The 115343-nt window shown below is 54.8% G+C and carries 100 protein-coding genes and 1 tRNA gene (1 of these 101 running past the window's edge); 38 read left to right on the top strand and 63 right to left on the bottom strand.

Annotated elements, in window-relative coordinates; translation table 11 throughout:
• The first annotated feature begins 247 nt into the window (after nt 1-247).
• The gene (fucP, locus tag HKD21_RS08320) at nt 248-1594 is read left to right on the top strand and encodes an L-fucose:H+ symporter permease (RefSeq protein WP_194255249.1); all 1347 of its coding nucleotides are present in this window, start codon (nt 248-250) and stop codon (nt 1592-1594) included.
• Nucleotides 1595-1863: 269 nt separating this feature from the next.
• On the opposite strand, the gene HKD21_RS08325 is transcribed toward fucP, so the two are convergent.
• Both HKD21_RS08325 and HKD21_RS08330 read right to left on the bottom strand, forming a co-directional pair.
• Nucleotides 1864-2127: a DMT family transporter gene (locus HKD21_RS08325; protein WP_194255250.1), complete on the bottom strand. Its 264-nt coding sequence runs from the start codon at nt 2125-2127 to the stop codon at nt 1864-1866.
• A gap of 84 nt (nt 2128-2211) precedes the next feature.
• Complete coding sequence (locus HKD21_RS08330; RefSeq protein WP_194255251.1) at nt 2212-2829, bottom strand: LysE/ArgO family amino acid transporter; 618 nt, start codon at nt 2827-2829, stop codon at nt 2212-2214.
• Between the two features lie 73 nt (nt 2830-2902).
• On the opposite strand from HKD21_RS08330, the gene HKD21_RS08335 reads away from it, so the two are divergent.
• On the top strand, nt 2903-3823 hold the full coding sequence (locus HKD21_RS08335; RefSeq protein ID WP_194255252.1) for a LysR family transcriptional regulator ArgP: 921 nt from the start codon (nt 2903-2905) through the stop codon (nt 3821-3823).
• Nucleotides 3824-4095: 272 nt separating this feature from the next.
• On the opposite strand, the gene HKD21_RS08340 is transcribed toward HKD21_RS08335, so the two are convergent.
• Nucleotides 4096-4938 (bottom strand): MetQ/NlpA family ABC transporter substrate-binding protein, encoded by an 843-nt coding sequence (locus tag HKD21_RS08340; RefSeq protein WP_194255253.1) that lies wholly within the window; start codon nt 4936-4938, stop codon nt 4096-4098.
• A complete protein-coding gene (locus tag HKD21_RS08345) occupies nt 4931-5974 on the bottom strand; it encodes an isopenicillin N synthase family dioxygenase (protein WP_194255254.1) in 1044 nt (347 codons plus the stop codon). Before HKD21_RS08345 ends, HKD21_RS08340 begins: the two co-directional genes overlap by 8 nt.
• Before the next feature lie 366 nt (nt 5975-6340).
• On the opposite strand from HKD21_RS08345, the gene HKD21_RS08350 reads away from it, so the two are divergent.
• Genes HKD21_RS08350 through HKD21_RS08360 form a run of 3 tightly spaced genes read left to right on the top strand, consistent with a single transcriptional unit; the run spans nt 6341 to nt 10093 of the window.
• Nucleotides 6341-8632: a TonB-dependent receptor plug domain-containing protein gene (locus HKD21_RS08350; RefSeq protein ID WP_322782919.1), complete on the top strand. Its 2292-nt coding sequence runs from the start codon at nt 6341-6343 to the stop codon at nt 8630-8632.
• A gap of 26 nt (nt 8633-8658) precedes the next feature.
• Nucleotides 8659-9453: a methionine ABC transporter ATP-binding protein gene (locus tag HKD21_RS08355; protein ID WP_407646554.1), complete on the top strand. Its 795-nt coding sequence runs from the start codon at nt 8659-8661 to the stop codon at nt 9451-9453.
• Nucleotides 9434-10093 (top strand): methionine ABC transporter permease, encoded by a 660-nt coding sequence (locus HKD21_RS08360; RefSeq protein ID WP_194255256.1) that lies wholly within the window; start codon nt 9434-9436, stop codon nt 10091-10093. Before HKD21_RS08355 ends, HKD21_RS08360 begins: the two co-directional genes overlap by 20 nt.
• 202 nt (nt 10094-10295) lie before the next feature.
• On the opposite strand, the gene HKD21_RS08365 is transcribed toward HKD21_RS08360, so the two are convergent.
• From HKD21_RS08365 to HKD21_RS08395, 7 genes are all read right to left on the bottom strand, one after another.
• Nucleotides 10296-11228, bottom strand: coding sequence for a TauD/TfdA dioxygenase family protein (locus HKD21_RS08365; protein WP_194255257.1), 933 nt, complete (start codon nt 11226-11228; stop codon nt 10296-10298).
• The gene (locus tag HKD21_RS08370) at nt 11225-12508 is read right to left on the bottom strand and encodes an MFS transporter (RefSeq protein ID WP_194255258.1); all 1284 of its coding nucleotides are present in this window, start codon (nt 12506-12508) and stop codon (nt 11225-11227) included. The genes HKD21_RS08365 and HKD21_RS08370 overlap by 4 nt, the downstream gene beginning before the upstream one ends.
• Before the next feature lies 1 nt (nt 12509).
• Nucleotides 12510-14963 carry a TonB-dependent receptor gene (locus HKD21_RS08375; RefSeq protein ID WP_194255259.1) on the bottom strand — a complete coding sequence of 818 codons (2454 nt, stop codon included), beginning with the start codon at nt 14961-14963 and terminating at the stop codon, nt 12510-12512.
• A gap of 51 nt (nt 14964-15014) precedes the next feature.
• Nucleotides 15015-16382, bottom strand: a complete 1368-nt coding sequence (locus HKD21_RS08380; protein ID WP_194255260.1) for an LLM class flavin-dependent oxidoreductase — start codon at nt 16380-16382, stop codon at nt 15015-15017.
• Complete coding sequence (locus HKD21_RS08385) at nt 16382-17608, bottom strand: acyl-CoA dehydrogenase family protein (protein ID WP_194255261.1); 1227 nt, start codon at nt 17606-17608, stop codon at nt 16382-16384. Before HKD21_RS08385 ends, HKD21_RS08380 begins: the two co-directional genes overlap by 1 nt.
• 457 nt (nt 17609-18065) lie before the next feature.
• On the bottom strand, nt 18066-20465 hold the full coding sequence (locus tag HKD21_RS08390; protein WP_194255262.1) for a TonB-dependent siderophore receptor: 2400 nt from the start codon (nt 20463-20465) through the stop codon (nt 18066-18068).
• 471 nt (nt 20466-20936) lie between these two features.
• On the bottom strand, nt 20937-21845 hold the full coding sequence (locus HKD21_RS08395; RefSeq protein ID WP_194255263.1) for a LysR family transcriptional regulator: 909 nt from the start codon (nt 21843-21845) through the stop codon (nt 20937-20939).
• Between the two features lie 461 nt (nt 21846-22306).
• Between HKD21_RS08395 and HKD21_RS08400 the strand changes: the two genes are divergently transcribed.
• Both HKD21_RS08400 and HKD21_RS08405 read left to right on the top strand, forming a co-directional pair.
• On the top strand, nt 22307-23047 hold the full coding sequence (locus tag HKD21_RS08400) for a YoaK family protein (protein ID WP_194255264.1): 741 nt from the start codon (nt 22307-22309) through the stop codon (nt 23045-23047).
• Nucleotides 23048-23101: 54 nt separating this feature from the next.
• A complete protein-coding gene (locus HKD21_RS08405; protein WP_194255265.1) occupies nt 23102-24235 on the top strand; it encodes a cupin domain-containing protein in 1134 nt (377 codons plus the stop codon).
• Nucleotides 24236-24451: 216 nt separating this feature from the next.
• Here HKD21_RS08405 and HKD21_RS08410 read toward each other — a convergent pair whose 3' ends face one another.
• The 9 genes from HKD21_RS08410 to HKD21_RS08450 form a co-directional block, all read right to left on the bottom strand.
• Nucleotides 24452-26209, bottom strand: a complete 1758-nt coding sequence (locus HKD21_RS08410; RefSeq protein ID WP_194255266.1) for a dihydroxyacetone kinase family protein — start codon at nt 26207-26209, stop codon at nt 24452-24454.
• 36 nt (nt 26210-26245) lie between these two features.
• Complete coding sequence (locus HKD21_RS08415) at nt 26246-27265, bottom strand: ABC transporter permease (protein ID WP_194255267.1); 1020 nt, start codon at nt 27263-27265, stop codon at nt 26246-26248.
• Nucleotides 27255-28760 (bottom strand): sugar ABC transporter ATP-binding protein, encoded by a 1506-nt coding sequence (locus tag HKD21_RS08420; RefSeq protein ID WP_194255268.1) that lies wholly within the window; start codon nt 28758-28760, stop codon nt 27255-27257. The genes HKD21_RS08415 and HKD21_RS08420 overlap by 11 nt, the downstream gene beginning before the upstream one ends.
• A gap of 37 nt (nt 28761-28797) precedes the next feature.
• A complete protein-coding gene (locus tag HKD21_RS08425; protein WP_194255269.1) occupies nt 28798-29730 on the bottom strand; it encodes a substrate-binding domain-containing protein in 933 nt (310 codons plus the stop codon).
• A gap of 54 nt (nt 29731-29784) precedes the next feature.
• Nucleotides 29785-30267: a D-erythrulose-4-phosphate isomerase gene (gene derI, locus HKD21_RS08430; protein WP_194255270.1), complete on the bottom strand. Its 483-nt coding sequence runs from the start codon at nt 30265-30267 to the stop codon at nt 29785-29787.
• Between the two features lie 35 nt (nt 30268-30302).
• On the bottom strand, nt 30303-31112 hold the full coding sequence (locus HKD21_RS08435; RefSeq protein WP_215748036.1) for a triose-phosphate isomerase: 810 nt from the start codon (nt 31110-31112) through the stop codon (nt 30303-30305).
• Between the two features lie 186 nt (nt 31113-31298).
• On the bottom strand, nt 31299-32282 hold the full coding sequence (locus HKD21_RS08440) for a beta/alpha barrel domain-containing protein (protein ID WP_194255271.1): 984 nt from the start codon (nt 32280-32282) through the stop codon (nt 31299-31301).
• A 3-nt stretch (nt 32283-32285) separates the two neighbouring features.
• The gene (locus HKD21_RS08445; protein ID WP_194255272.1) at nt 32286-33995 is read right to left on the bottom strand and encodes a glycerol-3-phosphate dehydrogenase/oxidase; all 1710 of its coding nucleotides are present in this window, start codon (nt 33993-33995) and stop codon (nt 32286-32288) included.
• Complete coding sequence (locus tag HKD21_RS08450) at nt 33992-35611, bottom strand: FGGY-family carbohydrate kinase (protein ID WP_194255273.1); 1620 nt, start codon at nt 35609-35611, stop codon at nt 33992-33994. Before HKD21_RS08450 ends, HKD21_RS08445 begins: the two co-directional genes overlap by 4 nt.
• A 344-nt stretch (nt 35612-35955) precedes the next feature.
• Here HKD21_RS08450 and HKD21_RS08455 point away from each other — a divergent pair, with 344 nt between their 5' ends.
• A complete protein-coding gene (locus HKD21_RS08455) occupies nt 35956-37407 on the top strand; it encodes a phosphomannomutase (RefSeq protein WP_194255394.1) in 1452 nt (483 codons plus the stop codon).
• 49 nt (nt 37408-37456) lie between these two features.
• Here the strand turns inward: HKD21_RS08455 and HKD21_RS08460 are convergent, their stop codons facing one another.
• From HKD21_RS08460 to wbaP, 7 genes are all read right to left on the bottom strand, one after another.
• Nucleotides 37457-38422: a hypothetical protein gene (locus HKD21_RS08460; protein WP_194255274.1), complete on the bottom strand. Its 966-nt coding sequence runs from the start codon at nt 38420-38422 to the stop codon at nt 37457-37459.
• Between the two features lie 37 nt (nt 38423-38459).
• Entirely contained in the window at nt 38460-39323 is an 864-nt protein-coding gene (locus HKD21_RS08465; RefSeq protein WP_252348982.1) for a glycosyltransferase family 2 protein, read from the bottom strand.
• Nucleotides 39324-39336: 13 nt separating this feature from the next.
• Nucleotides 39337-40362, bottom strand: a complete 1026-nt coding sequence (locus HKD21_RS08470; protein WP_228121207.1) for a glycosyltransferase family 2 protein — start codon at nt 40360-40362, stop codon at nt 39337-39339.
• Between the two features lie 3 nt (nt 40363-40365).
• Nucleotides 40366-40737, bottom strand: coding sequence for a hypothetical protein (locus HKD21_RS08475; protein WP_194255276.1), 372 nt, complete (start codon nt 40735-40737; stop codon nt 40366-40368).
• A complete protein-coding gene (locus HKD21_RS08480; RefSeq protein ID WP_322782920.1) occupies nt 40731-41657 on the bottom strand; it encodes a glycosyltransferase family 4 protein in 927 nt (308 codons plus the stop codon). The genes HKD21_RS08475 and HKD21_RS08480 overlap by 7 nt, the downstream gene beginning before the upstream one ends.
• Before the next feature lie 176 nt (nt 41658-41833).
• Nucleotides 41834-44011, bottom strand: a complete 2178-nt coding sequence (locus HKD21_RS08485) for a GumC family protein (protein WP_194255278.1) — start codon at nt 44009-44011, stop codon at nt 41834-41836.
• Nucleotides 44012-44027: 16 nt separating this feature from the next.
• On the bottom strand, nt 44028-45515 hold the full coding sequence (gene wbaP / locus HKD21_RS08490) for an undecaprenyl-phosphate galactose phosphotransferase WbaP (protein ID WP_194255279.1): 1488 nt from the start codon (nt 45513-45515) through the stop codon (nt 44028-44030).
• A gap of 295 nt (nt 45516-45810) precedes the next feature.
• Here wbaP and HKD21_RS08495 point away from each other — a divergent pair, with 295 nt between their 5' ends.
• Together HKD21_RS08495 and HKD21_RS08500 are read left to right on the top strand one after the other, a co-directional pair.
• Complete coding sequence (locus HKD21_RS08495) at nt 45811-47124, top strand: outer membrane beta-barrel protein (protein WP_194255280.1); 1314 nt, start codon at nt 45811-45813, stop codon at nt 47122-47124.
• Between the two features lie 31 nt (nt 47125-47155).
• Nucleotides 47156-47728 carry a polysaccharide biosynthesis/export family protein gene (locus tag HKD21_RS08500; protein WP_194255396.1) on the top strand — a complete coding sequence of 191 codons (573 nt, stop codon included), beginning with the start codon at nt 47156-47158 and terminating at the stop codon, nt 47726-47728.
• A 50-nt stretch (nt 47729-47778) separates the two neighbouring features.
• Here HKD21_RS08500 and HKD21_RS08505 read toward each other — a convergent pair whose 3' ends face one another.
• Nucleotides 47779-47958, bottom strand: a complete 180-nt coding sequence (locus HKD21_RS08505) for a hypothetical protein (RefSeq protein WP_194255281.1) — start codon at nt 47956-47958, stop codon at nt 47779-47781.
• Here HKD21_RS08505 and HKD21_RS08510 point away from each other — a divergent pair.
• From HKD21_RS08510 to HKD21_RS08525, 4 genes are read left to right on the top strand one after another with little or no spacing between them, the layout of a single operon-like run.
• Nucleotides 47957-49105 carry a glycosyltransferase gene (locus tag HKD21_RS08510; RefSeq protein WP_194255282.1) on the top strand — a complete coding sequence of 383 codons (1149 nt, stop codon included), beginning with the start codon at nt 47957-47959 and terminating at the stop codon, nt 49103-49105. The genes HKD21_RS08505 and HKD21_RS08510 overlap by 2 nt on opposite strands.
• Nucleotides 49106-49121: 16 nt before the next feature.
• On the top strand, nt 49122-50510 hold the full coding sequence (locus HKD21_RS08515; RefSeq protein ID WP_194255283.1) for an O-antigen ligase family protein: 1389 nt from the start codon (nt 49122-49124) through the stop codon (nt 50508-50510).
• On the top strand, nt 50503-51129 hold the full coding sequence (locus HKD21_RS08520; protein WP_194255284.1) for a phosphatase PAP2 family protein: 627 nt from the start codon (nt 50503-50505) through the stop codon (nt 51127-51129). The genes HKD21_RS08515 and HKD21_RS08520 overlap by 8 nt, the downstream gene beginning before the upstream one ends.
• Nucleotides 51130-51160: 31 nt before the next feature.
• Entirely contained in the window at nt 51161-52228 is a 1068-nt protein-coding gene (locus tag HKD21_RS08525; protein WP_194255285.1) for a tetratricopeptide repeat protein, read from the top strand.
• 45 nt (nt 52229-52273) lie between these two features.
• On the opposite strand, the gene HKD21_RS14575 is transcribed toward HKD21_RS08525, so the two are convergent.
• Together HKD21_RS14575 and HKD21_RS08535 are read right to left on the bottom strand one after the other, a co-directional pair.
• The gene (locus tag HKD21_RS14575) at nt 52274-53809 is read right to left on the bottom strand and encodes a lipopolysaccharide biosynthesis protein (RefSeq protein WP_194255286.1); all 1536 of its coding nucleotides are present in this window, start codon (nt 53807-53809) and stop codon (nt 52274-52276) included.
• Between the two features lie 163 nt (nt 53810-53972).
• Entirely contained in the window at nt 53973-55037 is a 1065-nt protein-coding gene (locus HKD21_RS08535) for a glycosyltransferase family 4 protein (RefSeq protein ID WP_194255287.1), read from the bottom strand.
• A gap of 399 nt (nt 55038-55436) precedes the next feature.
• Here HKD21_RS08535 and HKD21_RS14385 point away from each other — a divergent pair, with 399 nt between their 5' ends.
• On the top strand, nt 55437-56852 hold the full coding sequence (locus tag HKD21_RS14385; RefSeq protein WP_215748037.1) for a hypothetical protein: 1416 nt from the start codon (nt 55437-55439) through the stop codon (nt 56850-56852).
• A gap of 116 nt (nt 56853-56968) precedes the next feature.
• Nucleotides 56969-58114 carry an acyltransferase family protein gene (locus HKD21_RS08545; protein WP_194255288.1) on the top strand — a complete coding sequence of 382 codons (1146 nt, stop codon included), beginning with the start codon at nt 56969-56971 and terminating at the stop codon, nt 58112-58114.
• Between the two features lie 61 nt (nt 58115-58175).
• Here HKD21_RS08545 and ppk2 read toward each other — a convergent pair whose 3' ends face one another.
• From ppk2 to HKD21_RS08565, 4 genes are all read right to left on the bottom strand, one after another.
• On the bottom strand, nt 58176-59093 hold the full coding sequence (gene ppk2, locus HKD21_RS08550; protein WP_194255289.1) for a polyphosphate kinase 2: 918 nt from the start codon (nt 59091-59093) through the stop codon (nt 58176-58178).
• A 102-nt stretch (nt 59094-59195) separates the two neighbouring features.
• On the bottom strand, nt 59196-60653 hold the full coding sequence (locus HKD21_RS08555; RefSeq protein ID WP_228121210.1) for a carbohydrate porin: 1458 nt from the start codon (nt 60651-60653) through the stop codon (nt 59196-59198).
• Nucleotides 60654-60863: 210 nt separating this feature from the next.
• A complete protein-coding gene (pstS, locus tag HKD21_RS08560; protein ID WP_194255290.1) occupies nt 60864-61853 on the bottom strand; it encodes a phosphate ABC transporter substrate-binding protein PstS in 990 nt (329 codons plus the stop codon).
• A gap of 76 nt (nt 61854-61929) precedes the next feature.
• Nucleotides 61930-62859: a Dyp-type peroxidase gene (locus HKD21_RS08565; RefSeq protein WP_194255291.1), complete on the bottom strand. Its 930-nt coding sequence runs from the start codon at nt 62857-62859 to the stop codon at nt 61930-61932.
• A 153-nt stretch (nt 62860-63012) separates the two neighbouring features.
• On the opposite strand from HKD21_RS08565, the gene HKD21_RS08570 reads away from it, so the two are divergent.
• Nucleotides 63013-63363 (top strand): zinc ribbon domain-containing protein YjdM, encoded by a 351-nt coding sequence (locus HKD21_RS08570; RefSeq protein WP_194255292.1) that lies wholly within the window; start codon nt 63013-63015, stop codon nt 63361-63363.
• On the opposite strand, the gene HKD21_RS08575 is transcribed toward HKD21_RS08570, so the two are convergent.
• The gene (locus HKD21_RS08575; RefSeq protein ID WP_194255293.1) at nt 63350-65029 is read right to left on the bottom strand and encodes a SulP family inorganic anion transporter; all 1680 of its coding nucleotides are present in this window, start codon (nt 65027-65029) and stop codon (nt 63350-63352) included. The genes HKD21_RS08570 and HKD21_RS08575 overlap by 14 nt on opposite strands.
• Nucleotides 65030-65164: 135 nt before the next feature.
• On the opposite strand from HKD21_RS08575, the gene HKD21_RS08580 reads away from it, so the two are divergent.
• Nucleotides 65165-65896, top strand: a complete 732-nt coding sequence (locus tag HKD21_RS08580; RefSeq protein WP_194255294.1) for an SDR family NAD(P)-dependent oxidoreductase — start codon at nt 65165-65167, stop codon at nt 65894-65896.
• Nucleotides 65897-65913: 17 nt separating this feature from the next.
• The gene (locus HKD21_RS08585) at nt 65914-66288 is read left to right on the top strand and encodes an ArsC family reductase (RefSeq protein ID WP_194255295.1); all 375 of its coding nucleotides are present in this window, start codon (nt 65914-65916) and stop codon (nt 66286-66288) included.
• Here the strand turns inward: HKD21_RS08585 and HKD21_RS08590 are convergent.
• Entirely contained in the window at nt 66263-67168 is a 906-nt protein-coding gene (locus tag HKD21_RS08590) for a helix-turn-helix domain-containing protein (RefSeq protein ID WP_194255296.1), read from the bottom strand. The two genes, HKD21_RS08585 and HKD21_RS08590, sit on opposite strands and share 26 nt — an antisense overlap.
• A gap of 135 nt (nt 67169-67303) precedes the next feature.
• Between HKD21_RS08590 and HKD21_RS14490 the strand changes: the two genes are divergently transcribed.
• The 3 genes from HKD21_RS14490 (at nt 67304) to HKD21_RS08600 (ending at nt 71038) form a co-directional block, all read left to right on the top strand.
• Nucleotides 67304-67426, top strand: a complete 123-nt coding sequence (locus tag HKD21_RS14490) for a hypothetical protein (protein WP_265588981.1) — start codon at nt 67304-67306, stop codon at nt 67424-67426.
• Nucleotides 67427-67597: 171 nt separating this feature from the next.
• A complete protein-coding gene (locus tag HKD21_RS08595; RefSeq protein ID WP_194255297.1) occupies nt 67598-70069 on the top strand; it encodes a membrane-bound PQQ-dependent dehydrogenase, glucose/quinate/shikimate family in 2472 nt (823 codons plus the stop codon).
• Nucleotides 70070-70147: 78 nt separating this feature from the next.
• Nucleotides 70148-71038 (top strand): transporter, encoded by an 891-nt coding sequence (locus HKD21_RS08600; RefSeq protein ID WP_194255298.1) that lies wholly within the window; start codon nt 70148-70150, stop codon nt 71036-71038.
• Nucleotides 71039-71041: 3 nt separating this feature from the next.
• Here HKD21_RS08600 and HKD21_RS08605 read toward each other — a convergent pair whose 3' ends face one another.
• Complete coding sequence (locus HKD21_RS08605) at nt 71042-72517, bottom strand: aminotransferase class V-fold PLP-dependent enzyme (protein WP_194255299.1); 1476 nt, start codon at nt 72515-72517, stop codon at nt 71042-71044.
• Between the two features lie 110 nt (nt 72518-72627).
• Here HKD21_RS08605 and HKD21_RS08610 point away from each other — a divergent pair, with 110 nt between their 5' ends.
• Nucleotides 72628-73089, top strand: a complete 462-nt coding sequence (locus HKD21_RS08610) for an Lrp/AsnC family transcriptional regulator (RefSeq protein WP_194255300.1) — start codon at nt 72628-72630, stop codon at nt 73087-73089.
• A 38-nt stretch (nt 73090-73127) separates the two neighbouring features.
• Nucleotides 73128-74426 carry an amino acid permease gene (locus HKD21_RS08615; protein ID WP_194255301.1) on the top strand — a complete coding sequence of 433 codons (1299 nt, stop codon included), beginning with the start codon at nt 73128-73130 and terminating at the stop codon, nt 74424-74426.
• A 4-nt stretch (nt 74427-74430) separates the two neighbouring features.
• On the opposite strand, the gene HKD21_RS08620 is transcribed toward HKD21_RS08615, so the two are convergent.
• Both HKD21_RS08620 and HKD21_RS08625 read right to left on the bottom strand, forming a co-directional pair.
• Entirely contained in the window at nt 74431-75534 is a 1104-nt protein-coding gene (locus HKD21_RS08620) for a linear amide C-N hydrolase (RefSeq protein WP_194255302.1), read from the bottom strand.
• A 140-nt stretch (nt 75535-75674) separates the two neighbouring features.
• A complete protein-coding gene (locus HKD21_RS08625; protein WP_194255303.1) occupies nt 75675-76073 on the bottom strand; it encodes a DUF4186 domain-containing protein in 399 nt (132 codons plus the stop codon).
• Nucleotides 76074-76166: 93 nt separating this feature from the next.
• Here HKD21_RS08625 and HKD21_RS08630 point away from each other — a divergent pair, with 93 nt between their 5' ends.
• Nucleotides 76167-77201 (top strand): exodeoxyribonuclease VII large subunit, encoded by a 1035-nt coding sequence (locus HKD21_RS08630; protein WP_194255304.1) that lies wholly within the window; start codon nt 76167-76169, stop codon nt 77199-77201.
• Between the two features lie 287 nt (nt 77202-77488).
• On the opposite strand, the gene HKD21_RS08635 is transcribed toward HKD21_RS08630, so the two are convergent.
• A complete protein-coding gene (locus tag HKD21_RS08635) occupies nt 77489-78022 on the bottom strand; it encodes a pterin-binding domain-containing protein (protein ID WP_228121212.1) in 534 nt (177 codons plus the stop codon).
• A 106-nt stretch (nt 78023-78128) separates the two neighbouring features.
• Here HKD21_RS08635 and gap point away from each other — a divergent pair, with 106 nt between their 5' ends.
• Both gap and HKD21_RS08645 read left to right on the top strand, forming a co-directional pair.
• Entirely contained in the window at nt 78129-79151 is a 1023-nt protein-coding gene (gap, locus tag HKD21_RS08640) for a type I glyceraldehyde-3-phosphate dehydrogenase (RefSeq protein ID WP_194255305.1), read from the top strand.
• Between the two features lie 3 nt (nt 79152-79154).
• Nucleotides 79155-80369, top strand: coding sequence for a phosphoglycerate kinase (locus HKD21_RS08645; RefSeq protein ID WP_194255306.1), 1215 nt, complete (start codon nt 79155-79157; stop codon nt 80367-80369).
• 327 nt (nt 80370-80696) lie between these two features.
• On the opposite strand, the gene rpoH is transcribed toward HKD21_RS08645, so the two are convergent.
• Nucleotides 80697-81590, bottom strand: coding sequence for an RNA polymerase sigma factor RpoH (gene rpoH / locus HKD21_RS08650; RefSeq protein ID WP_194255307.1), 894 nt, complete (start codon nt 81588-81590; stop codon nt 80697-80699).
• 244 nt (nt 81591-81834) lie between these two features.
• Entirely contained in the window at nt 81835-82803 is a 969-nt protein-coding gene (locus tag HKD21_RS08655; RefSeq protein WP_194255308.1) for an RluA family pseudouridine synthase, read from the bottom strand.
• Between HKD21_RS08655 and HKD21_RS08660 the strand changes: the two genes are divergently transcribed.
• A complete protein-coding gene (locus HKD21_RS08660) occupies nt 82802-83176 on the top strand; it encodes a hypothetical protein (protein WP_194255309.1) in 375 nt (124 codons plus the stop codon). The genes HKD21_RS08655 and HKD21_RS08660 overlap by 2 nt on opposite strands.
• A 64-nt stretch (nt 83177-83240) precedes the next feature.
• On the top strand, nt 83241-83717 hold the full coding sequence (locus tag HKD21_RS08665) for a TspO/MBR family protein (protein WP_194255310.1): 477 nt from the start codon (nt 83241-83243) through the stop codon (nt 83715-83717).
• A gap of 7 nt (nt 83718-83724) precedes the next feature.
• Here HKD21_RS08665 and HKD21_RS08670 read toward each other — a convergent pair whose 3' ends face one another.
• On the bottom strand, nt 83725-84024 hold the full coding sequence (locus tag HKD21_RS08670) for an ArsR/SmtB family transcription factor (RefSeq protein ID WP_194255311.1): 300 nt from the start codon (nt 84022-84024) through the stop codon (nt 83725-83727).
• Between the two features lie 97 nt (nt 84025-84121).
• Between HKD21_RS08670 and HKD21_RS08675 the strand changes: the two genes are divergently transcribed.
• The gene (locus HKD21_RS08675; protein WP_194255312.1) at nt 84122-85207 is read left to right on the top strand and encodes an alkene reductase; all 1086 of its coding nucleotides are present in this window, start codon (nt 84122-84124) and stop codon (nt 85205-85207) included.
• 45 nt (nt 85208-85252) lie between these two features.
• On the opposite strand, the gene rlmB is transcribed toward HKD21_RS08675, so the two are convergent.
• Nucleotides 85253-86101 carry a 23S rRNA (guanosine(2251)-2'-O)-methyltransferase RlmB gene (gene rlmB, locus HKD21_RS08680; protein ID WP_194255313.1) on the bottom strand — a complete coding sequence of 283 codons (849 nt, stop codon included), beginning with the start codon at nt 86099-86101 and terminating at the stop codon, nt 85253-85255.
• Between the two features lie 68 nt (nt 86102-86169).
• On the opposite strand from rlmB, the gene HKD21_RS08685 reads away from it, so the two are divergent.
• Nucleotides 86170-86255: transfer RNA gene (locus HKD21_RS08685), tRNA-Tyr, on the top strand.
• 86 nt (nt 86256-86341) lie between these two features.
• Nucleotides 86342-88174 (top strand): site-specific integrase, encoded by a 1833-nt coding sequence (locus tag HKD21_RS08690; protein ID WP_194255314.1) that lies wholly within the window; start codon nt 86342-86344, stop codon nt 88172-88174.
• Nucleotides 88175-88194: 20 nt separating this feature from the next.
• Here HKD21_RS08690 and HKD21_RS08695 read toward each other — a convergent pair whose 3' ends face one another.
• The 5 genes from HKD21_RS08695 to HKD21_RS08715 all read right to left on the bottom strand — a co-directional run bounded on the left by HKD21_RS08695 (nt 88195) and on the right by HKD21_RS08715 (nt 92282).
• Entirely contained in the window at nt 88195-89697 is a 1503-nt protein-coding gene (locus HKD21_RS08695) for a hypothetical protein (protein WP_194255315.1), read from the bottom strand.
• Nucleotides 89698-89777: 80 nt separating this feature from the next.
• Nucleotides 89778-90386: a hypothetical protein gene (locus HKD21_RS08700; RefSeq protein WP_194255316.1), complete on the bottom strand. Its 609-nt coding sequence runs from the start codon at nt 90384-90386 to the stop codon at nt 89778-89780.
• Nucleotides 90387-90516: 130 nt separating this feature from the next.
• The gene (locus HKD21_RS08705; RefSeq protein ID WP_194255317.1) at nt 90517-91083 is read right to left on the bottom strand and encodes a recombinase family protein; all 567 of its coding nucleotides are present in this window, start codon (nt 91081-91083) and stop codon (nt 90517-90519) included.
• Between the two features lie 136 nt (nt 91084-91219).
• The gene (gene yecR / locus HKD21_RS14630) at nt 91220-91573 is read right to left on the bottom strand and encodes a YecR family lipoprotein (protein WP_352130830.1); all 354 of its coding nucleotides are present in this window, start codon (nt 91571-91573) and stop codon (nt 91220-91222) included.
• A complete protein-coding gene (locus tag HKD21_RS08715; protein WP_194255319.1) occupies nt 91533-92282 on the bottom strand; it encodes an HNH endonuclease in 750 nt (249 codons plus the stop codon). Before HKD21_RS08715 ends, yecR begins: the two co-directional genes overlap by 41 nt.
• 356 nt (nt 92283-92638) lie before the next feature.
• On the opposite strand from HKD21_RS08715, the gene HKD21_RS08720 reads away from it, so the two are divergent.
• The gene (locus tag HKD21_RS08720) at nt 92639-92929 is read left to right on the top strand and encodes a hypothetical protein (RefSeq protein WP_194255320.1); all 291 of its coding nucleotides are present in this window, start codon (nt 92639-92641) and stop codon (nt 92927-92929) included.
• Between the two features lie 23 nt (nt 92930-92952).
• On the opposite strand, the gene HKD21_RS08725 is transcribed toward HKD21_RS08720, so the two are convergent.
• The 3 genes from HKD21_RS08725 to HKD21_RS08735 form a co-directional block, all read right to left on the bottom strand.
• Entirely contained in the window at nt 92953-94077 is a 1125-nt protein-coding gene (locus HKD21_RS08725; RefSeq protein WP_194255321.1) for an SMP-30/gluconolactonase/LRE family protein, read from the bottom strand.
• Nucleotides 94078-94153: 76 nt separating this feature from the next.
• On the bottom strand, nt 94154-95353 hold the full coding sequence (locus tag HKD21_RS08730; RefSeq protein WP_194255322.1) for a DUF2075 domain-containing protein: 1200 nt from the start codon (nt 95351-95353) through the stop codon (nt 94154-94156).
• Between the two features lie 5 nt (nt 95354-95358).
• A complete protein-coding gene (locus HKD21_RS08735) occupies nt 95359-95838 on the bottom strand; it encodes a YbaK/EbsC family protein (RefSeq protein ID WP_194255323.1) in 480 nt (159 codons plus the stop codon).
• A 305-nt stretch (nt 95839-96143) separates the two neighbouring features.
• Between HKD21_RS08735 and HKD21_RS08740 the strand changes: the two genes are divergently transcribed.
• Nucleotides 96144-96932, top strand: a complete 789-nt coding sequence (locus HKD21_RS08740; protein WP_456305536.1) for a triose-phosphate isomerase — start codon at nt 96144-96146, stop codon at nt 96930-96932.
• Nucleotides 96929-97750 (top strand): DeoR/GlpR family DNA-binding transcription regulator, encoded by an 822-nt coding sequence (locus tag HKD21_RS08745; RefSeq protein WP_228121214.1) that lies wholly within the window; start codon nt 96929-96931, stop codon nt 97748-97750. The genes HKD21_RS08740 and HKD21_RS08745 overlap by 4 nt, the downstream gene beginning before the upstream one ends.
• Here HKD21_RS08745 and HKD21_RS08750 read toward each other — a convergent pair.
• Both HKD21_RS08750 and HKD21_RS08755 read right to left on the bottom strand, forming a co-directional pair.
• Nucleotides 97737-98771: an alpha-E domain-containing protein gene (locus HKD21_RS08750; protein WP_228121216.1), complete on the bottom strand. Its 1035-nt coding sequence runs from the start codon at nt 98769-98771 to the stop codon at nt 97737-97739. The genes HKD21_RS08745 and HKD21_RS08750 overlap by 14 nt on opposite strands.
• Nucleotides 98768-100279, bottom strand: a complete 1512-nt coding sequence (locus HKD21_RS08755) for a circularly permuted type 2 ATP-grasp protein (RefSeq protein WP_194255324.1) — start codon at nt 100277-100279, stop codon at nt 98768-98770. The genes HKD21_RS08750 and HKD21_RS08755 overlap by 4 nt, the downstream gene beginning before the upstream one ends.
• A 300-nt stretch (nt 100280-100579) precedes the next feature.
• Between HKD21_RS08755 and HKD21_RS08760 the strand changes: the two genes are divergently transcribed.
• A complete protein-coding gene (locus HKD21_RS08760) occupies nt 100580-101458 on the top strand; it encodes a transglutaminase family protein (protein ID WP_194255325.1) in 879 nt (292 codons plus the stop codon).
• A complete protein-coding gene (locus tag HKD21_RS08765; protein ID WP_194255326.1) occupies nt 101445-102521 on the top strand; it encodes a zinc-binding metallopeptidase family protein in 1077 nt (358 codons plus the stop codon). The genes HKD21_RS08760 and HKD21_RS08765 overlap by 14 nt, the downstream gene beginning before the upstream one ends.
• A gap of 64 nt (nt 102522-102585) precedes the next feature.
• On the opposite strand, the gene HKD21_RS08770 is transcribed toward HKD21_RS08765, so the two are convergent.
• The 3 genes from HKD21_RS08770 to HKD21_RS08780 all read right to left on the bottom strand — a co-directional run bounded on the left by HKD21_RS08770 (nt 102586) and on the right by HKD21_RS08780 (nt 106478).
• On the bottom strand, nt 102586-103878 hold the full coding sequence (locus HKD21_RS08770; RefSeq protein WP_194255327.1) for an NAD(P)/FAD-dependent oxidoreductase: 1293 nt from the start codon (nt 103876-103878) through the stop codon (nt 102586-102588).
• A gap of 557 nt (nt 103879-104435) precedes the next feature.
• Entirely contained in the window at nt 104436-105464 is a 1029-nt protein-coding gene (locus tag HKD21_RS08775; protein WP_194255328.1) for a methionine synthase, read from the bottom strand.
• Between the two features lie 30 nt (nt 105465-105494).
• Nucleotides 105495-106478 carry a DUF1852 domain-containing protein gene (locus HKD21_RS08780; protein ID WP_194255329.1) on the bottom strand — a complete coding sequence of 328 codons (984 nt, stop codon included), beginning with the start codon at nt 106476-106478 and terminating at the stop codon, nt 105495-105497.
• Nucleotides 106479-107022: 544 nt separating this feature from the next.
• On the opposite strand from HKD21_RS08780, the gene pgm reads away from it, so the two are divergent.
• The gene (gene pgm, locus HKD21_RS08785; protein WP_194255330.1) at nt 107023-108669 is read left to right on the top strand and encodes a phosphoglucomutase (alpha-D-glucose-1,6-bisphosphate-dependent); all 1647 of its coding nucleotides are present in this window, start codon (nt 107023-107025) and stop codon (nt 108667-108669) included.
• Nucleotides 108670-108768: 99 nt separating this feature from the next.
• Here the strand turns inward: pgm and HKD21_RS08790 are convergent, their stop codons facing one another.
• The 6 genes from HKD21_RS08790 to hisH form a co-directional block, all read right to left on the bottom strand.
• Complete coding sequence (locus HKD21_RS08790) at nt 108769-111648, bottom strand: TonB-dependent receptor plug domain-containing protein (RefSeq protein WP_194255331.1); 2880 nt, start codon at nt 111646-111648, stop codon at nt 108769-108771.
• Between the two features lie 679 nt (nt 111649-112327).
• The gene (locus HKD21_RS08795) at nt 112328-112675 is read right to left on the bottom strand and encodes a histidine triad nucleotide-binding protein (protein ID WP_194255332.1); all 348 of its coding nucleotides are present in this window, start codon (nt 112673-112675) and stop codon (nt 112328-112330) included.
• Between the two features lie 14 nt (nt 112676-112689).
• Nucleotides 112690-113091, bottom strand: coding sequence for a phosphoribosyl-ATP diphosphatase (locus HKD21_RS08800; protein ID WP_194255333.1), 402 nt, complete (start codon nt 113089-113091; stop codon nt 112690-112692).
• Nucleotides 113092-113095: 4 nt separating this feature from the next.
• Nucleotides 113096-113857 carry an imidazole glycerol phosphate synthase subunit HisF gene (gene hisF / locus HKD21_RS08805; RefSeq protein ID WP_194255334.1) on the bottom strand — a complete coding sequence of 254 codons (762 nt, stop codon included), beginning with the start codon at nt 113855-113857 and terminating at the stop codon, nt 113096-113098.
• On the bottom strand, nt 113851-115209 hold the full coding sequence (gene hisA / locus HKD21_RS08810; protein ID WP_194255335.1) for a 1-(5-phosphoribosyl)-5-[(5-phosphoribosylamino)methylideneamino]imidazole-4-carboxamide isomerase: 1359 nt from the start codon (nt 115207-115209) through the stop codon (nt 113851-113853). The genes hisF and hisA overlap by 7 nt, the downstream gene beginning before the upstream one ends.
• On the bottom strand, nt 115206-115343 hold the end of the coding sequence (gene hisH, locus HKD21_RS08815) for an imidazole glycerol phosphate synthase subunit HisH (protein WP_194255336.1). It continues 501 nt past the right edge of the window; 138 of the gene's 639 nt are visible here — the last part of the coding sequence; the start codon falls outside the window, past its right edge; the stop codon is at nt 115206-115208. Before hisH ends, hisA begins: the two co-directional genes overlap by 4 nt.

Here is a 115343-nt window from a genome sequence, read left to right on the forward strand (position 1 = left end):
CTTCAGGATCCCTATGATCTGCTCTTCCGTAAAGCGACTGCGCTTCATTCGTCCGTATCCTTCTCGATCGGACTCTACTTTAAAATGGTGACATTTCCGGGGAGCACGTCAGGATAAAAACACTTTTAAAACATTAAATATGTGATATTTTAGGTTATAGTAACATGAATCTGATGAGGGAATATCATACCTCACTTAGAGAATGTTTTTCATCTTTACCGGTAAACTATATCCTGTGAGGCAATACGTGGCCAAGTCCGATCCTATCGTCCAGTTACCGGACGGTTTTTATCTCAATCGCACACCTTTGCTCGCATTTGGTTTGTTGTGTTGTCTGTTCTCTCTATGGGGCTGCGCCATGAGCCTCAATGACGTGTTGATCGGGCAGTTCCGCAAAGCCTTCATGCTGTCGGATTTTCAATCTGCCCTCGTGCAGTTTTCCTTTTACATCAGTTATTTTGTGCTGGGCATTCCAGCAGGTATGATTATTAAGAAATTCAGCTACAAATGGTCCATCCAGTTGGGATTGTTCCTTTACCTTATCGGCTGTTGTCTGTTTTTTCCCGCAGCATATTTTGCGACATATCAGATATTCTTCGTGGCTCTTTTTGTTGTTGCTGCCGGACTGGTCTTTATTGAAACCGCTGCCGATACTTACTGCACCCTGCTTGGCCCACCGGGCCGTGGAACGCATCGTCTGAATTTTGCGAGTGCTTTCCAACCGATAGGCGCCATTCTGGGAGCCAGCATGGGGGCGTATCTAATTTTCAAGGAAAACGATCTTTCGCGTGAGCAGCTCTCCGCCATGCCGGTTGCTCAGGCATGGCAGCATCAACTCGTTATGATCCACGCCACTCTTGAGCCCTATGTCTACATCCTGGGGGTTCTACTGGTCGTCATGATCGCCATTGGCGTCACGCGTTATCCAGCCTGCAAAGGGCGTGATCAGCAACGCAGTTATGAGCTCGATACTGCGGGTGCCCTCAAAAGGTTGTTTGCCAATAAACGCTTCGTCCTCGGTATTCTGACCCAGTTTCTATATGTCGGCGCACAGGTGGGCGTCTGGAGCTTCATTATCCGTCTTTCCATGAGACTGGGCCACATTAACGAAAGACAGGCATCTGTTTACCTGATCGCGTCATTTTGTGCGTTTTTTGTTGGCAAGCTGGTGGCCAATTTCTTCATGCGGCACGCTCGTCCGGCGCGAGTTTTGCTCGTTTACAGTTTGCTCTGCATTATTGCACTAGGTTATGCGGTCATGGTGCATGACTTCACGGCTGTGTATGCAGCTATTCTCGTTAGCGGGCTGCTCGGTCCCTGCTGGCCAACGATCTATGGCCTGACCGTTGATGAACTGGGCCATGACCGCGCTTATGGCGGATCAATTCTGGTTATGAGCATTAGTGGCGGTGGCATTCTTCCACTATTGCAAGGTTATATTTCAGATTCTACTGGTGGAAACATGCAACTTGCTTATGTCGTGCCGATGGGGTGTTTCTTCATGATTGCAATCTTCGCAGCGTACTGCATAAGAAATACGAATGAAGCAGAAAATCATACAGATGTGAACTCTGTTTTTCAAACAATTGATTAAGATAAAATTCGCTTTGAGAGAAAGTGGGTTTTATGGGTAAAGCAACGTGCAAGACGTATGCGGAGGAGGCAAATCACGGGTTGCCCCGAAGGTGATCCGTGAAGAGCTGATGTTGGTGGATCTGGTGTCGAAACATGGCTTGCAGCAGATGATGATCGCGCAGTTGCAGGCATGGCAGCGATTTTCTCAAGCACAACGAGGCTTTCACATTTCGGGGTGCTTTCAATAGGTTGTGCGAAGCTACGAAATCTTTGTGGGCGCTTAGTGCATTATTCGTGGTTGGATATTTTCATTAAGATGAGGCCACAAACTATGAAGATTGCAGCTAAAGCTCTGGTCAGGGTGAACGCTTCTCCCAAGATAAATATCCCGACTAAAAATGCCCCGATTGCGCCTATTCCTGTCCAAACCGCGTAAGCCGTTCCCAGAGGCAAAGACTTCATAGCCAGAGAAAGTAGACCGAAACTAATCAACATCCCCACAAACGTGACTATGGAAGGCCAGAGCTTTGAAAACCTATCTGACTGTTTCATGGCAAAGGCTCAGATTACCTCGAAAGCACCAGCAACGATAAGAACAATTCAGTTCATAGAGATTTTCCAGCATTTTTAAGAAATTCAGAGAGCCCGTCGGAGCAAAAGAGTTGCGAGGAAGAGCATCACACACCCGATAACAAGATCTAAAATCTTCCAGGATTTTGGTGTGGCAAACATTGGCTGCAAAAAACGTGCGCCATATCCTAACGCTCCAAACCACAAAAAACTCGCTGATGCCGCCCCAACTGCAAAAAAAGATCTGAGATGGAGCGGTTGCGCTGTGGAGGCCGTGCCCATCAAAAGCATCGTATCGAGATAGACATGCGGGTTAAGCCAGGTGAATGCTGCTACGGAGGTCAATGCTCTTGATAAAGAGACGGGCCCGCCTTCAGTCACTGTCATGCTCTCAGAAAGTGTGGCCTGTCGTAGCGCTTTGATGCCGTACCAAAACAGAAATCCGGCGCCAGCAAGGGTAAATCCTTTTGCGACGTGTGGCAGTGAGACGAGTAGAGCGCCCATTCCACTTACTCCTGCTATAACCAGGATAGCGTCTGAAAAGCCGCAGAAAAGAACGATTGGACCGACATATTCGTTCTTCAAACCCTGTCGAAGAACGAACAGATTTTGAGCGCCAATAGCGACAATCAGCGAGGCAGAAAGCGCAAATCCGGACAAAAAACTGATAATGAAAGGCATCATTCAGCTTGTTTACGCAGCACAATCAATGAAGGAAAACTTGTTTTTCTTATCCTGATAAAGCAATCCTTCATTGATGTTGGACTATAACGCTCTTATGGCCGTCAGTGCTGTTATCCGAGAAGGCTCTTTTGAGGGTGCGGCGAGGAAATTGAATATTACGGCTTCTGCCGTTTCTCAACGCATCAGAGGATACGAAGACCGGCTGGGTGCTCTGCTAGTTATCCGGGGACAGCCATGCAGACCAACAGACCTGGGGCAGGCTCTGGTAACTCATCTGGACAAAGTCTGTTTGCTCGAGGCGGAAATTCCTCATCTTTCGCACGCGTCAGGCTTTTTGTTGCAATCCGAGATTACTCTCAGAATTGCCGTAAACGCGGACAGTCTTGCAACGTGGTTTCCAGGGGCCATCTCGCGCTTTGCAACAGAAACAGCCATTTGTCTGGACCTTCTCGTCGAAGACGAGACCTGTACAGCAGATCGTCTTCGGGCAGGCGAGGTCACAGCCGCGATTACGGCCCAAGCGGAGCCGATTCCAGGATACAAGTCCGTCCATTTAGGGAAGATGCAATATGTTGCCTGTGCCACTCCTGATTTTGCAGCAAGCTACTTCAGTAACGGAGGAACAGTAGCCGAGTTTAGGGATGCACCCTGTATATGCTTTGACCGAGACGACGCTCTGGAAGCGCGATGGTTGTATGATCTTCACAAAATCGCTCTGCCATCACGGATACATTACATTCCTTCGACGCAGGGCTTCCTTGATTTTACACTCAAGAATGTCGGGTGGGGGTTACAGCCGCTCGCCCTGGTGGATAAATATCTGTCTCAGGGTAATCTGATCGAGGTTATTCCTGATCATCGGATTACTGTTGACCTTTATTGGGTTATACCAAGAATGAATAGTAAATTATTGAATGATCTCACTATTCACTTAAAAAACGAATGTGTGAAACATTTTTGGTTCGATAGAAGCGTAGGGAATTATACCGTTTGAATATATTTGTTTTTTTGACGTGAATAATTTAGATGCGAGGTATTGCTAGAATCCGTTACTATACATCTGTTTGATGTTTTTTACTCTGCTGACGTCACACATTCGTCGGGCAGAACCCTAGCAATCTGGGGCAGAATTTCTTCTGTCAGCATCTTTTGGGAAAAGGAAATCCCAGCCAAGGCGCTTGAGCCTGACGAAATTTCCTTGGGATATTGGTCTGTAAAAAGACTCCAAACCAGAGTCGAAACAATCGACGCTTAGATATTCCGACGTTACGTCCAGGAGGGAATGATGGCTCCGTGATAGGCTTCAAGCAGCTTGGTGCGGACATTGGGTTTTTGAAAAGCGCTCACCAGTGGCTGAACCCAGTTGGCATGGGCATCGGGCTCGTTTACGGCAATGAAATTGATGTAGGGATTGTTGTCCATACTCTCACGGGCGAGACGTTCCGATTTGAGATCGATCCCGGCTTTGTAAGCCCATTCCGTAATCACTACGCCAGCATCCAGATCTGGCAGAGACCGCGCCAGAACAGGATCATCCAGTTCCTTGATCGTCAGGTTTTTTGGATTTTCGGAGATGTCGATTGCGGTTGGCATTTCGCCTGCGTCAGATGAAATCTTCAGCAGTCCGAGAGATTGCAAGAGTTTAAGCGCGCGTCCTTCGTTCGTAGGGTCCGCAGGAACGCCGATCGTTGCACCATCAGGAATTGTGGAGAGTGTTTTCCATTTTTTCGAATAAAAGCCGATCGGTGCGAAGTAGGTGTTTCCAACAGGCACGATATGAGATCCAAGCGCGGTATTCTGGGCTTGAAGGTAAGGGCCGTGTTGAAATGCGTTGGCGTCCAGATCTTCTGCCGCAAGGGCTGCGTTGATCGGATTCCCTTCAGAAAAAGTGACGACTTCGATGGTCAAGCCTGTCGTGCGGGCATTTTCCTGAACAATACGCCAGATATCCTCGTCTTCTCCTGACAGGATACCGACCCGTACAGGCTTTGCTTGCGCGTTTGCGGATGGACCAATGAGCGATGTGGCAGCGAGGAGCGTGAGTAGGCTGCGACGCCCCAGAGAAATACCGGGCGCGGACTGTTTCTGGCTTGGAAGGCGATTACGCATGGTGCAGGGCTTTCGAGGGAACGGCAGAGAAAAGATCACTGTGATGTCGGGCCGCGACATCTGGATGGGAGCGCAGCCGCCCTTTGAGTGTGTTCTGTCCGATCTGGGAAAAGAGAGGATTGTTGGGGTCCTGCGTGATCCCGCTGCTGGAGCTTGCCAAGGCGTCGGGTAGCGGGAGGATTGGCATCGTTGCGTCGAGTTGTGCCCCAAGGAAAAAGGCTGCGGAAAGCCTGTCCCGCCCTGAGTTCGGGCTGACGACACGATGAACCGCAGCCTTGAAATATCCGCTTGTGGCGACTTCCAGCAATTCGCCGATGTTGACGATGAACGTCTCCGGCTGGGGTGGTGCCTGAAGCCACTCACCGTTTGCCAGTTCCACTTCCAGTCCGCCCTCATTGTCCTGAAGGATGAGCGAGAGGAGGTCGCTGTCTTTATGAGCGCCCACGCCCTGCCTTTCTCCCTCCCCCTGATGGCCGGGATAATGGATGAGTTTCAAAAGCTGATAAGGCGTATTGCTGACGACGGGATGAAAAGCGTTCGCTGCTTGACCTAGAGATAAAGCAAGCGCTTCTAACAGGCGCCTGAGGACATTCAGAACCTGCTCCTGCCATGACAGAACAATTATCTTGAGTTGTGGAAGTGTGTCTGGCCATTGGTTGGGTCCCTGAAGGCGCAGGTAAGCTGGCTTGTCCTTCAGATCTTCCACGATGGCTCGTTCGGGGCCGATATCGAGTTGCTCCCGCCAATCTGCTTTGCCGCGTGTGATCTCTCGGCCTGCATGATTATACCCTCTGAAATGTGGAGAATTAACCATAGAAATACGTTCTTTTTGCGTCATCGGCAGAGAGAAAAACCTGGTCGCCTGTGCCATGAGATCGGTATTCAGATCAGCCGAAATTCCATGGCCTTTCAGGTAAAAGAAGCCATATTCGTGGGCAGCGTTGCGCAGAGATGCAAGGAAAATCTCGTCTGGCGCCTGATGATCCTGCCACTGGGACAGGTCGATGGTGGGTAGAGAAAGAGTGCTCTGCGTCATACACGTAACCACTTTCGGCTCTGAATTTTTTGCCCTTGGAACCCCTTTTTCAGCAGATTCCAAGGTCATGCGTCCTCATATAACCCTCCATAAAACGCGATATATATTAAATCCACATCAATGTTATGTTTGACTCAAAAAACACTATGAAATAATCAACAAAACACAAATCTTCTTGAAAGAACTTTTATGCGTAGTGGTTATGTCCTGGCGCCACTTCTTGTTGGCCTTTCGTTTTCCGGGACCTTTCCGGGGGCTGTCGCGGCCGAAAATACTTCGGGTCAGGATAGTACCGGCGTGAAAAAACAGTCCAGAAAAGAGACTGTGGTCAAAAAAAACGTGCCTGTCGTCAGGACAGAACAGGCTGTGGCTGACGAACCGGAGCAGGTCATCGTGACGGGTACGCGCGATCCCTCCCAAACGGCGGCACGCAGCATCAGCCCCATTACGATCATTGGGGGCAACCAGCTTAGGGCGACAGGCATGACGGACATCCGGGAGGCGCTGGTCCAGCTTTCTCCCTCCATCAGCCGTGAAGTCAATGGATCGGATCAGGGATCGGTCGTAGATGCGCTAAGTCTTCGGGGACTAAATGCCGATCAAACCCTGGTGCTGGTGAATGGCAAAAGACGGCATACGACAGCCGCCATTGCGGTGGATGCGTCTTCACAGCAGGGAACGACCCCTGTCGATCTGGATATGATCCCGATTTCTGCAGTCGATCACATTGAGATCCTGCAGGATGGTGCGGCTGCTCAGTATGGATCGGACGCGATCGCGGGCGTGATCAACGTCATTCTGAAATCCAACAATCACGGCATCCATCTTCAAGCTGTCAATGGCGGTTATGCTGCAGGAGATGGCTTTACGACCGGTGAAAACCTGAATGCAGGTTTCAAGCTGGGTCATCGTGGATTCCTGAATCTCAGTGCGGAATTCAAACATCAGGATCGCACCCAGAGAACGGGGATTGATCCCCGGACCGGTAAAAATAACGATCTGGCAACGGGGCAGCCTCAGGTGACGCGTGAGTCCATCGAAACGAATTTCGGCTATCATGTGACGGATGCCATAGAGCTTTATGGTTTTGGAACATTCACGCACCGCGATGCCGAACGTTGGGCTTTTCTGCGTGCTCCGAGCACCACTGCGGCTGACGGGCTTTCCGGGATGTATCCGAACGGGTTTGAACCCGTCGAAACAATGCCTGAGAATGATTATGGCTTCACGCTCGGTTTTCGAGGAAAACGACTTTACGGTTTTGACTGGGATCTGAGTTCCACGATCGGTGGAGACCACGACACGCTGGGGGATTATAATTCCGCCAACGCAGACGCTTATAAAGAGACAGGATATTCCCCGTCGCGTTTCTTTCTTGGCAGTTACTCCAACCAGCAATGGACGAACAATCTCGATATTCGGCGCGGCGTAGATCTGCCGTTTCTGTATAGCCCCTTGAATATCGCATTTGGTGGCGAATATCGCCGCGATACCTATTCCATAGGAGCGGGAGAACCGTTGTCGTATTACCTGAGCGGTGCACAGGGATATCAGGGCGAAACGCCTCAGGATGCTGTCAACGCAGCCAGGCACGTCGCAGCAGCCTATGTTGATTTCTCGACGCAAATCGTCAAACGCTGGCGGGTGGATCTTGCTGGACGGTTTGAGCACTATGACGACGTCGGAAATGCGCGGACGGGAAAGATCTCCACGCGATATGACATCAACCGTTTCATCGGATTTCGCGGTACCGCCAGCACCGGCTTTCGTGCTCCGACCCTTGCGGAACAGAATTTTGCGGCTTTCATCTCCAGTCCGAATTATGCCACCGGACAGATTGCGGCCAATTCGCCCGCTGCGCGTGCTTTGGGATCGCCTGGCCTCAGGCCGGAGACATCCACCAATTTCAGTGCGGGTATGATCCTGAATCCATTGCCTCGGCTTCATATTAATGTCGACGGTTATACAATCTACATCAAGCACCGGATCGTTGATGGAGGGTACGCTTCAGGTGCCCGGGCTGTAGAAGCCTATGCCGCAGCAGGCGTGGATACTTCCGGTTTCGCCGGCGATGAAACTGCGGTCAGTACAAATTACTTCACGAATGGCGCCAGTACCCGTACGACCGGCCTTGATATCACGGCACGTTATTCTTCGGACTTTGGGCGTTATGGGAAAGTGGACTGGGATGCCGCCGTCAATTTCAACCATACCAATGTCAAAAACATTGCGCGGACTGGGGAGGGGGCTCCGGTTCTGAACGCTCAGCAGATCAGTTTGATGTCAACGGAAAACCCGTCCAACAAGCTGATTTTTGGAGGGATATGGCGTCAGGGGAAATGGACGGTCGCTGTCCACGAAATCCGGTATGGTCATACAACGTCCAACCTGACATTCGTTTCGGGAAGCAATGCTTTTTCGACAACGGATTTTTATCATCAGATTAACCGCCCGCGCTTCGTGACCAATCTTGAAGTCGGTTATCAGGTTCTGCCTCAGCTTCATCTGGCGCTGGGCGGCAACAATGTCGGGAATGCCCATCCCAGCCGTGTGCCGTCCTTTACGGCAGATTATAACAACAATCTCTACGACACACTTAGTCAGCAGCTTTCCGAAGAGGGTGGTTTTTACTATCTTCGCGCTGATCTTTCTCTTTGAATATGATGGTGATGCAGAATACGGGTATGGCTGAAGCGAATGAGATGTTGAAAGTTGAAGGTCTGTCAAAGACCTTTGATGGTCACTTTGCGCTGGAAAATATCAGCTTTTCTGTTCTTCGCGGTGAAATTGTAGGGCTCATTGGGCGTTCGGGAGCAGGGAAAACGACCTTGCTTCGTTGCCTGAATGGCGCAGAAACCCTGGATTCAGGGCACGTTCTCGTTGAAGGAAAAAACCTCAGCGTTCTTAAAGAACGGGAACTGCTTGCCCTTCGGCAACGGATCGGTCTTGTTTTTCAGGGGTTCAATCTTCTTCAGTCCCGGACTGTGGCGGGCAATATTTCTCTTGGTCTGGAAATTTTGGGAATTCCCAAAAAAGAGCGGCAGCACCGTATTCAGGAACTGATCCATCTGGTCGGCCTTGAAGAGCATGAGACAAAACACCCTTCGCAGCTTTCCGGAGGGCAAAAGCAGAGGGTTGGGATCGCAAGAGCGCTGGCGGGTCATCCGGCTATTTTGTTGTGTGACGAAGCAACATCCGCGTTGGACCCTGAAGCAACGACTTCAATTCTTGCCCTTCTTAAGGCCGTTAATAAAGAGCTTGGTGTTACGGTCATTCTCATTACACACGAAATGGATGTTATCCGCCGTCTGGCTCACCGGGTGCTTGTGCTTGATCAGGGGCGTATTGTTGAAGATATCTCCAGTGAGTTACTGCACAAAGGGGAGGCGAAGCATGCCTTAACGCAGTCTTTCATCAGTCGTTTGCCGAATAATGGAGAAGACATGGAGGCCGCCGGATATGCATCATCAGGTTTTTGATCTGTTTTTCAAAGCCACGCTGGCGACGCTCGAAATGGTTTTTGCGTCCGCAGCAATTGCCGTTCTCTTTGGATTGCCTCTCGCTATTCTCCTCACCATCACGAGGTCCGGGGGACTATGGCCCGTTCGTCCCATCGGTCGGATTCTTGGGGTTGTGGTTGATCTGACAAGAGCAGTGCCCTTCATTATTCTTCTTGTCGTTTTGATCCCTTTCACGCGCTTAGTAATGGGAACGGCTCTTGGGACTGCCGCGGCCATCGTTCCATTGTCCATTACCGCGATCCCATATTTCGCGCGCATCGCGGAAGTCTCATTGAGAGAGGTGTCTCCGGAACTGATTGATGCGGTTCGTGCTATGGGCGCAACACGGACGAAAGTCGTTCGCTCGGTTCTTATTCCCGAGGCTTTACCAGGGCTGGTCTCCGGCCTGACCGTCACGCTGGTCACACTCATCAGTGCATCTGCCATGGCGGGTGTTGTTGGCGCAGGTGGACTGGGGGATCTTGCAATCCGCTACGGATACCAAAGGTTTAATACAACCATGATGTTGTGGGTGGTGAGCATTCTTGTTGTATTGACGATTCTTGTTCAGATCGTCGGGAATTCTATTTCTGCCCGATTGAGGAAGAATTTCATATGAGGATGGTGTTCCTCTTGATGACGCCTTTAGGAAGCTCAGACGCTATTAAGAGCACCTTTCCAGCTCAGCTATAGGCTGGGAAGGTACTGTCTAACCTATGATATGCAGCCAAAATCTTCTTGATCCTGTTTCTGGCTGCAATCGTCATATTTCTACCTTGAGGCTTAATTCCATATCGATTTCGGTATATTATCCTTGAGTATCAATCATCTAAATCATGTCCGTCATCTGGGCCTTTAAGCTGACGGCTTTTTTCACCAGTGATGCTAATAGGAGTGTCTCCGCGCACGGTAATCCGGCGTAGGAGGCGGGGATGGGTGTCGAAGTCGGCTGTGGCGTAGTGTTGCGTGGCACGGTTGTCCCAGATGGCGACATCACCGGGTTTCCAGTTCCAGCGGACGGTATTGTCGATCTGCGTGATGTAGGACTGAAAGATTTCCAATAGCCGGTTGGCATGTTGGGTAGGAATACCACGGATTTCTTTGAAAAAATGACCCAAAATAAGCGTGCGTTCACCGGTTTCCGGGTGGACGCGGACGACCGGGTGCTCCGTTTCATAAATCTTTGAGATGAAGCTTGCGCGAAAATTGGCAATTTCCTCGTGACGAAGATCATATTTATAGAAATTGGTATCGTAGTCGTTGCCATGAACGGCCCAGAGCGTGTCGGCGAGCTGTTGCAGCGGGGCGGGCAGGTCGTCATAGGCCGTGGCCGTATTGGCCCAGAGAGTGCTGCCACCATAAGGCGGGATCGTGATGGCGCGCAGAATGGAGGCTTTGGGATAGGCGGGGACGAACGTGACATCCGTGTGCCAGGAATCCGTGGAGCGGCCGTTGCGGGAGTTCAGCTCGAATGTATAGGGGGTGCCGTCTGCGGCCGGGATGGTCGGATGGAGGATCGGGTCCCCAAAAACACGGCTGAGTGTTTCATGCTGGGCGTCATCAAGAAACTGATCGCGCAGGAAGATCACCTTGTGGCGCAGCAGGGCGTCATGAAGAAACGCCTTGTGTTCTTCGGGCAAAGGCTCGCGGGCATTGACGCCATGAATGATGGCACCGATGCGGGATGTTACCTTTTCGGCTTTGAGGGTGTCGGCGAAGGCGGGTTCGCGGGGGACAATGCTGAGGTTCGTCATGAGGGAAGTCCTTCGGGCTGGGGGACTACGGTGCTGTTGAGAGCACGGTCAGGGCGTGTGAGAGGCGGGGGGGTGATGAAAAAAGTGAGGATGGCGCTGGCTAGAAAGAGTGCGGCGTAGATGAGAATAATGCCCTGCGTGCCGACAGCACCTTCAAAAGCATAGACGATGAAGGGGCCAATCCAGACGCTGCTGCCGGCACCGAGGTTCAGCAGGGACATGGCGATGCCTTTGTGGTCCGGTAAGAGAGACGGCGTCAGGGCCGAGAGCGGCACATATCCGGCAAGCGTCATCCCGAAGACGGCAGCAGAGGCGTAGACTGTGAACAGGCTGCTTTGGGCGTAGAGTAGGGGAATCCAGTACAGTCCGACGCAGCTCAACGCGCTGCCGATGCCGCCGAACCAGATCACGGTCTGGCGCCAGGAAATATAGTCGCTGGCAAAACCGATCAGCAAGTTGAAGACGATATTGCTGGCGAAGATGATTTCCAGAAACCGGATCCACACATCCTGCGACAGGCCCAGACGGCTGGTGAAGAAGAAGGGCATGAAGACGATCAGGCCATGCGTGGCGCTGGAATTGACCGCACGTACGATGCAGGCCAATCCCACGCCCGGATTGTAACGGATCTGGCGGACTGTTTCGCGCAGGGTCGGGCCTATATCCTTCAGGCTCCCTTTCTGCGACCGGGGCGTGGCAGGTAGGGGCAGGATGGCGAGAACGCCCCCCGCTCCTACGCCGAGCAGGGCGATCCAGAGCGTAACGTACTGGCCGTACACTGGCAGCAGGAGTTGCGCCACGATGGAGCCGACCGTAGGCAGGCCGCAGGTGAAGCAGAACCAGAACAGGCCGACGGCCCGTCCCAGACGGTCCTGCCGGACCGTGGTGACGAGCAGGGTCAACAGTCCGTAGGAAAACAGCGGATAGCCTGCTCCGCGCAGTCCGTAGGTCAGCAGAAGCAGGGTTGGAGAATGGGCGGGAATGGCGACGCTGAGGAACAGGAGCTGTGGGAGAACCCAGAACAGCAAACCTGCGGTCATGACCGTGCGGCTGCCGAAAATATCGCATAGCAGGCCCGAGAACCAGGCCGCCAGGGCAGCAGCCAGCCCATAGGCCGTAAAAAGGAGGGCGACGAAGTGTTCCGTCTGGCCCGTCTGGACCAGAAAGGGCGACAGATAGCCGACCTCGACACCATCTCCGATCATAAAAACCAGAAGCCCGGCATATTGCAGCGCGAAGCTCCGTGGCAGGCGGCTGGCGGGCAGGGGTATCGTCTGCATCTCAGAAATCCGCATGAACCGCGCCAAAATACTGGCGTGGAGCACCGAGGACGACAGATTGGTAATCGCCGGCCATGGGATAACCGTTCTGGCCCATGGTGGAGATGTATTTCACGTTCGTCAGGTTATAGACGTTGAAGTCCAGCGAGAGGTGCTGGACAAAACCTGTATGGGACAGGCGGTGGAGCTGTTTGCTCAGGTCGTAGCGGGCGCCGAAATTGGTCAGCCAGTAGGACGGGACTTTGGTGTCTCCCGTATAGCTGAGGTTACGTTTGCCGACATACTGGGCCTCGATATGCGCCTGAAGGTCATGCCAGGTGTAGGACAGATCGGCATGGTACATCAGGCGCGGATAAGCCACGACCTGCTGACCCTTGATGTTGTAGGTCACCCGCGATCCATTGATGGTCTGGGTGATGTTGTCATCATAGACAGCATGGTTGTAGCTGATGCTGTTGGTCAGGCTCAGCCCCTTGACGGGGGTGAGTGTGACGGCGCCGTCCACGCCGCTCATCGTTACGCCGCCAACATTCTGGATGGTGGTGTAAGGCTGGGTTGTCGGGCCGGTTGAGATGCGTTGCAGGCGGTTGGAAAAGATCGTGTGGTAGCCGTAGAGCGAGCCGCTGATGAGACGGCCGGTGTAGCGGTAGCCGCCAGCGAAGTTCCAGTCGGTTTCAGGTTGCAGGCTGCTTTTGGACGCCAGATAGGACGCCTGTGAGGTCGAGAAGGGTGATGAGCCGCTGTTATAGCCCGAGACCGGATAGACCTTCACGTTCTCTGCAATATCGAAATAGAGTTGATGGCCGGGAGCAAAGCGCCATTCCCCGCTGAAATGCGGCAGGAAAGGTTTGCTGGAGGTGAGGGAATCTCCGCCTGCAATCGCAGTGGTGCGGGTGTAAGTCTCCCAGTTGGCAAGGGCCCCGACGCGGCTGGTATTCAGGACGGAACGGAAACCGGCATGCAAAGCGATGGTGTTCGTAACGTGATAGGTGTCCTGAAAATAGGCGACAAAGGTGTTGGTGTTGAAGACCTGCCGATAGCCATTCTGAAACGGGTTCTTGAGATTATCGAGACCATTGACCGGCGTCGCGGTGCCGTTGAGCACGTCTTCCAGCAGGGGTTCCTGATAGAGCGGTTTGCTGATGTCGAAATGGGTGTTTTCGTACCACAGCCCCGCATTCAGCACGTTATGCGCGATGCGGTAAGACAGGGATGTCGTGAAGCCGAAGCGGTCCGTATCGGGCTGCGTGACCTGATCGATCAGCGGGGCGCCATTGGGCGATGCGATCAGCGGGCTTGCAACCGATCCACGCTGGTAGGAACGATGTCCATAGGCGGTGCTTTGCCAGCGCAGACGGTCGGTTAAAGCGAGATCGGCCGAGACGCCGCCGATATAGGAATGCTGCATCTGCGCGCCCTCGTAATAGGACGCAGTGTAGGGGCTCTTGAGATTGGCATAGGCAGCCGGAACCTGTCCGCCGGGCAGACCGCGCTGGGCCAGTGCCAGACGATAGGCTTTCTCATATCCTCCGGGTTGTCCGATGAAATTGTCGATCGCGTAGCCACCGTGGTTGAACATATCCAGGCTGTAGTCCTGATAGTTCTGCATCTGAAGATCCGCGTAATCGAAGAAGGCCGTGATGCGGCTGTCCTGCCCGATGGGGTGCAGAACCTTTGCATTGACCTGCTGCATGAACTGATCCTGTCCGCCACGCCATTTGTCGGTGTCGTTACGGGCATAAGAGACATAAAAACGCGTCCCCTGCGGGTTCAGATCGCCGCTTTCGAGCCGCAGAAATGTCCGGTACATCGCATTGCTGCCAAAGGTCTGGTTCACGCTTGCGCCGCGCTTATGGGACGGATCGCGGGAAATGAACTGCACCGTGCCGCCCAGATTGGATGTGCTGGCCACGCTTTCCGAGCCCGTGGAGGCTGAGACATCCATTCGCTCGATGTTTTCGGACGATATGGCAGATGTTGGGCTGAGGCCGTTGACGTTGCTGAACTGCTGATCGCCCAGCGGGATGCCGTCCAGCGTCATGCCGATCTGGCTCTGGTCGAAACCGTGCATCAGAAACGAGTTCTGCCAGGTATTCACGCCCTGCGGGTCACCGGAATTGAACAGCACGCCGGGCAGCCGTGTCAGGGCCTTGAGCGGATTTGTTCCGGCTACATATTCACGGATCATGGCGCTGGAGACGGGGTTGGACACCCAGTTGGCCTGCCGGTGTCCCTCCACGCCGATGTTCTCTGCGGTGTGAGAGGTTAGAGCACGTGCTTTGGCAGGCGGCTTGTGAGCGGGAGGCGCCGGTGTGGCGTGACGGGACTTCTCATCGGGCTTTGTGACGGGTGCGCTGGTGGCGGCAAAGGCCTGCGTGCTGACCGAGAGGGTCAGCAGAGCGATTAAGGAGGCGGAACCGCTGGGGATGCGGCTGGAAAACTGAAAAGCGGACATGGAAAGACACTCACAAGAAACAGGAAAAGGGATTTTCAGGTCTTGGGAGGATCAACAGCGCCAGGCTGGATGGTCGGCGGAGGGATGCGCGGAAGCGTTCTGAGGGAAGAGGCTTTCGCGCAGGGTTTTGCCGGGTTTGGGCCTGATGCGACCGCGACGCTTCAGTTCCGGCAGGACGAGGCGAATGAAGTCATTGTAACTGTCCGGATTGACAAGCTGGATCAGGTTCAGCCCGTCGGTTTCCGACTCTTCGAGCCAGAGTTCGATCTGGTCCGCGACGGTTTCAGGGCTGCCGACAAAAGTTTTGGCGCGACCGAAGCCTTCCGCCGGGCTCGTCGCTTCGGCGATGGTCCAGGACCGGCCGCTGATGGCAGGATCGAACTGTTCAAGGACGGACTGGCTGGCCTCTGTCGGGCGATAGGTCAAAACCTCGTCCGTCTGGTTCTTTGAGAAATCCACCCCCGTCATGGAGGAGTAATGGATGAGCGATCCGGTCGCGTCGTAGAACGCTTTGTATTCGGCAAATTTGCGGATGGCTTCTTCTTCCGTTTCACCCACGACGACGGCGGCAGCGCAGATGAAGCGCAGGCTGTCGGGATCGCGGCCTTCGCGTGCGGCTTCCTCCCGGATGCGTCGGACATTCTTTCGCGTTCCCTCCGCTCCAGCGCCGACGACGAAAATGACTTCCGCATGTCGGGCCGCGAAAGCGCCACCACGGGCGGAAGCCCCTGCCTGAAGAAGGACGGGAACGCGCTGCGGGCTGGGTTCGGCAGTATGGCCGTCTGGAACGCGATAGTACTGGCCGTCATGACGGATGGGATGAACCTTTGCCGGATCTGTATAAATCCACTCGCCCGACGCCGTTTGCCCGCGGATGACAGCGTCTTCTTCCCAGGATTTCAGCCACAGCTTATAGACGATATCCATGAATTCGTCTGCGCGGTCATAGCGTTCGTCATGCGGGATCTGATGGTCCAGTCCGAGATTGCGGGCCGCGCTTTCCTGCTGGGACGTCACGATATTCCAGCCCAGACGCCCTTTGGTCAGATGATCGAGGGTCGTCAGTTTGCGGGCGAGCAGATAGGGATGCTCGTAGGTCGTGGACAGCGTGATGCCAAAACCGAGCGAGGTGGTCGCCGCGGCCATTGCGGACACGAGTAAAACCGGATCGATCAATGGGGACTGGATACCGTGCTTCAGGGCAGCGTCCGGGCTGTTGCCGTAAACGTCAATCTGGCCGAGGGCGTCCGCGATAAACAGGGCATCAAACCCGGCGTCGTCCAGCGTGCGGGCCAGTTCGGTCCAGTATATGATGTCCTTGTAGCGATATGTCTGGTCGGCAGGATGGCGCCACAGCCCGTAATTCAGGTGTGAGACCGTTGCCATTGTGAAGCCGTTGAGAATGATGTGCTGTCCCATTACGCCACTCCCACGCGCCATTGGATTGGCGGCAGGGTGCCGTTGACGGCGTAATCTCCGACAACACGCGTGCGATAGACGCGCGGGTTGTGATTGCCCAGGGTGCGAACATTGCGCCAGTGTCGATCCAGACCAGCCACGCGCAGGGTCGCGCCGCCGCTCAACGCATCGAACAGGGCGGTCGTAGCCTCCAGAACCAGCGGGAGGATGCGGTCCTGCACCTGCCAGACTTCGAGTTCGGCGCGGGCGACCGTGAGGTCGAATTCCGGAACCGGACTGTCTGCGACCGCCTGAATGGCGCGGGCGGCGCGCTCAACGGCAGCGCTGGCAAGATAGGCGGCACTGAACACATGCCCAACGATTTCGAGAATCTGTGGGTCTGCGGCAGGAAGGTCTGCATTGCCGTGGCTGAAAGAGCGTTTGCGACGACGCACGGCATCCGCGACATCCGTCGCCGCAGCACGGGCGATACCCGCGACAGTCGCCAGATGATAAAGCTGGAAGAAAGCCTGCGAATGCGGAAAAGCCGTGTTGCCGTAGCGCAGGTCGGCTTCTTCAGTATGGACGTTGCGGAAATGCGCGGTGCCACTGGCCGTCAGACGTTGCCCAATCCCATCCCAGTCATCCACGATTTCGAGACCGGGATCGTTGCGGGCGGCTAATGTTTTGACGGTCTGGCCGTCTTCGGTGGTGCCGGTAACGGTGAGCCAGTCAGCGTAAAGTGAGCCAGTGGTGAAAAACTTGGAGCCGTTGATAACCCACCTGCCATCCGTTTGGGACAGGGTGGTGCTGAACAGATCGCGCTTGGAAGCCGGGCCTTCAGCGGCGGCGGCTCCTGCGGTCTGTCCTGTGCCAAGGCGGTCGAGCCATTTTGTGCGGTACGGGCCAGCAGATTCAAACAGCAGATGTTCGACGAAACCAAAATGCGCCCTGAGTGCCTGTGCGACGTTTGAATCGGCCGTCGCTAACGTAGTAACCAGGGCAAACAGGTCTTCAAGACTTGCGCCAGAACCGCCATGTGCAACGGGAACACGAAGGGCTGTAAAGCCACTCTCTTTGAGGAGACGGATCTGTTCGAAAGGCAGTTCGCGGTTCAACTCGGCATGCAGCGCCTGTCTGCGGATTTGCTCGAAAACAGGAGCGAAACGGTCGTGCAGCGGAGTAATTTCACGGGCGTCCTGCCCCCAGAGAAGGGAAAGGTCGGGAGAAGGTGTGTCTATCGTCATAAAACAGGAACACCTGAGTTTCAGAGTTATTAACGTTAAAGATTAGTGCATAAATTATTATTCCAGATGCTGAATGTTGTTTTTGGAATAGTCAACATAATTAGTATAATTTTATATAAACTATTATAAATGGTTATTAATGGACAATGTTGGCCCAGATGTGCGATTTCCGCTATGTTGAAGATTATCTACGGGACAAAAGGCTTTTGATTGATACCTGACCGGCAATAAGGCGGCTCCAGAAACTGGCCAATGTCTGCGTGTAGCTTTTCAACGTCGTCTCTTAATCACTGTAATTTTGCCCCAAAATCCATCCTTTCAGGCAAAATTACAGCTTAACGACATGTTCAAGGGCGACGCATGTTGTAGACGATATTGGCCAGTCCGATCTTCATCGGTGGCATAGGTGATACCTACAGCCCGGAAAACAATTCTATCCGTGAGGCTGTAAATTGCCTCAATAATGACCGCGGATTGTGAAACTGAAAGTCCGAGGCTCACCAAAAATCATGCCGTCATAGAATCCGGCCTGTCGCACGTAGGTTTTGTCCGTCAGATTGGTGATGTTGCCAGCCACATCGATCCACTTGGCCAAACGGTAGCGCGCCATAAGATTGATGAGCGTGTAACCACCAACACGCAGGTTGGAACTGTCATACTTCCCGTTCCCAAGCGGACGGCCAGGATTGGTGGTCCATTCCGTGCTCGTCTGGCTGGAAATGCCACCGCCTAGGGTCAGGCGATGCAGCGCACCTGGGAATGTATAGCTTGTGGTCAGGCGAACGAGATGGTGCGGGTCCTGCCGATAGCTCAGGCCTTTTTCGTACAGATAGCTATAGCCGAAGAAGACATTCCAGCCTGGCAGAAGTTCGCCAGAAGCATCAAGATCAATACCTTCGGTTTTGACGCCATTGACGGATCGGTAAATGGATTCACCCGTCGTTGTATTGGTGGCACCCGTCGCTTCCGCCACATTACTCTGTCTGTTCAGATAAAAAGCTAGAGATGTGTTCAGACGCTGTTTGAAGAAGGCTCCTTTCAAACCTGTTTCATAACTTTTCCCCATGACAGGGCTAAGGGGCTGATTGTTGGCATCTCTCAGATTGGATTGGGGGGTGAAGATATTGGTGTAACTGCCATAAACGGACATGGTCTTTGTAAAATCATACACCATGCCCGCATAAGGCGTTAGAACGGCGTTCTGGCGTCCTGTTCCTGTCGCCCCTGAATACTGGTTCTGCACATTATACGTACCGCTATACGCTTCGTAAGTGCTTACCCGACCGCCAAGGATCAGGGAAAGACCTTTGGCAAGAATGAAACGTCCCGACGTGTAGGCACCGTAATTACGCGTCACATCGACTTCGCGTGCTTTTGTCCGATGTGTCATAAAATCCGGGTATGAACCATCCCAGGTCTGCCAGTTGGCAATGGGAAGGCCTGCCGCACGATACTGACAGCCCGAATACGGCGTAACACCTGCAATACTACAGTTTCCGAGCGCTTTGCTGAATGTGTATTGCGTCAGCTCGTCATTGTACCCGTTGAAGCCGAAAACGATCTGATGCTCGTGTCCAAGAAAATGTATCGGACCTGAGATATGAACATCCGCATTGTCGCGCGCGTCAGCGTATTCGGCGTGCAGCGCATTGAGGTATCCACCTGTACCATCCTGATTCCAAAAACCGGCATAGCCTCCGATATTTCTGGCAGCATTGTTGATTTTGGCGACACCCAGGTTGCTGTAGGAACTGCCTTGCGTGCGCATATAGCCAACTTTGAGATGCCAGCCAGCTGAAAAATCGTGATCGTAATTGATGAAAGCCGTGTACTGGTCCCGCGTGGCCTGACTCCAGTCTGCCGCCGGGTTGGTGCTGCGGGGCAGGTGTGTCTTAGTGCCATCAGCATACCAGATCGGAACATTGGTTCCCCAGGAGGCGCCGTCATTGCGGGTTCGTTCATACTGAAAACCAAAGCTCAGCGCATCCCGTACGGAGAGATCTGCGGCGAAATTGGCAAGTGCACCCAAACGGTTGACGTGCTCACGGACGCGGAATGTATCCGTGTCATCCCATGTAAAAACATATCGGCTGCGAATCGTGCCGGAATGATTCAGCGGGGTGTTGATATCCGCCATAACCCGATGCTCATTCCAGTTACCCAGTCGAAGCAGGCCGTTGGCTGAGAACTCTTTGGTCGGGGTCTTGCGTTGTAGATAGATGGTTGCGGATGGATCACCTGTCCCTCCAAGAAGACCATTGGCGCCACGGACGATTTGAACATTCTCATACAGGTCCATATTCATGGACGAACCAACACCCCCGAAACTGGTGGTGGCATCAATCTGCATGCCATCGATTTTGTAGTTGGTGATGTTGAAACCACGCGCACGATAAGTCGTCCGCCCAGCGTTGTCATTGGCGTAGGATGTGACACCAGGTGTTGTTTTCAGCACGTCATCAAGACTGTTGATCTGCTGATCGTCCATAACCTGTCGTGTCATGACAGTTACGGTCTGAGGCGTCTCGCGAAGACTGAGGGGGAGCCCCGTAGAAGCGCTGGTTGAAGGGGCGGTATAGCTTCCATGATCCCATCTTTGGGAACGGACAATGATATTTTCAGCTGTCGGAGCAATTTTTTCGTGTGCTGTCGACTGCTCAACATCCTGACCTTTTCCTGAATGCGGTTTCAGTAGCACCCTTTTCTTTCCGAAATCGACATGTTTTTCGGATTTTTCAAGAACGGGAGGCTTGTCTTGCACGTCGTCGGCGTGAGCGTATCCAGGAATACTCGTTGCCAGGAATGTGGAAGCTAAGAGGGTACTTAAGGCGCAACGCGTTACAGGGCGCAGGTTCACGTCAGCAGTTCCAGAGCAAAGAAATTAAAATGATAATCATTATCATTTGCATATGGATAGCAGGGTGGTTTTGAAATGAAAAGAAACGCATTTATTACAAAAAATATCTGTTGGTATGCAGATTTTATAAAGAGCGCGATACTGGGTTGAGGGACCGAGTTTTCATTCAGAAGATTTATCAGTCAGCGAAACAGGCAGCATTCGAAGAGGAGTAAGATCTACTGTCATTCGGTAGACACTCTATCCGGGGAGGCCGTAGCAGGACCGGTTTGTCTGATGTTTCGATGAGCGCGCAGGGATGAATGTCTCAACGAAACGCTGTTTGCGTCTCTGGTGCATATTCCCGAGATCCTGGTTAGCCTATTAATTCCAAATCATAAAAATCGAGGACTTTTTTGCGAGTGCTAATAAAAAAAGCAGCATGTTATCTGGCCCCCTTAAATGACGATCATGAAATTTGATGTATCTGTTTCAACAATAAGGGTCACTTTTTGTGGGTTCAGCCGCAAATTGTATAAAATCAGCGAGGTACTGAAGTTCCTCGTCCGTTTCGCGTCTGCCAAGAAAAATCTGCTTCGCAATTCCGTGTTCGCCAATTTTTATTGAGTGCAAATCAAATCGCGGTGCATATTCGGTTACCAGCCATCGGGGGAGAACGGCGACGCCCCGGCCGTGCTCAACCATGACCAGCATGATATCGGTTGTTTCGATTTGCTTCTGCTGACGGGGTGCGATGCCAGAAGGTTGAAGAAATTGGGTGAAGATATCCAAACGTTCTGCAGGTACGGGATAAGTTATGAGGGTTTCATTGATTAGATGTTCTGGAGTTATATATTTATTGTTTCGTAATGGGTGATCTTTTCCAACAACAAGAACAAGTTCGTAGTCAAATACTGGCGTAAAGATTAAGCCTGGCTTGTAAAGTGGGTCAGGAGTTACAAGAATATCAATTTCGTTGCTTAGTAGTGCTCCGATGCCGCCGAACTGGAATTTTTGTCTGACATCCACATCTACTTTCGGCCAACGTTCAAGGTACGGGGATACGACATTGAGTAACCATTGATAACAAGGGTGGCATTCCATTCCGATCCTCAATATTCCCCGTTCGCCATTAGCAAACTGTTCCAAACGTTCTTCGGCAAGTGAAAATTGTGGTAGAAGACGGTTCGCAAGAGAGAGCAGCCATACGCCCGCTTGTGTTAAAACCAGAGAGCGCCCCTCGCGTCGCCAGATTTTTATGCCAAGCTGGATTTCAATCTTACGGATTGCATGACTTAGAGCGGGTTGAGTCAGATTCAGTCGCGCCGCAGCTGCAGTTAACGAGCCTTCCCTTGCGACTTCCTGAATAATCATCAGATGGTTGCGTTCCAAGATAGCCATATTTCACCTATAATTATGTAAAAAATTTATCTTTTGATAAAGAAATATCATTTATATTTATAGTAAGAAAATACTCCAGTAAACCATTTCCCGTAAGGTTATTTTTAGGTGTGATTGGTAACTGTTGGCAAGGCATGGGGCCTGATTTGTGACGGCCTGTAATTGCCGCTCACAAAGCCTGAAAATGAAATTATGTAAAAAAATCTCATAATTATATTCTACTTTATCCGTGTTATTACTGATTATGTAGGAAATAGCTATGTACATTACTTTAAAAGACTAATTTACCTCTGTTGAGGTGAAGTCGAAATAATTAATTACGATTGAGAAATTATTTAGAAGGTTCTGGATTTTAAATTTTCTTGATGGAAACCCATTGCACTTTTAGTGCGTTTAGGAGCCCAGTGTTACTTTGTCGATTTATAAATAAATTATTCAAAAATAATTTTTAGGACAAAAGTATGATTGAATTAAATTCGATAGAAATTGTGGGGAAAAATAATTTTCCTCTCATGGAAAATAAAAAAATTGGATTCATTCTCGCTTTTTGTGCCGGATTGATGAACGCTTGGACTTTTTTCCATGCGAAAACCTTTGCTACTGTCCAGTCGGGTAATGTCATTCAGGTTGGTTATCGTCTGGTCGAAGGGGATTGGACTGCATTTTGGTTCGCATTTAGTTCTATCCTTGCTTTCGGTTTGGGGGCCGCGTTATGCGGTGTCTTGATGGCTACCCTTCTGAAAGAAGGTAAGACTTTTTCAAGTGTCGTATTGTGGTCAGAGTGTATTCTACTTTCAATCATAACGTTTCTGGCATTTTTTGGTACAATTTCAGCGGATTTCTTAGCTGTAGCTATTAGTTTTGTTGCGGGAATGCAGGGGAATGCCTTCCATAAAGATCATGGAATGCTTTATGGAAATGTAGCTGTTACTTTTGTTGTGCAAATGGCATTCAATTTTTTAGCTCAAAGCTTTTTCAAGAAAATTGGAATCAACGGCGATTCCAATTTGGTTTGGTCAGGAATATTTTTCTTTGTTTTATTTGGTTTCGCTAGCGGCGGGGCTCTTGGATTTTTCTGTGATAAAAACATAGGAGACAATACGTCTCTAATAATTGCCATTTTTTCTCTAATAATGATTTCTGTTTTTTCAAGAAAAAACAAATCAGCATCAGATCCAAGGACTGGTGCGACATTCGTCTAAAAAATTACCTTGATAATACTGTGTTGTTTTTTTCTTTTGATAGGATGATTAGTGATGGAAAATTTAAAGCAGCCAATTATGGGCTCCAAAGGAGCTGATATTGTTGGCCCGCGTAATCCGGAAATTGAACTGCAAAATCCAGATATTTTTCTACCACCGGCGACAGATAAGGGGGGCATTCCTAATCTGAAGTTTCCTTTCGCTATGGCGCATAACCGTCTTGAAGATGGCGGGTGGGCAAGAGAGGTTACCTGTCGTGAAATGGGCGCGCTGAAAGAGCTTGCTATCGTTAATATGCGCCTTCCTCCTGGCGTCGTGCGTGAAATGCATTGGCATAAGGAAGCGGAGTGGGCTTACGTGCTCAAGGGAAAAGTTCGCTTCTACCTTATGGACGACCAGCGTCAGACTCTTATTGAAGATCTGGAACCGGGAGATTTATGGTTCGCTCCAGCAGGCTTCCCACATGCTATTCAGGGCTTGGAAGAAGGTACAGAGTTCGTACTTGTTTTTAACGATGGGAATTTTTCAGAAAACCAAACACTATTGGTGACGGAATTATTTGCGCATGTTCCATTGGAGGTTCTGGCAAAAAACTTTGGCGTTCCTGAAGCGGCTTTTGCAAATATTCCATCACATGAAAAATATATCTTCCGTCAACCGGTTCCACCCCCGCTTGAGCAGGTACGCCGGGATCTTGGCGCCGTAAGTTTTACCGACAAATACGTGTTTCGTGCCTCCACTACCCCGCCTACGGCTTATCCGGGAGGCGCAACGCAGGTTATCGACTCACGCAATTTTAGTGTGACGACGTTGGCTGCATTGATTATTGATCTCGAACCCGGCGGAATGCGTGAGATCCACTGGCATCCGGATGCTGATGAATTGCAATACTATATTTCAGGAAAAGCTAGAATGACGGTATTCGATGCCGTTGATAATGCCAGGACATTTGATTTTGTTCCCGGTGATGTTGGTTATGTCCCCAGAACTTTAGCGCATTATATTGAAAATATAGGTGACGAGCCAGTTCGTGTCATTAACGTATTCCATACAGGACAATATAAAGATATTTCATTCAACAACTGGTTAGCATTAACCCCTGCACACCTAGTCAAAGGACATCTTGAGGTCGATGATCAGTTTATCAGTCATCTCAGGAAAACGCGGCAACCTGTGGTTAAAAAATAACAGATAAAATAATATTCTCTGCTTCATATCCTACTGGTGTAAAGAATTTTACGTATATTTCTGGATATGAGGGTAGATCACAAGACTCCGCATCAGCCTGTCCAGTACAAGAACAGGTGGTCGTTTATTAATAACCGCTTGTGGCTGATTAGTGCTGGTTGTCGTTCGCTGGCACTTCAGTGAACGACAACCAGAAATGTTTTAAAGTCTTTCCTGTCAGGCTCTGAGGTCGCGCAGCAGATCGTGTCCATGTTGGGCAGCCATTCCGGCCTTCAAGTCCTTACCGACACTGCGTGCGCAAAGGGCAAGGGACAGGGCACCGGCATCGGGATGGCCCTTGCTGCGTTCGCCATGCATTTTCGCACGTCCCATTCTTGGTAAGAGGTTGCGTGTATCCTGCGCTGCCTGATAGGCGGCTTCAGCACCTTCCATCCAAGCTTTGACGAGTTCATGGCCCGCGGCCAGTTCCCGCTCCAGCGTTTCCACAAACGGGACCAGCGCATCTACGAGCGTCTTGTCGCCGGGTTTTGCCCTGCCGAGCAGCATGATGCGTTCCATGCTGTTACGTGCCCCCTGCGAAAGCTGTTCGGCACTTGGCAGACGGCCGTCATCGAGCGCCGTGCTAAACGCCCGCAGACCTTCTCCCCACAGAGCCCCCGATGTGCCGCCGGCACGGTCGGCCCACGCATCGGCGGCCGTGGCCAGAACCGTGGCAGGGCCTGCACCGGCATTGGCTGCGTTGCGGGCTGCGCGTGCCGACGCTGCTGACCCGCGCGCCATGCCCTGTCCATGATCGCCGTCGCCTGCAAGGGCGTCGATATGGCCCAAGCTGGACTCCTCGGCGGCCAGCATCTTCGCCAGATTTTCCATAACATCCGCGACGCACGCCCCGCCCTGACGGCCCGCTGCGGTGGCAGAGCGCATATAGACGATCGTGGCTTCATCCTCGACGGCAAGATCGGCCACACCATCTCCGACCAGCGTTCCGTGGCGCAGGGCTGCGGAATCCACTGGTGCGCGCCAGTATTGCTCAAGGTCTTCATCGAGCCATGTCAGGGTGAGGGAACAGCCCGCCATGTCCAGACTGGTGACATACTCGCCCACCAGCGGAGCAACGAGGGTTAGTCCGGCGTTTTCGAACATTGGCGCCAGTGCGTTCCACAGCACGAAAAGCTCTTCCTGCTTGGTGCTGCCCAGACCGTTCAGCAGAACGGCGACACGGCGCGGTGCTTCATGGGGGATTTCGGCCAGCAGACGGTCGAACAGGATTTTTGCCAACACTTCCGGCGTGGGGACGTCTTGTTCATCAATTCCCGGTTCACCGTGAACGCCAAGCCCGAGGGCCATGCGATTTTTTGGGACTTCGAACAGTTTTTCCGCCTCGCCGGGCAGGGTGCAGCCATCGAAAGCCACGCCGAAGGTGCAGGTCTGACGGTTCACGCGATGCGCGACTTCCTCAACTTCATCGAGCGTCAGGCCAGCTTCGGCAGCGGCCCCCACGACCTTGAAAATCAGCAGGTCTCCCGCAATGCCCCGGCGGCGTTCGCGGGTGGAGGCGTCCGAACTGGCCACGTCATCGGCAGTTGCCAGAACGCGGACGTCATAGCCCTCTTCGCGCAGGCGGTCGGCGGCAATCCCGAAATTGAGCACATCGCCCGCGTAGTTGCCGTAGCCGAGGATGATTCCGCCGCCGAGATCGGCCTGCCGGGCGATGCTCTTGATGGCCTGCGTTGAGGGCGATGCGAAAATGTCGCCTGCCACGGCGGCATCGCCGAAGCCCTTGCCGACATAGCCCGCAAAGGCGGGATAGTGGCCTGAACCGCCGCCCAGTACGACGGCAACCTTGCCTTTCGGGCCGGGCTTTGCCCGCAGAACGCCACCACGGACGAGGCGCACAAGGTCATGATGGATCAGGCTGAACCCGCGCAGGGCCGACATTGCGAAATTGGATGCGTCGCCGCAGATCTTGGTCATGTGTTTTTCCTCCAGTCGTGTTCCGCAGTGGAACAATCAGGCTGCATCACGGTTGAGGTAACGACGGGCCAGCGCGTCGAAGGAGATGGCGAGGACAACGATCCCGCCGCTGACGACCGACTGCCAGTAGGGCGAAATTCCGAACAGCACGATGATGTCTTCGATCATGCCGATAATGACGGCACCTAGGACCGCTCCGACCGGGCTGCCGATGCCGCCTGTGGTCGCAACACCGCCAATGACGGCTGCGGCGATCGGTGCCAGAACCCAGGTGTCACCGATGGAGGGCTGGGCCGTTCCCAGACGGGCGACCATCAAGATCCCGGCGAGTGCTGACAGGAATCCGGCGAGGGCGAAAGCACCCATGCGGATGGCGTTGACGCGGATGCCCAGCATCCGGGCTGCGTCCGGGTTGCTGCCGATCGCGTAGATGTAGCGGCCGACGGGCGTACGGAACATCACAAACGCCACAACTGCCAGACACACCAGAAGCACGACGAACGGCACAGGGACGCCCATGACGAGCCCGCGTCCGAGAAAGGAGATGTCGCGCGGGATGCCCGTAATGGCCACGCCTTTGGTCGCAACGAGGTTGGCGCCGCCATAAACGCCGGCCATACCGATCGTCAGCACCAGCGAGTGCAGGCGGAGCTGCGTAATGAGCGCTCCGTTCAGCAACCCGCACCCGGCTCCCATCAGCAGGCACAGCCCGAGCGAAAGCCATGGGTTCAGACCGAGTTGCACCATTAAAATGCCGCCGACTACGCCTGCCAGACCGCCAATGGCGCCGACGGACAGATCAAGCTCGCCCAGAATCATGAGAACGGACTGTCCGATCGTGACGAGCCCGACAAAGGCCAGCGCACGTGCGATGATCATCATGTTGAAAGACGTCAGGAAGTGCGGCGACAGCGCACACGAGGCCCCGAAAATGATGACCAGCGCGGCGATGACGCCGCCCAGCGGATTGCCCACCAGACGCGACACCAATGCTTTCATGGGCGGCATTTTCGGCGGCTTGGACGGCGCGGCGGGGAGGGTGGTTTCAAGCGACATGACGGGTCTCCGGGGCGCCGATGATCGCGCCGACAAGCGTGTTGACGTCGGTAGTGGCCTGATCGAACGAACCCGTGATCCGGCCGGAGTACATGGTGATGATCCGCGAAGCGCAGCGCTGAAGCTCGGTCATTTCGGACGAGACGAGGATGATCCCTACGCCTTCTTCGGCAAGCTGCTGCATAATGCGGTAAATCTGGAATTTGGTTCCGATGTCGATCCCTTTTGTGGGCTCATCGAAAATCAGGACGCGCGGCCTGCGAGCCATCGCCCGTCCGATAATTGCCTTCTGCTGGTTGCCGCCCGACAGATGAACGATTTTTTTGGCAGCGGAAGATGTCCTGACGTCGAACTGCCGGATTGTCTCCGCCACGACGTCATTTTCGCGCCGGGAAGAGATGATGCCGCCGCGCTTCATGCGATCCAGAACCGAAAGGCTGATATTTTCCCGCACGCTGAGCAGCGGGAAAATGCCGTGGTGCTTGCGCTCTTCGGAGAGGTAAACCATCCCCATCGCCACGGCGCGGTCTGTGCGGCCACGGGGGATTTCTTCTCCGTCGAGGAAGCACTGGCCGGATGTCGCTCTATGATAGCCGAAAATCGTCTGCATCAGTTCGGACCGGCCTGCGCCGACAAGCCCCGCAAATCCAAGGATCTCGCCCCGGCGCAGGGTGAAGGAGGCATCCGAAAACCCCGGTCCTGAAATATGTTTAGCGCTCAAGATGGTGTCGTTTTCGCTGACGGCGAAGCGCGGCTGGAACTTCTCTTCCAGCGAGACAGAACTGCCGGACATAAGCTGGATCAGGTGTCCTTCCGTCATGCCCTGCATAGGGTAGGTGCCGACGCTGCGGCCATTGCGCAGAACCGTCACCGTGTCGCCCAGCTCAAAGATCTCTTCCATCTTGTGGGAGACGAACACGATCGCGCAGCCGTCATCGCGCAATCTGCGGATGATGCCGAACAGATGCTCGGTCTCGTTCGCCGTCAGCGAGGAGGTCGGTTCATCAAGAATGAGAACCCTGAATTCTTCACGACAGGCGGCACGTGCGATCTGGAGAAGCTGCTGGTCCGGCACGCTGATGCGGTTCACCAGATGGCCGGGTTTTGCATGAATGCCGAAGCGCTGGATGAGATCTGCCGCAGCCTTTTCCATGGCACGTCGTGAGACCGTCAGATGGCCGAAGCCGGAGCGATCGAACGGCATGAACATGTTTTCGGCTACCGTCATGGAACCGAAAAGGCTCAGCTCCTGCGGCACATAGGCAACCTTCGTAAACAGGGCGCGATCTGCCAGCGCGTCTCCGTCTTCGATCAGGACGCGGCCTTCATCAGGGGCGACGAGGCCGGTCAGAACCTTGATCAGCGTGGATTTTCCGGCACCGTTTTCACCAGCGAGAATATGGATTTTCCCTGGCTCCAGCGTCAGGTCCACATGATCGAGCGCGACCACGCCGGGATAGGTCTTCCGTACGGCTTCGATCTGAAGAATTGTCATGGTCGTGTTTCCCTTGTCCTGATCGTGCGGCAAGATGTCAGAGGGTCTTGCTGGTCAGAAGATCAATTCCGGTATCGATATATTTAGGTGTCTTCTGTCCCATAGCTTTCTGCCACGCAGAGATGACGGCCCAGTAACCCTGCATTTCGGGGCGGCTGGAGGCGGAAGATTCCGCTACGCCGTCCTTGATGAGCTGGATCATGTCATTGAGGTTGTCGAGGCCGACTTCCTTGACCTTTCCGGTTTTGCCACCTTCACGGATGGCCTGTCCGATGCCCACCGGCCCGGATGCATCACAGGCGACCCAGCCCACTAGATCCGGATGAGCCTGCATGATGGCGGAAGCCTGTTTTTGTGCGGTTTCGATGCTGTCATTGTCGATCCCAGTCGCCACGACTTTCATGTCCGGGTATTTCGCAAAGACCTTCTTTTCGCATTCGGCCCGAAGCGTATGGTTCGGAGCCGTCGGAACGCCCATCATGATGGCAACCTCGCCTTTCTTGCCAACGAGGTTCGCCAGTCTTTCAGCCGCCATGGTGCCCTGTTCGCAGAAATCTGCGCCGACGGCCGTGATGTCCATGCCTTCGGGAGGCAGGGAGTCGAACACCGTCATCGGGATTTTCTGGTCTGCTGCTTCATCCATGGCAGCGCGGTTGCCCTTTTCATCCAGCAGATCGAGGATCAGCCCGTCGGGATGCGTGGCGACAGCGCGTTCGATAATGTCGTTCTGAGAAGACACATCCGCCGTTTGCGGCGCGCGATATTCGATCTCGACCGGGCGGCCCGTTGCTTTGGTGATCATGTCGCCAGCGGCCTTCGCCCCCGTCATGGCTTTATCAAACCATGGATGGACCGTTTTGGGGACCAGAACGAAACGCAGGGGCGCGCCACTATCCGCCGCACAGGCGACGCCGGAGGACAGAACTGGCGCAGCCGCCAGCATTGCGGCAAAAGCAAATGCCGTTTTCATAACTCTGTTCTTTCGAAAATCAGCCAGAACCTGCTCGGGCTGAAAGTTTTTATTTCAGCAGCTCATATCCGCAGAGGCTGGCTGCCGGTATTTCCTGCCGAGTGCATCAATTCCGGCAATATTGCGTGCCGATGCACTTGTGGGATCGAAGGTGCAGGCCAGCCATGCTTCCACGATCGACTTCGCGACTTCCGGCCCAATGACGCGCGCCCCCATGGTGATGATATGTGCGTTGTTCGACAGCGCAGCGCGTTCGGCGGAATAGGTGTCATGCGTCAGGGCCGCCCGAATGCCAGGAATTTTGTTGGCGGAAATGCACACGCCAATCCCGGTTCCACAGCACAGGATGCCCCGGTCGAACTCACCGTTCAGAACCGCCAGCGACACGCGCTCGCTCAGTTCGGAATACAGTTCGGCGCGCTCATCTTCGGGATGGGACATGTCGACGACGACATGACGTCCAAGCGTCGAGAGATGCTGGGTCAGAAGCTTCGCCAGACCTTCTCCAGCGCTGTCTCCACCAATGGCAATACGCATGGTTATTTCCCCCGTTCTTGCGTTCATTCAGCCATTCAGGCCGTTATTTTGTCCGAAACCAGATCGCGCACACTGTCGACAAGCGCCATGAAGTCCGTTGCCTTCCAGGCGGCCCGTCCGATGAACACACCATCCACATCAGCAAGTCCGACATAGCTGCGGATGTTGTCCCGCGAGACGCTCCCGCCATAAAGCAAGGGGATGCGCGCGCCCTCAGAACCGGTAAGTTCCTGCACGACACCCCGGAGGCGGGTGTGAACGTCCGAGACGAAGTCTGCGTCCGCTGGGCGACCGGAAGATCCGATGGCCCAGACCGGCTCATAGGCAATCAGGACATGCGCCAGATCTTTCCGCGCCACACCATGCAGCGCGATTTTGGTCTGCCGGGCGAGCGTTTCGTGCGAGACGCCAAACTCGTACTCGTCCAGCGTATCGCCGATACAGATGAGCGGACGTAAGCCGTGACGAAGTGCTGCGTGAACCTTCAGATTGACTGTCCAGTCCGTCTCGCTGAAATGCTGGCGACGTTCGGAGTGGCCGATTTCCACCATCGAGGCCCCACAGCCCCGGATCATCTCCGGTGAGACTTCGCCCGTCCACGAGCCGCTGTCTTCCCAGTGCATGTTCTGTGCGCCGACTAACAGGGCGCTGTCCTCCAGAATGGTGCAGACATCCTTCAGGGATGTGAAAGGCGGGATGACGAAAGGCTGAATCCCTTGCGGCGGAACAAACCCTTCAAGAACCTGTGCTGAAGCGATGGCTTCGGCCGGGCCCTTGTTCATCTTCCAGCTCGTTCCGATCCAGACCTGACCCATCTCCGACCTTTCGAAAGGCTGAACGCTCATTCCGATTCTCCGTGTTGCAGAACGGTATATGTTAGCTTGAGCGTTAAAGCATAACATAAAAAAGTTACTAATACCAAAAACAACGATACACAACCCGGGGAGTTCAGTTGGAAAATACTCTTGAAGACTAATTTTTCCTCGTGAATCTCCCGGAGAACCTGTCTGTTTCAGAATCACATAAAAATGTTATGCCGCGCGTTCCAGGAGGACAGTTTCGGTCACGACGCTATCCAGATCCGCTTCTCTGAGTGGTGGTATGCCCTGTGCGCCCAGTTTTTCATGATAGAGATGCGTCGCTTCTTTCGCCGACAGGGCGCCATCGGTCACGCTACGCATGGCCTCGATCAGCAGAAGCGGGTCATCCGCATCCACGATCTTGCGTCCGAAAAGTGCCGCGCGTGCGCCACAGCACTGCGCCTGATGGATCAGTTCCAGACAGTCGCGCGTTGTTCCGCTGCTGCCCCCCATGATGCCCACGATCACGGAAGGGTCGAACGCACAGAGTTCGCTTAGAGCGTCCGCGCCATTAAAAGGGACCTTGAGGAAAACGGGGCGTTCTTCACGCCGCAGACCTGCCAGACAGCGGACGATCATATCGTTCAGATAAAAGCCGCGATCCGCCTGCGCGATCCTGCCTTCATTGGGATTGAAGACCTCAAGGAAATACGAAAAGCGGCTTTCTTCGGCCTCTTCTCGAAAGCGTGCGAACTCTTCCAGTGCAAAACTGTCCTGTTCGGCATCGCCATTGAAAGTCATGGAATACAATCCAAGGCTGGTCTGCGCTTTTTTCAGCGATGCCGAGCGGAAAGGAACGGATTTCTGGGACTGGTAAGATCCACCCCGTCCGCGCCACAGATCCGTTGTGTCATTGGCCCGGATCGCGGACTGAATTCGCGTTCCGGCAAAACCATCTTCCGCAATCAGGGTCTCCAGAATGGAGGCCGACGTCAGCATGATGTCCACGATGTCCTGCTGGAGGATAGTGTGGATCACATCAACATATTCGCGACGGGTCCGAAAGCGGGAATGACCCTGCCTGATGTCACGACGCAGGCCCGTGGCGCTGATCCCCGCCGCCATGTCGGAATCCTTGGCGTCTGCCAGAATGAAATCTGTGCGGTCGTCCTGACCGGACATCATACGGGCGATTTTTTCTTCGTAACGGTTCATGGTTCAGGCTCTCAAGGCTGTTTGTGAGGGGGATGTATCCGGAAGTTCGCCCTTCAGGTTGTGACGCTCCTGCGCTTCCTTCCAGGCCGCACGACACTGTCTGTCTGTCTCTTGCGCGTTCCATCCCAGCGTTGCGCCAACGATACGGCCCACTTCGAGGACGGTGTCTGGTTTCAGCAGGCCGCTCAGAGCGATCGGCGTCCGGCGAAAAAGAACATCGGAAAGCGTGCGGACCAGCTCTTCGGAAGCCACAAAGGCCAGTTCGCGCCGCGTATATGTGGGGAGCGTGCGTAATGGCGCGTCGGCTTCCTTCTGGCAGAACGTCGCAAAAGCGCGGGCACGCGATCCGTACCGTTCAAGCAGAATTCCGGCCCTCTGACGCGGCATGCCATAGGTCACGAAAAACTCGTCCAGATACGCGGAATACCGCTCCGGCGTTGGATAATCGCGTCCACCGCCAATTGGAAAATTTTTCGTAGAGAGGTGTCGTGCAGCGCCCAGAATTCCGAGTAAGCGGTCTCCAACCTCTTCGGCCAGCCCGCGGAATGTCGTCCACTTCCCGCCAACCAGAGACAGAAGAGGTGTTTCTCCAAGCCGGTTTTCATGCACGATATGGTCGCGGCTGATGGCGCCAGGATCGGCTGCATCGGTCGCGGGGAGAGGGCGGACGCCACTGTAGCGGTAAACCACGTCGTCAGCGCTGAAACGAAAGCCGGGGAACAGGTCTGCGACCATCCGCAGCATGTAGTCCTGTTCGTCGTCGGTGCAGGTGGCGGTATCGGGATCTTCGATCCGGATATCGGTCGAGCCGACCAGAACATGACCGTAAAACGGATAGGCTAGGCAGATCCGTCCATCTGGCGTTCCGAAATACATCATGCGCCCTTTGAGCTCGCGCAGAAGTCCGTCGTGCCGCAACAGAAGATGCGAGCCTTTCGTGCCGCCGATATAACGCGTCGTCTGACCAAGGACGGCATTGATGCGGTCGATCCAAGCACCTCCTGCATTTACCAGTGCCCGCGTCCGAACGTTGCGCGTTTCTCCGGTGATGCTGTCTTTGAGCTGCAAAACGCCATCGGCAAAAGAAACCGGAACGGTATAGGTCGCAAATCCGCAGCCCGCCCCGACATTTAGCCCGTCCTGCACACATTCGTAGCCAAGCCGCTCAGGCTGGGTAATGGCAGCGTCATAATATTGTGCGGTGGCGAGAACATCCGTCGCCATATGCGGCCATTCTTCCCGCGTTCTGCGATTGAGGAAGAGGCTGTGTCGAGGCATGACGCGCGCGCGCCGTCCCAGAAAATCATAGATCTGAAGCCCGGCTTCCAACACCAGAGCCCCCCGGTCCGTCATTTTTCCGCCCAGGCGCAGGAATTTCCGCAGGGACGGGACGATGCCTCCGAACCATGAGCGGATCGGTAAAACTGTTGGCAGGGGTTTGACCACATGCGGCGCATTGCGCAGTAGAAGATTGCGCTCCAGAGTCGACTGCGCGACCAGACGGAATTCACCCGTTTCGAGGTATTTGATTCCGCCATGGATCAGGCGGGAGGGCGCACAGGAAGCTCCGGAACAGATGTCGCTCCGATCAACGAGCAGGACGCGCAGATCCTGTAGCGCCAGTTCCCGAAATAGCCCGGCCCCGTTAATGCCGGCCCCGATGACGATGACATCGAACTCCGCATTCTCGCGGATATCTTCCAGTCCGCTCATGGTCGCGCTCCCTGTGTCATGGTGCCGGCCATGGCGTAATTCAGAGCCGGCCCGGCCTCTATAAGATCGTTTTCACGGGGCCGTTCTGCCGCGGCAGGCTTCAGTGAAGACGTTCCGCCGTCGTAGAGGTCCGACCAGAATGGCCTCATAGCCTGCGTCAGAGCGACATAGCGGCGATAGATTCCCTCATAAATGCGCTCGCGGTCCAGCTGTGGTCTGTAGGTGTGCATCGGCACACCCTGCGCGGCCACGGCATCTTCAAGAGTGGCATACAACCCTACGGAAACGCTCGCCGTCAGGGCCGCGCCAAGGGCTCCGGCCTCGCGGACTTCAGGTATGCGGACAGGCATTCCCAGAATATCCGCGAACATCTGGGCAATGGCAGGCTGTCCGCTTCCGCCACCTGAAATTCCGACCCTGCGAACCGGTCCGGTCTGTTTCAGGGCATCGACATGTTCGCGATGATTGAAGACTGTTCCTTCCACCATTGCCTGAAACAGATCGGCCCGATCATGCCACGACTGCACGCCGAACAGGGACGCGCTGGCTGGCGCATCATACGGTGAGCCGAACAGGAACGGATGATACAACGGAACTGCAGGGCGGGCTCCTGGCTGGGACAGACGCGCTTCTATTTCCGCAGAAAGAACTCGCGCTGCGTCGTGATCGCCCGGCATGAGGATTTTAGCCAGCCATTCGAGATTGCTTGAGGACGCCGGAGAGATCGCCATGCAGTTCCACAACCCGCGACGATACCCCGCCCGACAGGCCCAGCCTTCTCCGACGACGGGACGGTCGCGGAAAACCTCATTGATTGAAAAAGTCCCAGCCGTGATCGACAGATCGCCTGCTCTGGTATGCCCCAGACCGACGGCTGCGGCTGTTACATCATGCAACCCGACCGAAACGGGCGTGCCGGCAACAAGCCCCGTCAGGGCTGCGGCTTCTGCCGTTACGACGCCACCCCGGTCACAGGAAAGGCGCATTTCCGGCAGCGCAGTCCGGATGTCCGCAAGGCCGAAAACATCCAGCAGGTCGTCGCTGTAATCCTGTGTGTACAGATCGGTAAAAGACGTGCTGGCCTCGGTCAGATCCGTCGCGATTTCACCCGTCAGGCAGTAACGGATCCAGTCCTTGGCAAAAATCACGGACCCGATCGCCTGATACCGTTCCGGCTCGTTGTCCCGGATCCAGGCGAGAAGCGTGTTAGCGGAATACACATAAGGACGCTGCCCCGCGATAGGCAGTGTCAGATCGGAGACGCCGTCACGCTTCCAGTGCTCATGAATAGCTGTCGCCCGACTGTCGAGCGACATGATGCCCCGGCCCAGCGGATTACTTGATCGGTCAAGTAGAAAAACACCATCTCCGTGCGCTGTGACCCCGACAGACGCAATGGCACTCCCGTCCAGCCCTGCAGCGCTGAGCGCATCGCGAATGGATCCGATAACGGCCTGCCAAGCTTCATGCATATCGCGCTCGACATGGTGCGGACGCTCCATGTGCTGTGCAACACGGCGCCGCCCTGTTCCGACGATGGCCCCTGTGGACGAAAACACAACGGCTTTGGTCGTGGTGGAACCGCTATCGATTCCGATGATGAAATCCCGGCGCATTTCTGGCCCTCCAGACGGCTTCAGTGTCAGGGACACCCAAATTCGAAGGACAGCCATATCACCAATTGCGAGATATAGAACACATATATCTGTGATATTTTAAGATTTAGTGTGACTTATCACGCGGGCGCCCTGATGTCGGGCCAGAAATCTGGTCTAGTTCGGATGACCTGCAAGGTTGTCATCACAGCAACCGTCAGCCATAAAAACAGGGAATGCTTCTTCTTGAGTGGATGCAAAAAGAAGCGCGCATCATACTGCTCGCAATCAGGCACCGACATATCCATCCATGGCCTGTTTTTCTAACTGTTTGGGACTGATTACATATGAAAATAGCTGATTGGATGGTGGAATCAGGCGTTGCGTTTGGAACGAGCGGCGCGCGTGGGCTTGTGACGTCCATGACGGATGCTGTCTGTTTTGCGTATACCGTCGGCTATCTCAAACATTTACAGACGCTGGGGGAGTTTGCTCCCGGAACATCCGTTGCTATTGCCGGAGATCTCCGGCCGAGTACGCCACGCATTTTGCGCGCCTGTGCGGCTGCCATTCTCTGGATGGACGGTCAGCCGGTAAATTGCGGCTTTGTGCCGACGCCTGCTCTGAGCCTCTATGCGTTTGGCAGAGCAATTCCGTCTCTCATGGTGACGGGAAGCCATATTCCGGACGACCGGAACGGCATCAAGTTCAATCGCGCCCGGGGCGAATTTCTTAAGAACGACGAAGCTGCCATGCGGCATGAGGACGTCACACTTCCGGAAGGCTGGTTTGATGAGCAGGGCGCCCTGAAAATTGACGTTGCAGTTCCGCCGCTAACAGATGTCCTGACAGAATATGTAGCCAGATATGTCGATTTCTTTGGTCCGACAGCGCTTTCGGGTCTGAAGCTGGGGATCTATCAGCATTCCGCAGTGGGTCGGGACGTTTTGGTGTCCGTCGTCGAAGCTCTCGGGGGTGAAGCGCATCCTCTGGGGCGCTCCGACGTGTTTGTTTCGGTCGATACGGAAGCCGTGCGTCCGGAAGATGTCGTTCTCGCGCGGGACTGGGCGCAGACCGGAGATTTTGATGCGATCCTAACGACGGATGGTGATTCCGACCGACCGCTTCTGGCGGATCAGAACGGTCGTTGGCTCCGTGGTGATGTGCTGGGCATCCTCGCGGCCCGCAAACTGGGTGCTGTCTCGGTCACTACGCCTGTCAGCAGCAATACGGCACTGGAAGCATCCGGCGTTGCGCCCTTTGTTCAAAGAACGCGCATTGGCTCGCCGTTCGTCGTGTCAGGCATGACGGAGGCTGTGGAAAAGGGAAATGTTCCGTCCGTTGGCTACGAAGCCAATGGTGGCTTTCTGCTCGCCAGCGATATCGAACATGACGGCCGACGTCTCGTGGCATTACCGACGCGCGATGCTGTTCTGCCGATGCTCTGTGCGCTGGTTTCTGCCAGAAGCGGGCAGAGCGGGCTTGCGGAACTTCTTGAAACACTTCCGCCACGCTTCACCGTGAGCGATCGTCTGAAAGACGTTCCGACAGAGCAGAGCAAGGCTCGTCTGGCCATTCTGCGGGAGGATGTTCCGGCTGTGAGCGAGGCCTTAGGGTTTGTGGAAACCTGTGGACCAGTTGCGGCTGTCGACGAAACGGACGGTATCCGCATGACGTTCGAACGTGGGGACATCATTCACCTTCGCCCATCCGGTAATGCCCCGGAACTGCGGGTGTATATTGAATCGGCCACGACTGAGCGGGCTGCAGAACTTCTGACGCTGAGCCTTGAATCTGTCAGACGCTGGACGGAGTAAGCGACCGGCCCGCGGTCAGGCTTTGCTCTTTACTGAGAGTTTGGCCTGATCAGCGGGGGGTGAAGGCGGGAAGGGCAGGGCCGTAAACGGCGGCGGGACCATTCATAATGCCGATCTTTCCGCGAACACCGTAAGTTTGAGCGGGAAACTGGATGACGCTGTAGGGGCTGTCGCTTTGTACCCAGTAATCGCTGCTGGCTTTGCCGTCAGACTGATTGACAAGAATAATTGAGCCGGTGGTCATGTACAGAGAACCTGCCGGTTTTCCGACCAGAGCATGCAGCCTGATTGGGGGAGCGTGTGGAGGGGAAATTTCTATATGGCCGTCGAACGTCCACGGACCTGAAATAAACGCCGTCATCGCGTTGTAATCGAGACGTGACGCAAGCCAGTCCAGTTCCATACCGCCTTCATCGTCCACGCCAAGCGTATTGTTGAAAACGCCGACATCCACTAGCGCAATGCGTTCTCCGGCATCCACTGGGTTGGGAATGGTATAAATTCCCGTCGCATTGTTATGGATCTGGACATGAGAAAGTCCAAATCCATAGGCATGGTTCCCAACAGTTAATCCGCGCCGAAAGTTTGAAATGGAGATATTCTCCAGCATAATGGCCGCCGCACGGATATTGTCTTCATCTTCATTGTCGAGAACGATCCCGTCTGCCTTAGGCTGACCGGTCAGGACAAGATGATCAATGCTGTTAGCCGCGGTATCGTAACTTTCAGGCTGCCCCTTTCCATCTGACGAGATAACGATCGCAGGTTTTCCATCAGGAAGACCGGAAGCGTCCAGGATACCATTGGTCAGGGTTGTCGTGAGTGGATTGAGGTGAAGGGTGTTCTGAAGTTTGTAGACCTGCCCTTTCAGATCAACCCGACAATGGACTGGCCATGCAGGGCAGGCCGCGATCATCGTGGCCGGATCGCTCGGATGGGCATTGGCGAGACAAGTGGAAAGCACCACCGTCATTATACCAGAAATCACAAGGACTTTCAGGGGGTGACCAGTCATGGCGTATGTCTTCCCATTTGCACAAAAAAGCCGTCTGTCAGGAAAGAATTCTTCCTGTGTTGTGCCGGGCTGCCTCGCTGGCCGCGCGGCAGAAATATCCCGCCAGCCGCCCCTGAAGCATCTTGAAATAATAAGCCGCCTTTTCAGATTGTCGACGAAGAAGACTGAGGCACACACCACCAAAAGGACGAATGAAAAATGTCGCGACTGTCTTCAGGGCTGCGTGGTTTTTACGAAGGACGTATCCCATTCCAGTGCCGTAATCATAGGCCCGTTCACCATTGAGAGTGGCGGGCTTGTCCATGTGTCGGACCAGAAGAGCACGATCATGATATCCTTGCGATCCTGCTGCCATTAAACGTAGAGCAAGATCAGGGCCCTCTGCTGCACCAAAGGGGGCTCCAATCCCCAGATTTTCATCAAATCTGCCAATTTTTTCGAACATCGTGCGCGGCATGAAAAAATTGAATTCGATCAGGCCTGTCCAGATATTATGCTGATTTAACTTTTGACTGCTGGTCAGCCAGCGCCCCATAGTTGTAGGGGCACCATCCAGATTGAGCACGGCACCCGTAAGAAAGCCTTTATCGCCTGTTTTACAGAAATAGGCGTTCACTCGCTCCAGCGTGTCGGGTTCATAAATGCAGTCGTCATCTGGAAACGCTATGAGATCCCCTACTGCGACACTCGCGCCAAAATTACGGGCATAACGCAGTCCACTGATATCGGGACGAAGATGTTTCAACGGCCATTTGGTGCTGTATCGCGAGACGAGATCATCATAGATGTGCGATTTACTTTGATCGACCAGAATGACTTCGAAATCTTTGTAAGTTTGCTTTTCCAGACCCTGCATGAATGCTTCGACCTCAACAGGACGAGCCAGAGTCGAAATAACCAAGGAGATTCTCATTTCAGGAAGCCTTTTTCTTGGAGTGGAGTGTTGCAGCCCGCTCGGGCGTAATACGGTTCCTGAGCAGATCACCAAGCCCAATCAGATTTCCTAATAAGCGTCCTTTACGATCGACATAATATTCGGGTCTGAGTGATTTCAGGCTATTAATAGTTAGATGTCGCCCTGCGCTTTTTATTGCGTTGGACCAGGGATATGTTCCTTTTTGGGCCAAGTAGATGCAATTGATAATCTGGGAATAACCCAGTCGAATTCCTGACCCTTTCCCGGTCTTGTTACCAAGATGCACACCTTGTGCGCTGTTAACTTTAACGACCTTGCCGTGAGGCAGAAGAGAGCGGGAAAAATCTATATCTTCATACCAGGAATAAAGAGGTAGTCTTTCATCGAACCGCGCGCCAAGGCGCTTTATGGCGGCGCAACGGAATACCATGTTGCAGCCATATGTGTTGAAAGCATCCTCAATTTTGAAAACCGCTTCCGTATTAGCCTGAGCATTCAGGCGGTTTGCGTCTTCAATTCGCAGCCCAGGTCCCTGCGCACCATCTGCCAGTACCTGGCCTGTGGCCCCCAGAATATTGGGATTGTCGCGAAATGCTTCGACCATACGGGCGATATATGTCGGGTGAGGGAAAAAATCATCATCGAAAAACAGGATGATATCTTCGTCTTCAAGACGGTCGAGAATAACATTGCGCTGAACGGAAGCCCCCTGATACCCGGTGACGAGCTCGAGTGAAGCCATGTCTCGGAGGGTTTGGGAGATAGCGGAAATATCGTCCGGTTTGGCGTAACTGATGATGATCCTGTCCGGTTTGACCGTCTGATGCGCCAATTGACGCACGAGTTCTGCTAGAATTTCAGGACGACCACTGGTAGCGATACCCACGACAGTCTGCATTTTTTCCCTGAATGGTACAGCCTCTTCAGCTTTCGTGAGTGTTGGCGGCATCTGTCGATTTTCCTCATGAGAGCTTTGTGGGCGGAAGGCATGTGTCGAGGGCATCTGGGCTATATCGGTCACCATGGATTAATTCGATCCGATATTTACAATGCGGTTGCCACGTTGTTGTGCTAGAGAAACGAGCGCATCGCGGGCCTTGGTGGCATGCGTCATATCACGGTAAACCGAGCATGCATGGTCATTATTGCGGATCGTTAGATTGTAGCGGCTATTAACGATTGTTATGAAACGACTATTGGCGTTCCATAGGGCCATATGGTTGAGTTCAGATGTAGGAAGCGGGTCAGAAGCAAAAAGACGCTTCGAGCCGCCATCGATGACCGTGCACCACAAGACCATTTTTCTGGAAGAAAGGTCTGCAGTTTCGTCCTGTGCCGCAGCCGGCATGATGACGGTAGCGGCAATCAACATTGCCAGTAGGCGGGAATTTGTCAGCATTTGATAAATTCCTCTCGCATGATGTCTAGCAATTGTCGGGCGGCGATCGTCCAGCGGTATTTCTGAACCTGTTCATAGCCTGCACAGCGGAGATCATTGGCGCGGTCTGGGTGGTCGAGCAATTCGATGACACCTGCTGTCAGATCGGAGGGGTCCCGACCGAACAGGGCGGCCTGACCGCACACTTCACGCAGTATGGGAATATCACGGGCTACGACTGGGCAACCGGCTTCCATCGCTTCTACGGGGGGGAGGCCGAAACCTTCATAGATGGATGGAAAGACAAAACAGGCAGCTTCACTATAGAGCGCGTGTAGCTCCGCATCCGTGACCCTGCCGACATAGGTTGCATGCTGCAGGTCAGGAGCACCGGCGCTGAAAACCCGTCCGTTCATTCCGCCGCTAATGACGAGTTTGATCCCTCGCTGACTCAACGTTGCCGCCAGATGATCGAGAGCTGCAAAATCCTTGTGGGGCGCTTTGTTACCAACAGCAAGAACGTATTTTCTGTTCTCCAGGCCATTGGTTTTTAAAACCGATCTGTCGGCCGCAATGCGCGTGGCATGATCCGCGCCTTCAGTAATAACGCTGATGCGAGAAGGGTCGATTTTCAAATGGCGTGCGATGTCGTTTCTGGAAAACTCTGATACTGTAACGATACGCGTTTTGCCCAATGCCAACAGGCGATGTAAAATCTTATAATATGCGCGGAACTGACGTGAGTAAGATTGCGGCGTTGAAAAGACACCGGCGTCATGAATAACAACCAGTTGCCGACTACGCCGCGATGACAGATGCAGAGGGGCCGTATTACCCAGATTAACAAGCAATCCGGGTGCAGCAGCCTTTGGAAGATCAATCTGTTCCCAGATCTGTCCCTGAAATCGACCACAGGAGCGTGCAGGAAAACCAAGATCCACAGAAATTGAAGCTGCTGGGTTTGTCTTGGGTGTCAGAAGCTCAGGGCGTGATAGGTCCGCAGGCCAGATTTCCGACAGGGCACGCGTAATTTCCGTTGCGAAACGTTGGACGCCACTAAGCGACTGGACCGAGAAGCGTCCGTTAAGAAAAATTTTGCTCATTGTAGAAATGGTCATTACGAAGAAGATACAAGTTTGCGATAGTGGGAATATTCTCCCATACGGAGGCTTTCTTCAGGTCGCAGGTTTTCTATATCAACGAACGTAAGAACCGCGCCCAGACAATTTGCATGGTGTGTCCGTAATATTCTCTGTGTCTCGATCACCGAACTTGCAGATGTTTGATGCCATTTGACAGCGATGATGACGCCTTCGGCAAAAGACGCCAAAACGCCCGCTTCGGGAAAGCTCAGAATGGGTGGCGTGTCAATAATGATCTGATCGTATTCGCCGCGGTGTTTCTCCAGAAATTCTCCCAAGGCCCCGAAATTCAGTACGCCGCGTTCTCCTGTTTGGCTGGCGACAAAAATGTCCAGCCCCGGGAGCGCGTCGTGAACGAAACCATCTTCGTGCGCTCTGAGGTCCAAAGCCAGCAGGACGCTAGGGCGGTGAGCGTCACAGTCGATCAGAAGAGCCCGCTTGCCGAGTGCTCCGATGCTTGCAGCCAGTGAAATGGCGAGCGTGGTTTTCCCTTCACCGCTTTCTGCAGAGGTGATGACCGTGATTTTTGTACGGATTGAGGGATTGCCGAATGTTAGGATGGCTCGCATGGAATTGAGCATCCGACCATATAGAGAGTCGCCGGATGTCAGTTGTTCCCGTAGAGAGCCTCTGAAACGTGGGAGTGCGCCCAATCCAAGTAGGCGCGTTTGTTGCTCCAGTTCTGCAAGCGTTCGAAGACTGCTGCGAGAGCGGTCACGTAGCAGAGCCGCGCCAACGCCCAAACCTGCTGAAATCAACAGTAGAAGTATGCCGTACTGTTTTTTAGGAGGACCAGCTGGCCCTAATGGCTGGCTTGCGGGTGTTATGAGGCGGGCTTCCGCTTGCTGTATGGTTGTTTCTGCTGAAATCTGACCAAGACGTGAGAGATAGTCCCGATACAGAGTCTGGGCTGCCGTCGCTTCTCCGACGAGCTGCCGAAGTCGGATGTCTGCATGCTCTTCTTCTGTCACATTTAGCTGAAGGGCGTTTGTGCGTTCTTTGAGAGCATTTACGCGCTGCTGTGCTGTCTCGGCTTCGTAGCGCAGATTTTGTAAAAGCTTCTGGCTCTCAATGGAGATCTGAGCATCTATGCGGGCAGCCTGGGCGCGTGCCGCGATCAGCTCGGGATTTTGGTCGAGGGCCGTGGCAGCCAGGGTCGAAATGCGAGCATTGACCTGAGCCTGCTGAAGCCTGAGATTTTGAATGAGCGGAGAAGTCGTAATCGCAGTAATTGTTCCAATGCTGCCGCTAGACGTCGCTTCATGATAAATCGCCTGCTTACTCGCTAAATCTGCTTCTGCGTCACCAAGCTCATGATTCATCTGCGTCAGATGGAGATCATTGGGCGTAGAAGGCAGCGTAATACGGCCGGCACGCCCAGAGTCTCCTCCTGAATCGTCTCCGAGCAAATGTAGATTATGTTCCTGTCTGTAGCGTGAGACTTCTTGTTCCGCTTGAATTGATCTCTCTCGCAAAGGAGCAATCTGTTCTTCCAGAAGAACACTTGCGTTCCGTGCGGCCTGAATTTTGGCTTGTTGTTCAAAATCAAGATAGGCTTTGACGTAACCATTAGCGATAGCTGGCGCTAATTCGGGTCCTGCAGATCGTGTTGTAATTCCAATGATTGCCGAGCGACCATCATTGGCGATGTGCACTTTTCCCATAAGTATGCTTGAGGCGATTTCGTCGCGCTGTTTTGGGGTGAGAGGGACAGAAGGCTTCTCCAGCCCAAACCGCTTTTTAAGCTGCGATAGAAACGAAGGGTTAAAGGCCTTGGCATATTCAGGCGTGTCAGCGAGGTGCAATCGCTGTGTCACCATCAGAGCAATAGTCGGGCTTTTGAGAATGCCGAGCTGGGTATTGAGTGCCACCAGATCCAGAGCACGATCAGCATATGGACTGAGTTCTGATGGAGAAATCATACCGCGGGCGCCGATCGCGATTTCTGCGACAGATTCGTAATAAGGTTTGAGAGTCGCAATGGCAGCGGCTCCCATCAGGAACGTACCGCCTGTCACGCAGCACATCAGAAGCCTATGTTGGCGCAGAATGGATGAAATTCGTCCGAAACCTGCGAACTCCTGTTCGGGAGCAGGCCCTATGTCCATCTGAGGGTAGTGTTGTTGAGGCATTGCACTGGAAATCTGGCTCATAAGTAATGTTTCCTGCTCACCGCGCGCCGCGTCTCAGAAAAACGGCTGGAAGGGTTTTCGCAAGAATTGCGATATCGTGCCAGAGAGTCCAGTTTCGTACATACCACCGATCGAGTTGGACACGCTCTGCGTAACCGGTATTACTTCTACCGCTGACCTGCCACAATCCTGTAATTCCGGGCCGAATAGCTTTGTAATAGTCGAAGTTTTCGCCGTAGTGACGCACTTCAGCCTGAACAATCGGCCGCGGTCCTACTAAACTCATATCACCACGCAAAACATTCAGAAGTTGGGGTAATTCATCAAGGCTTGTCTTTCGGATGAAATGACCCACGCGGGTAATTCTGGGGTCATTGCGCAGTTTTTGGGTTTCCTGCCATTCGGTCGCGGCCAAAGGATTGGTTTCCAATAAATGCTTCAGTATTGCGTCGGAGTTTTTTGCCATTGAACGGAACTTCAGGCACTTAAACTCACGGCCGTTCTGTCCAATACGCCGGTGACCATAAATTGGCTGACCACCGTCAAGAGAAATGAGGACATACAATATTACATAGACTGGCAACGCAAGAATAAGAAGGAGGAGGGCTGCCAGAAAATCGAATGTGAATTTAAGTCTGCGCTGGAAGGGATTTTCCAGATTGCTTTTATAAGACAGGATAATGGTGTCATGACTGAAGTAAGACGATTGCGTAAGACCATGTGTAGGCATCCCTGAAATTTGCGGGATTAACGCAAAAGGAACGCGTCTGCGCGTCAGCCATTCGATCATGTCGCGCGAGTGTGGCGCGGTTGGGTCAAGGCAGAGAATAAACTGAAGCCTCGAAGAAGCGTTTGCATTCTCGGAAGCCAGAAGGGAATTCATTGCCACTTCGGGGCTCAAGGCACCAATGACTTCGTAGCTGGACAGCGTCTCGCTGGCCAGAACATGACGAACCTGCGTTGTTTCCTCGGCATCACCGATCAGAACGGTAGGGATTTGCCACAACCGAAGCGCATGCAGAACGCGTCGGCAACATTGTCTAAGGAACTCTCCAAAAAAAGGAAAGATGATCCAAGGCAGAAGAAGCGCCATTCGCAGACTGGGAATTTGAAAAGCGAATGCCCAAAACCCGGTTGCCAGAAGGGCGCAGAAAGCAGCCGTAAGCAGACGCCCAAATTCGCTCCAGAATGGAAATCGTATACGATATTCGCCGCTGGCAAACATATACAGCAAAACGCCGATGCAGATCGGCATTAATGATCTCATCGTATACGAAGTGTTGACGCCGACATCCAGAAATGGCGGATATCCAGACGACATGTTGTGCATGATTGCCGCGACCCAACTGCCGAGCCGCACAGAAACAAACATGGCGATTATGTCGCTTACGAGAAAAATCAGGAGAATTCTTGACGAGCGATCGGATGTTAACCGAGAGCGAGTAGAGTTGGACGTATTTACCGAATTTCCATCCGGAGAAATCGCGAGAGCGTCTTGCGGGAAGGGAGAATGGAACAGGCTCATCGGCTCTCTACACTAAAGAAGCTACCGAATAGGATAGCGGTGTTACCTCCCCCTCAATAGCCCTTAACGAAGCAGGCATTAAAGAACAATCAAGTGGAAGCAAGAATATTAATCTATGGGAAATCTAGGTTATTACTGGCATAAAATCACATATGGATCTACGGCATTAATAGTTAATAAATCGTCATAGCATATATATTTTATATATTTTTCTATTGGCTCAACAGGAGCATTTCTGGACGGTTTTTTTTCTGTTAGATGGTGTTTTATGTTCGTGTGTCGTGAGAAGGTCGGGTTGCGTCTGCTATTTGCGCTTGAAGTAGGGATTGCATCGCAGCTTTCCTTGTTTCTGAGCGGGGTCGCCCATGCGCAGGTTGTGACGCAGAACCTCTCTGCTCTGGGGAGCGCTGAAGACGGTCTCTCTGTCGATGCGTTTCAATCGGACACAGATCGCCGATATGGATCACAAGGTTTGCGATATGGACCTTGGGCGATTAACGGGGAAGTATCTGAAGGGGGCGGGTATACCAACAACGCCGACCAGATGATGGGCGGGGTGCCAAGTGCGGTCAGCGTAACCAATGCGGACGTTGAAGGATTATTGACCCAGAGTCGAAGGCTTCTCAATCTTGGCGCCAAGGTCAGCGAACAGTATTATCCCGAGCGGAAACTGCAGAATCAAACCAACTGGGCGGCGTTTCTGCGTGGATATGAACAACTTGGCCGTCATCGTGTCTCCTACCGTTTGAGTCATGAGAAGATGACTCAGATGCCGTCTGATCTGGGGGCTTTTGCCGTCAATCAGCCTATCCCTTATTTTGTGGAAGATCTGAGTCTGGACGATAGGATTGAGACGCACGGCAGGCTCTCGGTTATCCCAAATTTTGATATGAAACGTTTTCTTTTCACGGATCTCGGAGGCGATAATATCTATCTGAAGCAGTCTTATCGTAACCGATTGCTGTTTTCCGAAGGTTTTGGGCTGCGTTACAGCCTCGCGGAGGGCAGCGATCTATTAATGATAGCTCAAGGTGTTGAGATCCGGTATTCTAATAACCGGTTTCATCTTCCCTCACGGGACTCTAACGGATTTTCGACCCTGCTGGGCTATGATTATGAAATGCCAGGTCCTTTCAGCATTCGTGTGTTGGGAGGGTATCAGAATCGATCTTATAATGTTTCAGCCTATAAAACTCTCAATACGTTTTATGCGGAGCTTCGTGGAACATGGACGCCCACTCGCCTAACGCGAGTTTCTTTGACAGTATCGCGTGGAATTGCTGACAGTGCGTTTGAAAGCGTAATCGGTTTCATTTATACAACTGCCGCTATTGATATCCGTCAGGTCTATTCTCGTAATATCGTACTGCATGCCGGGTTTCAGCTGCAACAGGGTGGAGCCGGGCAAACGCCAGCTATTTTCCAGAACACCCCGCTGGATCAGACAATGACATCACAGTTGAGCGCCAATTTTACTGTTGGCGTTAACTGGGCGCTGAACCAGCATTTTTCTCTTGAGGCATCTAACGTCTATCGAAATGCTAATGCTGTAGGAAGCAGCCGATACAATATCGACATGGCTATGATAAGCGTGAAATATCAATTATGATAAAGTTCTCATCATGACAAAAAACTCTTGGATGCCGTTGTTGCAGAGTCTGCGAAAATATATCCTTTTTCCTGTATCGGGCATTGCTCTGGCTGCCTGTAGCCCAGGTGCCGGTCTCTCTCCGGTGCCTGTATACGATCCAGTGCAATATCATCTCGGGACTGATGATGAGGTGCGCCTGATAACATACGGTCAGGATCAGTTAACCTCTGATTTTCGAATCGATAGTGCGGGTAATATTGATGTCCCGTTGCTTGGCAATGTTCATGCGTCAGGTCTGACGACGGAGCAGCTTGGGCAGCAGGTTACGGCGGCTCTGCGACAGAAAGCCATTCTACGGGATGCAAAGATCGCGGTTCAGGTTACGGCTTATCGTTTGATTTCGATAATTGGCGAGGTCGAACATCCGGGACAGTATGCATATCAGCCGGGTATGACGATGCTTTCAGCTGTCGCGGCCGCTGGGGGTTTTACATACCGTTCTTGGGAAAAATACGCGTACACAATCCGTCAGGAGGGAGGCTACACGGTCGCCGGACTGCTTTATCCCCAGAATTTCGTCAAGCCGGGGGATGTCATCAAGGTCTATGAACGGCATTTCTGATGCCGAAGATCTGATTCTCTAGTCGGAGTGTTGCTACCCAGTGGCAATGCTCAGGAAAAGAGCCAGTAGCCGCCAGCAATCCAGAAGAATGTTCCCAGAAACGCTGCAAGGCCAATTCCGCTACCCGCGATTGGCGATTTATCTTCTGCCGAAGCGGGTTTCGTTGAATGAATGCAGGCACCTGCCATGGACTGGCGTTCGATGGCAGCAGAATGAGAAAAAAGAGACATGAAATCCATCCGAGTTGCGATCGTACATGAATGGCTTGAAAATTGGGCCGGCTCTGAGCTTGTCATCGAGCAATTAATTAAGTGTTACCCGGATGCGAAAATCTTTGCCGTTGTGGATTTTTTATCTCCGAAAGATCGAGCACGACTCGGCGGCCGCGAAATTCAGACCTCATTCATTCAGAAACTACCCTTTGCGCGTAAACTTTTCAGACATTATCTCGGTTTGATGCCTCTCGCCGTAGAGCAATGGGACCTGGCTGGATTCGATATCGTCATCTCCAGTCATCATGCAGTAGCAAAGGGAGTTATTACAGGCCCTGATCAGCTCCATGTGTCCTATGTTCATTCACCAATGCGTTATGCATGGGACTTTCAGAATACCTATCTCCGTCAGAGCGGGCTGCATCGTGGACTACGCGGTCTCTATATTCGCTGGCTTTTCCACCGTTTGAGGAACTGGGATGTCCGTGCGGCAGCTGGGGTGGACGCGTTTATCGCCAACTCCCATTATATTGCCCGTCGGATCCGGAAAACATGGCGTCGTGACGCTGCGGTCATTCCTCCTCCCGTCAATCTAGAGCGTTTTTCGGTCGCTCAGGAGAAGAAAGACTATTACGTCGTGGTTTCGCGGCTAGTGCCTTACAAGCGGATTGATCTGGTGGTGGAAGCCTTCAGAAGCATGCCTGAAAGAAAACTGATCGTCATTGGCGGAGGAACGGATCTTGAGCTTGTTCGTGAAAAGGCTGGAGATGCTCCCAATATCGCGATCAAAGGACATGTTTCTGATTCCGAGCTTCAGTCGACGTTAGGGGGAGCCAGAGCTTTCGTCTATGCGGGTGAAGAAGATTTCGGTATTTCTCTGGTCGAGGCACAGGCAGCTGGAACGCCAGTCATTGCCTATGGTCGCGGGGGAGCATGTGATATCGTTCAGCCAGGCGTGACGGGTCTTCTTTTTGACACCCAGAGTGCGGAAAGCATTGTCGCGGCTGTTCAAAAATTCGAAGAGCATGAACAGGATATGACGCCCGAACTGTGTCATCAGAATGCACTCCGTTTTTCAGAAGATTTGTTCCGTTCGCGCTTTACGGCATTTGTCGAGCAGCAATGGCGGGAGTTCATGCCTTCCCGGTCGAACGACAAGGTCTGACATGCCTCTGACCGCGATGGGGCTGATTTTCTGGCCCCTCAGCTTCATTTTCTTTTTTAAGAAAAATCCGCAACGACTGCTGGAATTGGCCTTTCTGGGAGGCGTCTTTCAGGCAGCGGCGATTCTGGTTATGGGAGGCCTTGGCCTGCAGCCAGTCATGGCTCCCGGTATGTTGTTCATTGCTTTTATGAGCCTCCAGCTGGTGTTGGGTGTCAAGTTTCGAGCAGCGGGGCCGGTCCTCAGATTCTGCACGCCGCTTTTCCTTGCGTTCTTATGGGCGTTGCTCGGCTCCATCCTGCTTCCACGCCTTTTTGAAGGTGTGGTTCTGGTGTGGCCACAGAAGCTTGATGAGGTAGCAGCCCGGGTCCCTCTCGCGCCCACGCGCGGAAACATGACCCAGGATTGTTACCTGATTCTCAACCTTATCATGTTTGTCATGACTGTTTTTTTTCTGACGCGGCGTGAAGCAGACCCGCGTCGGCTTTATAACGCCTATCTGGTCGGAGCTGCCCTGGCGTGTCTGGTCGGTTTTTGGGAGATGGCGCACCGCCTGGTCGGAAGCATTCCATTTCCAAAAGAATTTTTCTATTCCAACCCTGGTTGGGCAGTGCTTGATGAGCAGATGAGCGGTCCGGTACCGCGCATTAACGGCACCTTCACCGAACCCGCAGCCTGTGCGACGTTCCTCATAGGAACGCTTTATTCAACCGTATGGTGCACCCTGAGAGGGTATGGAAACTGGGCGACGCGGTTGATGGTTTTTCTCAGCACTCTGTGTCTGTTAATGACGACGTCGACCACAGGTTATGTCGCCATGCTGATCGGGCTGGGTCTGTTGATCGTTTATGCCGTGTTGAGTCGTGAGAGACGACTGTTTCGGCGTCTGATGATGTTCATTGCAGGTGGAATACTGTGTATGGGTGTGACCACGCTGGCTCTGACAGCTTTTGCTCCCGATGTCATCAAGGCGGCAGCAGAAGTCATGCTGGAAACGCAGGATAAAAAGCAGTCAGCCTCTTATGAAGAACGCACCCAGAAGGATGCTGACTCTTACCAGCTCGCGTTTGACACCTATGGTCTTGGTACCGGTTGGGGAAGCGACCGGTCCTCCAGTCTTCTTCCCGGGTTCTTGGCGACGATAGGTATTGTGGGTGTTCTGCTTCTCGTTATTTGGAATGGAAGTCTGTTTCTGAAAATATATCGCACCCTCAAGGCTGCGGCGAGCGAGCGATCATTTGATGCCTGGATCATTGAGGCGACATTCACGGCGTTGCTCGGACGAACCGTAGCAACGCTTATTTCAGGGCCAGTTCTGGGCACGATGGATTTTTATGTGTTGCTGGCCATGCTGGTATCGGCGTTGATTCGCCTTCAGACCAAAACAGGAAAGCGGGTGCGTGCCTGACGGCCTCGTAAGTGTCATCGGATTTTTCAGTGACTTCGGAGACGAAAATATCCTGTGGCCAGTGATGGCTCTGAGTAGCTTTCTGCTGATCGTGCAGGGACGGCGGAAGATATTTTTTCAGTGGCTGGCTCTGGTAATCTTGGTGTTTGGCGCAATGTTGGTGCTCAAATTACGGTTTGAGGCATGCGGCCGGATTCCGGGCCAGAATCTTTACAGTCCAAGTGGGCATACAGCAGGTACGACGTTCGTTTATGGCAGCATGGTTGTGCTGTTTGGCCGATCGCCGATTACGGGTTTTGTGGTGGCTCTGGGGATTGCACTGCTCGCTGGCGCCGCACGCGTTTGGCTGCATGTACATTCCATTGTCGAGGTTTGTGTCGGTGCTGCAGTAGGGCTGCTGGGCGTTTTGTTGCTTGTGCTCGCACGATATCGGGAAATGCAGACGTCCTTACAAAAAAAACAGCCCGAATGGTCAGTGGTAATGTTTTTTGCAGCAGTTCTGATCGTTGCATTGTCATTGCACGGTTTACGTTCTCCGGCAGAAGTATGGCTCGAATATTTTTCACATCGGTTTGTTGCACCATTCAGGCACTGTCCTGTAACACTTCCAGTCGCCTAACCCTGTTTTTGTTCAAATCTGGAAAAGTACCATGAGTAAACTCGGCTTCCCGTTATTTCTCAGGCCCGAGGCAAAGCTGCAAAGCGCGAAGAGACTGCTGGAGAGCGGAAAGGTCAGGCAGGGACTCAGGCAGTTCCATACTTTGGCGACGTCAGGAAATGCGGAGGCCCAGTTCGCTCTGGGAGAGCTTTATCTGGCGGACAAAGACGTGCCCATAAATCCCGGGGAAGCTCTGCGCTGGTTCCAGAAGGCCGCAGACCACGGCCACGCACAAGCGTGCTATAAACTGGCACAGTTGTGTTACATGGGGCTGGGGCCCACGTCCGCAAATCGTACGACAGTTTTTGAAAGAATTCCCGAACAGGGTGAGCCTGATTATGAAGGCGCATTGCACTGGACGGCCAAGGCCGTTGATCGTGGAGATGCGGACGGCATGGCAATGATGGCTCATCTCCTGATGCAGGGGCCTGACAGCCTGCGCGATCCGGAAAAAGGTCGGGAACTTTACCGCAGGGCCGCCGAGGCAGGTAGCGTGCAGGGTCTTTATGGTTATGGTCTCGATCTGCTTGGAACTGCGCAAAACGCTACGGAGCGCGAGCATGGATTAGTCTATATTCGCAAGGCCGCGCAGGGAGGTCTTGCGGATGCTGAACTGACGCTTGGGACTGTTCTGGAATATGAAGGCGGGAAAGACACTCAGGCCTTCGATCATTTCATGAAAGCTGCTGAAAACGGTCGACCCGGGGCGCAGATGAAGGTTGGGATCGCCTATTATCAGGGACGGGGCGTGGAGCGCGATGTTTCCAAAGCCGAGACATGGTTACGCAAAGCCGCGCAGGGTGGAGAAATTGAAGCGATCGCACTGGTCGGGGATATCAACCTTCAGGGGGATGGAGTGACGCCCAATTTTCCGGAAGCTCATTCCTGGTATCGCCGGGCTGTACAGTCCGGCCATGCAGGGGCTGCGGTAACGCTGGCTCAGTTACTTTATAATGGGATGGGGTGTGCTGCTGATCCTGCGGAAGCAAGGAAGCTTCTGGATTTTGCAGCATCGCGCGGAAACGCTGCTGCGAAAGAACTCCTGCAACGTCTCCGGTAAGTCGGACCGACAGTGATAGAGGTCTGTCTGTCGGGTGCGCCTGCGCTAAATCGCGGCGCGGTTTTTCCCTAGTTTCGACATGCATATTCCGACGACCTTGGCTTCTACGGACCCAGGTTTTTTGCCGTTCAATGCCCAGAGTGCGAGCAGTGCGAAGACATAGGCCATGAGCCCGGCGGAGCCGAGAATGAAAAGTTTTACAATGCCTGGCCATGAAGATGGCAGGAGATACCATTTGATGCTTTCTATGCTGAGCCATGAGACGATGCCGGCCAGGCAGGTTCGCCAGTTTTGAAAAATGACCGCGCTATAAGAGACTTTGATCAGCGTCTTGGTGGTCGAGAGATAGATAAGCATCATGATGAACGCGACACAGATACGCCCCCAGCACGCACCAAGCGCCCCAAAAAAATAGGATGCACCTGTGATGATGGGGATTTTGAATGCGAATTCCAGCGAATTAAGGCGCATGTAGAGGTGGTTTTTTTTGAAAGCCATGACCAGTGCCGAAATACCTTCTGCCAGTCCCGCCAGAATCGGTGGAATAGCGAGCAGGGAAATATAGGTGATGGATTTCTCCCACTTTGGTCCTAGAATCGTGTGGACGATCTCGCTTGAGAGGGAAGACATCTCAATAAAGATAGGAAGGATGATCATGAACACAGTAGCGTTCGACATCTGGTAGAGATTTCTGAAATGATCCAGATTATCCCGGCGGGCCACAAGAGCTGAAAGCAGGGGACGGCTGAGGGGCGCAATGATAGCCTGCGATGGAATTCCCACCAGATCGCTCGCGATTGAAAAAGCACCCAGCGTTTGTGGAGGGACCAGACGTCCCAGAATGAGACGATCATATTGCCAGTTGATGGCACTGACGATCTGACCGCCACTGCTCCAGCCGAGAAAATTTCTGAAATCGCTCCATCGCGACAGCGTAAAATGCGGTTTGTATGGAGAGATCACATAAGAAACGATCATTCCAAAAGCAGTACTCGTAATCGTCGCTGCAGCAACGGCCCAGTAAGAACGCGTTGTGACAGCCACAAAGACAGCAACGATCAGAGCGCCGAATTTTCCAAGAAAATCGATGATACATTCGCGCGAAAAATCAAGACGTTTTGCATAAAGCGCCAAACCTGGGCTCTGCATTCCGCGCAGCGCAGGTGCCAGACTAAGCGCCATGAGCAGCGGGAAGAGGCGGGAATCATGGTATAAAATGGAAAACGGTAAGGAAATGAGGAAGACAAGGACACAAATAGTGGAGCCGCGTAGGAAACTAAGCGTAAATGCCGTGTCGAGATGGTCTTTGTCTATGGTCTCCAGAACAACCAGCGCCTGAGACAATGGGAGTTCGAAAATGGCTTCTGTCAGATAAATGACGGACATGGCCAGAGATACCACACCAAAATCAGCTGGCAGTAGAAGATGTGTCAGAACAACAAGTGACACAAAATCCAGAAAACGGCCAAGCAGCTTGGCACCGACAAGAAAAGCCGCTCCACGGGCCGCTTTTGCGCCGACATTGGTAAATGCTTCCTGCTCCGGGATCGGGGCATTTTCCGGTTCGAGGCTATTAGTCACGAAAGTACGTCAACCCTTCAACGCAGCCACCCCGGCGAAGGATGGCACCAGTCCAGAACATGTTCAGGTTTCAAGATTATTTCTTTCAGGCCGTTTGTTCCATGCCCTGAAATATAAAATTCTTATTGCCCGTCTTTATTTGGGGCAAATCTGCCTGAGCCTTTCATCCGCGCTGTTTGATGACTTCGCGATACACATCCATCGTCTGGTCACAGACACGGCTGATATCGAAAAATTCTATGTGGCGGAGCGAGGCTGCTTTCTGTTGAGCCAGAAGTTCCGGATTATCCAGGAGTGATAACACCGCTTGGGCAAGAGCTGGTGCGTCTTGCGGGGGCACGAGCAGGCCGGCATTTCCGACGCTGCAGACTTCTGGCACACCGTCCACATCGGTTGCTACGATGGCGCAGCCTGCTTCACGTGCTTCGCAGATGACCAATCCAAAAGGTTCACGCAGGGACGGCAGAACAAAAATATCCGATGCGTTCAGCCATGATCCCGTATCTGGTAAAGCCCCACGGAACAGGATGTTGGCGCCTCCCTCCAGAGCCGCAGCCTGCTTTTCGTACTGCTCTCTGTAGGGGCCGTCTCCCAGAATGTTCAATGTTGTTTCAGGATGACTGCGCCATATCATCTCAAAAGCGTCCAGCAGGGTGGAAATCCCCTTGCGCGGGTGGAGGCCGCCCACTGAAATCAGGTTGGGTCGTGGAAGATCAAGATTTTGATCTGGCCATTCCTTACGGCGTACAGCATTGCGCGTGCCATTCAGTACGGTTCTTACACGGGATCTGGGAACGTGACGGCGGATCATTTCTTCCGATACAGCGCGACTGACCCCAATGACGCGGTCTCCCAATCCCATGAGGATGGCATGCCAGTCAAAAGAGTTATGAACCGTCGTTACAAGCGGAATTCCAAAGAGACACGTCCAGGGTTTGGCGAGCACTGCACCGGTCATCATGTGGGCATGAATCACATCCGGTCGGAATTCACGGATGACTTTCCATATAGAAAAGAACGTCCTGATTCCCTTCCGAACTGTCATTGCTTCCTGTGGCACATCGATCAGAACAACTCCATTTTTCTTCAGGAGAGGCTCGAAGTACCCGCCAGAACTACCGAATGCGACGGTATGTCCCTTGGCGGTTTGCTCGCAGGCAAGGTCAACAGCGGCATGCACGTTGCCATTGGCAAAACGGCAGTGATTGGAAAGATGAAGAATGCGCATCTGATTTCTAGTAATTGATAATATTCCATTTGTTTACCACGTATTTTACAATTGTTAATGAAATATAAATTAATAACTAAACATAGAATAGAATTAATCATATTTTAACGAAAGAACGAGGTGCCAAAGATCATTTGGTCTTTGTTCTTGGAGGATTCTTTGAGTTGGCCGGTGTGAGAAAGAGTCATCTTTAAGCGAGTCTGTGCTCGATCTCCGTTCAGCTAAAGACCAGAGATAATAAAAAAATGCTTTAACGTCTTATTAATGAGAAAAAATTCTCCCTGTGTGCGAATAGGCGCATATTATTCGATCTAAAAATGCACGGATAAACAATTCGGTGCGTATAGGTTGATTTATAATACGTCGGGATTGCTCCCGATTATGCAGGATAATTGTGACATGGCTTCGACTTATTGGACTGGTGGCACTAGCGGCGACTTTTATAACGTCAAGAACTGGTCGACCGGTGCGTCTCCGACGACATATCATGACGTTACCATTTCTGGAACGAGCTCCACCGCCACGGTTGAAGCCGTAGCTTGCGCACCGAGTGCGACGGCTGTTCCTAGCCTGACAATCGGTGGGTACGGCACGCTCGACATCACGGCATCTTCCTGCCAGTCCAGCGAAAGCTCTCCTGTCTTCTCGACCAGCGCTTTCCAGGTTTTTCAGTACGGCTCCATCGTCATCGACACGCCTTCGGCAGTTCAGCTCGGCGACATTAATGTCATGAGCGGTACCCTCACCATTGAAAACAATCGTAGCAATGTTTTCATGGGAGCTGGTTCGCGCCTGAATGGCGACGGTACTGTGAATCTGATTAATTCCACGTTCGGCAGCCAGACGGCTAGCATCAACGTCGAAAATTCGATGCACATTACGCTCTCTGGAAACAGCTCGATGTACACGGGCTTCCTGACAACGGGCGTGTCTGTTTCCTTCGACTCCAAGTCGAGCGAACAGTTTTTCCTCAATGGTTCGGACAAAGCGGTCGACACCAAATTCTCGGGTGTTTCTGACAAGACCCAGTTCGGTATTACGGCGAATACCGGTGAAACGCCGCTTTCCGCGTCGTATACCAAGAACGCCGATGGTAGCTACAGCCTTGTTGTACAGGAAAGCGATAATCACACGCTCACCCTGAACAGTGTCACAATGGCTTCCGGTTACACGCCGGGTAAGCTCGCGATTACGCAGGATAAGAGCGGTAATTATCTTATTTCTGACACATCCGCGAACAGTGGTAACTCTGGCGACCATTGTGGTGGTCACGGTGGCCATTGGGGTGACCACGACGGCCACTACGGCTGGAACGGCCACGATGGCCACTCGGGTTGGAATGGTCACGACGGTCACTCGGGCTGGAACGGCCACGACGGTCACTCAGGCTGGAATGGCCACTCGGGTTGGAATGGTCACGACGGTCACTCGGGCTGGAACGGCCACGACGGTCACTCAGGCTGGAATGGCCACTCGGGTTGGAACGGTCATAACGGCTCCAGCACGGGTTGTGGCGATCATGGCACCAGCTGGGGCTGGGGTTGGGGATCTGGTGGGTGTGACTACTCGTCTTCCATGCAGCAGATCATTTCTTCCTGGAACAGCGCCTTCTCGTCCTGCAAGGGCTGGCAGCCGAGCAACTGTGGTGGCAGCAACTGGCATGGTGGAAACTCCGCTCAGGCCGGTAGTGCTTGGAACTGCTCTTCCAACTGGGGTCAGCAGAGCGGTTCACATGGCTGCTTCTCCTCATCGGGACAGTCTTCGTCGCATTCCCAGACACCTGTGATCCATAACCCGTCACCCTGGGGCAGCTAATCGCTTCGGCGATCAGTAGATTCAGGAATTGAGAAGAAGCACCCGGCAATGGGTGCTTCTTTTTTGTTTCCAGTATTAATGTTGGAAACAAAATCGTTTCAGGAAAAACAAACAGAATGTCTGACAGGACGCACGAGACCGCCCGTTTGAATAGACCTTCTGGGGATCATATCCCGTCCCTGCAATCATTGCGGGGTATTGCATCCTTAACCGTATTGATGCGGCATTATGTTCGTTGCTTTCCGGGAGGCGAAACCTTCTGGCTTGCGTACCAAAATATCTTTTTCAATTCACAAGCTGCCGTTGTCGTATTTTTTGTTCTGAGCGGCTTTGTATTGTCTCCTTCTTTTTTCAATAAACCCACAAGTGTGAGTGAGCTTGCCGGATTTTACGTGCGGCGTTTTTTTCGCATTGTGCCGCTGCTTGCAGTCGTAACGGCTTTTTCGTTCTTCTATGTGAAATCGGCTTTTTCGACATGGAAAGTGCCATTTGCCAACTCTTGGTTCGAAGGGTTGCTGGCGCACGACGTGCCACTGTCGGCCTCGATTCTGGCCAGATGCTTCGTTGGTATGAACAGTGCTCTCGTTCCCCAGAACTGGACAATCGCCTGTGAATTGCTGGTGGCATTAATATTGCCATTTCTTGTCAAAGCCTGCACCGGACGTCTCTGGCTTGCCGCATTAACATTCGTCATTGCAACAGTGTTGTCGTTTCTTGCGGCCGATGGTGGTGGGAAAAGTCTTCCTGTGCTTTATGCAGTCGATTTTGTTATTGGGATTCTGACCTTCAGGATTTTACAGTCTTATACCAAACGGTATTCCGACCTCTTTTTTTACGCTGCGGTCATCGGGCTTGTGTGTACCTGGAAGATGGTGGAAGTAGTGACAGGTCGGGTCGATCTACCATTCAACGATCCACTCCGCAGTCTTGTCGAAGCCATTTTTGCCGCCTTTATCATTTATGGTCTGGCGACGAAGAACCATATGGCCCGACTTCTTTCAGCACGCTGGCTGGTATGGCTTGGAGATATTTCCTTTGGAATATATCTCGTTCATTTTCTGGTTATTGTCGTTGTTGCGCGGCTGATGGCGCATTTTCTAGTTCCGTATTCGCTTCCGGCACAGATGCTCCTGATGCTGGTTCCGGTTCTCGCCATCTCTTTGGGGGCGTCTTATTTTTCCTATCGTTTCATTGAAATTCCTTTCAATGATCTTGGGAAAAGCCTTCAGCGCCACGTTAGGGCTGCTCTTGCTCGGGGATGAATAACGAAAATCAGGCGCATTCTCTTCCCGTCTGACTGAACGGGAAGAGAGCGTGTGGTCTTTAGTAGCGCTCGGGGACGAGCATGGTCTCGGGGGTGGGTTCGCGTTCATAATCCGGATGAAACACGCGCTCCGGGAGAATCACCTCTGTACGGCTGACGGGCTCATAAGGCACGAGAGACAGGAAATGGGCGATGCAGTTCAGGCGCGCGCGTTTCTTGTCAACGGCGGGGACGACCCACCATGGCGCTTCGGGGATGCTGGAGCGTTCCAACATGACTTCCTTGGCCAGCGTGTAGCTCTCCCAACGACGGCGGCTTTCAAGATCCATCGGGCTGAGTTTCCACTGCTTCAGCGGGTCTTCGATCCGGGCGCGGAAACGGGATTCCTGTTCTTCGTCCGTAATTGAAAACCAGAATTTTATGACCCGGATGCCACTCCGGACCAGCATGCGCTCGAACTCAGGAACGGAGCGGAAGAATTCTTCATATTCTTCGTCTGTGCAGAACCCCATGACGCGTTCAACGCCAGCACGGTTGTACCAGCTGCGGTCAAAGAGAACGATTTCGCCCGCGGCGGGAAGGTGGGCCGCATAACGCTGGAAATACCATTGTGTACGCTCGCGGTCATTCGGTGCCGGAAGCGCTGCGACGCGGCAGATCCGTGGGTTCAGACGTTGGGTAATACGCTTGATCGCACCACCTTTTCCAGCAGCGTCCCGACCTTCAAAGAGGACCACAATACGCTCGCCGCTGGCCTTGACCCAGTCCTGCAGCTTGATGAGTTCACCTTGAAGGCGGATCAGTTCGCGGAAATAGGTGCGACGGAACTCACGGTCAGCAGGATCGAGACCTTCGCCTTCGTTTTCTTCCAGAGAGAGCTCGAATTCTTCATCCAGATCATCGATGATTTCGTAGCGCATGCGCGCCCGAGCCTGTTCGTCTGGCGAGAGACCGCCGAAATCGTTGTCCTGCGTCATGAATGGGTTCCTTTGTCACCGGCTTTACAGACCGTGAACAGAACCTTACCGGGCAAAGCAGATCTGAAGTTTGAAACTTAATTGAAATCACAGAGCAGATTTTTAAAAAGACGTGGTCATGTTCAAACCCAGAACGGCTCCCCGTGATGCGGAGGCAGCACCTTTTGCTGGTTCCTGGCCGCCCAGATTCCAGAAATACTGGAAATCGGGCTGGAGAGTGACGTAATCGCGAACCGGAATCTGCCATGTCAGCTCGATATGATTTTCTGGCACCAGAAGTCTGGCCGTACTGTCTGAAAGACGAATGACGTCCCGCGCGTTTTCTTTGGCGCGATGACTGAAAAATCCTGTTCCCCAGCCAATTCCAATGACGTCGTTGGGGCGGGACGGAACAAACCCCTGAAAGGTCAGTCCGGCTTCCACCTCTGCTGTAAGACGGTTTCTGGTGCCGCTGGCCATGGTGGTGCGTACAAAAGCATTGATGGCCTTGACCGGATCGCCGATGGTTCGCCAGAGCGCCTGATCAAGAACGATATATCCCAGCCAGGTCCCGGAGTGGTAGAAGGGCGTACCGGTGCTGTCAGGGCTGCCCAGAAGGCCGCCCTGACTGTCAAAACGCGGGTCCGGAAAGCGCCCTGTGTCGTATAGGCCGCCAATCTTCCAGGTTCCTGGAAGGGCGGGTGCATCCTTTCCCGAGAGACTCTGTGCTGCATCGACCCAGAGCTGGGCTTCTCCCATGAAAAGGGTTCCGCCTCTCGTGGAAAAAGTGGTCCCTGATGGGTCGATCCGTGTCGCGCTGAGAGTGCTGTAGAAGGGGCCTCGGGTTGGATTGTCATCCGTGATGGCGAGCATGAGAACGAGCGGATAGGCGGGGGACCATTTGATCCGTGTTCCGACAGCGGAAAACGGCCATGAAGGGCCACCGGAATAGAGATTGCTGGACGTTGAAAGTGGCCAGCCGAAACTTCCATTCAGGAACAGGGATGCGTTCTGGCTGACCAGGAATTCGGTATCCAGATCGATCGTTCCGACGCGGATGTCCAGTCGGTTTCCAAAAAAACCCTGCCCGTACCAGAGTTCAAACAGGCGTGTCGTCCGGCCTGCGTCATAACCACTGACCGGGTTGAGGGAGCCAAGACGTTCTCCGGCCAGAGATCGTCCCCGGACCTGAATGGCGCTGATATTGAACAGCCCGTCATGCCATCCAAAGGCCCGGCGGGTCTCTAGCAGAAGACTGGCAGCCGTCATGCCGTCATAGGTCGGACCGGGATGCTGGCCACCAGAGGCGAGGCCCCAGATTTCCTCGACATCCTGAAGGTTGAACCGGATTCCTTTTCGGCCCAGCCAGGATCTTGCGCCGCCGACATCCCCGAGAAGTTCGGTACCCGCATCTTCAGGAGGCAGGACGAATCCCGGTGCCGGTGAGGGTAGGGGAACGCCCGAGGGTAGCACATCTGTAACGAGCGGAGCGGTTGCGGCCTGTGCGGTTCCGATCAGTGAGACCAGAGCGAGCCATGCGCTCGTCAGTCGCAGGAGCGAAGGAGAACGTCCTTCGGACATGCTGATATCCCGTCAGACAGATGCGGGGAGGGTGAGCGCCGGAAAAACCGGATCGAACGTTCCGGCAGGGCTGAAGACATGCAGAGATCGGCAATGATCCGGAACGCGGTCTGGCAAGACGGTTCCCCTTCCCTGAGGGCGTGTACTGTCCGGACCATTCACAGGACGGAGAGGGGGAAGTGAAGTGAAGTTATTATGACGTGGCAGAGTTCAGGGCCAGCCGGACAGGATCCTGTCTTTTACGCTCGTGGGGAGTGGCACGTAATCCAGATCCCGCGTCACGTCATCGCCCTGTTTCAGGCCGTATCTGAAAAATGTTTTTGTGGTGGAGGCTGCCGTTTTGTCTGCCGGATGGACAGGAACCAGAACGAAAGTTGCGCTCATGATTGGCCAGGCCTGCGGCGCCGGGGCCTGAAGAAGATTCACGGCGTAATGGTCAGCGTGCAACCAGTCTGCGCTGGTGGCGGCACTGGTGAACGACGCTTTTTCCGGCGCGACGAACTGCCCCGCATGGTTTTTTAGCCGGACGGTATTGAGCCTGTTCTGGCGCGCAAACGCATATCCCACAAAGCCGATGCCCCCGATGGACTGACGCACGCTGGCCGCGACCCCGTCATTCCCCCGCGCTTCTGGGCCATCACCCCACATCCCGGCTTTCCAGTCAGGTGCGACGTCATGCAGATAATCCGCAAAAACATGGCTGGTGCCAGAGGCTTCCTCGCGGTGGATAGGGAGCACATCCAGATCCGGCAGACGCAGGCCGGGATTTAGCGCTCGGAGATGCGGATCGGCCCAAGACGTGATCGTGCCGTCAAACAGCGCAGCGAGTGTTGGTCCGTCCAGTTTCATCTGGTTGGAAGCAATGCCGGGGACATTGATAATCACTACGATCGCACCTAGTGCAGTCGGGAACTGGTAGAGACCGTTTGCATCCAGCAAGGCGTCCGCAAGAGGGAGATCTGATGCTCCGAAATCTGCACCAGAAGTCATGACGAGCTTTTGCCCCGCACCGGTACCGACGCTTTGATAGGTCAGAGACAGGCCGGTCTGGCGATGAAAACCCTCGCCCCATCCTCGATAAAGCGGGGCGGCAAAGCTGGAGCCGCCGCCGGTGAGATCAGCCGAATAGGCCGTCCCGCAGAGAAGAATTGCAAGAACGCCTACCATGTAGCGCATGGCCCGTTTGCCCTGATGCAACATGCTCAACCCTGTTCCGGTTTGTGTCCCGGTTTTTCTATCACTTCGGTCAAGCGCGTGGCCATGTCTGTCTATGGAATTAGGCGTCGATATCGTCCAGATAATCGGCCGACGGAACAAAGAACAGCGAACCCGTGACGGGGCGGCTGTAATCCAGCAGACGGTCGTAATTTCCTGCCGGTTTGCCGACGAACATGTTGTGCAGCATTTCCTCCGTAACGGACGGGGAGCGGGCATAGCCGATGAAATAGGTGCCGAACTCTCCCTTCCCAGCCTCGCCGAACGGCATGTTGTCGCGCAGGATATCGACCTGCTTGCCGTTGCGCGTCACGACGTTCAGAGCGTTGTGGGCGTAAGCGGGCTTTGTTTTGTCATCGAGTTCGACATTGGACAGCTTTTTGCGCCCGATGATCTTTTCCTGCATCTCGACGGGTAGGGTGTTCCAGGCGTCGAGGTCGTGGAAATATTTCTGTGTAATGACGTAGCTTCCGCCTTTGAAAACCGCGTCTTCGTCGCCGATGATGGCGGCCTCGCAGGCTGCGGCATTTTCAGGGTTTTCCGTGCCGTCCACGAAGCCGATCAGGTCCCGGTCGTCGAAATATTTGAAGCCATGAACCTCATCCACAACCGTACAGACGGCACGCAGGCGCTCCATGACCAGCTTGGCCATTTCGAAGCACATGTCCATGCGGGTGGCACGGATATGGAACAGCATGTCACCGGGTGTGGAGACGGCGTGATGGACGCCTTTGATTTCCTGAAACGGGTGCAGCTCCTGTGGACGCGGGCCAGGAAAAAGGCGGTCCCATGCGCTCGATCCGAAACCCAGAACACAGGAAAGCTGACCGTTCAGATCCCGGAAGCCGACCGTGCGGCGCAGGCCTGAAAGATCCGCACAGAGGCTGCGAATGGTGTTTTCCGCATCCGTGCCGGGATTGATGTTCAGGACAAGGAAAATGGCGGCGCGTGTCAGGGGGGCGGCAACGGGCTGGGGCGTAGCGTCGGACATGAAAGCAGTCTTTTCATCAGCGGAGAAGAAATGGTGCCCTCGTTGATAGCGTGCCCGGCGTCTGGAGAACAGGTTACGAAAACAGGTAAAGCCCGTTTTGAAATACAGTTCGCGTGCAGTAATGTCCCCGGCCACAAACGGAAAAAGGTCATCATGGACAGCAATTTGAAATGCCCGGTCTGCGGGTGCGAACATGTTTATCCGGACGGTGCGCTGTGGATGTGCCCGGAATGTGCGCATGAGTGGAACCCGGCCGAAACGGCAGCAGAAAATGCCGGTGCGCCTGGCGAGATCCGCGACGCCAACGGCAATGTTCTGGCGGATGGTGATACGGTTACGGTCATCAAGGATCTGAAGATCAAGGGCTCGTCCATGGTCGTCAAGGGCGGGACCAAGGTGAAGAACATCCGCCTGTCGGACGGCGGAGACGGGCATGATATCGCCTGCAAGATTGCCGGAATCGGGGCGATGAACCTGAAATCCGAGTTCGTCAGGAAGGCCTGACGGACGGCGCCGGGCCGTCCAGAATATCGTGGGCGGCTTTGAGCGCCGTATGTAGCTCGGGATAGATATTCCCTGCCCCGAGGGCAGGTGTGATGTGATGGCGATCTATGTCTAAGCGCAGATAGACGTTCACCCGTCCGAAAATCAGTGTAATCCCGCGTTGTTGGAGTTGTGCGATCAGGTCTCGCAGGTCGGCGGCGGCGGAATAGTCGATGTCCGTGACGGGGCTTGCGTCGAGGACAACACAGCGGACCGGGTGCGGCGCATGGTCCACCAGAGTCAGAAGGTCCTGACGAAAGCGCGTCGAGTTGGCATAGAACAGATCCGCGCAGAACCGGAAGACGATAAGTCCCGGGACGGTTTCCAGCCCGTTCTTCGCAGGCAGGGCTTCCAGAATTCCTGTGCCTGCGGCCTGCTGCAGGACCATCGTATGCGGCTCGTAGCTGTGCCGGACATGGCGAAACAGCGAGAGCGCGATAGCGAGGAAAATGCCTTCCTCGACACCCACCCCTACGACAACGGCGGCGGTCGTCATGGCCAGCCAGAACTCGCCCGGACTTTCCTGTCGGATCGCGCGCAGGCTTTTCAGGTCGATCATCCCGATGGCGACGGTAAAAACGATCCCGGCCAGAACGCAGCGGGGCAGAGCCTCCAGCGGGTGCGTCAGAAACAGCAGAACCGTGAGCGTCACGCAGGCAAACGTCACCTGTGCAACCTGACTGCGCGCACCGGAACGCACCGCCATGGCGGTCTGGGTGGGGCTGCCATTGACGGTGAAGGTACCGCTCAGACCGGCGACAATATTTGCGGCGGAAAGCCCCAGAAGGTCGCGGTTCTCATCGACGGTTTCATGAAACCGCTCCCCGAAGACCCGGGACGTGGCGGCACTCTGCGCGATGATGACGAACACGCAGGACGCCGCCACGGGCAGGAGGGCCAAAAGTTCGTTCCATGAGACATCCGGCAGACCGAAATGCGGCAACCCGCCCGCAACATGGCCGAGGGTGGGAACGCCATGATGCGGAAGGTTCAGTCCCATGCTCAGCGCGATGCTCCCGATGACGACACAGAGCCCCGTTGGCAGATGCGGCGCAAGGCGCTGTCCGGTCATGAGAATGCCAACCGTGAAAGCGGAAAGAGCGGCGACCATAAGGTTGGCCTGCGGGATCTGACGAAGCGTGTCGTAAGCCTGCACCAGCGGGTTATGTGTAAGGACCGTCACCCCCAGCATATCGTGCAGCATGGCGATGCAGACCTGCACGCCCACACCTGCCAGAAAGCCGGTGAGAACGGTACGGGACAGGAAATCCGCCAGAAATCCTAACCGGAAGACCCGCGCCACAAGCAGGAGAGCTGCGCAGAGCAGTGCCGTCATGCTGACGAGCGCCATGTAATGCGGGCTGCCCTGCGGCGCCATCTTACCGATGGCGCTTGAGAAAATAGCCGCCGTTGCGGAATCGGCTGCGACAACCAGATGTCGGGAGGACCCAAAGGCTGCGAACGCCACAAGCGGCAGCAGGACCGTATAAAGCCCTGTAACGGCGGGCATGGCCGCGATGCGCGTATAACCCAGAACCTGCGGAATATTCACCGAAGCAAGGGAAAGTCCCGCGATAATATCCGTCCATTTTCGGCGTGGCGCTGTGGGTTGGGGCTGTGCTGACATGAGGCGTGTTTTAGGCCTGTGGTCCGGATCTGTCTTCACAATGTTCCGGGGAAGGTTGGGTCGCGCTCGAAAATGGCCCATGATCTGTCAGAATGAGGATGGATTTTTCGTCCATCAGGCAAAAGGAACAGGATCATGACCCAGAGAGTAGCGCTCGTTACAGGTGGATCACGTGGCATCGGTGCGGCCATTGCGCTGAAGCTGGCGCAGGATGGCTTCGATATTGCCATTACTTATGCCCGCAATGAAAAGGCCGCGCAGAAAGTTGTCGGCGAAGTCGAAGCGCTGGGACGTCGCGCCGTTGCAGTGCAGGCCGATGGTGGCAGCGCGGACGGCAATATCGCAGCGATTACGAAGACGCATGAGGCGTTCGGGCGTCTGGACACGCTGGTGTGCAATGCGGGCATCTATCCCTATGGCCCGATCGCCCAGATGAGCGTGTCGCAGATCGAGGATGTCCTGAACCTCAACCTGCGTGCGGCAATGATCGAGACGGTTGAAGCTCTCAAATACATGAAGGCGGGTGGTCGCCTGATCTATATCGGCTCGGCCTTTGGCGAGCGCGCACCGTTTCAGGGCATTTCACTTTATGCCGCGACGAAAGCTGGTCTGATCGGGTTTGCAAAGGGCGTGGCGCGGGATCTCGGACCGCAAGGCATTACGGCGAATGTCGTCGAACCCGGCCCGATCGCAACGGATCTCAACCCCGAAGACGGTCAGGGTGCCGCTGTCATCCGCAGCTTCACGGCTACGGAGTCCTACGGCAAGGTCAACGACATTGCCCGCACGGTGTCCTTCCTTGCCAGCCCCGATGCCTCTTACATCACCGGCGCATCCATTCTGGTGGATGGCGGCCTCGTCGCCTGAGACCGGAGACAGATTTCATGTCCGTCACGATCTACGGAATCCCCAACTGCGATACGATGCGCAAGGCCCGCTCATGGCTGGCCGAGCACGGTGTTGCGGCTACCTTCCATGACTATCGCAAAAACGGTGTTCCGCAGGCGCGGCTGGAAGGCTGGGTTGCGAAACTGGGTTGGGAAAAGCTTCTGAACCGTTCGGGAACGACGTTTCGCAAGCTGCCGCCCGAGCTTCGGGAATCTCTGGATACGGACCGGGCTCTGGCGCTCATGCTGGAACATCCTGCCATGATCCGGCGTCCCGTACTGGAGGGGCCGAATGTGCTGCTGGTCGGGTTCCGCCCCGACGACTACACAAAGGCCCTGTCCGCTCCTAGTGATCCAGACCAAGCGCCCTGATCTTGCGGTGCAGTGTGGCGCGGCTCACGCCTAAAAGACGTGCGGCCGCGCTCACATTTCCACGAACCGTTCCAAGGGCGGCGCGGATAACCTGCGCTTCCGCCCGTCGAAAATTCGGCTCTTCCTGACTGTCGAGCAGAGGCAGGAGCGCCGGAAGGCCGGATAGTTCGCCTTTCGGCCAGTTCATATGCTGGCGGCTGGCATGGGTGGCCCCACGGATATGACCGTCCCGATCCAGCGCAATCAGCATTGTCGAGGACGAAGTTGATGGTCCGAGAGTCAGGATCATGTCCTCCCGGAAGCGGTCGTGAAACAGTTTCTCCTCCACGCGCCGGGCCGTTGTCTGGAGCGCATCCATCAGAAGCGGTGCAGCAGGCAGCACGTTCTCGGCCACGAAAGAACTGATGTCGATGGCCCCGGCGAGATCCCCAATGGAATTGTAAACTGGTACCGCCATGCCGGTCAGCTTGCGGAAGCACAGACGCCAATGCTGGTCGTGAACGACCATGACCGGGCGTTCCTCACGCAGGCAGGTGCCGATCGCATTCGTTCCGGCGTTGGCCTCATTCCAGACTGCACCTGCCTGAAAACGCCATCGCCGACAGCCGCTCAGATTGCTGCGCTGGGTGTGACGCGAGAGAACGACGCCGGTGGGGTCAGCCAGCATGACCGTGAAATCCAGAGGGTCCACCAGCGTATGCAGACGCTGCATTTCGGGGAGTGCGCTTTGGATCAGGCGCTGCGTGCGGCCGCTGACAAAGCGCAGTTCAGGCTGACTGAGGACCTGTGTTTCCCAGCGTTCGGACGGATCCAGATTGTAGTTCGTGGAGCATCTCGTCCAGGAATCCGACAGGCATGTCCGGGCTGTGGCCGTGGTCATCGTGCCGCCCGCGCGGTGGGATAAGACACCCGATGCCGAAAACCTGTCGCAATTCTGCGACAGGTGCGTCGCAGACAGTCACAATCGGGTGAGGGTGCAACCATACGGGATAGCCTGTTGAGGAGACATTCAGGAATGACGGCTTCTGGAAAAGGCGAAGCGTTGCGTATCGGGTGTGTTTCTTCGCAGGCCATCGGTAACGCAACACTCCTTTCTTTTCCGGTTCAGTGCTGTGGGTCGGATGGGACACAGGCATGAAAGCCGGAGCTTTTGCAAGCGCCGGTTATTGCCGCTCCTGACGTACGAACAGAGCTGTCCCGTCCGTCACAGCCATGACGGAGCGCCAACGATATCGCGTTCCGCCGATGATCAGGAAAGACAAATCATTTCAGAGAGAATGGTTTTCGTTTTTCGCAAGAACGAGGTGTCATGTCTGCTTCACTCCAGAGGGTAATGTCTCCATTAACCTCTATCCTGCTCGCAGTTGTCGGGCTTTTCCTGCTGGGAGGGGGAGGATATCTCCTCGTTCTCGGTGGTTCGTGGTTCTATGCCCTTATGGGGCTCGTGATGCTTGCTGCGGCGGGTGTCAGCTTCCGCAATCCGCTGCTGGGTGCGCGTCTGTACGCTGTGCTCCTGCTGGTGGCGACCATCTGGTCCGTGTTTGAAGTCGGGTTCGACATCTGGGGTCTGGAAGTCCGTCTCTTCACGCTCGTCGGTATCGCGGCCTGGATGCTGCTGCCATGGGTGTGGCGGACCGGTCAGACCTGGGTTTCGGACAAGCGCGAGCTTCTCGGCTCGGCCGTTATTGCGATGGTTGCGATTATCGCAAGCTGCTTCACGTCCTACTCCATCAACGGTACGCTCCCGGCCGACCGTATGGCCGCGACCAACCAGTCCGACCTGACGGCAAAGGATACGCCCGATGCCGACTGGCCGGCCTATGGCCGTACGGTGGGTGGAGACCGCTACAGCCCGCTGGCTCAGATCACGCCTGCGAATGTCAGCAACCTCAAGCGCGCCTGGGTGACCCGCACAGGTGACGTTCAGAAGGCGGATGAAGGTGTTGTCGCCGGACCGGATCAGGGCCACGAGTTCAACCTTGAAGTCACCCCCATCAAGGTCGATGACACGCTCTATCTCTGCACGCCGCATAACTGGGTCATGGCTCTTGATGCCAAGACCGGTAAGGTGAAGTGGAAGTTCGATCCCAAGCCTGCTGCCGAGGATCTGGCTGCCAACGTCTATCTAGCCTGCCGTGGCGTGTCTTACTACAAGGCGCCGGACGACTATACGGCTCCGGACGGTTCCAAGGCCTGCCAGAAGCGCATTTTCTCCCCGGTCGGCGACGTGCGCCTGCTGGCTGTTGATGCTGAAACCGGCAAGCCCTGCGAAGATTTCGGCGAGCATGGTTTTATTTCCCTGCGCCAGTATCTCGGCCATGTGCCGCATGGCTTCCACTTCGTGACGTCTCCGCCGCTGGTGGTGAAGGATCGCGTGGTTCTTGGCGGCTGGATTTTCGACAACCAGGCGAATTTCGAGCCCTCCGGCGCAATCCGTGCGTTCAATCCGATCAATGGTGAGATCGAATGGGCCTGGGATGCCGGTCACAATCCGGAAAACTGGAAGCCCGGCCCGAACGACGAGCTGACGCGTGACACCCCGAACGCATGGGGCGTTTACACGGCTGACCCGGAACTTGGCCTGCTGTACCTGCCGATGGGCAATGCGCCGCCGGACAACTGGGGTGGTTCGCGCCGTTCGTTCGACGACGCCACGTCCAGCGCCACGATTGCTCTTGATATCGAGACGGGTGAACGCCGCTGGACCTTCCAGACCGTGCATCACGATCTGTGGGATATGGATCTGGCTATCGGACCGTCCATGGTCGATCTGCCCGGCCCGAATGGTGAAAACATTCCTGCTCTGATCCAGAGCACGAAGCGCGGTGAGTTCTTCGTTCTGGACCGTCGCACCGGTAAGCCGGTTCCGGGCTATCCGGTCGAGGAACGCCCTGTTCCGACCGCGGGGGTTGCAGCGGATGACCATGTCTCTCCGACGCAGCCTTTCGCTGTCGGTCTGCCGTCCCTGACGCCGCCTGACCTCAAGGAAAGCGACATGTGGGGCGCGACGCTGCTGGATCAGATGATCTGCCGCATCCAGTTCCGCCAGTCCGCTTACGAAGGTCAGTTCACGCCGCCGCATGTCGGCAAGACGACGATCGTCTACCCCGCATTCTATGGTGTGGTGGACTGGCAGGGCGCATCCATCGATCCGCAGCGTAAACTGCTGATCGCCAATGCGAGCTACCTGCCGTTCCGGATCCGTCTGGAAAAGCGTCAGAAGGCCGAAAACGCTGGCATCCTGCCGAAGTGGAACGGTCAGGGCGACAAGCCGGAAGCCAAGGGCGACGCGCTGAGCGTGTCTCCGGATTACGGTACGCCGTACATCGCCTATACCAGCCCGTGGCTGAACCCGCTTCAGATCCCCTGCAAGGGACCGGTCTGGGGCAAGATCACAGCCATCGATCTGGTGACGAAGAAAATCGTCTGGCAGCACCCCGTCGGCACCACGCGCGACACGGGTCCTTTCCGGACGCATAACAACCTTCCGCTTCCGACCGGTATGTACAACATCGGCGGCAGCGTCCTGACCAAGGGCGGCGTCTCCTTCATGGGAGCGACAGCCGACGATTACCTGCGCGGTTTCGACATGTCGAACGGCAAGGTCATCTGGCAGGACCGTCTGCCTGCAGGCGGACAGGCAACACCGATGTCCTATCAAATTGATGGGAAGCAGTATGTTGTGATCGCCGCAGGTGGTCATGGGGGCCTTGGCACCCGCAGCGGTGATTATATCATCGCCTACAGCCTGAACGGAGACCAGAGCGCAGCCGCGCACTGATCTTTCGGTCAAGGATGGAGCGTGTCCCTGTGAGGACACGCTCCACACTCCCGCTCAATCTCTATGGAAATTCATGTCATGCGTCGCAAATTCACGCTCGGAGTGCGCCTTGGTGCCCTGACAGCCTGGTTGCCTGCTGTTGCTCTCGTTCCGGGCTTTGCCGCTTATGGCGCGGATATTCCCCTGGCCATCATCGGGCCGCACGAATACGACCTGCCGGTGGATTTCAAGCCGTTCAACGTCGTCGTGCAGTATGGCGACGGCAATGCTGCCGGTTCGGTCTATGACAGCGGCGGTCAGCGCCGGGCGCATGGCGGCAGCCATACCTGGAGCGGTATGACGAAATATGTGCATTTCCGCAGTTTCGACGCCATTCCCCATGTCAGCTTCGCCTTCGAGTTGATCCAGTCCGAGGCCTATACGCTGGCCAACGGACAGAACTGGGGCGGTCTGGGTACGACGATCGTCGGCCCGGCGGCGTGGTTCAAGCCGAATAAACACAGCACGCTCGGCATCCAGACCTTTATGGAAACTCCGTCAGGGACGCGGGATGCCACGGCAATGCATTACTGGGCGAACCTATCGAGTATCATTTTCGATTACGAATGGAAGCATTTCAGCTTCGATGGCGATCTGGGCAGCGTCGTGAGTTCGACCAAACACCGCAACGGCGAACATAGCTATTCGCCCGGCAACGTGTATTACACGAACCTGCGTTTCAGCTGGAAAGCCACGTCACGTTTCGAGCCGTTCTTTTCGCTCGACTGGCAAAACAGCGGCGGTATGCACGACAACACATCCAACCTCTGGGTCGCCAATTCGAGCAGCCGCGAAACGGCATTAGGCGTTGGTGCAATGTTCTATATCACCAAACGCCTGTCATTCACGCCCCGCTATTCCCATTCGGTCGAAGGACGGAACGTGCCGGAAACGAACGCCTATTATATGAAGATCGCCTATCTCTTCTGATCCTCAGGCCGCCGCCTTCGGACGAAAGCGCGCCGTAGTGATGTCGCAGTCATACTGTGCGGCGGTTTCGCAGGGATTGCTGGCGAGTTCGTTGACAGCCTCCAGAATGCGCTCAACCTTGGCGTCATCCATCAACACGCTGAAATTCAGGCGTGTCCAGCCCGGCTTTTCGATTTCCTGACCGGACAGGATGGCGCCACGGATCTGGTCCGATTCAGTCTCGTCGATCCCCAGAAGACGGTGCGCATAAGGCCCCGCACATGCACAACCGCCCCGGACCTGAATGCCGTAACGGTCCGACAGCATGCGTGTGAAAAGCTGCTGATGGATGAACACGTTGTTTTTCACATCGCGGATACGGAACGAAAAGATCGGAAGCGCGGCAGCGGTCGGGTGCCCCAGGATTTCGATGGAGGGATTGCCGGTCCAGGCCTTCATGGCCCGGGCGCGCAGTTCCTCATTGCGCTGCGCCATGTAGGCGTCCCCAATGACATCTTTGACGATGAAGGCGAGCGCAGCGCGGATATCCCCGATCACGTTCGGTGTGCCACTTTCCTCACGGGACGCAAGATTGGCGGAATAGTCGTGGTTCCACGGTGAGACGAACCGTACGGTGCCGCCGCCCGGAAGAACCGGCAATGTGCGCGAGATCGCGGCGTTGCGTACGATCAGAATGCCTGATGCTGCCGGGCCGCCGATGAATTTGTGACAGGAAACGACAACCGCATCTTTCTCGAACGGCGTTCCGGGCTGCATGTCGATCGGGCAGTACGGTCCGGCTCCGGCATAGTCCCAGATCGACAGGGCGTTATTTTGTTTGAGCAGGGCCGTGACAGCGTTCACATCCGTCAGAATACCCGTGACGTTGGAGGCGGCTGAAAAGGAACCAATTTTCAGACGGTCTGCCGGGCAGGATTTCAGTGCCCGTTCCAGAACATGCAGGTCGGGGCCACCTTCGGCCGCTTCGGGAATTTCGACGATCTCCGCACCGCTCTCGCGCCATGGCAGGATGTTGGAATGATGTTCGTAAGGGCCGATGAAAACGATCGGCTGCTTTCCCGCATCACACAGAGCCGGGATCTCCAGCAGATGCACCAGACGGTTCAGTCCTGCTGTCGCGCCATTCCCCATGAAAATGGTCGTGAAATCGGAGGAGGGGGCGTGGCACAGTCGCGAGATGGTCGCACGGGCACTGCTGCGCAGGCGCGTCATGTAGGCGCCGCAGAAGGAGGCTTCGGTGTGGCTGTTGGCATAGAACGGCAGGATTTCGTCCATGATGAACGTCTCGACCTGCTTCAGCGCACGTCCTGAGGCAACATAATCGGCGTAAAGAAGGGACTGTGTGCCGAACGGCGTCGAGAACTTCGCACCCTCACCGATTACGCCCTTGGCGAGCGCTGCCAGCCCGTTGCTGCGCAGGGACTGCCCGAACTGTTCGAGAATGGCAGTGCTGTTGTCGAGATTGCCGATCGTTTCCATAGCGCGATGTTCTTCCCCTGCGTGATGAAGGAACGATAGACCGATGGAATGCGCGAAAACCGCCTCTTTTTTGAGGATGAAAAATCATTTTTGTGGTCATATGATGCGATATGGCCAGAAAAATCGATCAGACGGACAGGGCGATCCTGAGAATCCTCCAGAAACAGGGTACGCCCTCGCAGCGTGAGCTCGCCGAGAAGGTTGGGTTATCGCAGAATGCCTGCTGGCGGCGCCTGAATGCCCTGCGCGAGGATGGCGTGATCACTCACGATACGGTCCGTCTGAATGCAGCCGCGCTGGGCCTGACATTGACGGTGTTCGTGTTGATGCGGACGCGCCATCATTCGCGCGAATGGTTTGAGACATTCCGCAAGGTTGTCGGTTCGATCCCGAACATAGTTGATTTTTATCGGATCGCGGGCGAATACGATTATCTTCTGAAGGTGGTGGCCTGTGACATGAACGATTTCGATCGTGTGTATCAGCAGATCATCAGCAAGGTGGAACTCGATGCCATCACGTCATATATGACCATGGAAACCCTGGCGGACAACAGGGATCTTCCGGTCTGAAACGTCTCTCCCGTCCACAGCAGGAAGTCTTTTTGTCCATGAGTCAGCCCGACCAGCTCGCCCACAGTCTGCGTACGCGCCATGTCGTCATGATCGCCCTTGGTGGTGTGATCGGTGCAGGATATTTTATTGGGGCGTCCGCAGCGCTCTCGCTGGGTGGTCCTGCGGTCCTGCTCTCTTATGCGCTGGCCGGAACTCTGGTGTTTCTGGTCAATCTGATGATGCGCGATCTGGCGCTGAAAGTGCCGGGACGGGCCTCATTTCTGGGACAAATCCAGTATGCGCTAGGAGAGCGGGCAGCCTTTGTCGCGGGCTGGGCGTACTGGCTGACATGGATCATCGCGATTGCAGTGGAAGTCATCGCGGTTGCGACAATGCTCGCTCCTTATATTCCGCTGCCTTATGCCGTCATTGAGGTGCTCATCATGGCCCTGATGACAGGCGTGAACCTCATGTCCGTCAAAGGGTACGGAGAATTCGAATACTGGTTCTCGGCCATCAAGGTTCTGGCGATTGTCTGCTTCATCGGGATCGGCGCCTGGGCGCTGCTGAGCCGCCCTGTTCCGGTGCATGGAAACCTGTTTGCACATGGCGGTCTGCTACCGCATGGCTGGCTGGCGCTTCTGGCGGTTATACCCACCATCCTGTTCTCCATGGGCGGCAGCGAGATTTCTACAGTTGCGGCTGTTGAATCCGACAATACGGAACAGAACATCGTCCGCGCCACGCGCTCCATCGCGCTGCGGATCGGTGGGTTTTACATCGTCTCAATCGCGCTGGTCCTCTGTCTGGTGCCGTGGAGCGATGTCGTGCCGGGCTATTCGCCGTTCCTTCTGGTGCTGCACCGTCTGCATGTGCCGTTCGCTGATGTGGCTCTTGCGATCGTGGTGATGACGGCGGCGCTGTCCAGCCTCAATTCCGGGATCTATGTGACGTCGCGCATTCTGTACGAACTGGCGGAATCCGGGTCTGCACCAGGGCTGTTCCTGACGGTCGATACCTCCACAAAACTCCCCCGTCGGGCCATTCTGGTGAGTGCGCTGGCCTCCATTCTCGTCGCAGCCGTGGCCGTGCTGTCGCCGACGCTGATCTTTGGACTGCTCGTCAGTCTGACGGGCGGCTTCATGGTGTTTAACAATACCATGATCGTGGCCGGCCGTCTGAAACTGGTGCGGGAGTCTGCCTGGAAGGCCTACGCGGCTCTGGTGCTGATTGCCTGCACCCTGATCGCCATGCTGATTCAGCCCGAAACGCGCTCACAGATCATTCTCGGGGCCGGCGCGCTCCTGCTGATCTTCGCCGCAGAACGCTTTGTTCCGCGGCGCCAGCCGGACTGATGACTTAGTAAGGCACCGCCAGATCCCGGTCGTTGATTTTTTCAAAGACCGGTTTTGGCGTGTCGTGAAACGTCTGGAGTGAGAATTTTCGGTAACTGATATCCTTATATCCTCGGACGAACATCACTCCGTCGCTCAGGTCGGAGAGGGCTGTCCAGACGGTATATTCAGAGACCGTTTTTCCGGATTCCTTCTGTGTCTCGCCGCCAAGCGTATCGGTGGTAATGTTTTTCATGCGATCAAACCGGTTCATGATATGCGCCAGAATGTTGATCGCATCTCCTGATGACTGGGCCACGGGTGCATAGCTGGTGTAGTAAACGCCGCGAATGAAACGTCCGACAGAAGTGTCTGAGGATGGCAGATCCGAAGCCACAATCCCGCTATCCGGCTGGACGACTTTCATGCTTCCCAGAGTAGCCGCAGATCTGTCCTGATTGGTCAGCTGCGTATAATTGTTCAGGTTCTGGAGATGCCACGGAAAATCCGGTCCGTTCGTCATGACCTTCGTCGGGTTGTCATAGACATGGAATTTTCCATTGAGCGTCTCGACGACGATGCTTCCGCCGTTTTTATCGTAAAACCCAAAATGAAAAGGCGATTTCACACCACCCAGTCTGGTCAGAACGGGGGACCAGAAATGCCCATTGTCAACGGCCTTCCGGACTTCATCCACGGTGGCGAAACTGGCCAGTGCCCACTCCCCCAGCGATGTCACAGGAATGGATTCCCGGTAGTCTGATTCCGCAAGTGGAGTGAGCGTGGCGTCTGGCACCATATTGGCGCTGAAAGACAGGCCCGCCCCATTCATACCCTCAAGCATGTTGTGGTCGTCACCATCATCATAGACGGGCGTGGTAATCGCCAGAATGGGATAGAGAGACTTGTAATGCGCTCCGGCAGTGCCGTTCGGCGCTTTTTTCTGGAACGCGGTCTGTGCGGGATAAAAAGTCACCCATGACGGCAGACCTTCAGGAAGCTCCAATGTGCGTCCATGAAAAACATGGCCCTTGTTATCCGTAATCGCCAGACTTGAGCAGGCCTGCCCGATGGTAGGGAATAAAAGGACAGAGGACAGCATCATACTGGAAAGAGGCGTTATTTTCATTGGGTTAGTCCTGAAAATCGTATTTGACAATTTTTTGCGTGGATAATTCAGAATTTTTTATCTTCATTAAAGACGAAATATTTATCAGGAAGTTTCTTAACTTGGAGTAAAGTCACACTATGAGCCATGGGATGGGACTTCTAGAATAACGCTCCCTGTGCCGGGCTTCCGGGGATGCTCGCTCCAAAATCCCGCTCGATCCAACATCGGAGCACGAGTAGGATCTGTTCCTGCTGCTCGGGCGTCAGGGGTTTGCCCGGCCCCATGCCGTGCCATTTCGACAGACAACTGCGGCAACAGGCTCCCGTAGCATGTTGGGCAATGAAGACTGGATGACCGCGCATGGGGGTCTGCTTCCCATCGCGTGGCGGGTGTGCTGGGGCGAGGCGTTCGGCGATGAAGGCCGCTCCATGACCCATGACAGCATCAAGGCCCCGGCTTTCCAGATAGAGTCGGGCCTGATCGTCCAGATGAAAGCGTGAGCGGAAACGGGATTGGGCGAGGCGTTTGAAGAGATCTTCGGGGTCAAAACGGCTCACTGATCCACAACCTTCTGAAAAACAGGCAAAAAATCGCGTGAGAGGGCGCCAGCCCCCTGTAAGAACATTTGTTCTTTCTCCATATGGTGACGGATGGACGCTTTTCCGAGACGCTCCCGCTCATCGTCCGGGGCAGGAGACACCACAACACTGACGGTTCTCTCTCCGCTACAGGTGCAGGACTTGTTCTCCGTGCGACTGGAGGAAATCTGTGCGGCTTTCGACGAGTGGGGCTTTCCACTGATCGTGGCTGGACAGCTTGGCGATGCTGCGCCCAATTCCTACCCGAAATATTACCAGCTTCCGCTCACCGATCCGCAGTTCGGGACCACCCTGTCGCTGGAAGTGCAGAAATCCGTTCTGGTACGGGCCGGTGTCGGTCCTGGCGATCATGTCCATGTGACCGGGATGCTGCGGGCGCGGCAATATCGCGGGCAGGTCGTCCTGCGTTTTGAGGCAGTGGCCGTTGAACTTCACGACCCAGCCCGCCAGAAGGTCGAGCGTGTTGAGCGATCCATACTCGATGTTCTGCGCGGACTGCCCTGCGCCTCTCACTCTTATCCAACCCGCCCTGAGGCGCGACTGCTGCTGATCCACTCGGCAGCATCCAGTGCACTGGTGGCCGAGGATTTTCTTCAGGCGCTGGGCGGAGCGTGGCGCCCGGAGCGTGTGAGAAGTCTGCCCACACCCATGAACGATCCCGGCCGTCTGGCGGAGGCGATCGGCACCTGTCGTGAAGAGATCGTTGTTCTGATCCGCGGAGGCGGGGATGCTTCGGATTTCGTCGTGTTTGAAAACCCGCAAGTGATGGAAGCGCTGGCCGTCTGTCCGGCGCATCGGGTTCTGGGGCTGGGACATACAGCCAATCGCACTCTGGCTGAACGTGTCGTAGACCATGCAGCCACCACGCCCGCCGATGCCGGACACTATATCCGGCGTATGAGCGGCCGGATATGGCAGGAACAGGAAGAAGCCCGTGCGCAGCAGGAAGAAATGGCCGCACTTCGGGACAGCGTGGCGCTGAATGTCGTGCCGGAACGGGCACCCATCGCAGCGCGCCTGCGTAGTGGGCTGATATTGCTTGCGATTGGCTTGGCGCTGGGTCTGCTACTGACCCGGCTACTCTGATCTGTCAGGCTGTTGTAGGTTTTGTTTTAACGACAAAATACATTGCCGACATACGCATACGTAAAATACATGTCGAAATGGTTTGCTCGTGGAGCGGGTATTTCTGTAATAAAGACTGTTTCAACAAACGTAAAAGCAGTGTTGGACAATGCGATGACGGCTTTTGAGAAAAATTCCGGCCGCCACGAATTATGCCATTTGAAATAACGATACTGTCGAAAATGCATCGCTATTTCAGTCAGGTTTTTAAGGCACTAACTCGTGGCGTGTTCTTTCTCTCGCTATCCTCAGCGCACGTCCACGCGGACGAAGGGTTTTGTGGCCGAAGGGTCAGTCATGGCGTGCATTTCGATCTGGATGGACTGAGCTCCTGCCTTTTCGATATGCGCTGCTACACCCGCCGCCAGATGGTCGGTCACGTCCGTCAGAGCCTGTGCCTGTGCGTCCGGCGTCGGCTGGGACGGGGCGAAAGCTTGCACGACAAACAGGACGTTCGCCTTGCGGGACAGGGCGGCTTTCGCAGCACGTTCGACGATGGGGCCGTATTCGGATTCCGGCGTTCCTTCTGAAATCGACAGGAATGGAGCATGCGGCGGGGGCGCTGGTGGTGCAGGCGGGATATAAGGGTGAGGAGGTCTGCCCGCGTTCGGATTGAATGTACGCTGATCCAGCAGTTTGCACCCCGACAGCAAAGGCGCAGCCAGAAGCAGCCCTCCCATCAGGAGTGCAGAATGCGGAACAAAACCCCGCTGCGAACGGAAATGTCGGACGAATGGTGCCATATCGCGCGGAACCGTCGCAGGAACGGAGGGTTTGAGCAAGATTATAGAGTCAACTTCATGAAAAACTGTTGATGCCCCCTGTCGCTCTGCTGTGGCGGTGCTATGGAATATGTCCGAGTTTTCAAAGAGCGGAGTAGGGCAGGTCATGGCTGTAAAAATCGCGATCAACGGCTTCGGACGGATCGGACGGCTGGTGCTGCGTGGCATCATCGAGAGCGGGCGCACGGATGTCGAAGTGGTCGCCATCAACGATCTGGGGTCTGTCGAGGCCAATGCACATCTGCTGGCCTATGACAGCACGCATGGCCGCCTTCCGGGCACGGTCCGCGCCGAAGGCAACAGCCTGATCATCGAAGCAAATGGCCGCACCTATGGTCCGATCACGGTGTCTGCCGAGCGTAACCCGGCACAGGTTCCGTTCCAGGGCGTCGATGTGGCGATGGAATGTACGGGTCTGTTCACGTCCCGCGAAAAGGCTGCCGCCCTGCTGGAAGCTGGTGCAAAGCGCGTCGTCATTTCCGCTCCGGCTACGGATGTCGATGCGACGATCGTGTTTGGTGTGAACAACGACGTCCTGACACCGGACATGAAGATCATCTCCAATGCGTCCTGCACCACGAACTGCCTCGCGCCCGTGGCCTCCGTTCTGGACAAGGCCTTTGGGATCGAATGTGGTTACATGGTCACGATCCATTCTTACACGGGCGACCAGCGCACGGTGGACACCCTGCACAAGGACCCGCGCCGCGCCCGCGCCGCCGCCCTGAACATGATCCCGACCTCCACGGGTGCTGCAAAGGCTGTCGGTCTGGTGCTGCCGCATCTGAAGGGCAAGCTGGACGGAACCTCCATGCGTGTTCCGACGCCGAATGTCTCGGTTGTCTCGCTGGATTTCGTCCCGACACGCGCTCCGGCTTCTGCCGAGGCCGTCAACGAAGCCATTCGTGCCGCTTCGCTCGAAGGCTCCCTGAAGGGTATCCTCGAATACAACACGGCACCGCTCGTTAGCTCCGACTTCAACCATGACAAGGCGTCCTCGATCTTCGATGCGACGCAGACGGTCCTTGTCGATGGCGGCAAGATGGTGCGTGTCTGCTCCTGGTACGACAACGAGTGGGGCTTCTCCAACCGTATGGCTGACACGGCCGCCCTGTTCGGGAGCCTTTGAGTGATGGCCTTCCGCACCCTTGATGGTGTGGACGCACGCGGCAAGCGCGTGCTGGTCCGCGCCGACCTCAACGTTCCGATGCATGACGGCGTCATCACCGATGACACCCGCCTGCAACGGGTTGCGCCCACGATCCGCGAACTGGCCGACAAAGGCGCGCGCGTCGTGGTGTTCAGCCATTTCGACCGTCCGAAAGGACAGGTCGTGCCGGCTCTGTCACTGCGGCCGATCGCGCTGAAACTAGGTCAGATTCTCGGCCAGCCGGTTGGCTTCGTCGCCGAATGCGTCGGTCCGACCGTGGAAGCTGCAGTCGGCGCGATGGTGGACGGAGATATCATCGTTCTCGAAAACACGCGCTTTCATGCGGGTGAAGAAGCCAATGACCCGGCCTTCGCCAAGGCTTTGGCACAGAACGGGGACATTTTCGTCAATGATGCGTTCTCGGCGGCTCATCGTGCTCATGCCTCAACTGAAGGCGTGGCTCACGACCTGCCGTCTTTTGCCGGGCGCCTGATGCAGGCTGAACTGGGCGCGCTGTCGGCCGCTCTGGAAAATCCGGAGCGGCCCGTCGGTGCGATCATCGGTGGCTCCAAGATTTCGACGAAGCTTGAGTTGATCGGGAACGTCATCGAGAAGGTGGACACGTTGTTCATCACGGGCGCGATGGCCAACACGTTCCTTGCGGCTGAAGGCATGAATGTGGGCAAGTCCCTGCAGGAAGCCGACATGCACGAGACGGCGCGTAAAATCGCGCATCTCGCGCAGGAAAAGGGTTGCGAGATCATCCTGCCCGTCGATGCAGTTGTGGCGCGCGAGTTCAAGGCCAATGTCCCGACCGAGATCTGCCTTATCGGTGAAGTTCCGGACGATGCGATGATCCTTGATGCCGGTCCACGTACGGTCGCGCTGATCCGCGAACGTCTGGACACGCTCAAGACGCTGGTCTGGAATGGTCCGCTCGGTGCATTCGAGATCGCGCCTTTCGACAAGGCAACCGTCGATGTTGCACAGTATGCCGCGCAGCTTACGGAAGAGGGCAAGCTCAAGACGATCGCCGGTGGCGGTGATACGGTCTCGGCTCTGCGTCATGCCGGTGTCGTGGACAAGATGACCTATGTCTCCACGGCTGGCGGGGCTTTTCTTGAGTGGCTGGAAGGCAAAATCCTGCCGGGGATCGAAGTTCTGCGCTCTGCGGGCCACGATCTGGGGCTCACCTGAACAAAAAGCCGGGGAGGGTAACCTTCCCGGCTTTTTTATGGAAATAAAGGCGATGTCGAAAAGAGCGCTGTCAGTCAGTCTTCTCTTATGCGCTCTCGCAGGCTGTCAGGCTTACGATCAGCCCCCGACAGCGCCCGCACCGCCGTCTACAGGAGAATCTATCCGCAGCGGGCGTCCAGCGGGGATGCTTCTGTCACCCTCAAAGCCTGACCAGACCCCCTATTTCTGAAATTTTGGACTGGTGTCGGACAGGCATGGATTAATCAGTCTTTCACAAAAAAAAGCCCGTCAGGATATCCTGACGGGCTTTTTTTGTGGTGTGTGCCTTCAGGCTTGGAGGCCGTTTTCGCGGCGGCGCAGTTCCACTTCCGCAGCCATGGCTTTCTGGAGCTTTTCCATGGCACGGGCTTCGATCTGACGGATACGCTCGCGTGAGACGTTGTAGTGATGGGATAGCTCTTCCAAGGTGGAAGGTTCTTCCTTCAGACGACGTTCGCTCAGGATATGACGCTCACGCTCGTTCAGAGTCATCATGGCCTGATCCAGAAGCGCCTTACGACCAGTGAACTCTTCAGATGCGGCGTAGGTCTGTTCCTGATTCTCGTGATCGTCCACGAGCCAGTCCTGCCATTCGCCTTCGCCATCAATGCGCAGCGGTGCGTTCAGACTGTGGTCCGGTGCGGCCAGACGCTGGTTCATGGACATGACGTCCTGTTCCGGCACACCCAGAGTGGTCGCGATGGAGTTAACCTGCTCCGGCTTCAGATCGCCGTCATCGATCGCCTGCATCTGTCCTTTCAGACGACGCAGATTGAAGAACAGCTTCTTCTGTGAAGCGGTCGTGCCGATTTTCACCAGAGACCAGCTATGCAGAATGTATTCCTGCATAGCGGCGCGGATCCACCACATGGCATAAGTGGCAAGGCGGAAGCCACGTTCCGGATCAAACCGGCGCACAGCCTGCATCATGCCGATATTGCCCTCGCTGATGAGTTCGTTCACCGGAAGGCCATAGCCACGATAGCCCATGGCAATTTTGGCTACGAGGCGCAGATGGGACGTGACAAGGCGGTGTGCCGCGCTCGTGTCCTCGTTTTTGCGCCACTGGCGGGAGAGATCGAGTTCTTCCTGCTGGGTCAGCAGAGGGAACTTGCGGATTTCCTGAAGATAGCGGGTGAGATTGTTCTCTGGACCCACTGAAATGACGGCTGGGGATGCCATGGTCTTCGACTCCTTTCGCCCGGGGCTTAACCCGCATCCGGATGAGATGGAGACTCATACGGACCGGCGACGGGATAGTTCCGTCTGACCCAGGTGACGCATTGGGAAGGACTTTCACGTCCCCGACCGTCAGCCCCCGGACTGGGCGACCTCTGGTGGTACGATCCGTTCCGGCGGCGCGTCAGCTCGTCGGATAAGCAGTTTATGACAGGCTCAGCCAAAAAAGTCAATGGGCTTTTAAGGTTTAGCCGATCAGTCGTTTTTTCAAGGCCTGGAAGTCTTCAGGGGGCGCAGTTTCGAACGAAAGCTGCTTTTTCGTCCGCGGATGGATAAATCCGAGTCGGGTCGCATGGAGCGCCTGACGGGGAAAATCGAGTGCCGCTTCTTTCGCATCCTGCGACAGACCACGGGACGCTGCAGGAATCCGGCGCAGATAGACCGGGTCGCCGAGCAGGGGGTGGCCTGCGTTCGAAAGATGAACACGGATCTGATGGGTGCGTCCAGTGGCAAGACGACATTCAATCAGGGAGACTGCAGCCTGATAGGGTTCGATCAGTTTGAACCGTGTGAGAGCCACTTTGCCGCCACTGCCCACGACCGCCATGCGTTTGCGATCCCGTTTGTCCCGACCGATATTCCCGTCGAATTCGCCTTCAAGCGGCAGAAGCCCCCAGGAAAGTGCCAGATAGGCGCGGTCGATGTCGCGGGCGGCGAAGGCTTCGGACAGGGCGTTATGAACCATGGCCGTCTTGGCTACGACCATTAGGCCGGAGGTGTCCTTGTCCAGACGATGGACGATGCCGGGGCGCTTCTCCCCTCCGATTCCTTCGAAACCTTCTCCACAGTGGCCAAGCAGAGCGTTGACCAGCGTGCCCGTCTCGTTTCCGGGAGCAGGATGCGTGACGAGCCCCGCCTGTTTGTCGAGCACGATCAGGTCGTCGTCCTCGTACAGGATGTTGAGCGGGATGTGCTCGGCGATGGGACGAGCCGGGGTCGGGGCCGGGAATGTCAGCAGCAGTTCCATGCCGTCACGCAGCGTTTCCGCCGGTTCGCAGATCGTCTTTCCATTGATGGAAAGATTGTCACTTTCAATCAGGGCCTTGACCCGGGAGCGTGAAACCGTGCCGATGGCGTCCGCCAGCGCGCGGTCGGCCCTCTGGCCAGCCGTGGACGCATCGACAACAAGACGGAATGGGGAAGCCGGATCAGACATGACACAGGGTGTAGCCGAGGAAATGGCGAACAGCGAGTCGCAGACACCAAAAGCGCTTCTGGCCGCTGTAATTTTGATGGGCGTGCTGATTATCGCGGCCGTTTTCGGATTGATTGGCGTGATTGCCTACCGCTTCCTGCATCCGCGTCCGAGCATCACGGCAACTGTGCCGTTGGCTGAAGGAGGCTTTTCCCGTCTGGCGCTTCCGCTCGGTGCGGGCGAGCGCATTGCGGCCGTTACGGCGCGTCCTGACGGTCTGATGGCGGTGACACTGAGCGGCGCCGGAAGCGATCGGGTGCTGTTGTGGAACCCCGAGGCTGGAAAAATCGCCGCCGAGCTGGATTTCGGAACCCCTGCACCGTCTGCACCCTGACCGGTCTGAACCTGCCACCATGTTCCGACGTTAAGGCGACAGGATTTATGAAGGATCACGGATAATGGGACGTCTGATTGATGCGGCCTTGGCCGTCGGTACGGTTTTTGGAGTGCAGTACGCCTCGCGCGAAATCAGCCCGGCGGACGATCCGTCCACGCGCCGATGGTACGATCGGCTGAACAAGCCGCATTTCAATCCGCCCGGCCCGGTTTACGGCGTCGTCTGGACGATTCTGGACGGGCTTCTGGCTTGGTCTGGATATCGGCTTCTGCGCGCTGAAAAATCCTGTTGCCGGACGGTAGCGCTGATTCTCTGGGCCCTGTGCGTTGCCGGTGTGGCAGGCTTTCCGTTCTTCGTGTTCCGCAAACGTCAGCTTGGAACGGGTCTTGCAATCTGCGTCGGCCTGATCATGACGTCAGGTGCTTCGATCTGCGCGGCGCACAAAGTGGACTGCAAAGCTGCCTCGATGCAGGTACCGTTTTTTGCATGGCTGATCTTCGCGACCTGCATTCACGAAGAGATCTGGCGTACGAACTGAAAATATTTCAGGACGCGTTCAGAATGGCTGCCATAAGCCCGGGAAACCGTGCGTCAAGCTCCGCCAACCGCAAGGAATTGCGGTGCTGGACGCCTTCGATCCGTGTCCGCAAAACGCCGCTCTCACGCAGGACCTGAAAATGATGCGACATGCTGGATTTAGGCCGTGTTCCAATCAGCGTGGCGCAGTTGGCTTCCCCAACACGGCCCAGATGCCGCACGATCTCCAGACGCGCAGGATCAGCCAGTGCGCGCAGCACCGGAATGAGTTCGAATGTCGCGGAGTCAGGATGGTCATAGACAGCCATAGAGGTCTTATCCCTTTCCTGAAGTTTTATCGCAACACTTGCTTTGTTCGAATTTTATCGAACAATATGGTGATCAGTCCATTGAAGGAGAAACAGGATGCCAACGCTGTTCGATTCGATTGATTTCGGTCCCATTCACGCGAAGAACCGGATTCTGATGTCCCCCCTGACGCGCGCGCGCGCCGACAGGAACGCTGTTCCGACTCCGATCATGGCGGAATACTATGCCCAACGCAGCAGCGCCGGGCTGATCATTAGTGAAGCCACAGGCATTTCCCGAGAAGGTTTGGGCTGGCCGTTTGCTCCCGGGATCTGGTCGGATGAGCAGGTGGAAGCCTGGAAGCCGATTGTGGCCGCGGTTCATGCCAAGGGCGGCAAGATCGTCTGCCAGCTCTGGCACATGGGACGGATGGTCCATTCTTCCGTCACGGGCACGCAGCCTGTTTCGTCTTCTGCGACGACTGCTCCGAATGAAGTTCATACCTATGAAGGCAAAAAGCCTTACGAACAGGCGCGCGCAATTGATGCCGCCGATATCAGCCGTATTCTGAACGATTACGAGAACGCGGCGCGCAACGCCATCCGTGCGGGTTTCGACGGGGTGCAGATCCATGCAGCCAATGGGTACCTCATCGACGAATTCCTGCGAGATGGGACGAACCTTCGCACTGATGAATATGGTGGTTCTCCGGAAAACCGTATCCGTTTCCTGCGTGAAGTGACAGAGCGCGTTATTGGCGCGATTGGCGCGGAACGCACAGCCGTTCGTTTGTCTCCGAATGGTGATACGCAGGGTTGCATCGACAGCGCGCCGGAAACGGTTTTCGTGCCGGCCGCCAAAATGCTTCAGGATCTGGGTGTGGCTTGGCTCGAACTGCGCGAACCAGGGCCGGACGGGACTTTCGGAAAGACAGAACAGCCCAAACTGTCCCCGCAGATCCGCAAGGTCTTTACTCGCCCGCTGGTCCTCAATCAGGACTATACGTTCGAGCTGGCCCAGGAAGCACTGGCAGAAGGGCACGCCGATGCGATCGCCTTTGGTCGTAAGTTCATCTCGAACCCCGACCTGCCGGAGCGTTTCGAGCGGGGTATCGCCCTTGAGTCTGACAATATGAAAACATGGTACAGTCAGGGGCCGGAAGGATATATTGACTATCCGTCCGCGACCTCAGGCCCCAACTGAGCTTTGAGGCAATCCGGGAGCCGTTGGTCGCTCCCGGATTTTCAGTTAGACGGGCCGGACGAGTTCGTACAGCGCGACGGCCGCAGCATTGGAGACGTTCAGGCTCTCCATGTCGCCGGGCATATAAACGCTGGCGATCTCGTCGCAGGTTTCGCGCGTCAGGCGGCGCAATCCAGCCCCTTCGGCTCCCAGAACCAGCGCCACACGGCGCCCGATAAACCCTTTTCCATCCAGCCGTGTGCCACCGGCATCCAGACCGACAACCCAGAAATTTTCCGCCTGAAGCACTTGAAGGGCCCGAGAAAGGTTGACTTCACGCAGGATGGGAACGACGTCGAGCGCGCCTGATGCCGCCTTCGCCATGGCACCGCTTTCCTGCGGGGCATTGCGATCCTGCACCAGAAGCGCTGCCGCTCCGAACGCCGCAGCCGATCTGAGAATGGCGCCGATATTGCGCGGGTCCGTTACCTGATCCAGCACCAGAACCGGGCCGGTGCGTTCAACGATATCGAGGATGGCGAGCGTTTCCAGCGGCTCAACCCGCAGACAAACACCCTGGTGCACGGCGTCACGCTCACAGAGTTTATCGAGGCGCTCACGGTCCACGATCTGCGGCTTGTGTGATGCGCCTTCGAAAGAGGCCGCAGCTTCGCGCGTCGCCAGAAAATCATGAATCACACGCTCTGGATTGGCGAGCGCTGCCTGCACCGCATGGTGCCCATAAATCCAGTAGCCGGAACCGGAGTTGCTGGCATGCCCGCGACCGGAACGGCCACTACGCCCGCCAGAGCGCTCACCGGAGGAGCGGGAGAGCTGGTCAGCGGGCGCGGAGGGAGGGGAGGACCGATCCGTGGAACGGTCGGGAGCGGAACGGGAGGGAGATCTTCTGGCCATAAAAAGCATATAATCGACAACAGGCGATTGACATAGCCGTCAATCCGCCATATCTGAACCGCCGACCCGGAGAGGTGCCCGAGTGGCTAAAGGGGGCGGACTGTAAATCCGCTGGCGTACGCCTACGTTGGTTCGAATCCAACTCTCTCCACCAGGTCCCCTCCATCTAACTGATTGTTTTGACTGTTTTTTCCCTAACGGGTCAGTTTGTGCTCATTGTAGCACAGGGCTGTAGCACCGATGGGCATTGGCAGCTTTGTCTATCGTCGCGGTGATACCTATTCGTTCAGGTGTCGCGTGCCAGCGCATTTGCGCGCTAAGACCAGAAAGCAAGAGCTTGTTTTTGCGGTCGGAACCCGAGATCGTGATGTTGCACGGGTCTTGTGTGCCGCCATCGGCTGGCGGGTCAAACGGCTGTGGGTGGAGTTGGCGCACGTGGCGAGCTTTGAAGACGTTGATCGGCTCATTCGGGAATGGTTTGATTCTGCCGTTCAACGTGCTTGGACCGATAATTTTCGTGACCCAGCTCGGGATGAGCTTGTCGCTGAGCGAAAGGCCTCTCTGGAAAAAGAGGTGCCCGGCGTAAAGGTCGATTTTAAGCAAGAGCGGGACAAGTTTGCCGCTGATTATGCCGAGCATATATTGCGGCAAATTGAGGAGGGCGCGGTTGACGTGTCATCCTTTCGAGATGTGGCTCTCAAGATCGCAGCCTCTACGTCACCGGCTATTTCTCCAGACGATAGGAGGGTCGAGGTGATTGCGGGGCAAGTCTTAGCTGGTGAAGCAGAGGTCGCGGAGACTGTCCTCGAATGGGCTAATGGAAGGACGGACTTTCAGCCTGCCTGGAAGCCATCTCTGCCGAAAGACCTTTTCCAGCCCACTGTTAAGAAGGAAGAGCCGTCAAAAACGAAAAGAGCGTGCTCTTCGTCAGCAAAAACCGGCGAGCTTACAATTTCTCAAGCGCTTCAGAGATATGTTGATGAGCGCAAACCGGAGACTGCTACGGTCGCAAGCTTCCAAACGTCTATCCGGCGGTTTGTCGAATTGTTTGGGGATCTGGATGTCTCGCAGATTACGAAACGGCAAGTTGCCGAATTCAAAGATGTATTGTTGAAAATCCCGGCGAGGCTCAAGCCGTCGGAGCGTTTGTTGACGGTTCAGGAAGTGCTCAAACTGTATGAAGACAGGGAAGATGTTCCCAAGCTGTCGGCAGCTACGATCAATAACAAGCATCTTGCTGCCTTGTCGGTGGCTCTTAGGTGGGCTTCGGATAATGGTTATATTGATCAGGTCGTGTCGCGCGAAGTTCGTGCAAAAGCTGGGGCAAAAACGGCAAAGGCACCGAGGCTGCCTTATACGCTAGAGGATCTGAAGGCAATTTTTGCGCTGCCTATGTTCGTGAATGGCGAGCGGTCGGCAGCTGGTGCGGGTGAGGCGGCTGTCTGGCTGCCGATCTTAGCTTTGTATTCTGGCGCACGCCTGAATGAACTTGGAACATTGAAAATTACAGATGTGACGCGGGAAGGGGGCGTGGACACGCTCCGTATTCGGGCTGGAAAGACGGTTAACGCTGTCCGGCGCATCCCTATTCATGATGAAGTGAAGCGTCTCGGATTCCTGCGCTACGTCGAGGAAAGGCGTTTATCTGATAAAGGTCTAGACGGACTTCTCTTTCCTATGATCCGTGCCGAGACGTCTAAAGGGAAAAAACCCACCAGTCCTTTTTCGAACTGGTGGGGACGTGAAGCCCGAAAGGCAGTTCCGGCGCTTAACAAATCTTTCCACTCTTTCCGGCATACGGCGAAGCGTGCTCTCCGTAACGCTCGTGTGGATAAGACACTGCGCGATGCTGTCATGGGGCACGAAGCGGGTGATGTGGCAGAGGCCTATGGTCTGGATGAAACTGGTAGCGGCTTTGAGTTGGCAGTTTTGAACAAAGCGATTCAGGCAATTCAGTATCCGGGATTAGAAATTAAGCTGGCACCTGCGAAAAAAATGAGCATGCGGGGCGTTAGAAAGGTGCGCCTTGATCCTAAGAACCCTCACAAGCGTTCTGTTCTGACAAAAAGTTGATAGGGACCAGAGAGTTTTTATCACGGTCGTAAGCCTGAGCTAGCAAGGCATTTTCGCCTTCCGCGTTCTGCCTTGGAGAGCCACCCGGCATCTTCGGCGTTATGGAGCGTCAGCCCTTGAGCTTCGAGGCTTTTCCAGTCCAAGTCCCGAGAGAAGCGCAGACGTCGCGTAATGCTCATGTCGGAGACTTGAGGTTGATAGGCGCGAAGATCCTGAGAGGCGATCAGGTGCCCATCCTCGTCCTTCTCAGGGCGGATCTGTGCTAGGGTAGAGCTTTGGCCTCCTATCGTAGCGCAAACGCTCTGAGCGGCACTCTTGCAGAAATAGGCGGCGGTTCCCCAGCGGCGGTCCGAGGACATAAAGCGGCTGGCAGAATGCCGAATGAATGACGCTTCCCCGCGAAGATCGAACGGCAGCTTGTGCGTGCTGATAGCCTTATCAAGCTTGCCGGGATCTTGACGATAATCGGCAAGAAGCTGTTCCCCTCCGTCAAACAGGCGAGAAACGGCACGCAAGACGATTTCTGCGGCAGCTTGGTTGGGAAGGTGACAAAGAATATGGGCGTGGATGCCTGCGCCGCCAGCCTGAGGACATTCCAGCACCTTAATGAAGGACAAGGGGCTGCCCAGCGGCCGTGCAAGGTTATTTAGAGTGTGAGCAAGGGCTTTTGCTGAGGCTTTGCGTGCCTGATCTCGTGCGGCGTGTTCTGCTTTCGTCCGCGGCTCTCGCTGGGCAGAACCGTCCCAGTGCTCACGATATTCGGTGCTTAGATCCAGCCGGACCAAGATCGCCGCATTTAAAGGTTTGCCTTTCTGTTCGGCTCCCATCATCGCAAGCTGGACATGAGCAACATCATGCGCCGTCAGATCCGATGTTTTTCGCCGCTTATGGCTAGCGTTGAGGTTCGTCGTGTTTGCAAAGGAAACATTAATAGGGGGCTCTGGGCGTTCTAGCTCATCTAACAACCTTAGATCATGTTCGGAAAGGGAACCTGTCTCTGAGTTTGGATCCCAATCTGGGCTGTAGTCTCTGTACTCACTGAATGAAAGAGAAGGGTATGGAAATACCCCCCAGCGCGCAGACGCAGGTGAAGCAACGGATTCGACTGTGGATTCTATCCCGGAAAACTCTGTTTTTTGGACCTTTGGGGCTGGCGGCATAAGGGCTGGGGTTAATTCATTCAGATTTTTCGTGGAGGTATCGCTCTTTGAGTAAATTTCCCCCTTTGACCCAGCCTCAGTCGGTTTGAAGGGACTAAGCGTGACTTCATGCCTGCGGGCACGCTTTAAGACATCTAGAGCCACTTCTGAAGCGTCCACCGGATGTCCAAGGCGGTGATGGAACCCCAACCCCATGCCCTGTATCAGACGGTCTTCAGCCGTCAGGCCCTTCTTGCAGTTCTCTTCAAGCGCCAGCCGAACGGCGGATAGCGTTCCGTCCTGTCGAGAAGATGCTTGTGTTAGGAGATGCGCTTCAAGGCTGTGAAGGGCCGAACTGACGTCTGTAGGAAGAGCTGCTGGCATCTTTTGCGCTTTTGGAATTCTCTGTCTGTAGAGAAGGGGACGGATAGGGCCGATTTCAAGGGTTTTCTAAGACTTCGACTTTATTCATTTTCGACGATAACGTCGTGGCATTCCGCTTCCTCGGGCGCTTCCAATGAGAACATGTCTTCAACGGCAGCAAGAGGGTCTTCCCGGTGATGTTGGTTTCTGATCGCTGTGACCTCTTCAGGAGTTAGTTCCCGGATGATTAATTCCGGCAGGACTTCATCAGCGGCGTGATGATCAACTTCCAGAATGTTGCGACCAATCGCAATCAGGATCTTCAAGGCGTCTGCTCCGGCACTCAGGGCGCGGATCGCGCGAGCGTCAGGAGCAGGCGCAGCAATCTCTTCTCTGAGACGCGTCTGAAGCGTCTGACTGTCAGCCCATGCCGCTTGCCGCCAGTGTCGGGTCGCCTCTTCGCGATCTGCCACGTCCGGAATAGAAGTCGCTACCAAGGAAGGCTCCGCGCTCGTGGTGGAGGGAGCTAAGGCAACGCGGCGGCGTTCTAGAGCGGCAGGAAGATGGGTGGCGACGGTTCGCATGCTCACGCCCCAACGATCAGCGAGAACGTTGTAGTCGTCGCCTCGGCTGTGCTCTTCTGCGGCTTGATCCCATTCTGCCGCTGTTAAAACCTTGTACCGCCGCCGTGCCATCTCGTTCCACTCCACGCAATCTTCCGTGTTTGTCGATGAACAATTATACCACAAAACATAGTGATTTGCAGATTGCATTTTTGGAAGGCGGCAAGGATGCAAAGACTGTCGCCGGGCACGAAGCCTGAACCGAGATGGAAAGATACTATTTAGCCGCCGGAAAAGCTTCTTTCGCAATGCGGTGAACGGTCATGCGGGTGATGCCCAGCGCTGTGGCAATGCTGCTCTTGCCTTCACCGGCAGTCAGGCGGCGTATGACCTCTTCCCGATCTACAGAAGCCTTGCGGCCTTTATAAACGCCCTTTGCTTTCGCAGCAGCGATACCTTCCAACTGACGTTCTTTGCGGAGGTTGGTCTCGAATTCTGCGAAAACACCCAACATGTCTAAAAATGCTTTACCTGCTGCTGTGCTGGTGTCGATCGGCTGTTCTGTGCAGCGTAATGCGATACCTGCCTGTCTCAGACGGCTGATGATGGTTTGCAGGTCTGCAACGGAGCGGGCAAGGCGGTCAATGCGCGTGACCGTCAGCGTATCCCCCTCGCGGGCATACGTTAGCGCCTCTTCCAATGCGGAGCGCCCGGCGGTCGATGTGCCGCTCTTCTTTTCGGTGAAGATCTGTGTGCAGCCAGCGGCGGTGAGTGCCGCTGTTTGAATTTCAAGAGATTGGACAACGGACGAAACGCGGGCATAACCGATGATAGTCGCTGGCATGGGAATGGCCTTATGAGTGTAACTTTTGACTCTAGACCATTCTCATATGAAGTAACTTAATTGGATTCTCAACCCTAAAGTTACGGATAGCACTACCTTTTCCGGCAGGGTATGTTACGTAACTTTAGGGTATACCCTATTTATTGCATTTATATCGCAGGGTTCCTGTGTGTTCTAAACACAATCCAAAGATATCTTTTGAGCGACATTTTATCTCTTCTTCAGAAAACGAAGCGCTTGTAAAGCCGCGTAACTTACATTCGTGATCTGCGTTGCGTTGTGATGTTTCTTTGTCCACCTGCGGGTCTATAAACCATATATATCCGTATTTTGTGGATACATCTGATGGTTGTTTTGAGTTGTTGTTTAGCTCTGGACTGACATTCATAGCGCATCCAGAAAGTATGAGAGAGAAAAAAATAATAGATCTGTTCAAGGGTGTTGCCTTTTTATTTTTCGTTAGCTGAAACGAGAAGAACGCGAAGCTCATCCAGACTCAACCAAGGACGCTTCGCATGAATCATCCTGTGGCAATTTGCACAAAGGAGCGCCAAATCGGCTAACTGCGTATTTCCTGCTCCGGCCAAGTCTGCCAGCGGCTTTATATGGTGGCATTCTATAAATCCATCTCCGCGAGCGCCGTATCGTTCGGCGAAATCAAAGCTACAAGCCTCGCAGGTCAGGCGACCCATCTTATTCAAGGCATCCTGCTTCTTTGCCTTAACGATCTTTTGCGACCGCTCCCGGCGATGGTGCATGACTGTCAGAAGCCGTCCTTCTGGAGCTTCCGCCTCATTTGGGTCGTGAATCTCATCACTTTCGACCTCAATGTGGATGGCCTTTCTCGATACAATTGCTCGCCGAATTGCATCAGCAGTCTCTTGAAGATGTCGAGGATCATCTTCGAAGTCGGCCCATACCTCACGCTCTATATGATTTCCTGCTTTCAGGCCTGCCTTGTCGGGGTATGCGGGATCATGAGCGCGAAGGTTCATGAGTTTCATTTTCACGCCATTAGTATTGCGCAGTGTCGCTCCTTCATGGCCCCGGGCATGCCAGAAGCTATTAAGGGTATCGCTAAGCGCTGCGACGCGAGAGTCACTTTCTCGGGGCCAAGCTCCTTGAACTTGGCGATAGAGATCCAACGCCAAAATGATCTCGTCACGAGTCCAAGGTGGGTTCCGCTTCTTTTTCGCCATTATTCAGTTAGCCGTACATTATCCTTAAAGATGTCCCATGATACGTTCTGAGGAGGCAGAAAACTATTCCGCAGATTGATATTTCGTCTCTATTACGGGATCGTCTGTGACGGCTGATATGCCGCTCGCCGGGCTGTAGCACATGAGAGTCAGTCTTTAGATTTTTCGGATGATAACTATATGTTTTTACGGTGCTTTATGATGAATGAGAGCTGTCTCCAACTCTCTCCACCAGGTCTTCTCATAAATTTTGAGCTGCTACGGTAAGGTAGAAGTATTAGGCTCCCTTACCGATTAGAGGGCTTCTTTCGTCCAGATGCTCTTGGTGACAGACGACCCGTATTTGGGAGGCTCGTATGACACAGCGATTTTTTATCGTGATGTCTCTGGCAGCAGGGCTGGGCGGGTGTTCTCATCCCTCTTCGCAGGCCACTGATGCGCGCTCGGCGCTTCTCAAGCCCTTTCCCATGACCGGCTCCGATAATCAGGAAAGCCCGATACAGTCGGACCACAGGATTCATGGAGCAGTCAGTGTCGGTACAGGCATTGGAGGCCGAAGGAATTATGATCCGGGATCGCTTTCTCAGCCAGAAGGCCTCACGGGAGCAGGTTCTGGTGGAAGAGGGCTTGTGCCGGAGAGCTGGTGACTGCTCTCCGGCAAGGCATCTCTTCAGTCCAGTGGCGCAATCTTCACGACAATATACGGCATTACCTCAAGGTCTTTGCCGTTATGGAAAACGGGCAGGCGGGCCCATTGACCGACCGTACCGTAAAGCGCGCCATTAGCGTAGGTCAGGCCATCGGGCTCAGTCAGGCGCGGATCATGCGCAACGACGGAGATCTTGCCATCCGGCCGGTGTCGCAGGATTGCGTGGCGCTCATCATCCGTGATGTAGAGCGATCCGTCGGGGCCAGTTGCCATGCCATCGCCCACTCCGGTTTCTCCTTCATCCTTCACAACCTTTTCCAGATTGGCTTCGCTGGTGTTCGGATCGGACAGGACGGCGGTCGGCGCGGAATAGAGGCGACGACTGCTTTGCGGCTGCCAGTATAGCGTCTGCTGATCGGGACTGATGGCAATCCCGTTTACGCCACCCTGAGGAATCGTGGCATGTGCCGGATCGTAGCGTCCTGCTACGCCGTCCATCACGGCGACAAAGCCCTGAACCGGCATGACAGAGACCGTGTCTGCGAGAATGCGGCGTTGATGTCCCGTGGCCAGATCGACAACGATCAGTGCGGGATGCACATCGACGGATGTGTCGGTAATGAAAGCGGTTCCCGCCTTGCCATGGGTCAGGTCGATGCGGACGTCATTGACGTGGCTGTCCGGCAGAAGGGCTGGAGCGCTGAGGGAAATGACCTGCGCGATTTTTCCGCTCGCGGGATCAATCCGGAAAAGCTTCTGAGCACCCGCCACCGTTCCCGTGCCAGCGATCATGCCTTCATCCAGAACCCAGAGCTGTCCTTTGGCATCAACCGTCATGCCGAGCGGCGAAACGAACTGCTCCTGTGAGGCGGCATCGGGGAAGGGGGTCAGTTTGCCTTTCGCATACAGTCCCAGTCTCGGGCCGGAATGCTCGTGGGCGCTGCGGGGGAAGCCGAGCACCAGGCGCCCATCAGGCAGAACGGCAATGCCGGAAGGCTGGGCGTTGGAAAAACGCCCGATGATCTGCACATTGCCGGACGGAAGCGTGCCCTTGTCGACGGTTTCGGCGGCGAGGACAGGCGATGCGGTAGTAAGTGCTGCAATACCGACGCTGAAAGCGAGGGCCAGAAATGTCTGACGAGCCATGGTTGAAATCTCCTTTACCGCGAAAGAACCAGAGTCGCTAAGGTCTGACAACCCACGCCCACGTGAGTGCAGCAGATCAGTGCTGCAGGAGACGGGCGCGCAGGGCACAGTCGTGGGCATACAGGAACAGCCCATGGATGCCGCGCGTGAGGATGACGTTCAGAGCGTTGAGAATAACGCGCTTTTTCGCCTCTTCGGGAGCAATGATCCCATCACGTCCCTGAAAGGCCGCGCTATCTTCGTAGCTTTCCGGCCTCACGCCGATCCGGTCATGTTCCGCATCATAAAACAGTGACGGCCCTAGAATGACACCAGCATAATTCAGGTCGAACCCCTGAATCGTATAGACGGACCCTACTTCGTCGATCGTATCCGGGCGCTCGGCCCAGGGGAGTTTTTCGCTCGGCAGGGAGCGGTCCCATCGTAGATGGAAGTCGCCCTCGGTGATGAAATGGTCTTCGCCATTGAGCGTATAAGGATAATCATAGGTCGAAAGCAGACGGCAGAGCCCGTATTTTGCATTGCAGGCATACAGATCTGCATACAGTTTTGCGCAGTCATCATAGATCCGCAGATCGAAGCGCGGATCTTTTGGCCGGGGCAGGATCGTGCCCTGTCCCAAAGCCTCGATCCACGAACAGGTGGCTGCACTGGCCGCGACACGGAACTGTGTTTCGAGATGGAAAATTTCCGAAGGACGGTCTTTGCGGAAGCTCTCCAGAAGGTCGGTAGACCAGTGGCTCTTGAATTTCAGGATCTGCAACGGATCGAACACGACCACCACGATCCGCGCCCAGCGCAGGATTTCTTCCAGATGGTTCTGCTGGGAAAAATGATTGTACCGGTCAGGACGTGTCAGCAGCAGATGGGCCTCGTCCACCAGAACGATATCCGTGCGTTTTCCAGTCTTTGCGGATTTATTGATGAAGGTCGTGGGGCGTTCGTAATCGCTCTTGCGCAGGTTGGGCATGGCGGCCGCGATGTTGCGATAGAGCTTGAGCATCTCCGGGTGATTGACGATCAGCATGTTCCGCAGACCCTTCAACGGGTCGGCGGGTGAACCATTCCGAGCCCGGGTCTGGAGCGTGTTGAAGATTGCGTTCAGGACGACGCTTTTTCCTGTCCCCGCTGCGCCCTCAATAATGAAAAGGGCACTGTCGACCTGTCGGTGGCATTCGCAGAATGAAACCACGCGCTGCAACAGGTCCATCTGCGGCCCAGACAGGGCAAGCTCTGGGGAAAGCTTGCCCGTTGCGGCATTCCCGGAAATGCTCACGACAGTCAGTCTGCCGTGATATCGGCAACTTTGGCATCTGTGGCCCGCTGGGCATCGGCGGGTGTCATCCGCACGACCAGCCCCTGACCACCCGCATTGATATAGACATGCGCGCGCGGCATCGCGTCCTGTGACAGGACAACCGGGATCGGGGTTTTCGATCCGAACGGGCTGGTTCCGCCAGACTCGAAGCCTGTTAGCTCGTGAGCCTTTTCGGGACTCATCATGCGGGCATTCCGCCCGTCGAACAAAGCTGCCACCTTCTTGAGATTCATACGCTGATGCACAGGGGCGACGACACAGACCGCCTGCTTTTTGTCCACTTCGACAACCAGCGTTTTAAGCACGTCTTCCGGTGCCACTCCGATGGCGTCTGCCGCCTGCATCCCGATCAGGCCGCCATTGGGGGCATACTCATAATCATGAACGCTGAAGGGAATGTTCCGGGCCGTCAGAAAGGCGGTTGCGGCTGTTTCTCGGGTCATGTGCGTGCTCCGTTTCCAGAAGCAGGCCGTCATATGCCGGACGACTGAATTCCAGTGAAAATCAGCGGGGATCGCCCCGGGCGGGACCTGCAATATCGTGTTGTCTGTATGGGCGCGCAGGATCGGGTTGGCAACATGAAGGACGCGCTGGGCTGTTGCCACGACCTGCGGGATGTATCGTTATTCATGAGACGCATGACGTTTTTTCTGTTATTGTTTAACGCTAAAGAGATTGCTGGCCGGTCTGGAGCCGGGAGAATCGTCGTGACGATCCAGCAAGTTGGAAAGCTGTTGGGAGAGGCATCGTGAATCAGAAAAGCATCTGGATCGGGACGAACTGGAAAATGAACAAGGGGCCGTCCGAAGCCATTGCGGATGCGCGCGCCCTGGCGTCTTTTCGCCCTCCTGAAGGTATCCGGTGTTTTCTGGCCCCGCCCGCCACGTCGTTGCGGGATGTGGGGACGGTTCTTCAGGATAGCCCCCTGATGGTCGGCGCGCAGAATATGTACTGGGAAGACAATGGCGCGTGGACGGGTGAAATTTCCGCGCCGATGATTGCCGAATGCGGTGCTTCCATTGTCGTTCTGGGGCATTCGGAACGTCGGCAGCATTTCGGGGAAACGGACTGGACGGTCAATCTGAAGGTCCGCGCGGCGCTCCGGCATGGTCTACGTCCCCTGATCTGTATTGGTGATACGCTCGACGAATATGAGTTCGGTGTCTCGCAGGAGACTCTGGCGCGGCAGACGAAAATTGCCTTGCACGGAGTTTCGCAGGAAGACCTTGAGCGGGTTCTGGTGGTCTATGAGCCTGTCTGGGCTATAGGGGCGGCGGGCCGTCCGGCCGAACCGGCCTTCGTTTCGCAGATCCATACGACGCTGCGCACCGTTGTGCAGGAGATCGCAGGGCAGGGGAGTTCCGTGCGGATTCCACTGCTTTATGGCGGTAGCGTTTCGCGGAGCAATATCCGGGATTATGTGGCCCTTCCGGATGTGGGTGGGGTGCTGATCGGTCGGGCAGGATGGGACCCTGCGGATTTCATGGATCTGGTCGAGAGTGTGCGTGACGTGGTCTCTTTGAAGGTTCCTGCATGATGAATGCCCTGCTTACGGAAGGGCAGGCATTGTCTGGCCGTCGGCGCGGGATCCTTGATTATGTCACCGAACATGGCGTGGTGCCGGTCGCGGACCTGCTGAAGCGTTTTTCGCTCAGTCGGGCATCGATTAACCGAGACCTGCTGGTGCTTTGCGCACAGGGTCTGGTCCGGCGGATCGGAACGGACATCACGACGCTTCCGAACGTCAGTGCAGCGGCAAGCGTGATGTATCGCAGGGCGCAAGCCGTTGCTGAAAAACAGGCGATTGCGACGCTGGCCGCTTCCATGGTGAGTCAGGGCGACACAGTGGCACTTGATGATTCCACAACCGCAGGGGCGATGGCGGACAGGCTGTCCAAAATCGCCCAGTTGACGGTCGTGACGAACAGTCTGGGGCTCGTCAGTCGTCTGGGGCCTTGCGAAACGGTTGGACTGATCGGTTTGGGAGGGCGTTACAGTCCGACGTTTGACGCCTTTGTGGGAAGGATCTGCGAGCAGGGTGTGCTGTCCATGCGGATCAACATGGCATTCGTGTCGGCGGCCGCAATATCTGGCGGGGCGGCCTATCATCAGGTCGAGGACATCCTTCAGGCCAAGCGTGCCCTGATGGACGTGGCGGATTGCCGCATTCTTCTGGCAGACAGTCGGAAGTTCGATACTTCGGCCATGAACCGATTGGCCCTCCTGTCCGAATTCGACGTGGTGATTACGGATGACGGGATTGATCCCGCCTGCGCCGGGCTGCTGCGGGACGCAGGCATATCGCTGCGAATTGCCCGTGTCCCACGCCCCGCTTCTGGGCTCACTGCGGACTGACAGCCGTCTGTTGCGTCATGACCGGAGTGAGCGGCCAGAATGTGACAGAAACTTCCGCCTGCAATGCTGCAAGTTCGTCCTGAATATAAGTCATGTATTCGTGCAGTCCGCGGGAAATGATGTCCTCGGCCGTCTGGTCTTCAAGTGTGGCCCTCAGATTGATGATGCGCTCCTGTAGCGGCCCGCATTGGTGGCGGAGATTGTAGTGCGTGGACAGGGCATTGAGCGTGCTCTCCACCTGTCGCAGGTTGAGCATCAGGGAGCGCGGAAAACCTTCGTTTTTGAGCAGAAACCCTACGACATTGGCCGGTGTGGTCGTCACCGGCTGGAGGCGGCGGAAGGCATGATAGGCCGCAGCAGAACGCAGGACGGACCCCCATTGCGTCAGGTCCATTTGCGACCCCGAAATTTCGCCGTCTGGAAGCAGCGTGCGATAGCGGATGTCGATCAGGCGCGTGATTTGGTCGGAACGTTCCAGATATTTTCCCAGCAAATAGAACAGCCACGCCTGATCGCGATACAGCGTACCTTCGGTGACGCCGAAATGCGTCTGGCAGTCCTGTTTGATGCGGTTGCACAGCCCGGACAGACCGTCGCGGCGGATGTCAGGCGTGGAAAGCTCCAACATGCTCTGGGTAAAGATGTTGAGCTGCATCCACATTTCGGTAGAAATCAGCGGACGCGCCGAACGGGCGTTTTCGCGGGCCATATGCGCCATGGCGCGGATGGACGTCGGGTTCGTGCTTTCCGTGATGTAGAAGGCGAGAATGTTCTCTTCCGTTGCAGGGAGCGTATAAAGGGCGGCGTAACGCTCCTCGTCCGAATTAATCTGAAGAATGGACTCCCATCCCGGACTGCCGTCGGGGTTGCGGACGAAGGCTTCCGTCACTTCCAGAATGCGGGCGAGATTCTCAATCCGCTCCATATAACGGGCGAGCCACATCATGCTTTCGCCATAGCGCGACAGCAACGTGTTGAGATTGGCGAGCATAGCGGGAAAACGTGTGCCGGTCTGTGTCATCGGGCCATCACCCAGGTGTCCTTCGAGCCGCCGCCCTGTGAGGAATTAACGACCAGCGAGCCTTTGCGAAGGGCCACACGAGACAGACCGCCGGGGAGGACCCATGTGTTTTTCCCGGTGAGGGCGAAGGGCCGAAGATCCACATGCCGCGCCTCTACACCGCTGGGACAGAGTGTGGGGGAAACCGAGAGGTCGATGATGGGCTGGCTGATGTAGTTGGACGGATCTTCGAGCAGCTTTGCGCGGAATTCGTCCAGTTCGGTCTGGGTGGCCTGCGAGCCTATCAACAGGCCGTAGCCGCCGGACGCGCCGACGGGTTTGATGACCAGCTTGTCCATATTGGCCAGCGTGTAGGCCAGCCCCTCCGGTTCGGCGCAGATATGGGTCTGGACGCTGTCAAGGATTGGGTCTTCGCTAAGGTAATAGCGGATGAGACGGGGCACATAGGCATAGACGGCCTTGTCGTCCGCCACGCCCGTTCCCAGAGCGTTCGCCAGCGTGACGTTGCCCCGGCGATACGCTTCCACAAGGCCGGGTACGCCGAGCATGCTGTCCGGATTGAAGGCCAGAGGGTCCAGATATTCGTCGTTGAGGCGGCGATAGATCGAATGAACGGGACGTAGCCCCGCGACGGTGCGCATGTAAACGCGGTGGTTCTCGACGATCAGATCCCGCCCTTCGACAAGAGGCACGCCCATCTCGCGCGCCAGAAAGACGTGCTCGAAATAGGCAGAATTGTAGATGCCGGGCGAGAACAGCACGACCTGCGGATCGGTCACACCCTCGGGCGCGACCTCGCACAGGGTCTGGTGCAGCTTGAGGCCGTATTCTTCTACCGAACGCAGCGGCATGCCCGAGGCAAGGTCGGGCATCAGCCGCAGCATCATGTGCCGGTTCTCAATGACGTAGGAGACGCCCGACGGCGTGCGGGCATTGTCTTCAAGGACCATGAAACGGCCGCTGCTGTCACGGATCAGGTCGGTCCCGTTGATATGGACATAGACGTCACCGGGGACACGAACCCCGACCATGGCCTCGCAGTAATTGGGATTACCGAGCACCAGACTGGCAGGGATGATGCCATCCCGCAGGACGTGACGCTCATGGTAGATGTCCCGCAGGAACAGGTTAAGCGCCCGGACGCGTTGCTGCACGCCGCGGTCGATATGCTCCCATTCCGGGGCCGTGAGAACGCGTGGGATCATGTCGAAGGGGAGAATGCGGTCGATCGCTTCGCGGTCGGAATAGACAGTGAAGGTAATGCCCAGCCGATAGAGTTGTGTTTCGGCTGTGCTGGTGCGGTGCCGCAATTCCGAAAGATCGAACCCGGCCAGACGGTCCCGCACTGTTCTGAGCAGCGGCGGCATGTCCTCTGTCCGGCGCATGAGTTCGCAGAAAAAATCCGGCGTGTCATAGGCGGCGAAAATGCCTGCCGCAGCTTTTAAAGGCGGCAGTGTGGAGACGCTGCTCAGGGAGGGATCAGGAGACTGCAAAACCGGCTTGTTCATTCTCTGCCTCACACCGTGTTTGTCCCCGATCCCTGTGCTGAGGAAAAATCCGATCAGCCATGCCGGTTCGTTACGATCTTTTATTAACGGAGCAAGATTCCGGCCCTTTGCCAAGCGTGAAATTTAACGTTTGGATAGATAGCGGAAAGTATGGTGGAAATTGTTGCGGTTCCCGACAAGGCTGATAGGGTAACGTTCTGAACTGCTATCAGATCCGGTAGGTTGTCGGAGCGTGCTGGCCCGAAAAACCTGTGTCTGGAGTGTATTTCTGAATCTGATTGTCCTCAGGGCCTGTCGAGCATGAACTCCCGCGTCGTCCTGCGCCATCATACCCGATACCAGTATGACCGGCCTGTCTTTCTGGGGCGTCAGACCGTGCGTCTGTGTCCGGTTCCGCGCGTGGCCTCCGCCATCCGGAATTATGCGCTCGACGTGTCGCCGGGCACTGCGGATGTGCTCTGGAGGCACGATGCTTACGGCAACCGTGTGGCGGAAGTCTGGGTTCCGGAGCGTGTTACGGCGTTTGATGTCTCGGTCAGCATGGAGGTAGATCTGGGTAGCCAGCCGGGGGAGGCAGGAGAAGCAGAAACACCGGTCTGTGCTGCCTACCGGGATGTCGATACGGCTGGGGCGCAGGTGTCCCGCTTTGTCGAAGCCTGGCGGGTCGCGGGTGAGCAGAGGATTCCGTCCGTGGTAGCAGATCTCAACCGGGCCGTTGCAAAGTGTCTGACCTATCAGCGCAGATTTGAACCGGGCGTGTGGGCGCCTGAAGAGACGTTGCAGCGGGAAAGCGGTTCATGTCGTGACAGCGCATGGCTTCTGGTGACGGTCCTGCGGCATCTGGGATTTTCGGCACGGTTCGTGTCCGGCTATCTGATCCAGCCGGATGACGTCGAGGGCCTGAACTGTGATCTGCATGCCTGGGCGGAAGCGTGGATTCCGGAAAGTGGTTGGATTGGTTTTGATACGACATCCGGTCTGATGGTGGCGCAGCATCACATTCCGCTGGTGGTTGCCGGACGACCCGAAGAAACCGCGCCCATTTCAGGACTGCTGGACCGATGCAAGGCTACGTTTGAGGTCACAATGTGTGCCATTCCTCTCTCAGCCGGGAACATTGCCCCGGAACTGGCTATGATCGGGAAAGCCGGTGTAATGCATTCCCATGAAGCTCTTTGAGTGCCAGTCCTGCGGACAGATCCTCTTTTTTGAAAATACGGTTTGCGAGAACTGCCGTCGTTCCGTCGGGTATCTGCCGGAACAGTCGCTGCTGACCGCGCTGGACCCGGCGGGAGAGCGGCTGTGGGACCCACTTGAGCCTTCGGCGCGACATAAAAGACTGCTCTACTGCTCCAATCATGATTACGACGTCTGCAACTGGCTGACCAAACCTGCCCCGCACAGTGACAGACCGTTCTGCTTTGCCTGCCGCTTCAACCGTACGATTCCAAACCTCGACATTTCTGGAAATCTGGAGCGCTGGCGCAAGATTGAGGTTGCCAAGCACCGGCTTTTCTACACGCTTTTGCGACTCAGGCTGCCAATCCGGGACAGGCGTCAGGACCCTGAAAACGGGCTTGTGTTCGACTTTCTTGATGACGCGCCGGATGGATCGTCGTCTGTCATGACTGGGCATTCCAACGGCGTTATTACCATCGCGATGCGGGAAGCCGATGATGCGACCCGCGAGCGGATGCGCATTGAGATGGGAGAGTATTACCGTACGCTTTTGGGACACTTCCGGCACGAGATCGGGCATTATTACTGGAACCTGCTGGTACGCGACGCTGGGCGGCTGGAAGAGTGTCGCGCTGTCTTCGGTGATGATTGCGCAGATTATCAGCAGGCACTTCAGGTCTATTATGACAGCCCTCCGCCGCCCAAATGGCAGGACAATCATGTCAGCGTCTATGCGACATCCCATCCTTGGGAGGATTTTGCGGAAACCTGGGCGCATTATCTGCATATCGTCTCAACGCTTGAAACCGCCTGTGCTTTCGGTGTCAGTGTTAATCCGCGCCTTGAGAGGATCGGTCATACCTCGGGGCGGACGCTTGAAGATCCGTATACGCAGGCATCTTTCGAAGACATCATGCAGGCTTGGTTGCCTCTGACCTATGCCGTGAACAGTCTGAACCGCTCTATGGGGCTGGCGGATTTTTACCCTTTCGTGTTGACGGCAGGTGTCATGCACAAACTCGCCTTCATTCACCGCCTGATCCGCGAAAGCCAGAGCGTGTGAAGCGAGAGTTCAGGGACAAATCTCTGAGACGTTTTCCGCCCGAATTATCGGAGCCTGATTCCCTTCAGTCCAGTCGAACTGAAGGGCGCACAAAGGTTTCCACCCAGTCCGAGTAACAGGACATCAGGCCACGATAATAGCCGAAGAGTTCCATCTGGTGCTGGCGATACAGCATCAGATGTGCCAGTCGCGCCGAAAAGCCGTGGGAGATGCCTCCGCCCCAGACGGTGCCCCCAGGAAGGGCTGCCCAGCCATTATATTTTCCAAGGGCCACGATCGCGCCCTTGTTATGGAAGACGCAGCCCGGGACTTTCCGACCGTGTTCGATCCACGCAGGAAGATATCGGGCCAGATGTTTGGCCTGCTGTCCCGCGACCTGTGCTGTGGCGGGCAGGGGGTCATCCTGAATGAAAGAGCAGTCTCCGAGTGCGAAAATACGTTCGTCGTCAATGGAGGAGAGGTTTGGATTGACGAGGATCTGGCCGGTCCGGTTGATGGTCAGGTCGCCATAGGCGGTGGTGACTTCGGGGGCTTTAACGCCTGCGGCCCAGACACGCAGTTTGGCTGGAATATAAGATCCATCTTTCAGGATGAAACCATGCGCATCCGCACCTGCAACGCGGGCATTGGTTTGAACAGTCACGCCGATATGTTCTAGCTCTTTCTGGGCGGCCGCAGAAACAGACTCCGGAAAGGCGGGGAGGATACGCGCGCCTGACTGAAGAAGCGTGACATGTAGTTTGGGCGGAGCCTTGCCGAAGGCGTGCAGGTTATACGGGCCGACGATTTCCAGAGCCTTGTGTAGTTCGGCGGCAAGCTGAACGCCGGTGGCACCGCCACCAACAATAGCGATGTCCAGTTCGGAAGTATTGGCGAACGCGCGAAGCAGTTCCATACGGAATTTCTCGTTGAAAGCATTGGCCTCTACGAGGTTGTCGATGGACATACAGTGTTCTTTGACACCGGGCGTGCCGAAATCATTGGCGCAACTGCCGATCGCAATGACGATCGTGTCATATTTCATGCGGCGGCTTTCCAGAACGACGGTGCCGTCAGCTTCCAGCAATGGGCTAAGGATGACTTCGCGATTTTCGCGATCAATGGAGGCGACTTCACCGGGCCAGAATTCGAAATGATGACCGCTGGCCTGAGTGATAAAGTTCACTTTGTCGTTTTCGTTGCTGAGCGTGCCAGAGGCGAAGCAGTGCAACATCGGCTTCCAGACATGGGAAAAGCTCTTATCAATCAGCGTGATGCGCGCTTTTCCGGGTTTCCCCATCGATTTTCCGAGGCGCGTTGCGAGAGACAGGCCAGCGACGCCACCTCCGACAATCAGAATTTCAGGTCGAGACAGCATCGGTTTTCATGCCTCCGTTAAGGGGATGGGCAGCAAAAAAAGATACACAGAAAGAGATGTTTACGCCTCGCCACAGCAGTAAACAGTGAGGATCGGAAGAGACTATTATGAGCATTCCGGATATGACGAAAATCATATTCAGGTGACTGTAATAAAGTTCGGTGAGCACTTTTCTGAAATAGGCGCGTGCTCACGGAACTTTATAATGTGATTTTGTTTTTGAGCTAAATCCTGGAATTCTCAAAGATTTTTTAGAAATTTATGGTGAATGTTTCGGCGCAGTATGAGGCTTTATCACAGATGTGTGGATCAGGGCCTTTGCTACAGGCGGCACTGCGTTCCTAATCTCTGGTTGGGGAATATTAGGAATATCTTCTAAAACAGCTCTATCATTACCTGAAACGGTTATCTTAAACTCAAACATCAAACGAAAACGGCTGTGATGTTACTGAAGGCGAACCTCAATAACATCACAGCCGCTTATAATTCTGGATGACAGGTCAGCACTCTGAACCGTTCATCCTCAACTCAATCTGATGAATTGTGGGATCGGGTACTTAGGCCGAAAGTTCTTTCCGAACGATTGCTGCACCTGCACTCAGTGCATTGAGCTTGCCCGTGGCGACCTGCCGGGACAGCGGTGTCATTCCACAATTGGTCGAAGGATACAGCTTGTCCGCATCGACGAACTGAAGAGCTTTTCGCAGCGTGTTGGCAACGTCTTCTGGTGTTTCAACGGTGCTGGTCGCCACGTCGATGGCGCCGACCATCACTTTTTTGCCGCGGATAAGTTCGATAAGATCCATTGGAACGCGCGAGTTCTGGCATTCCAGCGAGATCAGGTCGATGTTTGACCGCTGTAGCTTGGGGAAAATTTCCTCATACTGTCTCCACTCCGAGCCCAGAGTGTTCTTCCAGTCGATATTCGCCTTGATGCCGTAACCGTAGCAGATATGAACGGCCGTTTCGCATTTCAGGCCTTCAATCGCCTTTTCCAGCGTCGCAATGCCCCAGTCATTCACTTCATCGAAGAAAACGTTGAAGGCAGGTTCGTCGAACTGAATAATATCGACGCCAGCCGCTTCAAGTTCGCGAGCTTCCTGGTTCAGGATACGGGCAAATTCCCAAGCCAGTTTTTCACGGCTCTTGTAATGTGCGTCATGCAGCGTATCGATCATGGTCATGGGGCCGGGGAGAGCCCATTTGATCGGCTTCTTCGTAAGGCTGCGCAGGAACTTGGCATCTTCGACAAAGACGGGCTTTTCGCGCGACACTGAGCCCACGACGGAAGGAACGCTTGCGTCGTAGCGATTGCGGATTTTGACGGTCTGGCGGTTCTCGAAATCGACGCCACTCAGATGCTCGATGAACGTCGTGACGAAATGCTGACGTGTCTGTTCGCCGTCGCTGACGATATCGATGCCGGCACGGTCTTGATTGTCCAGCGTCAGGCGCAGGGCATCCTGCTTGCCTTCGACCAGTTCTTCACCCTCCAGTTTCCAGGGAGACCAGAGGGTTTCCGGTTTTGCGAGCCATGAAGGCTTCGGCAGGCTGCCGGCGGTCGAGGTCGGGAGAAGTGTTTTCATGATGATTTCGGCCTTGGTGTTTTTAATGGATCAGACGGGGGCTTGAGCAGACCACTGCTCAAGCAGATCATGATACGGCTTGATGAAGCGTTCTTCTGTGAACTTGCCCTGTTCAACGGCCAGCCTGCTGCGTTCCTCACGATCGTAAACGATGCGGGTCAGTGAATAATCCTGATGCTTCAGGCTCGGCTGATAGAAGTCAGGCGCCGGAGAATTGGCATTGTAGATTTCGGGCCGGTAAACGCGTTGAAAAGATTCCATCGTACTGATCGTGCTGATCAGTTCCAGATTGGAGTAGTCTGAAAGAAGATCCCCGGTGAAATAGAAGGCTAACGGGGCAGTTGCATTGGAAGGCATGAAATACCGCACCTTCATGCCCATTTTCCCAAAATACTGATCGGTCAGAGAAAATTCCCGCTGCTCATATTCGGTTCCCAGAACCGGATGATGATTTGCAGTTTTATGATAGGTCCGGTTGCTGGAAACGCTCAGGCAGATGACGGGCATTTTGCCATTCAGCGCCTTGTAAGCCGCCGAATGGATCGCTGATTTGAACAGATTGCCATGAAGATCCCCGTAATGATCGGGAACCTGAAACTCTGAACGGCCCTGATTGTGATCCAGAAGCAGAACGCTGAAATCATAATCGCGAACATAGGAAGAAAAACTGTTTCCGGAGAGGCCCGGGATTCGCTCGTTTTTAATTTTATCAACAATAGTCGTGTTGAGAATTTCTATGAGGGGAAAGACGTCCTGCTTCGTACCGGCATTGATATTCATTTCGATGGAAATGATATCGAGCTCGACAGAATAGCGGTCCGCTTTCGGATTGTCCCAGTGTGCGAGGGAATTGAAACGGTTATCGATCATCTGCAGGACTTTCTGCAGATTTTCCCGCCGGTGCTCACCTCTGGCGAGATTAGCAAAATTGGTTGTTAGGCGCGTGTCGTCCGAAGGTGTGTAGTCTTCATCAAACCGGGTTTTCTTGATAGAGAACGTAAATTCGGCAGACATTCCTGTTTCCCCTCGCTTGGGCAGAATCCTCCAGATTATTATTTAAATCTGTTGAGAATTTTATTTGTTCACATCTTTGATTAAGCAGTTTTTATACTGATTGAATTGAGACGCGTTGGAAGACGTTATGCCTGAGAGAGAGTGTGAAAAAAAATGATTTTATTTCATTGATCCATGAAATTTATTCATGTGATGAGTATCTCACTGCATGATGGTCCCACCTAGAAGTGAGAAATGCTTCACAAAATTAAGGTGTCGGGTATATTTTTTAAATCCGCAAACTCAGACAGGGTCGTTTATGAGTACTGTCAGAATTGATCAAAAATTGAGTCTATGATTTGCCTCGCCGTAACAGTCCTGCATTCACGATGAATTTTCATGAATTGTAGTGGCATTTAATCTTCATGAAATGAACGCATCTCTCTGGACATCGATCCAGATACACGTTCTCCTGCCTGAACGACGCGCCCGGATAGGGCGTTCATGCGTTATGGCCGTCAACAAACGGCAATGTCTCAACGTGGATGCAAGGATCTCTGAAGCTATGGCCCATCTCAGTCCTCTGGCAGGAAAAACACTTTCCGCTTCCCAGCTCACCGATATCCCCGCTCTGATCGCAGCCTATTATGATCGCAAACCCGATCCGGCCGTCTCCACGCAGCGTGTATCGTTCGGAACATCGGGCCATCGCGGTTCCTCGCTCCATACCAGTTTCAACGAGAACCATATCCTCGCCATCTGCGAGGCCATCTGTCGGCATCGCAAAGCCGAAGGAATTGATGGGCCGCTCTTTATTGGTATGGACAGCCACGCGCTCTCTGGCCCGGCTCAGAAATCTGCCATCGAAGTGTTTGCGGCTTACGGCATTGACGTGCGGATTGACGAAAATGGCGGCTACACGCCAACCCCGGTCATTTCTCATGCTATTCTGACCTACAACAAGGGCCGCACCACGGGTCTGGCCGACGGCGTCGTCATCACGCCGTCGCACAATCCTCCGGCAGATGGCGGGTTCAAGTACAACCCGACCAATGGCGGTCCGGCCGATACCTCCATCACCAAAGCCATTCAGGACATGGCTAACGACTTCCTCGCCAACGGCCTGAAAGACGTCAAACGCCTGCCTTATGAACAGGCCCAGCAGGAAGCCTGCATCAAGGGCTACGACTTCATCACGCCTTACGTGAATGATCTGGATTCCGTCATCGACATGAAGGCTATTCGGGACGCAGGTGTGAAGATCGGCATCGATCCTCTGGGGGGAGCAGCCGTCGCATACTGGAAACCCATCATCGACCGATACGGCCTTAACGCTACCGTCGTCAGCGATGTAGTGGACCCAACATTCTCCTTCATGACGGCCGATTGGGACGGGCAGATCCGCATGGACTGTTCTTCCCCCTATGCCATGGCACGCCTGATTGAAATGGGAGACCGCTTCGACGTTGCCTTCGCCAATGATACGGACGCGGATCGCCACGGCATCGTCGCCATGCCCGATGGCCTGATGAACCCCAATCATTATCTTGCCGTGGCGATTTCCTACCTGTTCCAGAACCGCCCGGACTGGAGCCCGGAACTTGGCATTGGCAAGACGCTCGTCAGCAGTGGCCTGATCGACCGCGTGGCAGCCGAGATGAGGCGCAAACTGGTTGAAGTACCGGTCGGCCTGAAGTGGTTTGTACCCGGTCTGATGGATGGATCGCTGGGTTTCGGTGGTGAGGAAAGCGCAGGCGCCACGTTCCTACGCCGCGATGGCTCGGTCTGGACCACGGATAAGGATGGCCTCATTCTGGGTCTGCTGGCCGCTGAAATTACAGCCAAGACCGGCAAGAACCCCAGCGCTCATTATCACGAGATCATCGATCGCCTGGGCACGCCCTATTATGAGCGCATCGATGCTCCTGCAAATCCAGAGCAGAAAGCAAAGCTCAGTAAACTCACACCCGAACAGTTCCCGTTGGAAACACTGGCCGGTGACAAGATCATTAGTAAACTGACCCGCGCGCCGGGTAATGATGCGCCGATCGGCGGACTGAAAGTCGTCACCGAAAACGGCTGGTTCGCCGCACGCCCGTCCGGTACGGAAGATGTTTACAAGATCTACGCGGAAAGCTTCGTCAGCCCTGATCACCTGCGGGCCATTCAGCAGGAAGCACAGGACGCCATTTCAAAAGTATTCGCTGCCTGAAATGAGATTACCCCCGGAGTGCACTCCGGGGGTAATCTCATTACTGTGCAAAATCATGTCGTCAGGAAATATTTTATCTCCTGACGACGTGGCTTTCTGTTAATTATAGACCAGCTCAAAATAGATGCTGCGGCCATAATTCTCTTTTGCTTCCAGACGGTTAAGGTTCTGGCCGTAATACATCCGGGTATGTGAGCCTGCGAGATTGTACACTTCGTATTTCAGGCGAAGATCGTCTGTAATGTCGTTCCAGGCTCCAATATCAAGACTTGGCTGAGACCCGTAACCGTACATCTGCGTCGGATCGTCATTCAGGCCTTCAAGATACTTCGCGGAGTACGAAAAGGACGCTTTGACTGCACCGCGGATCTGCGGGATGTGCCATGTCACGCTGCCGTTGAAAACATATGAAGGCTGTTCGGTCAGTTGCTTCAGCTTGTAAGAGACATTGACGCCTTGATACGTCATCCGACCACGCATCCACGTGCCACTGGCATTGATATCAAAAGACTGTCTCCAGGGCCCCTTGATACTGCGATCGACCACCGACACTTCAACACCCATCAGGGATGAGTTGTTGGCATTCCGCGGCTGTGTGACATAGGTGAGTTCATCATTGATGATCTGAGTAGATCTTGTCGTGTAAATATCGTGTTTGATCATCTTATCGAAGTAAGCGACGCTAAAGACGCCTTTTCCGCGATCAAAGAATTTATCAAGAGAAATATCGAAGTTCTGTGCTTTACGAGGCATCAGGTTAGGGTTGCCGCGTGACAGTGAACAATTGATATCTCCGGGCTGAGTATTCTGAGAGTCGCCACAGCTATATTGTGCTGCGCGTGCCAGGTCCGTGGGCTGAGGGCGTCCAACAGATTGGCTGTAGACAGCATGAAGTATCAGGTTCTTAGGAAACTCATGCACGAATGTTACTGAAGGGAGTGGGTTGATATAACCACCCCGGTTCTTCTCAATTTTCCCTGTCGGGTTCGATGAGCTGTCAGTTCCTGGAATAAATGAATTGAAATTTACCGAGTCAGCTCGAACGCCAGCTATGAGCTGTGAGTTCCGCCACTTGTAGTGCAGCGAGACATAGCCATCAAATAGCTGTTCCTGATACCGGAAATACGCCAACTGTGTGTAATTATTGGATTTGGCCGTATCAAGCGTCTGTTTATCCCATGGGAAATTGGCGAGATCGAAAAACGGTCCGTTCGGGTTCCGCATGTTCGGAATAAACATACTGGAGGCCGCGTTTCCACCGGGTTTGTACCAGAGCTGATCTGACGAGTTCGTGGCATTAAGGCTACGCCATTCAAAACCGCTCGCAAATCCAAATCCATGGGAATCCGGGTTAAGATTACGGGTGTAATCAAGGCGAACGTTTGTGACGCCCTCATGATCACGGTCGTATTCCTGCTGAACTGTCTGGAATGCGTAACCGCTATTGAGGAGCTTGTTCATATCAATGATATTGACAAGATCGGCGACATTATTTTTGTCTATAGTATAATCGGCATATACAGCGCCTTTTGCTGTCTCCTTGGGGTAAGCTCTGGCGGTTACATAGGGTTCGTGATCATAATAATCTTCCCATGTGTATCCGGCGCGTAATTTCAGCGTTGAGATATTATCGTGCCAGCTTAAATTGCCAAGAACACCATTGGTATTCATCTGCCAGTTATCTTTTCGGCCGATCGTACGGGCACGATAGATGTATTCACGTCCAGAAGTGGGAGTCTGGTTCCAGATGCCAGAATCGTCAAGCAGGTATTCGTTATGCTCCATGAAGGAGTTTTCCCACCTCTCGTAAGCATAACCCATAACAGATGCACTGAATCCGCTATTTTCGGGATGCCATTCGAGACGTGTAGCTCCACCCAAAGAATTTAGATCATTGGAATAACTTCCGCCGTCAACGTAGCGGGGGGCAGTCATGCCGTTCCACCCGGGTGTGCTCGGATCGTTCGGGCTTAGGATTTTACCTTTGGTGTTATAATAATTGTAGCTGTCTTCCTGCCACTTCTTGGTCGTGTTCCGGGTGCGTTTTTGGTACCGGAACGACGATATGATGCCGAATTCTTTATGCTTTCCAAACCGATCGGAAAAAACAGCCTTGGCGCCCTGTCCCAGATGTGGCGACATGCCGGGTATCCTGTTGGCGCCGGCTGACCCTTTTTCGGTTCCATAAATGCCGTAGGCGTTGACGTATTTGTAAAGTCCCTCATGATCAAACGCACTGCGAGGGTTCATGTTAATGACCGCGCCGATGGCACCGCCATCCTGTTCTGCAGTAAAAGTCTTGTAAATATCGTCTTCTCCGGTCATTTCAGCCGGGATATTTTGCATATTGACGCGCCGACGAATGCTGCCGCCGTCGCTGATGCTCGCTAACGTCATGCCATCCAAGGTTGTTTGATTGAGATCCGCCGAAACGCCGCGTACACTGATATAGCGCGGTTCGTCACCATTACGAATGCCCGTGACACCTGGAAGCTGAGTCAGTAACTGGGCGATGGACGTGGCCCCACCAAGGTTGGAGGTGTCATCATAGGTAATGGAGTCAACAACACCCGCAAAATTACGTTTTGTCCGAAGCTCGTGTCGGCTTCCTTTTACAGTCAGGTTATCCACCATGTCGGCTTCAGCGTCAGCCGATTTCTTGGAAGAGGCCGTACGTAGCGTAATATGTTTCGGATTTGATGCATTAACTTTTAAAGCATTCTTTCCGAGTAATTTGCGAAGGGCCTTCAGGTTGTCCATCTTGCCATAGAGCGGAGAAGATCGCAGGCTATTCGTCACATTGGCGTCGAATGCAACAGAGACCCCGGTCTGTCTGCTAAAAGCTGTCAGGGCAGACGTCAGAGACTGTGCAGGAAGAGAAAAAACGTTCTGGGAATCTTGGGCGGAAGCAAAACTGGGCACAAGACATGGAACGGAAACCGAAAGCGCAAGCGCGAAAGACCGACTTGAGAAAGACATTCGTAAAGCCTTGAATTGGAATAAACAGAGATCTGCTCTCGCTGCGCGGGACGTTTACTGGTTTCTGAGTATTTCTCTTGTTAATGTTTTGTTTCATTTAACGTTTTGTGATGATATTTTGCGTTAATTTGGTACTCTTCACGATATTTGATGGTGTAGAGTGTTCAAATCGATTTTGAATATTCTGATAAATTGAAAATATACGATCAATTATTATCAAAATATTTTTGTTAAATATTTGATAGATATTAAAAAATATAAATTATTATAAATATAATTTTTGAGAAAATTATTGTGTATTTCAATATATAAAATAATTATCAATAATCTATTTTATATATTATTGGCGATATGATGAAGTTTGTGCTGGTATTTTTCTGAAAAACCTTGATTCCCTATTGTCGATACTTCTGATTGGTTTCTCAGTTTTTTGTTGATTATTTATTGTGTCTGACGAATGGCCGTGTGTTTCGCTGGTTTAACCCGATGGTGCAATACTTTGTATTTGAAGGATTGGTCGGCCGAGGGTGCAACTATCCAGACGCTGTCATCAAACGACGGCCATGAAATCACTGAATACGCCTCAATGGCTTCGTGGCCGTCTTACATCTCTGGATAACGGCTAAGGACTCTGAACAGGATCGCGACATACCAATATGTAGGTCTGCACAATCTGGATTTAGACGCCTAGAAAGGTGCCGCCGAAGAGGTGGACGTGGAAATGAGGAACTTCCTGTCCGGAATTGGGGCCTGAATTGCTGATGAGGCGAAAGCCATCGTGGGTCAGACCCTGTTCCTCTGCGATTTTCGAAACAGCCCGCCAGAAACAGGTGATTTCTTCGGGAGAAGCTGTTTCTCCGAAATCAGCGATGGAGATGTAAGGGCCTTTTGGGATGACCAGAACATGGATCGGCGCCTTGGGAGCGATATCGTGGAAGGCGAGGGCAAAGTCGTCTTCATAGACCGTGCGCGCGGGGATTTCCTTACGCAGGATGCGGGCAAAGATGTTGTTAGGATCGTAGGCCATGTGCGGGCTCCTGTTCAGCCGAGCTTTTCTTTGGGTCGGGCTGCCTTCTCGGCGATGCCACTCGTGCCTTCGCGGCGCTTGAGCTCCGTCCAGACGTCTTCAGGGGAGACGCCGGCGTCCACCCACATGACGATCAGATGATACAGAACGTCTGCGCTTTCGCCGATCAGTTCTTTGCGATTACCGTTGACGGCTTCGATCAGACATTCGACCGCTTCCTCACCGAATTTCTGGGCGATTTTGTTGCGGCCGCGGGACATCAGGCGTGCGGAATGGCTGAGGGACGGGTCGGTGCCGCGACGGGACTGAACCGTGTCATACAGGCGCTGGAGAATCTGTTCCTGCAGGAGGTCAGACTTCTTGTCGTCCTGCTGCTTTGAAGGCTTCGGAGCCGGTTTGGTAGCGGGTTTTCCCATGATCTTATTCTCCAAGCCTGACCGGCAAACCGGCCTTGTTCAGCGCATTCTTGACTTCATCAATGCGGAATTGGCCGAAGTGGAACACACTTGCCGCCAGAAGGCCACTTGCGCCGACTTCAGCGCCCTCCACGAAATGCTGCAATTCGCCCACACCACCGGAGGCAACGACTGGAACGGTTACGGCGTTGCAGACTGCGCGCAGCAGATCGAGGTCAAATCCTGCGCGGGTGCCGTCACGGTCCATACTGGTGAGCAGGATTTCGCCCGCACCCAGATCCTGCATTTTCCGCGCCCATTCCACGACGTCCAGACCTGTGGGTTCGCGGCCGCCTTTGGCGTAGACTTCCCATCCACCTTGGCCATTGGAGCGCGCGTCGATGGCAACGACGATGCACTGGCTGCCGAAGCGTTCGGAGGCCTCATGGATTAGGTCCGGGTTTTTGATGGCAGCTGAGTTGACGGCGCATTTGTCAGCACCGGCGAGCAGCAGTCGACGCATGTCTTCGCAGGTGCGGACACCACCGCCCACGGTCAAGGGCAGACAGATGGCTTCGGCCGTGCGGCGAACGACGTCGAGAATGGTATCCCGGTTTTCAACGCTGGCAGTGATGTCCAGAAAGGTGAGTTCGTCGGCACCAGCAGCGTCGTAGAGTTTGGCCTGTTCGACCGGATCGCCCGCGTCGCGCAGGGAGACGAAGTTCACGCCTTTGACGACGCGACCGTCCTTGACGTCCAGGCAGGGGATGACGCGGAGTTTCAGCATGATCCGAGGACGTCCAGTGCATCTTTGAGCGCGATGCGACCGTCATAGAGCGCGCGTCCGACGATCGCGCCGGAAATGCCCGGAACGTCGCGGGCAACATCGCGCAGCGCTTTGAGATGCTCCAGAGTTCCGACACCGCCGCTGGCGATGACTGGAATGGACAGGCGGCGCGCCATGTCTGCGGTCTGTTCGAGGTCGAGCCCTGCCAGCATTCCGTCGCGGGTGATTTCGGTGAAGATCACGGCGGCGACACCAGCGTCTTCCATGCGCAGGGCCAGATCGTTGGCTTCCAGTTCCGACACTTCGGCCCAGCCTTCGGTAGCGACCCGGCCCTGTCGGGCATCGATGCCAGCAACGATACGGCCCGGGAAGGCACGGGCAGCCTGACGAACCAGTTCAGGGTCCTTGACGGCCACGGAGCCGAGAATGACGCGGGAGACGCCCGCTTCGAGCCAGCGTTCAATCGCAGCCATATCCCGGATGCCACCGCCGAGCTGTACGGGAAGGCTTGTGGCCTTCACGATGGATTCAATGGCCGGAATATTGGTGGAGCGGCCAGCGAAGGCACCGTTCAGATCCACGACATGGATGTGACGGCATCCGGCTTCGGCGAACATGCGAGCCTGAGCACCAGGATCGTCGGAATAATGGGTTGCATCTTCCATTTCGCCGCGTCGCAGTCGGACGCAGGCACCGTCCTTGAGGTCGATGGCGGGGTAAAGCGTCAGACCGTGTGTCGCAGTCGGAGTTTCCGGTTCGGATGCCGAACTGGAGGCGGAACTGCTGGCGTCAGGCATGGCGATGCTGGACTGCCAGCGGGCGGCCTCGTTCTCGTTTGCCAGAAGTTTTGAGAGAAAAAGTCCGCGCACCGTCTGCCCTCCGATCCGTGCATAATAAGGATGCGTGCCCCAGTGTTCGAACTCGAATGACCGGAACAGCCCGATAGCGGCGACATGCGTTTCGCGGATGTCGCAGTTTACAACCTTGCAGCCAATGGCTTTTGCGCCTTTGAGCATGGTTTCCAGAAGTACGCGTCCCAGACCGCGCCCGCGGGCGTAGGGTGCCACGAAAAAGCCGGTCAGGTTGGCGGTTGCCGCGTGAGCTTCATAGCTTGCAGGCGGACGGACAAGCTGCCCCGCACCGCAGATCGTGCCATTATCACGCACGACATACAGGCTGCGCTCCGGCACAAGCAGCAGACCTTCGAAATAGCGCGCCAGTGCCTGATGGCCGGGAGGCTGAAGCCAGCCGAAACCGCCCCCGTCCAGAATACCCGCCGATGTGGCCTCGATCAGGGCGTCCAGATCTTCGGGCGACAGTGACGAGACGACCCGTTCACAGGTAATCGTCATGAAGTCCACCGCAGGAAGTTGCCGAGGATGGTCAGGCCGACATCCTGGCTTTTTTCGACGTGGAACTGCGTGCCGCAGCGGTTTCCACGGGCCACGATGGCCGGAACCTGCGTGCCGTACTGCGCGGTGGCGAC

The sequence above is a fragment of the Gluconobacter cerevisiae genome (assembly GCF_015244675.1).
Taxonomy (GTDB): Bacteria; Pseudomonadota; Alphaproteobacteria; order Acetobacterales; family Acetobacteraceae; genus Gluconobacter; species Gluconobacter cerevisiae.

Excerpts from the sequence above, each read along its gene's own strand:
- HKD21_RS08545 (WP_194255288.1), top strand. The coding sequence starts at position 56,969 with ATGTCTGACAGGACGCACGAGACCGCCCGTTTGAATAGACCTTCTGGG.
- HKD21_RS08705 (WP_194255317.1), bottom strand. The coding sequence starts at position 91,083 with ATGCCAGCGACTATCATCGGTTATGCCCGCGTTTCGTCCGTTGTCCAA.
- HKD21_RS08800 (WP_194255333.1), bottom strand. The coding sequence starts at position 113,091 with ATGGGAAAACCCGCTACCAAACCGGCTCCGAAGCCTTCAAAGCAGCAG.
- hisA (WP_194255335.1), bottom strand. The coding sequence starts at position 115,209 with ATGACGATTACCTGTGAACGGGTCGTCTCGTCACTGTCGCCCGAAGAT.
- hisF (WP_194255334.1), bottom strand. The coding sequence starts at position 113,857 with ATGCTGAAACTCCGCGTCATCCCCTGCCTGGACGTCAAGGACGGTCGC.
- HKD21_RS08605 (WP_194255299.1), bottom strand. The coding sequence starts at position 72,517 with ATGGAAACGATCGGCAATCTCGACAACAGCACTGCCATTCTCGAACAG.
- HKD21_RS08360 (WP_194255256.1), top strand. The coding sequence starts at position 9,434 with ATGCATCATCAGGTTTTTGATCTGTTTTTCAAAGCCACGCTGGCGACG.
- HKD21_RS08675 (WP_194255312.1), top strand. The coding sequence starts at position 84,122 with ATGCCAACGCTGTTCGATTCGATTGATTTCGGTCCCATTCACGCGAAG.
- HKD21_RS08725 (WP_194255321.1), bottom strand. The coding sequence starts at position 94,077 with ATGGCTCGTCAGACATTTCTGGCCCTCGCTTTCAGCGTCGGTATTGCA.
- pgm (WP_194255330.1), top strand. The coding sequence starts at position 107,023 with ATGGCCCATCTCAGTCCTCTGGCAGGAAAAACACTTTCCGCTTCCCAG.
- HKD21_RS08500 (WP_194255396.1), top strand. The coding sequence starts at position 47,156 with ATGCCGTTGTTGCAGAGTCTGCGAAAATATATCCTTTTTCCTGTATCG.
- HKD21_RS08365 (WP_194255257.1), bottom strand. The coding sequence starts at position 11,228 with ATGACGAACCTCAGCATTGTCCCCCGCGAACCCGCCTTCGCCGACACC.
- HKD21_RS08450 (WP_194255273.1), bottom strand. The coding sequence starts at position 35,611 with ATGCGCCGGGATTTCATCATCGGAATCGATAGCGGTTCCACCACGACC.
- HKD21_RS08565 (WP_194255291.1), bottom strand. The coding sequence starts at position 62,859 with ATGTCCGACGCTACGCCCCAGCCCGTTGCCGCCCCCCTGACACGCGCC.
- HKD21_RS08345 (WP_194255254.1), bottom strand. The coding sequence starts at position 5,974 with ATGACGCAGAGCACTCTTTCTCTACCCACCATCGACCTGTCCCAGTGG.
- HKD21_RS08460 (WP_194255274.1), bottom strand. The coding sequence starts at position 38,422 with ATGACTGGTCACCCCCTGAAAGTCCTTGTGATTTCTGGTATAATGACG.
- HKD21_RS08645 (WP_194255306.1), top strand. The coding sequence starts at position 79,155 with ATGGCCTTCCGCACCCTTGATGGTGTGGACGCACGCGGCAAGCGCGTG.
- ppk2 (WP_194255289.1), bottom strand. The coding sequence starts at position 59,093 with ATGACGCAGGACAACGATTTCGGCGGTCTCTCGCCAGACGAACAGGCT.
- HKD21_RS08615 (WP_194255301.1), top strand. The coding sequence starts at position 73,128 with ATGAGTCAGCCCGACCAGCTCGCCCACAGTCTGCGTACGCGCCATGTC.
- HKD21_RS08755 (WP_194255324.1), bottom strand. The coding sequence starts at position 100,279 with ATGAACAAGCCGGTTTTGCAGTCTCCTGATCCCTCCCTGAGCAGCGTC.
- HKD21_RS08665 (WP_194255310.1), top strand. The coding sequence starts at position 83,241 with ATGGGACGTCTGATTGATGCGGCCTTGGCCGTCGGTACGGTTTTTGGA.
- HKD21_RS08795 (WP_194255332.1), bottom strand. The coding sequence starts at position 112,675 with ATGGCCTACGATCCTAACAACATCTTTGCCCGCATCCTGCGTAAGGAA.
- HKD21_RS08660 (WP_194255309.1), top strand. The coding sequence starts at position 82,802 with ATGACACAGGGTGTAGCCGAGGAAATGGCGAACAGCGAGTCGCAGACA.
- HKD21_RS08470 (WP_228121207.1), bottom strand. The coding sequence starts at position 40,362 with ATGGTGACCGATATAGCCCAGATGCCCTCGACACATGCCTTCCGCCCA.
- HKD21_RS08655 (WP_194255308.1), bottom strand. The coding sequence starts at position 82,803 with ATGTCTGATCCGGCTTCCCCATTCCGTCTTGTTGTCGATGCGTCCACG.
- HKD21_RS08375 (WP_194255259.1), bottom strand. The coding sequence starts at position 14,963 with ATGTCCGCTTTTCAGTTTTCCAGCCGCATCCCCAGCGGTTCCGCCTCC.
- HKD21_RS08620 (WP_194255302.1), bottom strand. The coding sequence starts at position 75,534 with ATGAAAATAACGCCTCTTTCCAGTATGATGCTGTCCTCTGTCCTTTTA.
- HKD21_RS08775 (WP_194255328.1), bottom strand. The coding sequence starts at position 105,464 with ATGAAAACACTTCTCCCGACCTCGACCGCCGGCAGCCTGCCGAAGCCT.
- HKD21_RS08395 (WP_194255263.1), bottom strand. The coding sequence starts at position 21,845 with ATGGCTATCTTGGAACGCAACCATCTGATGATTATTCAGGAAGTCGCA.
- HKD21_RS08555 (WP_228121210.1), bottom strand. The coding sequence starts at position 60,653 with ATGTCCGAAGGACGTTCTCCTTCGCTCCTGCGACTGACGAGCGCATGG.
- HKD21_RS08510 (WP_194255282.1), top strand. The coding sequence starts at position 47,957 with ATGAAATCCATCCGAGTTGCGATCGTACATGAATGGCTTGAAAATTGG.
- HKD21_RS08760 (WP_194255325.1), top strand. The coding sequence starts at position 100,580 with ATGAACTCCCGCGTCGTCCTGCGCCATCATACCCGATACCAGTATGAC.
- HKD21_RS08580 (WP_194255294.1), top strand. The coding sequence starts at position 65,165 with ATGACCCAGAGAGTAGCGCTCGTTACAGGTGGATCACGTGGCATCGGT.
- HKD21_RS08405 (WP_194255265.1), top strand. The coding sequence starts at position 23,102 with ATGGAAAATTTAAAGCAGCCAATTATGGGCTCCAAAGGAGCTGATATT.
- wbaP (WP_194255279.1), bottom strand. The coding sequence starts at position 45,515 with ATGAGCCTGTTCCATTCTCCCTTCCCGCAAGACGCTCTCGCGATTTCT.
- HKD21_RS08765 (WP_194255326.1), top strand. The coding sequence starts at position 101,445 with ATGAAGCTCTTTGAGTGCCAGTCCTGCGGACAGATCCTCTTTTTTGAA.
- HKD21_RS08720 (WP_194255320.1), top strand. The coding sequence starts at position 92,639 with ATGACACAGCGATTTTTTATCGTGATGTCTCTGGCAGCAGGGCTGGGC.
- HKD21_RS08425 (WP_194255269.1), bottom strand. The coding sequence starts at position 29,730 with ATGAAAACGGCATTTGCTTTTGCCGCAATGCTGGCGGCTGCGCCAGTT.
- HKD21_RS08745 (WP_228121214.1), top strand. The coding sequence starts at position 96,929 with ATGATGAATGCCCTGCTTACGGAAGGGCAGGCATTGTCTGGCCGTCGG.
- HKD21_RS08715 (WP_194255319.1), bottom strand. The coding sequence starts at position 92,282 with ATGGCGAAAAAGAAGCGGAACCCACCTTGGACTCGTGACGAGATCATT.
- HKD21_RS08770 (WP_194255327.1), bottom strand. The coding sequence starts at position 103,878 with ATGCTGTCTCGACCTGAAATTCTGATTGTCGGAGGTGGCGTCGCTGGC.
- HKD21_RS08410 (WP_194255266.1), bottom strand. The coding sequence starts at position 26,209 with ATGACCAAGATCTGCGGCGACGCATCCAATTTCGCAATGTCGGCCCTG.
- HKD21_RS08355 (WP_407646554.1), top strand. The coding sequence starts at position 8,659 with ATGGCTGAAGCGAATGAGATGTTGAAAGTTGAAGGTCTGTCAAAGACC.
- HKD21_RS08380 (WP_194255260.1), bottom strand. The coding sequence starts at position 16,382 with ATGGGACAGCACATCATTCTCAACGGCTTCACAATGGCAACGGTCTCA.
- HKD21_RS08335 (WP_194255252.1), top strand. The coding sequence starts at position 2,903 with ATGTTGGACTATAACGCTCTTATGGCCGTCAGTGCTGTTATCCGAGAA.
- HKD21_RS14385 (WP_215748037.1), top strand. The coding sequence starts at position 55,437 with ATGGCTTCGACTTATTGGACTGGTGGCACTAGCGGCGACTTTTATAAC.
- rlmB (WP_194255313.1), bottom strand. The coding sequence starts at position 86,101 with ATGGCCAGAAGATCTCCCTCCCGTTCCGCTCCCGACCGTTCCACGGAT.
- HKD21_RS08690 (WP_194255314.1), top strand. The coding sequence starts at position 86,342 with ATGGGCATTGGCAGCTTTGTCTATCGTCGCGGTGATACCTATTCGTTC.
- HKD21_RS08515 (WP_194255283.1), top strand. The coding sequence starts at position 49,122 with ATGGGGCTGATTTTCTGGCCCCTCAGCTTCATTTTCTTTTTTAAGAAA.
- HKD21_RS08695 (WP_194255315.1), bottom strand. The coding sequence starts at position 89,697 with ATGCCAGCAGCTCTTCCTACAGACGTCAGTTCGGCCCTTCACAGCCTT.
- HKD21_RS08435 (WP_215748036.1), bottom strand. The coding sequence starts at position 31,112 with ATGAGCGTTCAGCCTTTCGAAAGGTCGGAGATGGGTCAGGTCTGGATC.
- HKD21_RS08485 (WP_194255278.1), bottom strand. The coding sequence starts at position 44,011 with ATGAGCCAGATTTCCAGTGCAATGCCTCAACAACACTACCCTCAGATG.
- derI (WP_194255270.1), bottom strand. The coding sequence starts at position 30,267 with ATGCGTATTGCCATTGGTGGAGACAGCGCTGGAGAAGGTCTGGCGAAG.
- rpoH (WP_194255307.1), bottom strand. The coding sequence starts at position 81,590 with ATGGCATCCCCAGCCGTCATTTCAGTGGGTCCAGAGAACAATCTCACC.
- HKD21_RS08455 (WP_194255394.1), top strand. The coding sequence starts at position 35,956 with ATGGTGGAATCAGGCGTTGCGTTTGGAACGAGCGGCGCGCGTGGGCTT.
- HKD21_RS08385 (WP_194255261.1), bottom strand. The coding sequence starts at position 17,608 with ATGACGATAGACACACCTTCTCCCGACCTTTCCCTTCTCTGGGGGCAG.
- HKD21_RS08330 (WP_194255251.1), bottom strand. The coding sequence starts at position 2,829 with ATGATGCCTTTCATTATCAGTTTTTTGTCCGGATTTGCGCTTTCTGCC.
- HKD21_RS08440 (WP_194255271.1), bottom strand. The coding sequence starts at position 32,282 with ATGAACCGTTACGAAGAAAAAATCGCCCGTATGATGTCCGGTCAGGAC.
- HKD21_RS08535 (WP_194255287.1), bottom strand. The coding sequence starts at position 55,037 with ATGCGCATTCTTCATCTTTCCAATCACTGCCGTTTTGCCAATGGCAAC.
- HKD21_RS08420 (WP_194255268.1), bottom strand. The coding sequence starts at position 28,760 with ATGACAATTCTTCAGATCGAAGCCGTACGGAAGACCTATCCCGGCGTG.
- HKD21_RS08790 (WP_194255331.1), bottom strand. The coding sequence starts at position 111,648 with ATGTCTTTCTCAAGTCGGTCTTTCGCGCTTGCGCTTTCGGTTTCCGTT.
- HKD21_RS08575 (WP_194255293.1), bottom strand. The coding sequence starts at position 65,029 with ATGTCAGCACAGCCCCAACCCACAGCGCCACGCCGAAAATGGACGGAT.
- gap (WP_194255305.1), top strand. The coding sequence starts at position 78,129 with ATGGCTGTAAAAATCGCGATCAACGGCTTCGGACGGATCGGACGGCTG.
- HKD21_RS08630 (WP_194255304.1), top strand. The coding sequence starts at position 76,167 with ATGGACGCTTTTCCGAGACGCTCCCGCTCATCGTCCGGGGCAGGAGAC.
- HKD21_RS08600 (WP_194255298.1), top strand. The coding sequence starts at position 70,148 with ATGCGTCGCAAATTCACGCTCGGAGTGCGCCTTGGTGCCCTGACAGCC.
- HKD21_RS08595 (WP_194255297.1), top strand. The coding sequence starts at position 67,598 with ATGTCTGCTTCACTCCAGAGGGTAATGTCTCCATTAACCTCTATCCTG.
- HKD21_RS08340 (WP_194255253.1), bottom strand. The coding sequence starts at position 4,938 with ATGCGTAATCGCCTTCCAAGCCAGAAACAGTCCGCGCCCGGTATTTCT.
- HKD21_RS08735 (WP_194255323.1), bottom strand. The coding sequence starts at position 95,838 with ATGACCCGAGAAACAGCCGCAACCGCCTTTCTGACGGCCCGGAACATT.
- HKD21_RS08750 (WP_228121216.1), bottom strand. The coding sequence starts at position 98,771 with ATGACACAGACCGGCACACGTTTTCCCGCTATGCTCGCCAATCTCAAC.
- HKD21_RS08445 (WP_194255272.1), bottom strand. The coding sequence starts at position 33,995 with ATGAGCGGACTGGAAGATATCCGCGAGAATGCGGAGTTCGATGTCATC.
- HKD21_RS08610 (WP_194255300.1), top strand. The coding sequence starts at position 72,628 with ATGGCCAGAAAAATCGATCAGACGGACAGGGCGATCCTGAGAATCCTC.
- HKD21_RS08570 (WP_194255292.1), top strand. The coding sequence starts at position 63,013 with ATGGACAGCAATTTGAAATGCCCGGTCTGCGGGTGCGAACATGTTTAT.
- HKD21_RS08590 (WP_194255296.1), bottom strand. The coding sequence starts at position 67,168 with ATGACCACGGCCACAGCCCGGACATGCCTGTCGGATTCCTGGACGAGA.
- HKD21_RS08525 (WP_194255285.1), top strand. The coding sequence starts at position 51,161 with ATGAGTAAACTCGGCTTCCCGTTATTTCTCAGGCCCGAGGCAAAGCTG.
- HKD21_RS08415 (WP_194255267.1), bottom strand. The coding sequence starts at position 27,265 with ATGTCGCTTGAAACCACCCTCCCCGCCGCGCCGTCCAAGCCGCCGAAA.
- HKD21_RS08505 (WP_194255281.1), bottom strand. The coding sequence starts at position 47,958 with ATGTCTCTTTTTTCTCATTCTGCTGCCATCGAACGCCAGTCCATGGCA.
- HKD21_RS08400 (WP_194255264.1), top strand. The coding sequence starts at position 22,307 with ATGATTGAATTAAATTCGATAGAAATTGTGGGGAAAAATAATTTTCCT.
- HKD21_RS08475 (WP_194255276.1), bottom strand. The coding sequence starts at position 40,737 with ATGCTGACAAATTCCCGCCTACTGGCAATGTTGATTGCCGCTACCGTC.
- yecR (WP_352130830.1), bottom strand. The coding sequence starts at position 91,573 with ATGAGCTTCGCGTTCTTCTCGTTTCAGCTAACGAAAAATAAAAAGGCA.
- HKD21_RS08670 (WP_194255311.1), bottom strand. The coding sequence starts at position 84,024 with ATGGCTGTCTATGACCATCCTGACTCCGCGACATTCGAACTCATTCCG.
- HKD21_RS08585 (WP_194255295.1), top strand. The coding sequence starts at position 65,914 with ATGTCCGTCACGATCTACGGAATCCCCAACTGCGATACGATGCGCAAG.
- HKD21_RS08370 (WP_194255258.1), bottom strand. The coding sequence starts at position 12,508 with ATGCAGACGATACCCCTGCCCGCCAGCCGCCTGCCACGGAGCTTCGCG.
- HKD21_RS14490 (WP_265588981.1), top strand. The coding sequence starts at position 67,304 with ATGACGGCTTCTGGAAAAGGCGAAGCGTTGCGTATCGGGTGTGTTTCT.
- HKD21_RS08780 (WP_194255329.1), bottom strand. The coding sequence starts at position 106,478 with ATGTCTGCCGAATTTACGTTCTCTATCAAGAAAACCCGGTTTGATGAA.
- pstS (WP_194255290.1), bottom strand. The coding sequence starts at position 61,853 with ATGTTGCATCAGGGCAAACGGGCCATGCGCTACATGGTAGGCGTTCTT.
- HKD21_RS08325 (WP_194255250.1), bottom strand. The coding sequence starts at position 2,127 with ATGAAACAGTCAGATAGGTTTTCAAAGCTCTGGCCTTCCATAGTCACG.